Below are 115,343 nucleotides of genomic sequence, written 5' to 3'. Positions count from 1 at the left end.
CGAGGTGCTCCACCTGTGCGACACCGCGGCGAGCATCGTGTTCTTCCTGTTCGTCGTCCGGTACGTGATCCCGTACCGCGCGCCGCTCCCGAACGACGTGCGCCCCGCGGCGCCCCCCGCCCCGCACGGGACCGCCGGTTTGTTCTCGCTGCCCTCTCCGCGCATCGAGCGCTGAACCCGATTGGCACTGGAGCACGGGCGGTCCGCGCCCGCGCCACCAAGATTGAGACCGGCACGGACGTTCGCGCCTGTGCCCCGAAACACCACCGACACGAGGGACCGAGACCCGATGGCGATCCTGTTCCAGATCACGGACGCGCACAAGAGTTACGGCGACCAAGTGCTGCTCGACGGCGCCGACGCCACCATCAGTGACAACACGAAGGTCGGGTTCGTCGGCCGCAACGGGGCCGGGAAGAGCACCTTGCTCCGCGTCCTGCTGGGCGAGGAGGAACTCGACAGCGGCGAAGTGGTGCGCTCGAACAACCTGCGCCTGGGGTACCTGCGACAGCACGACCCGTTCCTGCCGGGTGAGACGGCGCTCGAGTACCTGATGCGCGACAGCGAGCAGCCCGACTGGAAGTGCGGCGAGATCGCGGGCCAGTTCGAGATCAAGGGCGCGTACCTCAACGGTCCGGTCGCCAAGCTCTCCGGCGGGTGGCAGACGCGCCTCAAGCTCGCCGCGCTGCTGCTGCACGAGCCGAACCTCTTGATGCTCGACGAACCCACGAACTTTCTCGACCTGCGGACGCAGATCCTGCTCGAGCACTTCCTCCGGGACTTCCGGGCGGCGTGCCTGATCGTGTCGCACGACCGGGCGTTCCTCGGCGCGACGTGCGACCACACGATCGGGCTGTCGCGCGGCAAACTCACGTCGTTCCCGGGCAAGGTGGACGCCTTCCTGGAGTTCCAGCGCGAGAACCGCGAGCGCGCCGAGCGCTCGAACGAGGCGATCCTCGCGAAGCGCCGGCACCTTGAGGACTTCATCGCGCGCAACAAGGCCCGCGCCGCGACCGCGGGCCTCGCGCAGTCGAAGGCGAAGGCGCTGGAGAAATTGGAAACGGTGGAGGTGCTGGGCGACGAGCCTGCGCCCCACATCCGCGCGCCACGGATCGAGCCGCGCAAGGGTGTCGCGGTGCGGTGCCGCGACCTCGCCATCGGCTACCCCGACCGGCAAATCGCGTCGGACGTGCAGCTCGAAATCGACCACGGCACGCGCGTCGCGATCGTCGGCGACAACGGCCAGGGCAAGACGACGTTCCTGCGCACGCTCGTGGACTCGCTGAAGCCGGTGACCGGCGACGTGCGCTGGGGCCACGGGTGCAAGCTCGGCGTCTACGCGCAGCACGTGTACACCACCCTACCCGAGCGCGATACGGTGCTCGAGTACCTGCAGCAGAAGGGCAAGGGGCGGAAGATCCAGGAGATCCTGGAAGTGGCCGGCGCGATGCTGTTCCGCGGGTCGCACGTCGACAAGCCGATCTCGGTGCTGTCCGGGGGCGAGCGCGCCCGCGTGTGCCTCGCGGGGCTCCTGCTGAGCGATTACAACGTCCTCGTTCTCGACGAGCCGGGCAACCACCTCGACGTGGACACGGTCGAGGCGCTCATGGACGCGCTCCTGGAGTACGAGGGGACGGTCGTCTTCACGAGCCACGACCGGCACTTCACGCGGCGCATCGCGACGAGCGTGATCGAGGTCCGGGACGGCCGCGTGCTGCTCTACAACGGCAAGTACGACGACTACCTGTACCGCGTGAACAAGGAGATCGAGGCCGGCGAGCGCGAGTTGGCGGCCGGCAAGGTGAAGCTCCCGGACGAGGTCACGAAGGCCCCCAAGGTGGCCCCACGGGTCACGCGCGACGAGACGCAGGTCCGCAAAGAGATGAAAGCACTGGAGGGCACCATCGCGACCCTCGACGAGAAGCGGCGCGCCCTGGAAACGCAGCTCAACGAACCGGCCGAGGCGGACGAGCTCCAGCGCCTGTGCGACGAGCTCGCGGACATCGCGACCGAACTCGACACGGCCGAACAGACGTGGCTCAAGCTGCAATCGGAGTTGGAAGAGAAGTGACATGAGAAAGAGCGCACAGGGCATCCGCCCGGTGCATCTTTTCGGTGAAGGACCGTCACTCCGAGGCGAAGACAGGAACCATCTTCCGCCGCGGAGCGGCCGGCGTGTTTAGCACAGGGCGGAAGCCCTGTGCGTTCTGTGCAACGTTCACTGGCCACTACCACGGCCTTTTCACCTCGATAATTCCGTTGACTCCGGCCCTTTTAAATGTGAACATCGAGTAAGCGTGCGGTGTGCGCACTCTCCCTCCTCTGCACCCGCGATCCGGCACAACCCAAAACCCGCACACGAATCACCCGGAGTCGCGTCTCGCACTTCCCTTCTACGTGTTCGCGAGGATTCTTTCATGTTGCGTTTCCTCGGCTCTGCCCACAAATTTTGCGACGGCGCGACCCGGCGCGACTTCCTCCAGATCGGCGCGTTCGGGGCGGGCCTCACGCTGGCCGACATGCTGCGCCTCAAAACCGCCAGCGCCGCGAACACGGCCACGAAGAAGCAGGGGAGCAAGGGGCAGAAGTCCGCGATCATGATCTACCTGCCGGGCGGCCCGTCGCACATGGACATGTACGACCTCAAGCCCGACGCGCCGGCCGAGTTCCGCGGCGAGTTCAACCCGATCCGGACCAACGTCACCGGCGTCGAGATCTGCGAGCACTTCCCGCTGCAAGCGCAGATGTGGGACAAGCTCGCCTGCGTGCGCTCCGTCGTGTCGGTGGACGAGCACAGCGACTCACTCGTGATGACCGGGTACCCGGACCGCGTGAACAGCACCGCCAACCACCCGTCCTTCGGCTCGGTCGTCTCCAAACTCCGCAGCGGCAGCGCCGGCGCGGTCCCGCCGTTCGTCAGCCTCCGCGGGATGAGCCGCGGGAGCGAACCGGGCTACCTCGGCATCGCGCACCGACCGTTCACCCCGGGCGGTCAGGGTAACGCGAACCTCAAGCTCGCCAATGGCGTCACCGCCGGCCGACTCGAGGACCGCAAGAACCTGCTCGACAAGTTCGACGACACCCGGCGCGAGATTGATGGGTCCGGCACGATGGCCGGGATGGACGCCTACACCGAGAAGGCGATGGAGATGGTGACCGCGGGCGTGGTCCGCGACGCACTGGACCTCCGCAAAGAGGCCCCGAAGGTCGCCGAGCGGTACAAGGGCATCGAGCAGTTCCTCACCGCGCGCCGGCTCATCGAAGCGGGCATCGGGTGCGTGACGCTCTCGATCGGGAGCTGGGACACGCACGGCCAGAACTTCCAGGCGCTGAAGCGCCAACTGCCGCTCGTGGACCGCGGGATCGCGAACCTGATCCAGGACCTCCACGACCGCGGGATGCAGGACGACGTGGTGACCGTGATGTGGGGCGAGTTCGGCCGCACCCCGAAGGTCAACTCGAACGCGGGGCGCGACCACTGGGCACCGGTCATGAGCGCACTGGTCGCGGGGGGCGGGCTGAAGATGGGCCAGGTGGTGGGGGCCAGCACCGCGAAGGGCGAGCGCCCCAAAGACCTTCCTCTTACTGTTCCCCACGTGTTGAGCACCGTTTACCGCGCGATCGGGATTGACCCGAGTATCACGTTCCCGAACGGCGCCGGGCGCCCGATGTACGTCCTTGACGCGCGTGACCCCGTGAAAGAACTGATGGGCTGAGCCATCCGTGCTGGTTGACACGCGGCCGGTGCGGTACAAATGATGTACCGCACCGGCCCGTTCGCACTCAGCGAGGGGTCGAACTGTAATATTGCAAGAGATGTTGCAAGAAAGGTACGCCCACATGGTTCTCGCCTCGCGCAAACTCGCCCTCGTGCTCCTCGCCGGCTTCGTTCTGCTCGCGACCGGGTGCGGCTCGAACAACAAAGGCAAAATCGAAGGGAAATGGAAAATCACCGGCTTCCCCGAGAAGACGACCGCCAGTACCAAAGCCGACATGACCAAAATGTCCGAAGCCGGCATGTACATTTACCTGGAGTTCAAAGCCGACGGCGGTCTCGCGTTCGGATTGGGTACCGACAAGCCGGAACTCCTCCAGCTCCTGAAGGCGAGTGCGCCCAATCAGAAGATCACGTGGGACGCCAAATACAAACTCTCGTCCGGCGACGGCGTCGAGATCAGCGACATGCCCAAGGACATGCAAGCCGGGGGTGGGTTATTCGGTCAGAAGGACCGCGCCCGGGTAAAGGTCAAGATCACCGGCGACCAGATGGCCCTCACCGACGAACAGGGCGTAACGACGCTCACGAAGATTCCGTAACCGCAACCGGCCCGAACCGCCGGAGTCCGTACCCACCAACGCACCGGCGCGCCACACCTCGGCCCGTGACGGTGCGTTTACCCGCCACAAAGGGTTCCTCCATGACCCGCTTGGTCCTCGCACTTCTCGCCCTCGTCGTCTTCGTTTCCGTCGGGCGCACGGCCGAATCGCCCGTGACCGCGATCACCGCCTACCCCCCGGCCTTCAAACTGAAGGGGGCGGATGATGCGCCCCAACTCGTCGTCACCGGTACCCGGGCCGACGGGCGCGCGGTCGATCTCACCGCGGCCGCGACCTACACCGTGGCCGACGCGAAGGTGGCGCGGGTCGAGAAGACCGGGCGCGTGTTCCCGCTCGCCAACGGCACCACGGAAATCACCGCGACCGTTGAGGGCAAGACCGTCAAGGTGCCGCTCGTCGCCGAGAAGATGGAGGCGCCGTTACCGATCAACTTCACGAACCACGTCGTCCCGATCTTCACCAAACTGAGTTGCAGCGCGGGCGGGTGCCACGGGAAGATCGCCGGGCAGAACGGGTTCCGGCTCTCGCTCCTCGGGTTCGACCCGGCCTTCGATTACGAGAACCTCCTGAAAGAGGGGCGCGGGCGCCGCGTGTTCCCGGCCGCCCCGGACCAGAGCTTGGTGCTCACGAAGGCGAGCGGGGCCGTCCCGCACGGCGGCGGCAAGAAGATGGACCCGGACGGCGAAGAGTACAAGATCGTGCGCCGGTGGATCGCGTCCGGGCTGCCGTTCGGGAGCCCGTCCGACCCGACCGTGACGAAGATCAGCGTGTACCCCGAGGCCCGCGTCGTCGATCGCCAGAACCGCCAGCAGCTCGCGGTGTTCGCGCACTACTCCGACGGCACCGTGGAGGACGTGACGCGCCGGGCACAGTACGAGAGCAACGACACCGACATCGCCACGGTCACCGAAACGGGTTTGGTGAACGCACTCAACATTACCGGTCAGGCCGCGGTCATGGCCCGGTTCAACGGGAACGTCACCGTGTTCCGCGCAACGGTCCCGCGGGCCGGTGCCGCGGCCCAGTTCGGGTTCAAGGAGCAGACCGTTGTGGACCAGTTCACCGCCAAGAAGTGGCGCGAACTGAACATCGCCCCCTCCGACCTGTGCAGCGGCGAGGTGTTCGTCCGGCGCGCGTATTTGGACATCACCGGCACCCTGCCCGACCCGAAGGACGTGACCGAGTTCCTGGCGAACAAGAGCCCGAACAAGCGCGACGCGCTCGTGGACAAGCTCCTCGACTCGCCGGAGTACGCTTACTTCTTCGCGAACAAGTGGGCCGACATCCTCCGCGTGAAGCGGCGCGGCCAGCCGAACCGCGCGTTCGGCACGTTCGCGTTCCACACGTGGATTCGCGAAGCGGTCGCGGCCGACAAGCCCTACGACGATTTCGTGCGCGACATCCTCTGCGCGATCGGCGACGAGAGCAAGTCCCCGGCCACCGTGTGGTACAAGGAAGTGCGCACGCCCGAGAGCTTCGTGGACGACGTGAGCCAAGTGTTCATGGGCCAGCGCATGGCGTGCGCCCAGTGCCACCACCACCCCTACGAGAAGTGGTCGCAGGACGATTACTGGGGCGTCGCCGCGTTCTTCGGGCGCGTCGGGTTCAAGACGGTCCAGACCCCGGGCGTGTCGAACCAGAACCAGCAGAACCAGAAGCAGGTGCTCTTCGTGCGGACCGCCGGGAACGTGCAGAACAAGCGCACCGGGCAGACCGCGCCGCTGAAGACCCTCGACGGCGACCCGATGACCGCGTCCGCGGACGAAGACCCCCGGCAGAAGTTCGCCGACTGGATGACCTCCCCGAAGAACCCGTTCTTCGCGAAGACGGTGGCGAACCGTTACTGGGCGCACTTCTTCGGGCGCGGCATCGTCGACCCGCTCGACGACATGCGCGTGACCAACCCGCCCTCGAATCCCGAACTGCTTGATGCGCTCGCGCAGAACCTGGTCGACAACAAGTTCTCGCTCAAGGCCCTGGTGCGGACGATCTGCAAGAGCCGGACGTACCAACTCGCGGCCGAGCCCAACGAGTACAACCGCGGCGACAAGCAGTCGTTCGCGCGGTACTACCCGAAGCGCATGCAAGCCGAGGTGCTGTTCGACGCGGTGGCGAAGCTGACCGAGAGCCCGACCGCGTTCCCGGGCCTGCCCGCGGACAAGTTCGCCCCGAACCGCGCGATCATGCTCCCGGACGAGTCGTTCCAGTCGTACTTCCTGGACGTGACCGGGCGCCCCCAGCGCATCAGCGCGTGCGAGTGCGAGCGCGTGAACGAGGCCAGCCTCGCGATGACCCTGCACCTGCTAAACAGCCAGGAGGTGGAGGACAAGATCGGGCGCGCCGGCGGGCGCGCGGACCGCTTGGCCAAAGACCCCCGGCCCGACGCCGAGAAGATCGAAGAACTGTTCTTGCTCGCGACCGGCGCGAAGCCAGGCAAAGAGAAGCTCACCATCGCACTGGATCACATCGCGCGCGCCGGGCAGAATAAGAAGCTCGCTTACGCGAACATTATCTGGGCGCTGTTGAACTCGAAGGGTTTCCTGTTCAACCAGTGACGCCGGCGCGCCGGGAGCGCCAGTAACCGAAAAGCAAACACGGCCGGGGAGCGCCCCCGGCCGTGTTGCGTTGGTCACCGATCACCCGAGCCCCAAAACACCAATAAGCATCGCGAGTAGCACCAGCACCGCGAGCACAAGCACCCACACTGGAGCGCGTCGCGTCGGTGCATCGCGCTCGGAATCGTGCGTGAACTCCTGCGCTGCGCCCTGAAAGTGAACGCCACATTCCGGGCACCGGGTCGCGGTCGCGAGGATCGTCGTGCCGCACCGCGCGCACGGCACGAGGCTCGGGTTCTCGTCCCGCCTCCGCCGGTGCGCCTCGAAACTCAGTGGCTCGTCCGGGTCCGACATTGCACGATTCCCGCCCGCCGAATGAAACCCGTTGGAACACCGGTCCGCCCGTCCCACTCTACAACACTCCGCTTACCAATCCCAGCGCGACCACCAAGAGCAGTAGCGCGACGATCGCCTGAACCCCGCGCATGGTGATCTTCTGCAAATAACGATTGCCGAAGTACGCCCCGACGAACGCGGACACCACAGCAGCGCCGAGTAGCAAGTAATCCAGATTGGCCCCGGTCGCGAGGAGCGCCGGAACGTACACCCCGAGGCGCGAGAAATCGATGAGGCACGCGACCACGGCACCGGTGGCGACGAACGCCTCTTTCGACAGCCCCGCCTTCAACAAGAAGGCCGAGCGGAGCGCGCCCTGCATCCCCGAAAGGCCGCCAAAGAAGCCACTCAACGCCCCACCGATCGGCAGGTACCGGGCGCTGAAGGTGACGTCGCGCGTGACCGGTAGCAGTTCGATGAGCGCGAACGCGGCGAGCAGCACGCCCACTGCGAGCTTCACCGGCGTCACCCGCACGTCGTGGCCGAACAGCGCGTACCGCACGAGCGGTTGGAGGTCAGTGAGTTGAAGGAGCAGCCATGCTCCCGCGAGCGACGCGACGATGGCGGGCACCCCGAACCGGAGCACAGCGCGCCGGTCCGCGTGCCGCCCGACCAGCGCGAGTTTGAACAGCCCGTTGAGGAAGTGGACCACCGCGGTCAGCGCCACCGCGTGCTCAATGGGGAAGAACAGCGCGAACGCGGGCAGGAGCAGTGTGCCCAACCCGAACCCGGAGAAAAACGTCAACCCGGACGCGAACAGCGCGACGGAGCAAACAACAAGATAGGTCATAATCGGCCCCGCCCCGAGACCGCGACGTTGTACCAACCAGAAGCACTTCGGCAATAAAGTCTCGCGAGTGTCAATAAGAAGTGAGCAGCGAAATTTCTGAATTGCGTCATATCGCTTCGCTCGTTAGTCTGTGTTTCAAATGGCCTTTCCCCGCACCCCACCATTCCGAGACTGGCGTGTCGTCCTGCTCATCGCAGCAGGGGTCGCGTGCGCGACACCCGATCCGGCAATGGCCGGGTGCGGAAATCACATCGTCACCCTCTACAGCAACGATTTGATAACCCCGGGAGCCCCCGCAACCGTCTCCCTGCTCGACGCGGCAGGGCTCCCCATGTTACCGACTGCGCCGTGCTCGGGTTCCGACTGCTCGCGCGCTCCGGACCGCCAACACCCGCCGTTTGCCCCGGACTCGGCTGGACCACACGGCAAGGAAGTGGCGCCGGCCCTCGACTCCGATGAGCCGGCTGACCGATCATCGTCGCTCCTTCGCGATCTCATCTCCCCGCGCCCGGGCCGTCTGGCCACTTCGATCTTTCACCCCCCTCGTGGTCTGAGTTCGTATCTGCCCTGACTCGTCCTCGAATCCTCACGGGTACCGATCCGGGAGGACTCAGAGGCGCTCTCGATTTCCCTTCGACAACCTTGCGGGGCTCGCGCCGGCGTGAAATTCCGCCCACGCCGCGCCCGATCCCTTCCCCCGAATATCCGCAAAAGGTGCCTCTCAATGACAACTCAACGCGCGCCCGGCGCCCACCGTTATGTCGGCGCTCTCATGCTTCTGACACCGCTGGGCGTCGCGGCGGTGGTCGCGTGGCACCCCCGATCAGACGCCCCCGAGCGCGTCACCGCCCCACCCGCGCCGAGTGCTCCGGTCGAAGTGAGTTACAAACCCCGCCGGTGGGTCGACACCTCCGGGTTCAGTACCGTGACCAACCAGATGCCGCGCTGGGCGGCCGATGCTTCCCTGGAGCAGATCGCGACCTCCTGGCGCGGGGTCGGGCGCCGCCTGAGTGCGCAGTTGGACGAGATGTTCGGCACCAGTTCGGCGGAGAACCGCATCCAGATCCTGTCGCTGAAAGCGAGTCTTCTGAACTACGAGGGGGAGCCGGACAAGGCGTATGGGATGCTGGAGGAGTGCCGGGCGCTGACCGAGAGTAACCCGGAACTGGCCGCGGAGTGGCTGTACACCGTCGTCGCCTTTCAGGGAGTCACCGCGCTGCGGCGCGGCGAGACCGACAACTGTGTCCTCTGTCGGGGAGAGAGCTCGTGCATCCTCCCACTCGCCCCGGGCGCGGTCCACACCAAACCGGTCGGTTCGCGGTTGGCGATCAAGCACTTCACCGAGTACCTCAACCGGTTCCCCGACGACCTGGAGATCCGCTGGCTGCTCAACATCGCCCACATGACCCTGGGCGAGTACCCGGCCGGCGTCGCCCCTCAATTCCGGATCGCGCTCGACCGCTACGAGTCCGCCGAACACGGGATCGGGAAGTTCCGCGACATCGGCGACCGGGTCGGGATCAACCGACTCAACCAGGCCGGCGGAACGATCCTGGACGACTTCGACAACGACGGCCTTCTGGACATTGTGTTCACCAGCATGGACCCGACCGTGCCGATGGTGTTCTACCGGAATAGGGGTAACGGCACGTTCGAGGACCGGACGGAGCGCGCGGGGTTGACCGGTCAACTCGGCGGCCTTTATTGCGTCCAGGCCGATTACAACAACGACGGCCACCTCGACATTTTCATCCCCCGTGGCGCGTGGGTCTTGCCCCCGATGCGGCCGACGCTGCTGCGCAACAACGGCAACGGTACGTTCACCGACGTGACCGCGGAGGCGGGACTGCTCGCCCCGGTCAACGCGATCACCGCCCAGTGGGTCGATTACGACAACGACGGCTGGCTCGACCTGTTCGTCTGCGGCGAGCGGCAGGCCAACCGGCTCTACCACAACCGCGGGAACGGTACCTTTGAAGAGGTCGCGGCCGCGGCGGGGTTGGCCCTGCCGGGGGGCACCTGGAAGGGGGCGGCGTGGGCCGACTTCGACGGCGACCGGTTCCCGGATCTGTTCCTCAACGACCTCACGGGGGCGGCCCGGCTCTTCCACAACAACGGGAACGGGACGTTCACCGACGTGACCACGGCGGCGGGGATCGCCGGGCCGGTGGGGGGCTTCTCGTGCTGGGCGTTCGACTTCGACAACGACGGCCGGCCCGACATCTTCGCCACCTGTTACAAGAACACGGTCGCGACCGTCGTGCAGGGGATGATGGGTGAACCGAACACCGACGGCACGAACCGGTTGTACCGGAACTTGGACGGAAAGACGTTCCGCGACGTCACGAAGGACGCAGGGTTGGACCCGGTGCTCGCCACGATGGGGAGTAACTTCGGCGACTTCGACAACGACGGGTACCTGGACTTCTACCTCGGCACCGGCAACCCCCAGTTCTCCATGCTGGTCCCGAACCGGATGTTCCGCAACCTGGGGGGCCGGCGGTTCGCCGAGATCACCGGCTCGTCGGGCACCGGGCACCTCCAAAAGGGTCACGCGGTCGCGTGCGGGGACTGGCGCCGGTGCGGCGCGATCGACATCGTGATCGAGATGGGCGGCGCGGTGAACGGGGACCGGTACCACAACGTGCTGTTCCGGAACCCGGGAAACGACAACAACTGGCTCAACGTAAAGCTGATCGGCCAGAAGACGAACCGCTCGGCGATCGGGGCCAGGATCAAGGTGGTAACCGCCGGCCCGAACGCGAAGACCGTTTACCGCTGGGTGTCGACCGGCAGCAGCTTCGGGGCCAACCCGTTGGAGCAGCACTTCGGTCTGGGCAAGACCGACCGGATCGCGGTACTGGAGATCGACTGGCCGACCAGCGGCACCACCCAGACGTTTCGCGACCTCGCGCCCAACCAGTACCTCGAGGTGACCGAGTTCGCCACCGACTACCGCCGGCGCGAGCTCAAGCCGATCGTGGTCCCGGAGTGATCGCCCGGCCGCGGCCGGTGAGAGGTCGGCCCCTTCACACATCAGGTTTGCCCGGGCGCGCCGTCTCCGGTAACTTGATGGGTACCTCTCACCGGATTCGCACACGAGCGTCCCTCCATGTACCGACTCTTCTTCGCTCCGCTCAGCCTCGTGGCGGCCGTGGGGCTGCTGCGGACACCGGCCGGCGACACACCCGCCGCGCCGAAAGCGGTGGTCGTCACCGAACAGGCGCTCGCGATCCACAACGAAGCGCTCCTCATTGACGGGCACAACGACCTGCCCTGGGAGCTCCGCCAGAACGACGCCCCCGGCTTCAAGGGGATCGATCTCACCAAGCCGCAAAAGAAGTTCCACACGGACATTCCGCGCTTGAAGAAGGGCAACGTGGGCGCGCAGTTCTGGAGCGCGTGGGTGCCCTCGTCCACCGCGAAGAAGGGGACTGCGGTCAAGATGACGCTCGAGCAGATCGACGTCATTCACGAGCTCGCCCGGCGCTACCCGGACACGTTCGAGATGGCCTACGGGACCGAGGACATCCTCCGCGTGCGCAAGAGCGGCAAGATCGCGTCCCTCATCGGGATCGAGGGCGGCCACGCGATCGACAACTCGCTCGCCCTGCTCCGCGACTACTACAAGCTCGGCGCGCGGTACATGACCCTCACGCACTCCGACTCGCTCGACTGGGCCGATTCGTGCTCGGACGCGCCGAAGGCCAACGGCCTCACGCCCTTCGGCGTGGACGTGGTCCACGAGATGAACCGGCTCGGGATGCTCGTCGACCTCTCGCACGTCTCGCCCGCCACCATGAAGGCCGCGCTGAAGGCGACCAAGGCACCGGTCATCTTCTCGCACTCGTCGGCGTTCGCGGTCGCGGACCACGCGCGGAACGTGCCCGACGACGTGCTGAAACTCGTGAAGGAGAACGGCGGGGTGGTGATGGTGAACTTCTACAGCGGGTTCCTCACGCCCGAGGGCGCGCGGGCCATGAAACTCATGTTCGAGAAGGACCGCGAGCTGAAGAAGCAGTTCCCGAACGACGAGGCCAAGTACCGCGAGGCGTACCGCGAGTGGGCGAAGGACAACGACTACCCCGCGGGCGACGTGCGCAACATCGTGGACCACATCGACCACATCGTGAAGGTCGCGGGTATCGACTGCGCCGGGATCGGCTCGGACTTCGACGGCGTGCCCAAGCTGCCCGCCCAGATGAGCGACGTGTCGTGCTACCCGCTCATCACGCAACTCATGCTGGACCGCGGGTACACGAAGGAGCAGATCCACAAGGTGCTCGGCGGGAACCTGATGCGCGCGTTCGCGGGGGCCGAGAAGGTGAGCCGCGACTGGGCGAAGGGCGGGCAATGACCCCGCGCGTCGCGATCATCGGCGCCGGGCTCGCGGGGCTGACCGCCGCGCACCGGCTCCTGTCGCGCCCGTCCCCCCCCGAGGTCACGATCATCGATAAGGGGCGGCACGGGGGCGGGCGCGCGTGTACGCGCAATGTGGACCTCCCCGACGGGCGCAAGGCGCGCTTCGACCTCGGCCCGCCGAACCTGTACGCGCGGCACTCCCGCCTCTTCGACCGGAACCCGCTGGACCTCCAGAGGGTGCTGGACGCACTGGAAAACACAGCGGGCGCACTGGACGTGCGGGGCCTGCTGGACGCAGAGCGCGGGTTTCAAACGGCGGCGCTGGCCGCGGAACTCCCCGGCGAAGACCTCTTCACGCGGCGCGCGATCGGGCGCATCGGCGCCGCGGGCGAAGCGCTGGGCGAGCCGATCACCGCTCTCACCGCGGCCCACGGAATGCGCGAACTCGCGTTCCGGCTCCTCACCGTACACGGCGACCGGCTCGACTTCCGCGACTACACGCTCGCCGAGAAACTGGAGCGCACCGACACCGGTTGGCGCGTCCACACGCGATCGCTGCGCGACGAGCACCGGTCCACCGTCCACGCGAACGCCCTGATCCTCACCCCGCCGGTCCCCCAAACGCTCGAACTGCTCGAGCGGAACAAGCTCGCGCTACCCGATGAACTGCGCGACGCGCTGCGCAAAGTGACCTATTCGCGCTGCGTCGCCCTTTACGGCGTGTTCGCGGGCGCGGGCGCCCTGCAGCCCGGCGGCGTGTGGCTCGGCGACGGCCCGCTCGAGTGGATCACCGACAACCACCTGAAAAACGTGTCCGCGGTGAACGGGTCGATCACCGCGCTGACCACGGACGAATGGGCTACCGCGCACTGGGACGAGCCCGATGCGCGGATCATCGAGCTGCTCCTGCCGCGGCTGCGCGCGTGGGTCGGCGAGCCGGTCGCCCCGGGCCAGGTCTGGGTTCACAAGTGGCGCTGGGCGCGCCCGGTGTCCCCGATGCGCCCGCCCTGCGTGGTGCTGCGCGACCTCTCGGCGGTCCTCGCCGGCGACGGGTTCGCGAGTGCCAGCGCCGACCACGCGGACGCCGCGGTCGCGAGCGGCGAGGCCGCAGCGCACCGGATGGGCGCGCTGCTGACGGCCCTCGCCCGGCGCGACGGGCGGTACACCGTCGCGCGCCCGCAGCGCTACACCCTCGAGATCGCCGTAACGTCGCCCGAAGAAGCCGTGTACGCGACGCGCGCCGGCGCGGACCGGCTGGAACTCTCCAGCGGGCTCGCGCTGGGCGGGCTCACGCCGTCGCTCGGGCTGTTCCGCGCCGTGCGCAAGATCGCGGACGGGGTTCCGCTGTACGTACTACTGCGCCCCCGAGAGGGCGGATTCGCGTACTCGCGGGCGGAGCTCGGCGTAATGGTCGAGGACGCGGAAACGTTCATGCGCGAGGGCGCGGACGGCATCGTGTTCGGCGCGCTCACCCACAAGGGCCGCGTGTACCACGACGGGTGCCGCGCGCTGGTCGGAGCGGCGCGGGGCCGGGCCGTGTTCCACCGCGCGTTCGATTTCCTGCCCGAGCCACTCGTTGCGCTGGACGAACTCATCGAACTCGGATTCGAGCGCGTCCTGACCAGCGGCGGCGCGACGACCGCCGAAGCCGGGACAACGCACCTCGCCGCGCTCGTGCAGCACGCCGGGTGGCAGATCGAGATCCTGCCCGCGGGCCGGGTGCGCGGGGACACCGTGGCCGACTTGGTCCGGGCGACGCGGTGCGATCAGGTCCACGCCGGCCCGCGGGCCGCACGCGCGGACGGCGGGCTCGACGCGCGCCCGGCACTGGCCGGTGCGATGGGCGCCACTACCGAACTCGACGAGAACGCGGTGCGCCACCTGCGCCAGCAGCTCGACGGGCTGGTCGAGTCGCTATCATGACCGGCATGGCCGACCCGCCGCTCGCCACGTTCCTCGCGACGCTGCGCCGCAGCCGGCTCCTCGACCCGCCCGACTTCGACCGGCTCACCGCGCGCCACAACCCCGCGTCCGCCCGCGCGTTCGCGGACGCCCTCGTCGGCACCGGTGTTCTCACGCACTACCAAGCCGAAAAGCTCCTCGACGGGCGCTGGTACGGGCTCGTCCTCGGACCGTACAGCATCCTCGCCCCTCTCGGGCGCGGGGGCATGGGCACCGTGGTGTACCTCGCGCGCGACCGGCGCATGTCAGCGGCGCTCGGGGATTCGGAACTGGTCGCCCTGAAACTGCTCACGAACCGCAAGGCCGAGCGCGAGCCCAAGGCGCTCCGGCGGTTCCGGCGCGAGATGGTGCTGGGCCGACGCGCCGACCACCCGAACGTGGTTCACACGCTGGCGGCCGGCACGCTCGACGACGTCCACTACACCGCGCTCGAGTACGTCCCCGGGCGCACAGTGCGGCAGCTCGTTCTCGAGACCGGCCCGCTCGCGGTCGGCGACGCGGCCCGGGTGTTCGCGGACGTCGCCGCGGGGCTGGCCCACGTCCACGAGCGCGGACTCGTCCACCGGGACGTCAAGCCGAGTAACGTGATGGTCCGGCCCGACGGACGCGGCGTGCTCCTCGACCTCGGGCTCGCTCTCGTCCCGGGTGAACCGCTACCGGACGACCCGACCATCGTCGGGGGCCGGGGGTACACCGTGGGCACGATGGACTACCTCGCGCCCGAACAGGCCCGCGACGCGAGCGCCGTCGGCCCCGCGGCCGACCTCTACGGCCTCGGGTGCGCGATCGTGTTCGCGCTGACGGGGTCGCCCCCCTTCCCCGCACCGACGGCCAGGGAGAAAATCGCCCGGCACCGGTCCGATTGGCCGCCCGCGCTCGAGCAGGTGCCTCCGGCCTTCGCCCGGATCGTTCACACTCTCATGGCGAAGTCCCCGCACATGCGGTACGAGTCCGCCACCGTGGTTCAGGGGCTCCTCGCGAAATGGGCGACCGCACCGCAACCCCGCGCGCCCGTGAACGCGCTGGCGCAGGCCGATGCGCCCGGGCGCGACACGGGGCTGTGGGAGTTGGTGCCCGGCGAAGATTTACCGGACCCCAGCGCTGGTCCCGGTTGGGAGTTGGTTCACAACCTCGACGACACTCCAAGGTCGATCGAGGTACTAGAAATCCCTCCAGAAAAGCCCCGGCGCGCCGGGTGCCTCACGGCAGGGGCGCTGTTCGCGCTGTTGGGTTTCGTAGCAATGCGTGTGGTGTGACGCGGCAGTTGAAGGGTAAACCGCGCCGTTTTTGTAGGGTGGGTCGAGCCGGCTCTGCGGCGAAGGCCCACCACAACCACCGACATGGAAGGCACATCGGGCGCCCGATGGCACTGTGAACCTAACCGTCTCGGGTTGTGGTGGGCTACAAAAACGGCGCGACCACGGACCACGATGGCACGTCAGCGCCCGGCGTTCTTAGCTGTCTCGGGTTGTGGTGGGCCTTCGCCGCAGAGCCGGCTCGACCCACCCTACAAAACTACAAAACCGCCGCGTTACCGCCCGGTCGCGAACTCCCACAAGAAGCACTCTAGCGAGCCGTTGAAGAATGGTTCCTTGTGAACCACCTTCAGGCCCACCTTCTTCGCCAGCATCGTGTTACTGGTGAACAGGAGCAGGCGCCAGCCGCGCCAGTGCTCCTTCGCGGTCGCGCCGATGCGGGCGTACAGGTCGATCAACTCTTCCTCTTCGCCGATGCGCTCGCCGTAGGGCGGGTTGCAGATCAGCACGCCGGGCGCGTCCGAGGGCGGGCGCGCGTCGCGGAGTTCGAGCCGCTGGAAGTTCAACTGGCTCCCGACCCCGGCAGCGCGCGCGTTCTGGAGTGCGAAGTCGATCGCGTCCTGCCGCACGTCCGAGCCGGCGATCGGTGCAGGTAGGTCCTTGAGCACGGCCCGGCGCGCGTCGTCGCGCATCGCGTTCCACAGCGGCCGGTCGAAGTCGGGCCACCCCTGGAACGCGAACCACTTCCGCGTGAGCCCGGGCGGGCGGTTCAGCGCGATCCAAGAGGCCTCGATGCAGAACGTCCCGGACCCGCACATCGGGTCCACGAGTGGCGTGGACTTGTTCCAGTTGGCGCGCAGGAGCAACCCCGCGGCGAGCGCTTCGTTTAACGGCGCGATGGTCTGGATCGGCCGGTACCCGCGCTTGTGCAGCGACGACCACGAGCTGTCGAGGCTCAGGATCGCGCGGTTCTTGGAGACGTGCAGGTTCAGCCCGATCATCGGCTGCTCGGTGTCCACGCTCGGTCGGCGCCCGGTGCGGTCGCGGAACTGGTCGCAGATCGCGTCCTTCACCCGGCGCGCCGCGTACTGCGAGTGCGTGAGCGCGGAGTCGCGCACGTTGCAATCGACCGCGAGCGTCTGGTCGGGCGTCATCCAGTCGTTCCAGTTAATCGAGCGCACCGCGTCGTACAGTTCGTCGGGCGAGTGCGCGTCGAACTCGTGGATCGGGCGCAGCACGCGGACCGCGGTGCGGAGCCAGAGGCACGCGCGGTACAGCATGGCCGCGTCGCCGTGGAACGTGGCGCCCCCCCGCCCGGGCTCGACGTCCCGCGCGCCCAGGTCGTTCAATTCGCCCGCGAGGACCGGTTCCAGTCCGCGGGCACAGGTCGCAAAGTAACGTGCCATTAAGCCAACTGTTGGATCAGGACGATGACGCCGGCGACGAGGCCGAGCGCGACGACAATCGAGAGTTGAATGAGCCGCTGCGTGTACCACACCTCGACGCCCTTGCCGAACCGCACGCCCATGAGCCCGGACTCGATCCCCGCGGAGATGAGCAGGTCCAGCGGGAGCGCGAGCAGGAACACGATGATGGCCGCCTCCCAGGGCGGGAGCCCGGCCGCGCTACACGCCTCGCGCACGACCTTGTCCAGAACGCCCACCGCCATCACCAGCGAGAGCCACGCCACGAACATGATCCCGGACGCGACCATCACCGTCGGTTTCGGCAGCCCGCAGAGGACGCACGACAGGCGGTAGATGAACGTGAGGGCGAACAGCGTGACCGGCACCAGCATTAAGAAGAAGAGGCAGGCGGCGCATACGAACAGCATTCCCACTACGGACCCCTCCGCGGAGCAGCGAACCCCGAATCGTGCGGCGAGCACTCATCACCGGCGCACCGGCTCCACATCCGGGAGCGAACGGGGCACGCGGCACCCGCCCGCTCGCGGGGCCGGCTCACCGCCCGCCCGCGGCCGACTCGCTCGGGGCCGGGAACTGCTTGCTCAATTCTAGCACGGCGCCCTTCACCCGGGCGGTCACGGCCGCGTCGCCGGAGGCGGTGAGCACGTCCGTGATCCAGCGCGCGATCTGCTTCATCTCCGGTTCCTTCATCCCGCGGGTCGTCAGCGCGGGGGTGCCGAGCCGGATGCCGGACGGGTCGAGGGGCTTGCGCGGGTCGAACGGGATCATGTTCTTGTTAACGGTAATGCCCGCCGCGTCGAGCGCGTGTTCCGCCAGTTTACCGGTCGAGCCCTTCGCGGTCACATCGATCAGCATCAGGTGCGTGTCGGTCCCGCCGGACACGACCGGGAACCCAGCCGCCTGCAGTTCCGCGGCTAGCACCTTCGCGTTCGCCAGCACCTGTTGGGCGTACTGCTTGAACTCGGGTTTCAGCGCCTCCGCGAACGCGACCGCCTTCGCCGCGATGACGTGCATGAGCGGCCCGCCCTGGACCCCGGGGAAGACGGCGGAGTTGATCTTGTCGGCCCACTCTTGCTTGCACAGGATGAACCCGCCGCGCGGCCCCCGCAGGGTCTTGTGCGTGGTGCTCGTAACAAAGGCGGCGTGCGGCACCGGGTCCGGGTGCTCCTTCGCCGCGACGAGCCCCGAGATGTGCGCCATGTCCACCATGAGCGGCGCGCCCACTTCGGCGCAGACCTCGGCGAACTTCGAGAATTCCAACGTCCGCGGGTACGCGCTCGCGCCGGCAATCACGAGCTTCGGCTTGTGCTCGCGTGCCTTCGCCACGAGGTCGTCGAAATCGATGCGGTGGTCGTCCTTCCGCACGCCGTAGCTGACGACCTTGAAATACTTGCCGGAGAAGTTCAGCCGCATCCCGTGCGTGAGGTGCCCGCCGTGAGCGAGGTCCAACCCCATGATGGTGTCGCCGGGCTGGAGCGCGGCGAGGAACACGGCCATGTTCGCCTGCGCGCCGGAGTGCGGCTGCACGTTCGCGTGGTCGCCGCCGAAGAGTTGCTTCACGCGGTCGATCGCGAGCTTCTCCACGACGTCGACGAATTCGCAACCGCCATAATACCGCTTACCCGGGTAGCCCTCGGCGTATTTATTTGTGAGGCACGAGCCCTGCGCGGCCATCACCGCGGGGCTCGTGTAGTTCTCGCTCGCGATCATCTCCAGACCGACCTGCTGGCGCACGCGCTCGCCCGCGATCGCCGCAAACACCTCGGGGTCGGCCTGTTGAAGAATGTCCATCGTTTTCCCTGACTCGCGGAGATTGTCTAGCGTGATCCAGAATCTCCGACCGCGGACGAATACCGGCGCGCCCCCGCGCCGATTCATCTGCGATCACAATTCTGCAATCTGCAATGTCCCTTATGTTGTACCGACCTCCACCCCGGCCGCCCGCAGTTTGTCGCGCAGCGTGCCATCGGCGCGGTAAACAATGCCCTTCCAACCGAACTTCTCAGCGGCTTCAATGTTCGTGGGGAGGTCGTCGATGAACACGCACTCGCCGGGTTCGGCCCCCGCGTGCCGGTGGACGTCCGCGAAGAACGCGGGCTCCGGTTTCCGCGCACGGGACTTGAATGATGTACCGAGCTGGTCGAAGCGCGCGAGCGCGTCCGCGAATTGCCGCGTGTACGCATCGAAGTGCGCTTGCGTGGTGTTACTCGCGAGCACCACGCGGTACTTGGGCTTCAGCAGCGGAATGAGGGCACACACCTCGTCGTTCCGCCAGAAGATGTCCACGAACGCCGCGAGGAATTGCTCGTCGGTACACGTGAGCCGCCCGTTGAGCTTGGCCTCGCGGACGTACTCCGCGGTACTAATGGCGCCGCGCTCGTAGTCGTCCTCGATCGCGCTGCCGTACAGGATGAGCGTGAGTTCCACCGGGTCCATGTCGGTGTAATCGGCGAGCCGCGCGATCGCGCGCCCGTGGTCGAAGAATGCGACCACGTTCCCGAAGTCGAAAATCACCGTCTTGATTGACATGAGTCACCGCGTTTGGCAAACGGCCGGTGTCTGCCGGCCGGTGAGAACCTACTTCCCCGGGAACTTCAGGATAGCCGCAGCGGGCTCGATTTTGTTGCGCGGAACGCCCGAATACCCGATGACGATCTTGGTGCCGTCCGGGAAGAGTGCCATCGTGTGAATCGGGCCGAAGTCGCGCTCCGCGCCGGAGACGCGCTTGCCGTCCGCGACGGTCCACACGGCGAGATAGGACTTCCCGCGCGGTGCGGGGCCGGCCGTGACCAGTTGATTGCCGTCCGGGGTGAACCGCACTGAGTGGACCCACCCCGGGTGCGACGGCGCCGGTTCCCCCGGGAACACGGGCTTGAGTTCCGGGTTCGGGAAGTCGCGCACGACCTTCGCAGTCGCCACGTCCCACACCTTCACCGTTTTGTCGCTCGACGAAGAGGCCAGGAGTTTGCCGTCCTTCGAGAGCGCGAGGGCGAACACCTGATCGCGGTGCCCGCTCGGTCCGGTGTCCTTCTTCGGCGGCGGGGCCTTGTCGTCTTTCTTCGGTTCCGGTGCCGGATCTTGCGCGCCCTTGAACTCGCGCACCAGCGTCCCGCCCACCGCGTCCCACAACTTGATGCTCTTGTCGTAACTCGCGGTGAAGATCTGCTTGTAATCGTTCGCCCACAGCACCGCGTAAATCGGGTTCTGCACCTGCTGCGGGGCGGTGGCGACGTGCGCGTTGACCTGCTTCAGAAGGGCGTTCTTCGTGAGGTCGTAGGTCCGCAACACGCCGTCGTGACATCCTGTAGCGAGCACGGTCCCGGTGTCGTCGAACGCGACACAATCGACTAAATTCGGGTGTTGGAACGTCTTCACGGGAATGTCGGCCGCGAGGCGGAACCGGCGCGCCTGTTTGTCCGCTGCAGTGGTGGTGAACTGCCCGTCCGCACTGAACGCGACCGCGCTCGCCGCGACCGGGTGCGGGAACGCCTGAATCTGGCGCCCGAACTCGGCCGGCGCCGGCTGACCCGGGGTGAAGCCCGCGTTCCACGCGACCGCGCTGTTGTCTTTGTCCCTCACCAGCCCGACCAGCACCGTGTTCGTCGGCTGGAACGCGAGCCCCGCGACCGGAGCGCCAGCGGTGATCGTGCCCACGAGCTTCCCGTCGTTCGTCGTGTAGACCCTGATGGAGCCGTCCGCCCCTCCGACCGCGACGCGCTGCAGGTCTTTCGAGATCGCGGCCGCGGTCGCGTCCCCTCCGGTCTCGAACGCGCGTTCCTTCGTGCCGTTGTTCGTGTTCCAGCTCACCGCCTCTTTACCCGGCCCGATGCTCAACACGCGCTCGCTGCCGGGCGACACCACCACCCCGACAGACTTCCCTTTTCCCAGAGTGATGAGGCGCGTGCATGTCACGGGCGAAACGACAATGCTCTTGTCCGCGCTCGCGGTGATGACGGCGGGTGTGGTCGGGTGTGCGACCACGCCACGCACTGCCCCGGTGTGCGGGAACGTCTGATACGCTGTGCCCGTGGCGACTTCAACCAGCACGGCCAGATTGTCACTGCGGCCAATGAGCAGGCGCGTTTTGTCCGCGTTGAAGCACAGGCTCAGCACATCGGTCGGTTGCGTCAACTTGCCTACCTCTTTGCCGTCCGCGAGGGTCCAGAGCAGCACGTCCTTGCCCGCGCCGGCTGCAAGCGTGAGGTTATCGCGGCTCAGCGCGAGTACGGTTGCGGGAGCGGTGAGCGGGCCGATTTCGCGCACCGGATTCTCGGGCTTGGACACATCCCACACGCGAATCAACTTGTCCGCACCCGCAGTGATGACCTGCCCGTTCGCGGGGTTCACGAGGGCTGCCGTCACTTTGCCCGCGTGCGCTTTAATGTCGTACTTCGTGCGGCTCGACTCCTTGCCGTCTTTGTCCTTCGGCAACTTCGCGTCGAGCGGCAAATTCCAGCCCTTCAGCGCGCCGTCCGCGCCCGCGGTGAACAGGATCGGCTGCGCGGGGTGGAACGCAGTCGCGGTGGTGCCGCCCGCGTGTGCCAGCACTTCGCCCTTCGGCTTGCCCTGTCGGTCCCACGCGATCACGTTCCCGTCGGCACAGCCCGCGACGACCGTGGCCGCGTCCCGCGACAGCGCGACGCTCTCGATGGTGCCCTTCGCGCCCGCGAACGTGCCGGCCGACTGGTTGTTGCTCGTCGTGCCAATCGTCACGACCTTGTCCGCGGTCGCGTAGAGCAGCGTGTTGCCGTCGGCGGTGGAATAGAACGCGGTCACGGCGTCTTTGAGCGCGGGGAAGGTTCGTGTCGGAGGCGCCGGTGTTTGCCAGAACCGCAGCGCGCCGTCCGCGCTCGTCGTGAACGCCCCCTGACTATCGGGCCGCACTGCGAAGCCGGTGATGTCCGCACTGCCCGCGCCGTAGCTCGTGATGAGCTTGCCGTCCGTGCCATTAAAGAAGCGAATCAGTTTGTCCGCGCCGGCCGTCACCCACACGTTACCCGAAGCGAGGTGCCCCACGCCCAGAACCGCGCCGACGTGCCCCTTCAGTTCGATCGCGCCCTTCTCTTCACCGGCCGGGAACACCTTCGCCACGCCGTCGGCCCCTGCTAGCGCGAACGTCTTGCCGTCGTTCGCCACCGCCACACCGGTCGTGGCGCCAGTGGTGGCGAAGGTCTTCAAGGGTGTTGTTACTGGAACGTCCCAGATGCGGACGCTGTTGTCCGCGCCGCCGGTCGCGAGTTGATCGCCCTTCGCCGAGAACGCGACGCACAGCACCTGCCCCTTGTGGCCCTGTTCGCCCCCGTAGGTTCGCAGCTCCTTCCCGGTGGTCGCGTCCCACAATTTCACGGTCTTGTCGAAGCTCGCCGTCGCGACGAACTTCCCGTCCGCGCTAACCGCGACCGCTTCGACGGTCTCCGTGTGCATTTTTAGCACCGCGACAACATCGGGCGCGGTCGGCGGTTGCGCGGGCAGTCCGCCCGCGGAGGCGAGGAGAGCTACGCACAACGCGACGCAACTGATTTGGCGTGAAGTGGGCATGGCGGGTTCCGTGCGGGGAGCGGCCGGAGGGCAGACAGGTAGTGTCGCAGGCCGACGCGCGCGGGTCAACGGGTGCGCGCCACCCGCGGCCCCGGGTCAAGATTCTTCCCGAATGGTTGGCGTGTTCCGCGCCACGGTTCCGCTGGGATGAGCAAGAGCCTCAAACGCCGGTAACGAGACCTCGAATGCTAGGCCGAATGTGAAGCTCGACCGTTGACCGTGCGGGCGACTTCATCTCGGTTCGGCCCCGCCGGTGGGACACTTCCCCGCCGGCGGGCAAATTCACTAACTCGCAATCATTAGCACGAATAATTTCATCCTTATTCGCTCTGCGGGCCGCTGTGGACCGGGGCTAACATTCGCTAACATTTTCAGGGGGCCAGGATTGTTAGCCAATCGCCACAATAGCCGACCCAAGAACCAGTTACGAATGAGTTCGCAGCACCAGAAAACCCGCTTTCCTGCCACTCTTCAATCCTCACAACATGCCCACCCATGTTGGGATCGCGTCACGCAGTTTGCGGGTATAGCGGAGGATACCGCATTATATGAACACGCGATCAGATAGGCAACATAAATTTGCACTTCCGTTCACTTCTTCGGCGCGTGGGGGAACGGCGGAGCGCCCCCAGCGATCCACTGGCGCACCGACTCGATTTCGGCAGGCGTGAGGCGCGGTTGACTAGGCTTCGGCATCACCTTGGTTTCGTTCTCAGTCACGAGCAGATGGTACAGTTCCGATTCCTCCGGGCGGCCGGGAATCACGACCTTGCGCGCGAGGAGCAAGTTGTGATTGAGCACCTTGATACCGCCCCCGGCCTCTGAAAGTTGGTGGCAGTTCGCGCACTGTTTGACGAAGATCGCATAGACGCTAACCGCGAGTTCGGATCGAGGTACGACAGCCGGGGTGGGCGTCCGTGGGTCTTCGGGCGGGAACTCCGGCGCCCCGCCCGCGATCCAGTCTCTCACGATCGACAGTTCGAGTTCCGACACGCGCGGCAACCACTCCGCGTCGCTCTCGGGCGGCATCGTGTTGTCTTCGATGCGGTGCAAGAGGCGCGAAGCTTCCGGGTGCCCGGGAACGACGTTCTTACGGTCCGGGTCGAACAGCGATCCCCGATCGAGAACGAGGAACTTGCGCTCGGCCGTTGCGGGGTTCGCACCGTGGCACTCGTAACAGTGGCGCTGAAGGATCTCGCGCGCCTGGGGAGCGATCTCGACCGCTCGCAAGCGCTTCCGTTCTTGTTCGGCTTCGATCTTTTTGCGATCGCCCTCGCGTTCCGCGTACCCGCGCCCCGCGAAAGCAACCAACACAACGACCACGAGGGCCATTGCGCCGGCCCACACCGGGCGCCGGCGGACCCACTTCAGCACGCGACCCGGGTGCGACAGCCGGCGCGCGACTACGGGTTCGCCGGTCGTGAACCGGCGCAGGTCGTCCGCGAGTGTCTCCGCGCTCACATAGCGGCGGGCGGGGTTCTTCTCCAAACACTTCAGGCAAATTGCTTCGAGGTGGCGCGGAACGGCCGAGCGGATGCGCCGCGGGGCTTCGGGCTCGTTCGCGATCACTTGCCGGAGCGTCTCCAGCAGGCTCTGCCCCCTGAACGGCGGGCGGCCCGTGAGCGATTCGTAAAGGATGGCCCCGAGTGCGTATACGTCGCACGCAGGGCCGATCGCATCGGTCCGGCCCTCGGCCTGTTCGGGCGCCATGTAGGTCGGCGTGCCGATCACTTCACCGGTCGCGGTGTGGTCGGTATCGGTCCCGAGCCGCTTCGCGAGCCCGAAGTCCGAAACCTTCGGGAGAAGCGCGGAGTGCGGAGCGCGGAGCGCGGAACTGCGGATCGTCGGTTCGTCTTTTGTCTTCGGTTCCGCGTTCCGCGCTCCGCACTCCGCGCTCAAAAGGATGTTGGCCGGTTTCAGATCACGGTGAACGATGCCGCGCGTGTGGGCGTGGTGAACGGCTCGTGCGAGTGTTTCAACCAGTTCCGCGGCGGTGCCGGGGGATATCGGACCGGCGGCGAGGTGGTGCGCGAGGGTCCCGCCCTCCACGAACTCCATCGTGAAGAACGAGTGCCCGTCCACTTCGCCGACGTCGTATATCTGCACGATGTGCGGGTGCTGCAACCGCGCGACCGCTTCGGCCTCGACGCGGAACCGGCCCAGTTGCTTCGGCCCGACGCGGAACCCCGCGATCATTTTCAGCGCAACGGTTCGCTGGAGCCCGAGTTGCGTCGCCTTGTACACGACGCCCATCCCGCCCTGGTCGATCACTTCGAGAATTTCGTACCCGTGCGGTCGGAGCCTCTCGGCGAGGTGCGCCGGGACTTCGGGCTTGGCGTGGTGATCGGGGAGCGTCGCATGTGCCTTCAACCCGAGCATCGCTTCCATCGACTCGAACGCGGCGATCCGGCGCGCGAGATCGTCCGCGAGGGCCGGGTGTTCGGCGCACACGTCCCCGACCGTGGGCGCTCCCCCGGCCCGCCGGAGTTCCTGCCAGTGGAGCAGCAGTTCATCGAGTGTGGCGGAACGGGACACGGGTGCGTCTCGAAAAGTCAGGTGCCGGGCGCTTCACCGTTTCGCGCGCGGTGCAAACCGAGCAGCGCGGCCTGCCACCGGCGCTGAACGGTACGGAGGCTGATGTCCAGCACCCCGGCCGCGTCTTCTTGCGTCAATCCCTGGTAGAAGAGCAGCCCGAAGACTTCGCGCGCGTCGGCCGGAAGCGCGGCAACCTGTTCGTGAAACTCGCGCCAGTCGGCGAGCGCGCCGGGTTCGTGTGACAGGTCCGGCGCGTCCGGTTCCGCGCGTTCCGCGTGCCAGCTCTCGTGGTTCGCAGCGCCGTTTTCGGGACCGGCGAAGTGGCGCGCGAGGTCGATCAGTTCGCGCCGAATCTGCGCGGTGGCCAGAGCGTAAAAATCGCGGACGGACGGCGGATGGACCTGTTCGAGCGCCCGGCACAGCCTCACGAGAGCATTTTGCAGAACGTCATCGGTTTCGGTCCACCGGCGCACCCGCGGGTAGTCGCGCAACATCCGGTGCGTGAGGAACTGGAGCCGCTTACCCGCGAGGAGCACGAGTTCGTTTAGCGCGGACGCATCCCCCGCGCGAACGCGATCGAGGCACGCCCGCAGATCGGTCGCGTTCGCGGAACCGTCCGACATAATTAAGACTGTCCGGTTCGGGAGAGAATCACTTGCGGAAGTGCAATTTTACCGCGACCCGCACTGCGAACCAAGCGCAACTGAGGCGGGGCGCTGGCACCGCTACCGGTTCTTCTTCAGTACGTCGTTGATCTCATTGTTACGCTTGTCCCGATCTTCCTTTGTTGCGGGCTCTTTCACGGGAACCTTGACCTCTTTGCCATCAAGAACGTCCCTGATGAGCCCACGGAGTTTCTCGACCGAACCGTGGTAACAAGCCGACATTCCAGGTTCCCCGCGAATCAGTAACCAGTACTTTCCGTCGCTGTTGAAATCGACTGAGTAGCAGTAATCGTCAATGAAAACGTAACCGAGAGCCTTCGGCGGGCCACCGGGTTTGCTCTCGATCGTGAACATCACCGCGGTCTTCCCGTCCTCGGCCCAGTTCAGAATCGACTTCGCGCCTTCCGCGTCGGACCGCATGACGTGCTTGAACGTGGCGATCTGCGATTTCTCGCCCTTCAGGGACTCGGCCGCTTCAAAAACGATCACCCCTTTGTCCTTGTCGCGCTTGATAACTTTCAGGGCGCGAACATAGTGCGAGTCCTTACACATCTTCTGGAGTGTCATGGGCGGGAAGTGAATGTACCCCGAGACGACCGATGCGGTCACCCCGACGATCAGCGCCGCCCCCGTGAGTCGCTTTGTCATGTGAGTAAGCATCGGCGCTTCCTAAACTGCGCGCGGCCAAACCTAACCAAGTCGCGGCGCGGTCTAATCATACCGCGACAACAACCGCCTTACAACATTCCGACATTCACTTCCCCGCGCCGATGGTCACTTCCACTTCGGCGTCGAAGGTCAGCCCCGAGTCGCCACGCCCGCTGAGCGTCTTCACTAGCGTGCCCACGGTTCGCGGCGCGGTGCCGGTGAAAAGCGTTTTGCCCGCGTGCTTCACTTCCACGGGCTTGTCGAGATCGGCCATCCGGTCGTCGAAGCGAACCAAGAGATTGGAGACCTTCTCCGCCTCGGTGATTTCAACCACCTGACCCGCCCGCTTCGCGATCACGAGGGAATCGCCCTTCGCTTCGGCTGTTGGCACCGCGAGCCAGTACAAGCGGTCGTGCGGGGCGCCGGTCTGCTTCCACACCACGCGATCGGGGACCGGGTTGCGCGTGAACTTCGCCATCCAAGGCAGCGCGGCCTTGTCCTCCAGGTTCATCCAGTGGCCCTTGCCCTCGTGGATCTTCACGAAGTGCTCGTACCCCTTCGGGTCGTCCTTCTGGAGCTTGTCGAGTTGCTCGCCGTACTCCTTCCCGACCTTGTGGCGGTTGTAAGCCGTGTCGTTGCCGCCCACTTGCAGCGCGAACGGTACGTTCCGTAGCGAGAGCAGCGACACGCCGTTAGGGTGTCCCGCCATCATCGCCGCGCCCGCCCAGTAGTCGGCCATGCGCGGCCCCATTTGGTACACGCCGTCCCCGCCCGCCGAGTACCCGAGCACGTACACCCGGTTCGGGTTCACGTCTTCGAGCACAATGAGGTCTTCGATGAGCCGGCCGAACATGCGGTCAATGTGCCCCTCGTGCCACAAGTTCCACGTGTTGGTGGGCGCACGCGGCGCGAGGTAGATCCCCTCCTCTACCGTGTAGAGTTTCTTCTGGTTCTCCCACTGCCGGTCGTTCACTTCCTTCGGCGCCCCGCCGCCGCCGTGGAGCGAGATCCACAGACTCCGGCCGCCCTTGGGCTTCTCGCCGAACGTCTTGGTGAAGAACGGCATCTCCAATTTGCCGTCCTTGATGACCAGATCTTTCACTTCGGCCGCGCGCTCCGTCTTGATGATCGCGACGTGGGCCTTCCACAACAGTTCGCGCGCGGTCGCGGCGTCCGCCTTCGTGAGCGGCACTTTCGCGAACCCTTTGTCCGCGAGGTCGGCGAGCGCGGCCGGCTTCGCACCGAGTGCCGCTTTAAGCTCTTTGAGTGCGGCCGCAGACTTGGTCACGTCCGGCGCGGCGAGCGCGGGCGACGCGAACGTGACAAGGAGGAACACGGGAGCGAGAGTGCGCATCGAAGCTCCTAAATCCTGGGACCGCGCTCATCCGCCCGCACGTCCGAGGTGTGGTGATTGTTTGTGGCGGTGAATTATCAGAGAGTGGGAGGGTGGGACGCCCGCGGCCCCAGGAAAAGCAGTTATTTTTGGATCTCGACCAGCGTTTTCTCGCCGGCCGCACCGGTCTTGATGGTCTTGGTCGTAGCGCCAACTTTCACGACAAACTCCGCGTTCGGCGGAAGCTCGAACGTGAGGAAGTCGTTCGTGTCGGCCGTTTCGCCGCGTGACGTGCCATCAAACGCCTGCTTCGCGTCGGCGGTCGCGGTCACGGTCACCTTCTCGGCGACGCGCTTCTTGTTGGCGTCAATTACTTTCACTTCGAGGCGGAACGCCTCGGCTTTGGGCGCAGGCTTGGCGTAGCGATCAGTGACGTTCTCCGCGGGCACGTTCTTGTTCTTCATCGCCCACACGAGCGGGAAGTGCTGCGGGTTCTTCTTGAAACTGGCGGCGTAGATCGCGTGCTCGGGGACGTCCTTCTTGGCCTGCGCTGCGGCCCCGACGAACCACCCGCGGTCGAGGCCGCTCGGGTCGGGTTCACACGCCCCGGTAAAGTGCCAGCCCTTATCCCAAATTTCCACCCAGGTGTGGTTCCCGCGCTTGTCGGACCACAGCGGCGTACCGACGAGCCGCGCCGGGATGCCCACGGACCGCGCCGCATCACTCAACACGATCGAGAGCCCCGTGCAGGACGCCTTGCCCTGCTCGATGGACTCCTTCGGGCTCTGGTTCGGCGCCTTGCGCTGCGTGGAGTAGCCGAGTTTCAGCTTCTTGAACAACTCGCCGTTGAGCACCTGCACGGCCTCGGTCGGCGTCTTGCAGTTCTTCACCATCGGCACGCACAGCTCGTAGAACTCTTTGCGCCACGCATCCCGCTTCTCGTCCACGTTCGCGTAGGGCAGCACGTCGTTCAGGAAGATTTCTTCGGGAACGTCCTTCCCCCACGGCATTTCCTTGCGCGCCTTGTACGCCAGTTCCACGTTGGTAAGGAGGAACTCGGCCTTCAGCACCTTGAGGTCCACATCCGGCATGTTCGCAACGAGAAACGCCATTCCCTTGCGCTGGTCCTTCGGCACATCGGTGAGCGCCTTCTCCAGTTCCGCGCGGTTCTCTTTCGCGCTCTTGAGCGCCTGTTCCACGTCCGCGTCCCACCACGCGGCGGGTTCGGCGGCACCAAGCGGGAAGCACGCGGCCAACAACGCGACCGCAACGAAGGGGGCACGGAATAGCACGGTAGCGGCCCTTATGGATGGAGGAGCGAGCGGAGCCGGGAGGAGTGGATCATTCTAACGAAAGGAGCGACGCGGGAGCACACATTCCCGGGCTCCGCTGCTACAATAATGGCCACCTCGTCCCGAGACTCGCGTTATGCCTCGACGGAAGCCGACCACCGCTCCGCCGCAATCAAAAAAGACCGCCCACGCACCCCAAGCGCCTCAACTGCCCGCGAGATCGAAGCGGAACCGCAAATTCGTGCTCGGGCTCGCGCTCGTGGGGTTTCTCGTCGGGGTAGCGTGGGGCGCATGGGAAGTGCTCGGCCCGAACCCGCTCCGCGACGCCCGAGCCGCACTCGACCAGCGCGACTTCCATGCGGCCGATGAGATCCTGACGAAGTATTTGTCCAGGAACCCCAACGACCCCAAAGCCCTGCTCCTGGCCGCACGCACGGCCCGGCGCGAGGGCGAGTTCGCACGCGCGAAAGAGCGACTGGACGCCTACCTGCGGAAGAACCCGGCCAACGAAGCCTACGAACTCGAATCGAGCCTGTTGGCGGTGCAGTCCGGGAACCCCACCGGCGCGGACCGCTTGTTCGAGGCGTATGTCGGTCGGGCGGATGCGCCCGAAGCGCCGTTCGTCATGGAAGCGTATTTGGAAGGCAAACTCAAATTTCTCGCGCCCAACCACACGGTCACGATGGACATCGAGCGCGACGACCCGGCGGTCGTTACGCGGCTCCTCAAAGCAACGGAGGTGTGGTTGGCGCGCCGCCCCGGGCGCGCGGATCAGTCGCAGGGGCTGACATGGAAGGGGCGCATTTACGCCTACGCGCGCGACTACACGCAGAGCGTCGCCGCGCTCCGCGAAGCGCTCGCACTGGACCCGGACCACTTCGACGCCCGGTTGTATTTGGCGCTCGCGATCAGCCAGGTCGCCCCGCAAGAGTGCGTTCGGCACCTCGAGATCCTGCGCGCGCGGAAGCCCGATGACCGCCGGCTGCGCTACCTCGTGGCCACCGGTCAGCGCACGCTCGGGAACTTCGCCGAGTCGCGCCGGCTCCTGGACCAGATGCTCGCGGACGACCCGAACAGTCTCTCTGCGCTGGTCGAACTCGGGCTGTTGAACCTCGATGAAGGTAAACTCGTGGACGCCGAACCGCTGCTCCGAAAGGCGCTGAAACTCGCGCCCAACATCCCTGAAACCAACAGCGCGATGGGCCGGTGCGAAGCACTCCTGGGGCACCCGGCCGAGGCCGCACAGCACCGGAAGCGGTTCGACGAGATCACGGCCGAACGGAACCGCCCGCGCACGCCACCGGCGCCGAAACCGTAATTCAACCGAGTCCGCCGCTCCCACCGACCGGTACCCAAAAACATGCGAGCGCTCCCCTCTCCGTCGCGCATCACTTCGGCCCTCGCCGGCGTGGGTGCGGTCGCGCTGATTCTCGTTACCAGCGCCTGCGGGACGCGCGCACCGGAAACCAAGCCGACCGAACTTCCCCCAATCATTGAACCACACGAAGCTTACACCGGCCCGCCGTGGTTCCGCGACGTGACCGAGGCGTCCGGGGTCCGAGCTGCGTGTCGCAACGGCGAGGAAGCGGACCAGTTCACCATCCTCGAATCGCTCGGCACGGGCGTCGCACTGTTCGACTTTGATGGGGACGGGCGGCTCGACATTTTCGTGGTCGGCGGCGGGTACTTCGACGGTCCGACGAAGACGGATATCAAAGGGCACCCGTGCAAGCTGTACCGAAACCTCGGGAACATGAAGTTCGAGGACGTAACCGGCGCGGCCGGGCTCGCCGGCCCCTGGTGGTACACGCACGGGGTCGCGGTCGCCGACTACGACCGCGACGGGTGGCCGGATTTCGTCGTCACGGGCTACGGCCGCATCGGGTTGTTCCACAACGAGCCGGGCGAGAAGGGCGGGCGCCGGTTCGTTGATGTGAGCGAGAAACTCGGCCTCCGTGACACCTCGTGGAGCACCAGCGCCGGGTGGGGCGACCTCGACGGCGACGGGTACCCTGAACTCTACGTGTGCCACTACACCGACTGGTCGTTCGCCAATAACCCGATCTGTAAAGGCACATCGGCCGGCGTCCCGCGCGACGTGTGCGTGCCGCAGCGGTTCAAGCCGCTCGTCCACGCGCTGTTCAAGAACGATCGGGGCCAGGGGTTCCGCGACGTCGCGGTCGAGCAGCGGTTCAAGTCCGACGGTTACGGGTTGGGCGTCGTGCTCGCGGACCTGAACGCCGACGGGCGCCCCGACGTGTACGTGGCCAACGACGCCGCGCGCAACTTCCTCTTCTTCAACCGCGGGGGAGCACTCGAAGAGAAGGGCATCGCGTCGGGCACCGCGGTCGATGATTCGGGCCAGTTCAACGGCAGCATGGGCCTGGACGTCGTCGATTACGACGGGAGCGGGCGCGCGGCGCTCTGGATCACCAACTACCAGGGGGAGTTACACGCGCTCTACCACAACCTCGGCGCCGAAGTGTTCGACCACCGGTCGCGGCTCTTGGGCGTCGGTGCGATTGGGGTCCACCGTGTCGGGTTCGGTACGGCGTTCGTGGATCTCGATAACGACGGCTGGGAAGACGTGGTTGTGGTGAACGGGCACGTCCTCCGCAACCCCGCCGGGAGCTCGCCGAAGCAGCAACCCGTGCTGCTCCACAACACGGACAAAGAGGGCCGACGGTTCTTCCGCGATATCAGCACCCGCGGCGGCCCGTACTTCCAGGCCCAGGGCATGGCCCGCGGGCTGGCACTCGGCGACCTCGACAACGACGGCCACCCGGACCTCGTCGTGACGCAGAACAACGGGCCGGTCGTCGTCCTCCGCAACGAGGCGCCCGCACCGCACCCGTGGATTGGCGTCAAACTCGTCGGTAAGGGGAACCGCGATATCGTGGGCTCGACCGTGACCATCGATCTCGAGGGCCGGAAACTCACCCGGTTCGTAAAAGGTGGTGGTAGTTACCTTTCGGCCAATGATCCGCGCTTGCACTTCGGGCTGGGTGGGGGCAAAGTGAAGCGCGTGACGGTGCGGTGGGCGTGGGGCGAATCGCAGTCGTGGGAGGCCACCGAACCCAGTTCGTACTGGGAACTGACCGAGGGCCAACCGACCGCGAAGCGTCTCCCCACGCCCTGAACCACAAAGACCCACTGGTGTGAATCAATTCCTTACACAACCACCACTTACAGTCACCGAACATTTCGGTTCGGTGACCTCGGACCTCGCATGGCACCGGGCGACCGAGGGCTTTAGTGGTGCGGTGGTGTGGCGCGGGGATGATTCGACCAACACGCCCCGAGTGGCACTGAAGGGCTGGCCCATCGGCGTGAGCGCGGAGCGCGTTCGGCAAATTCACCTCTGGATGTCGCGAGCGGCTCATTTGCCCTTCGTGCCAGCCGTTTTCACGGGAACACACGGCTCCACCGCGGTCTTTGCAGACGGTCGGTTCTGGGACGCATGTCGCTGGGTGCCGGGCGAACCGCGTGCTCTGCTCACAGAAACGGAAGTGTGTGCCGCGTGCGATGCGATCGCACAGTTGCACCTGTGTTGGCCCCTCGCGCCGGCCCGCGGGCCGTGTCGCGGAGTCTTGAACCGAATCGAAGTGCTCACCGAGCACCGGGCGCGGTTCGATGACTGGAACCGCGTGCTGCCAGCGGTCGCACCAGAACTCGATTCGCTCTTGCGCCGGGCCGTGAAAGTCGTGCGTCGTTGCGCAGATCCTGCGATCTCCGCGCTGCGCCCGTGGAGCGCTCGACCACTCGTGTCGCGGCCCGTCCTGCGCGACTTGCGGAGCGAACACGTTCTCTTTACGGCCGACCGCGTGACCGGGATCATCGACTTCGGAGCGATGGCGATCGACCACCCGGCTATTGATCTGGCGCGATTTCTCGGTGAATCCTCTAGTGCCCGGGACGCAATATTCAGCGCCGGCCTCAGTGCGTACCGGTCCGCAGCGGTACTCGACGCGCCCGACGAGTTCGTTCACTTGCTCGCCCGCACCGGGATCGTGTGCTCGGTGCTCGGCTGGCTCGTTCGCCTCGTTGTGCGTCGCGAACCCGTCCCCCGCCCCACCGCGACCGCGGCGCGGTTGACCCATCTGCTCACACGCGCCGAAGAAATCACGCACTTTTAGCCGCTTTTCCAGCCCTTTGCGCACAGTCGGATTTCTCGGCAAATGCCGCAGAAATAGCCAACTCGGTAATTTGACACCCTCCGCGCGCGTTCTACTGTTCCGTTGTGAACGGGTCGTCTGGCAACGCCGGCTCGGTTTCGGAGACGGCCCGGTGGTTCGAGTGGAACCGGTTCGGGGGCAGGGGACGGTTCTTGTTCCGAGCGCCCAGGGGACCGGGAAAACGAGACGCACCTGTGGCACCGTCCGCGTGATCGGGGTCGGCGACCAGTTGGCCCGTGCAGCATTCGGAGAGAAGCCATGCTCGGCCGGTTCACACGAAGGGTCGTGAACTTCCTGAAAGGGGAAGACGGCCCGACCGCAGTCGAGTACGCCGTCATGCTCGCGCTGATTATCGTGGTTATTGTCGCGGCGGTCAGCAACATCGGCAGTACGACCAGCGGAATGTACAACAATTTGAGTCTCCAGGGCGTCAAGCCCGGCGGCTCGGGCTCGTGACCGTGTTCGGTTCGTGCGAAAAGCGGGGTCCCGGGCGGGGAAACTCGGGACCACGCGAAACCCTCTTTAATTTCTTCACAACGGGAGATCGGATCATGCGCAGTTTGACCAAGAACGTGGTGTCGTTCCTGAAGGCCGAAGACGGCCCGACGGCCGTCGAGTACGCGGTGATGTTGGCCCTCATCGTCGTGGTGTGCATCGCCGCCATCACCACCCTCGGCTCCAACGCCAACAGCACCTTCAGCTTCGTCGGCTCCTCGATCAAGCCGCCCGCCGGGAGCTGATACGTAGCCAATGGTTTGCACGATACGGGCCGAGCCGCGCCGCGGCCCGGCCCGCGTCGCGCCGCCCGCCGCGCCGCCCACCGGACACCGACCCACGGATTCCGACTCGCAACCCGAACCCGCGAACGAGGTGATTTCCCGATGAGCAACGCCGCTCCTGCTATCCCCCAGTCCACCGCAACCGCCACCGCACCCGATGATTCGCTCGGCATCGACCGCGCGTTCGTCCTCCAAATGGCCCGGATGCCGGTCCTCGCGCTCCTCTGGATCGGTGCCGCAATTGCGTCGCACCACATCTGGGCCGCGATTTGGCCCGAAGGGTTGAACGCCGGGCCGCTGGTCGTCATCAGCTTCGGCATGATCCTGGCCGCGTTCATCGACGGCTGGGCACTGAAGGTTCCCAACTGGATCACCTTTCCCCTGGTTCTGAGCGGCTGGGCGCTCGGCGCGCTGCACGACTTCGGCGTCCACGCGGACGCGGGCACCGGCGGCTTCGCGCTCGCGGTCCTCGGCACCGCGTTCGGCTTCATTCTGCTCCTCCCGATGCTCGCGATCGGCGGCGTCGGCGCCGGCGACGTGAAGATGCAAATGGGCTTCGGGGCGTGGGCCGGGGCCTACTTCGGGACCGGGGCGACCACGGCCGATGCCGGCGGCGCCGCCCTGCACGGAATGGGGGTCGTGTTCTGGGCCTTCTGCTTCGGGGCGCTCGCGGGCGGGGCGTTCGGCCTCGTCATCATCCTGCTCCGCCGCCAGTTCAGCCAGAACGCGGGAATCGTCCGCGAGATCATGAGCGACCTGCAGATGTTCGGCACCGGCCAGGTGAGCGCCGCGAGCAAGCGCGCCCACGACCGCCGCAGCCGGTGGACCAAACTGCCCTACGGCATCCCGCTGTGCGTCGGGTTCCTGTTGTACATGGCCTACACGCTGCTGCTGGTGGGCTAGACCGTTTCTGCCCGGTCGGGGCGGGGCCGGCACGAACGAGACGCTCTCTCGGGCACCGCCCCAGCGGGCACCGAGAGCGGAACCGCGACCATCGGTTCCCAACACACGAATCTTTCGACCCAATCGGAAAAATCCGGTAACTCGCAACAACCGGGCCGATTGGGGTGAACTATAGAACTGGCAAGCTGCGAATTCTCCGCACGCTCAGGAAACTCCGAAACATTGAAGGAACCCGACCCGCCCGGTCGATTCAGAGGGCGGGGAGAAAAGGCGTTACACGACATCGTTCTGGTAAATCCGGCAAGGTTCAGCCGACCGGCGCACTCTCCGGAGTCCGCAACGGTCCCTGGTCCGGAACACGATGTGAGTGGCGCTGCGGGTCGCGACCAACAGCGGGCTTTACGGCCCCGGTCAGCACCCGATCCCGGGCGACCGGAGCCGGGGCGCGGCCGCGTGAGGCCGACGCAGGGGCCGCACCGTTAGAAACGGTGCCGCCCGGTAACCCGGTCGTCTCTTCCCCTTGTGAGACGAGGTACGGGCTGACCGCCGCTGGCAGTTGGGCCATTTTTTGTCTCCGAGGGGGTAGCACCCATGAAACAAAAGAACGTGGTTTTGATGGTGGTGGCGGTGGGGTGCGGCCTCGTGGCCGCGTTCCTCACCTCCCAGATGAGCGCCAAACAGATCGAGCAGGTCGACGTGGTCGTCGCGGCCAAGGACCTGCCGGTCGGCACGATCCTGACGCGCGACGAACTGAAGGACACGGTGAAGATCGTCAAGCGGCCGAAGGAGGGCCTGCCCCTCACGGTGGTGATCAACCCGGAAGAACTGGCGGACAAGCGCCTGTCGCGCCCGCTGCGGGCCGACGAGCCGATCACCACCCAGGACCTCAGCAAGGGGGCGATCATCACCCTGCCCGAGGGGTACGACATGCAGTCCCTTCAGGTCAGCGCGGCGCAGGCCGCGGCCGGGTTCGTCGGGCCGGGCAGCCGGGTGAACGTGAACGCCACGCTGCGCCTGGGCAACAAACTGGAAGCGTTCCCGCTGCTGGTAAACATGCTCGTGGTCGCGGTGGACACCAACACCGCCTACGCCAAGGACAGCAACGGCACGTTCCCGAGCATGAACACGGTGTCGTTCGCGGTGAAGGAGAAGGAAGCGCTGCTGCTGTCGCTCGCCAAGAGCCGCGGGTGCAGCATCGAACTGCTGCTCCGCAACCAGAACAAGAACACGGAATCGGACAAGAAGTACAACATCGACGAGGTCATCAAACTGCTGTCCGACGACAAGGACAAGTCCAACATCTCCGGGGCGGTCAGCGGTGACACGAGCGAGAAGAAAAAGGACGGGACCGAGGCCCCCAAGACGAGCGAGAAGCCCGTCGAAAAGGTGGCCGAGAAGCCGATCGAGACGGCCCCGCCCGTCGCCCCGGCCCCGGCCGTCGCGATGGTGAAGGTGCTCGTGGCCAAGCACGACATCGCCCCGAACACCGACATCACGAAGGACCTGATCGCCGACGCGTTCGAGGAAAAGGCGCTGCCGAAAGAGTTCGCCGGGAACGCCCTGGGCGATCTGAGCGAGGCCCTCGGACAGGCCCTGAAGACGGGGGTCTCGAAGGGCCAGTGGGTCACACCCGGCATGGTCGGGATCCAGGCCCCGAAGTCGGCGCCCCAGGAGTTCTTTCAGCCATCGAAGCCGGCCGTCGAAGCCCCGAAGACCCCGCCGGTCCCGGTGGAGCCGCAACCGGTGGTGAAGAAGAAGACGCTCGACGTCGCGATCCACACCGCCGGCGCATCGATGATCCACCGGTACGAAGAGGTGGCGCCGGGCAAGTGGAAGAAGATCGCCGAGCTGACCCCGGAGCAAGCCGCGAAGGGGGACCAGCCGAACAAAGACGAGAACAAAGACGAGAAGAAGGCGGAGCCGGAGAACAAGATCCGCGATTGACGAAGCAACCCGTTCTGCGCGCGGCGGCGAAGGTCGCGCGTGGAACGAACCCCACCGGGCGCCCGCGGTCATGACGACCAATGGTGCCCGGCGGACGCCCCGGCGGACCTCAAAAGCCGCCGCGCTAATGGACCCGACCGGTTCCGGCCCCGAACCGGCCGGCCGGTGAGACCGTGCAGCCGGGCCGGGGTGACCCCGCCCGTTTTACGAGGAGAGGTGACAGGATGCACCGTAACCGTTCCACCCGACGGCTGCTGCCGTGGGCTTGCATTTTGACGCTCGGACTGGCCGCCGTGACGACGGGCCGCGCGCAACCACAACCGCCCGACACAAAGAACCCGCTCCCGGTCACGATCGATCGGACCGGCGCGATCATCGTTCCGCTCGGCGGCCTGGCGACGTTCTCGCCCCCCGAGTTGGTGGTGGCGCCGACCGACATCCTCGTGAGCAACGACTTGGTTCTCAGGGTGCGCCTCGATCCCGCGGACCCGAAGAAGCTGCTCCTGACCGGGCTCAGCGCGGGCGTGAGCCAACTGACCATCGTGCGCAAGGACCTGCCCCCGCTGAAGTACGACGTGATCGTGCAGACGGACTACGCCCTGCTCCGCGCGATCATCAAGCGGACCGTGCCGACCGCCAGCGTGGACGTGCAACCGGGCCTCAACAACTCGATCGTGCTGAGCGGGTACGTGACCAGCCCGCAGGACGCGGACACCGTGGCCCGGCTCGCGAACAGCGCGGTCGGCGGGGCCAACGCGAACGTCATCAACGCGGTCCAGGTCGGCGGCGTCCAGCAGGTAGAAATCGACGTCGTGGTCGCCTCGGTGGACCGCAACCAGCTCCGGAGCCGCGGGTTCGACTTCGCCGCCCCGGGGCGCGGGAGCTTCGGGTTCAGCAGCCTGGTGAGCGGGCTCATCGGCGTGCAGACCGGGGCCGGCGCGATCCCGACGTTCAGCACCGATTCGAACCTTCAAGCGGCCGTCGTGCCCAACCGGTTCTTCGGTGCCCTCCGCGCCCTGCGGAGCGAAGGGGTCGCGAAGTTCCTGGCCGAGCCCCGGGTCGTGACCCAGACCGGGCGCCCCGCGTTCTTCCGGGCCGGCGGGCAGCAGGCGATCCTCAGCAGCACCTCGGGCATCACCGGCCCCGGCGTGACCCTGGTGCCGTTCGGGACCGAACTCGAGGTGGTGCCGATCGTGTACGGGAACGGGTCGATCTGGCTGGACATCAACCCGCGCATCACCGCGGTGAGCCAGGCCCTCGGGATCACGGTCGGCGGGGCGAGCAGCCCGGGCTTCACGGAACAGAGCGTCCGGTCCACGGTGCTGCTCGAGTCGGGCCAGACGTTCGCCATCGGCGGGCTGATCCAGAACAGCGTGGGCGCCACGTCCACGAAGATCCCGCTCCTGGGCGACCTGCCGTTCTCGGGCACGTTCTTCAGCCGCGTGGACCACACGGTCCGCGAGAGCGAACTCGTGATCCTGGTGACCCCGCGGTTGGTCCACCCGATGGACCCGTGCCAGACCCCGAAGCGGCTCCCGGGACAAGAAACCCGCACGCCCGACGATTATGAACTATTCTTGGAAAACGTTCTGGAAGTGCCCCGCGGCCAGCGCAAGGTGTGGAACGGCAAGTGCTACAACGCCCCGTACAAGTCCGACCCGACCCTCGGCAAGTACCCGTGCGTCGGCGGCGCCTGTGCCAACCCGAACGGGACGTTCCTGCCGAATAACGCGGCCAGCACCCTGATTAACCCGCTGTCCGGCTCGCACCAGGGCGGCTCGATGGTTCCGGCCCCGGGCGGGGCGGCCGCAACCGCTCCCGCACCGATGGCCCCGGCGACCCTGCCGCCGACCTCGGACGTTCCGGCGGCCCTGCCGCCGATCCCCGCGGCGGCCGCCCCGGAACCGGCCCCGATCCTCCCGCCTGTGGGCGGACTTCCGGTCCCGCAATAACACGGCGGGAAATGGTGTGCTAGCTTAGTTCTGCCGCGGCACCGAGTGGTGCCGCGGCGGGGCGCCCGACCCGAACGACCCCTACGCGACACAACAGACTCGGTGGTGGCCATGCAACGCGTCGCGATCGTAGACCCGAACGAATCGACCCGCGAATCGCTCCGCACGCTGTTGCTCGGGGTCGATTTCGTGTGGCTCGAGGCCGAGTGCGCCCGCTACGAGTATTTTTTTGAAGTGATCCAGGCGTCCACGCCGGACCTCGTGATCGTCACCCTCGACGCGGACAAGAACAAAGCCCTGCAGATGATCGGCCAGCTCTCGGTGGAACACCCGAAGCTGCCCATCCTGACCATCAGCCACGACCACCAGGCCCTGCTCCAGTCGCTCCAAAAGGGGGCGAAGTACTTCCTGACGCACCCGGTCGGGCTCGAGGACATGCTCGCCGCGCTGCGGCGGGCGCTGGGCGAGAGCGGCGGGTCCGACTCGCCCACGGCGGGCGGCAGCTCGTCCGCCCGGCAGACCGGCTCGTCCTCGATGATCGCGGTCCTCGGGTCCCGCGGCGGCGTGGGCACCACGACCCTCGCGGTCAACATGGCCGCGACCCTGGCCGCCGACCCGACCCACTCGGCCGCCCTCATCGACCTCGACCTGACGCTCGGGGACGCCGACATCGCGCTGGAAGTGAACGGGTTCGAGAACATCAGCATCGCGGACCTGGCCCGGAACATCGAGCGCCTGGACATGAACTTCCTGCGCCGCGCGATGGCGAAGCACGAACCGACCGGGCTCGCGATCCTCCGGCACCCGCTCGAGATCGCCGAGGTCGGCGCGATCCACGAGCAGCACGTGGAGCGCATCCTCAACCTGCTGAAGATCAGCTACACGCACCTGGTGCTGGACCTGAGCAAGTGCCTGCTCCCGACGGACCTGATGGCGCTCCGCATGGCCGACGTCATCATGCTGGTCGCGCAACTGGAGCTGAGCAGCCTGCGGAACGTGGTGCGCCTGATCCACTGCTTGAGCGGCGACGAGGGCCTCGCGGACAAGATCCGCGTGGTCATCAACCGCCAGGGCGCGGACTCGGTCGAAGAGGGCATCAGCCCGAAGAAGGCCGAGGAAGTCATCGGCAAGCCGATCTTCTGGCAGGTGCCCAACGACACGAAGGCCGTGATCGGCGCCCGGGTCGCGGGGCACCCGCTCGTGAAGCACGCCCCGAAGAGCCGCGTGCAGCAGAGCATCTACGGCCTCACCCAGGCGCTCTACGGCAAACCGGTCGGCGCGCCGGCCGACGCGAAGGGCAGCAAGGGCGGGTGGGGCCTCTTCGGAAAGCGGTAACCGTTCGCCCGCAGCCCGGTCCGTCGTCCCCGGACGCGCGACCCGTGATTCGCGCCCGAGAACCGACGCCCCCGTGACCCGGGTCCGGGACCAAGGATTGACGCACCATGAGCCGACTTCAGCAAGGGATCTCGAAGCTCAACAGCCTCAACGGGGCCAGCGGCGCGAGCAGCATCTCGCGCCTGTCCAGCCCGAGCATGGGGGGCGGGCCCGGGGGCGGGAAGAACTTCGACGAGTTGAAGCGGCAGATCCACTCGAAGCTGGTCGAGCGGCTCGACTTCACCCGCGTGAAGGACCTGTCCAGCGAGGCGATGCGGCGCGACATCCGCCGCGTGATCGAGCACCTGTGCGACACCGAGAACCCGCTCCTCAACCGGATCGAGCGCGAGAAGCTGATCGAGGAGGTGCTCGACGAGACGCTCGGGTTCGGCCCGCTCGAGATCCTGCTCAAGGACCCGACGGTCAGCGACATCCTGGTGAACGGCCCGCACAAGTGCTACGTCGAGCGCCGCGGGAAGCTCGAGAAGACGGAAGTGAAGTTCCGCGACAACGACCACCTGATGCAGATCATCGACCGGATCGTGTCGAAGGTCGGGCGCCGCGTGGACGAAACGAGCCCGATGGTGGACGCGCGCCTGCCGGACGGGTCCCGCGTGAACGCGGTGATCCCGCCGATCTCACTGGACGGGCCGAGCCTCAGCATCCGGCGCTTCGGGGCCAACCCGCTGAAGCTCGAGGACCTGCTGAACTACAAGGCGTTCACGCCCGAAATGGCGATGCTCATGGAGGCGTGCATCAAGGCCCGGCTCAACGTGCTCATCAGCGGCGGGACCGGGTGCGGTAAGACGACGCTCCTGAACACGCTGTCGAGCTTCATCCCGGGCGACGAGCGGGTGGTGACGATCGAGGACGCGGCCGAACTGCAACTGCAACAGGACCACGTGGTGCGGCTCGAGACCCGGCCGCCGAACATCGAGGGCAAGGGGGCCGTGAGCACGCGCGACTGCGTGCGGAACGCCCTGCGCATGCGGCCCGAACGGATCATCATCGGCGAGGTCCGCGGGTCCGAGGCCCTGGACATGCTCCAGGCCATGAACACCGGTCACGGCGGGTCGCTGGCCACGCTCCACGCGAACACCCCGCGCGAGGCCCTCACGCGGTTGGAAACGATGATCATGATGGGCGGGTTCGAGCTCCCGGTGAAGGCGATGCGGCAGCAGATCAGCTCCGCCATCGACATCATCATCCAGGCGAACCGGCTCCAGGGCGGTCCCCGAAAGATCACCCACATCACGGAAGTGATGAACATGGAGCAGGACATCATCATCATGCAGGAAGTGTTCCGGTACAAGCAGCTCGGCATCGACCAGAACGGCCGCGCCTACGGCCAGTTCGAGGCGACCGGGGTCCGGCCCTCGTTCATCAACCGGCTCGAGTCGAAGGGCGTGAAGCTGCCCTCGAACATGTTCGCCGAGCGCGTCCTGATGCGCGACTAATGGCGAGCGCACCGATTCGCCCGGCCCGGTTCGCCCGAACACACACGCACGGCCCGACAGGATTCGGGTTTGCACGACACGGCCACGGATGGCGGGACTCGTACACGCACCGGGCGGCTGCGCCCGGCTTGGGTAACCCGCGCCAGGTGGACTCAGATGAACCCGATTTTGCTCCCGATTCTGATCGGCGGCCTGGTGATCGCGATGGTCGCCATGATGTACGTCGCGCTCCGCCGGACCGACGAGGGGGCGGCCGCGGACCGGCTCGACCAACTGGTCGGGCGGAACTCGCGGAAGGACTCCTCCGCCGACATGCTGCTCAAGCAGGCGCTCCAGGAGGTGGACCGCAAGACGCTGATGGACAAGCTGATGCCGGAGTTCTTCAACCTCACGAAGACCTTCGAGCAGGCCGACTGCAACATCAAGCCCAGTGCCCTGTTCGGGATCTCGCTCGGGCTCGGCGTCCTGGGCGCGGCCCTGAGCATCTGGCTCGTGAACATGTACGTGCTGCCCCTGGGCGCGGTCCTGTTCTTCACCCTCCCCTGGGTGTGGCTGTACACCAAGCGCTCCGGGCGCCTGAAGAAGTTCGCCGGCCAGTTGCCCGACGCGATGGAGCTCGTCGCCCGCGCGCTGCGGGCCGGGCACTCGCTGGCGGCCGGGATGCACGTGGTCGCCGAGGAAATGCCGGCCCCGATCTGCAAGGAATTCGGCCGGGTGTACGAGGAGCAGAACCTGGGCATCCCGCTGGAAGAGGCCCTCAAGGGGATGTGCGACCGGGTGCCGAACCTGGACCTCCGGTTCTTCGTGACCAGCGTCGCGATCCAGCGCCAGACCGGTGGCGACCTGGCCGAGATCCTGGACCGCATCGGGCACGTGATCCGCGAGCGGTTCAAGATCCTGGGCCAGGTGAAGGCGCTGACCGCGGAAGGGCGGCTCTCGGGCATCGTGCTCATCGCCATGCCGATCGGCCTGTTCATCATGATGTTGTGGATGAAGCCCGACTACGTGCAGATGCTCTGGAAGGACCCGATGGGCATCAACATGTCGATCGGGGCCGTCGTGCTCATGCTGATCGGCTCCTTCGCCATCAAGAAGATCGTGGACATCAAAGTCTGAGCGCGTTCCGTGTTCAGTTTTCGGCCGAACAGTCCGGGAACTGGCCGACCGCCCGCGGGACCGCGACGGCCCAAGAACTGAGCACTGCAAACTGAACACTAGAAACTGACAACCGGAGACTCCCTGTGGAACTGTTCGCACTCCTGTCCGCCGACGACATAGCCCCGGTCCTCGTGTTCGTCGCTATTATGGCGGGCACGTTCTGGGTGCTCTCGCTGATCTCCAACCGCAACAGCCAGGCCGAGGAGCGCCTGGAGCGCATCGGCCGGCCCAAGTCGCTGGTCGAGATCGAAATGTCGCAGGCCGAGTCGCAGGGCCGGTTCAAGGGGCTCAAGGACGCGTTCAACAACCTCGGCGGGGTGATGGAGCCCGGGACCGAGCTGGAGAAGAACACGATCCGGATCAAACTGGCCAACGCCGGGTTCCGGAGCGAGAACGCGGCGGGCGTGTACCAGGGCATCCGCGTAGTTTGCCTAGTCACCTTCCTACTTCCCGCACTTTTCTTTTTCTTGCTCAAAGACGGCTTCACCGTGAAGTCGATTGAATGGACAGTGGGGCTCGCCGGGATCGGGTTCTACTTCCCGCAGCTCGCGCTCTGGCACCTGCGGACGAGCCGGCAGAAGGAGATCTTCCTCACCCTGCCGGACGCGCTCGACCTGTTGGTGGTGTGCGTCGAGTCCGGGCTCGGCCTGGACGCGGCCCTGCGGAAGGTGACCGACGAGATGAAGGGGCACGCGAAGACCATTTGCGAGGAGTTCTCGCTCGCGAACCTCCAGTTGCAGATGGGGCGCCCCCGGCGCGAGGTGCTCCACGACCTCGGCGTGCGCACCGGGGTCGACGACGTGCGCAGCCTGGCGGCGATCCTGATCCAGGCCGACCGGTTCGGTTCGAGTATCGCCCAGGCGCTCCGGGTGCAGTCCGATTCGATGCGGACCCGGCGGCGCCAGTTGGCCGAGGAGAAGGCGGCGAAGACGGCGGTGCAACTGATCTTCCCGCTGGTGCTGTTCATCTTCCCGGCGATCTTCGTGGTTCTGGTCGGCCCCGCGGCCATCCAGATCCAGAAGAACCTGTTGAGTAAGGGTGGTTAATTAACCCGATCCCGGGCAGGACGCCCGGTTCGGTTCTCTCGGTTCTCAAGGAGGAGAGTGCGATGACCAAGACGATTCGCGCGGCCGCCGCGGCCGCGATTCTGACGAGCGGGTTGGGGTCCGTCGGGTGCGTGGGCACCGGAACCAGTGGGCGCCCGACGATCGAGGACCGGGCACGGAACGTCTACGACCCGTGCTACCCGGAGCGCTACAACCACGCGGCGCGGCAAGCCGTGCTCGCGCCCTTCGCGCAGCAGGTCCACAACGGGCACGTGCTGAACCACACCATCTTCACCTACTACTTCGAGACCGGCTCCGACAAGCTCACGTCGGCCGGGACGGAGAAACTGGACTCGATCGTCCGGACGCGCCCGGCGCCGGACCCGAAGCTGTACCTCCAAACGGCGACGGACCTCCCAATGACCGACGCTAACGCGGCCAAGATCGTTGACCTGCGGAGCGAACTGGACGGGAAGCGGGCGGCGGCCATCCAGAAGTACCTGGCCAGCGTGACGACGTTCGCGCCGGTCTCCTTCGAGATCTACGTCCACAACCCGGCCACCCCCGGCATCAACGCCGAGTTCACCGCGAACCCGTACCGCTCGTCGGGCCAGGGCTACCGCGGGGGCATCACGGGGAGCATCGGCGGCGGTGCCACCGGCACCGGCGGGGGCGGGGGCACCCGGGGCACGAGCCTGACCTCGCCCGCGGGCACCGGGGGCGGGAGCGGCACGGTGGCGCCGCGGTAACCCGTTCGCCACGCCCGAAAACCGTTCCGGGGCCGGGAGCCGCTTGTGGGCTCCGGCCCCGGTTTCGTGTCCTACACTCAAAGTGCGCCCACCCACAGTTGGGAACCGCACCAATGACGATCCGATCACGCGCCCGCTTCGCCCTCGCGCTCTGCGCCACGACACTCTGCGCCCGCCCCGCGGGGGCGTCCGACGCCCCGCTCATCGCGGGCTACTGGACCGAGTTCTACGACCACTGGACCGGCGTCCTGCAGCAACAGAACGGCGTCGTCATGGCGGCGCTGGTGTTCGGGGTCGTCTGCCTCTTCATCATCACGCGCGGGAAGTGGCGGAAGTAGCGCCCCGCGCGTCGCCCGTCTCCCCGGTCGCAAGAAATGACCGGCCATAAGGTTGGGCACCGGCCCATTCCCGTCGCTTGTACCGCACCGCGCCCGCAAGGGAGCGGGAAGCGCGTCCGCTCTCTTGCGGGCGCGGCCGAACCCAAAGCAGAACAAACACCGAACACGAGGGACACATGTCGTTGAGCCGGCAAGCGATGGCGGACTGGGACGGCAACCCGGCGCCCGAGGCCCCGCTGTTGCCGGAATCGCTCAAGGAGTCCGGGCTGACGCTCGGGTTCATCTGCGACATGCTGCTCCGCACGATCTACACGCGCGGGGTGATGGTCGGGCGCGACCTGGGCCAGTACCTGTGCCTGCCGTTCAAAGTGATCCGCGAGCCGCTCAAGTTCTTGAAGGACGAGAAGTTGATTCAGGTGGACGGGGGCGACCTCGTGGGCGAGGTGAGCTACCGGTTCAGTCTCACGGACCTCGGGCGCGACCGCGCGAAGGCCGCGATGGACCAGTGCGCCTACGTCGGCCCGGCCCCGGTGCCGCTCGAGGACTACGTCGAACAGTGCTACCGGCAGACCGTGACCGGGCTCCAGTGCTACCCGGAGGCGCTGAAGGCACCGTTCGGGCACCTCGTGCTCAAAGAGGAGATGTTCAACAACATCGGGCCGGCGATCATCAGCGGCCGGAGCGTGTTCATCTACGGCCCCCCGGGCAACGGGAAGACCGCGATGGCCCGCGCCATCGGCGACTTCATGAACACCGCGGGCGGCTCGATCTACATCCCCTATGCGTTCGTCGCGGACAACAACATCATCACGGTGTTCGACCCGTCGCTGCACGTCATCGACGACACCGCGACCGAGTTCGGCGACGACTCCGACGCGACCGTGCGCAAGCTGCTCTCGACCGGCGCGGTCGACCAGCGCTGGGTGCGCATCCGGCGCCCGGTCATCGTGACCGGCGGCGAGTTGAACCTGCAGATGCTCGACCTCCGGTACAACGCCGAGGCGAAGTTCTACCAGGCCCCGATCCACTTCAAGGCCAACGGGGGCGTGTTCCTGATCGACGACTTCGGGCGCCAACTCGTGAGCCCCAAGGACCTGTTGAACCGGTGGATCCTGCCCCTGGAAGACCGGCACGACTTCCTCACCGTGTCGAGCGGTAAAAAGTTCCAGGTGCCGTTCGAGCAGCTCATCATCTTCAGCACGAACCTGGACCCGAAGGCCCTGGTGGACGACGCCTTCCTCCGCCGCATCCGGCACAAGGTGGGCATCCAGGCCCCGCAGCGGGACGTGTACGACCGCATCTTCGCGTCGAACTGCAAGCGCCTGGGGATGAACTTCGATGCGGCCGCGGTGGACTTCTTGTACGAGCGATATTACACCCGCGGGCGCGTGCCGCGCGCGTCCGACTGCCGCGATTTGTTGGAAACGGTGCAGTCGATTTGCCGATACAGACGGCAACCCGTGCACCTCACGCGCGACCTGATGGCGGAGGCCTCGGCCAGTTTCATTGCCGAATTCACGTGAAATCGAGTTTCGTGTTCCGCGGCCCGGCGTTCGTGTCTGATTGTGCGGCACCCCGCGCGTCCACGGACCCGTGAAACGTACCGCTCCGAGCGCGAAACACTCAATACCGAGGTAGGTCATGGACGGCCGAAAGTGTCTGAAATGGTTCACATACGGCTGCGTGCTCGCGGGCGCGGTCGGGTGCAACCGGAACAACGTGCAGCCGAGCCCGTTCGGGCAGATGCCGAACACCAACGGCGCAGCGGCCACGCTCCCGACCCCCTCTAGCGGCAAATCCATGTGGGGCGGGGGCGGCTCCAGTGCCGCGCCCACGGTCCCGGTCGAAGTCACGCCCGCCGTTTCCAACAAGCCGGCGTCCGCAGACGCGCTGGTCGCGATCTCGGACGTGCGCCTCGACGCGGCGTTCGACGAGAAGACCGTGCCCGGGAGCAAGGAGGGGCTGCTCGACCTGGCCCGCGAGGGGTACCAGAAGGCGCTGAAGCAGGAACCGAAGAACAAGAACGCGATGCTCGGCATCGCCCGGTTCTACGCCAAAATTGGCGAGAAGGAACGGGCGATCGAGGCGTACAAGAAGTACCTGACGCTCTACCCGAACGACGCGAACGTGGCCCACGAGATCGCGATCACCCACGCGCGCTGGAAGGACTGGACCGGCGCGTGCGCGTGGTGCGACTTCACGCTGAAGATCGACCCGGAGAACCGCAACGTCAAGAAAACGAACGGGTTCTGTCTGGCCCGCGCCGGGAAGTGGGACGAGGCGTTCGCGATGCTGTGCCAGATCATGCCGGAAGCCCAAGCCCGGCACAACCTCGCGGGGCTGCTCGACCACATGGGCCAAGCGGACGCGAGCAAGATGCAGTTGCAACTCGCGGTGAAGGCCGACCCGAACTATGCCCCGGCCCGAGACTTCCTCGCCGAACTCGACCAACCGCGCACCGCCACCGCGGACCCGAACGGCTTACGACAGGCCGGCGAGTTCCAGCCCGCTCCGTGATAGCGAGTCTTGTACCGCACCGCACAACGACACGGCCCGGCGCAACTTGCGCCGGGCCGTGTCGTTGTGCGGTGTCAGCGCAATGCGCCACACACAACCGGCGCCAGATTTTCGTTTGCAGCGATTGTAGCTGTCGGGATGCCGTTGGCCATGTACTCGGTTTTGCCTTTGGCGGTGCTGGAGGACGAGACTCTGGGAACATCTGGCCCGAAAGATACCGTCTGAACTCGGGATTACATGCTACCTTCGAGACGAAAATCGCCAAAATCCTAAAAGACAAGCCGTCATCAAGAATCTGCATCCGCCAATCCTTTACATTTGGGAGCAACCAATACCCATCGGCCAACATCACTACTATACAAATGGTGGCAAGATCGAATGAGACGAGACCCTGTAACATTCAATAATGACGAAGATTACACGCACGATAGCTAAGTAAATTTCGCCAATTTAAATCATCAATGCCATAAAACACACATGGACAACTTCCGAGCAATATTGCATAGCATGCGATCATGCAATATCAATGCACGAGCAGCCACGCGAGGGCCGGGACCATAGCCCCCAATCATCATTCACCAAACAATTGCCAATAAAATTGGTAAAAAATTAGATAAATAAAATTAACAACCAATCTATAGAGCCACTACTTTACGCTGCCATTCGCTCCGCCGGCGAAGCACAATCGGAAGATAATTATATTTCTCAAGTGCAAGCCGCTCTTGTAAACAGCCCGGCTCTTATCAATGCGGCCGAACAAGAAACCGGCAACACACCACTCCACATTGCGGCACGGCACAACCTTCCTGGGATCACTGGCTTATTACTGCGACAGAATGCCGATCCCAATCGAACCAACCGAGAAGGGGCGACCCCATTTGACTACCTGATCGCCAGCCAAAGCTATCACATTGAAAAAACGCTGTCGGAATTACTCTGTACTTTCCGCGAAGTTATAGGCGGTTGGCGTAAGTTGTGGGGTCGGGAGTAGACGAGTGCCGGCCCGTCCGGGAGGATGGCGTTACCACACGACCTCCCGACCCGAACGGACGCGGCCATGCCATCTTCGCATACTCCGGCCCCTCGGTGCCACTGGTTTTCAACCCTGGCCAAGGCTCTGGACCCGCGGTCCGGGCGGCGGCTCGCGGTCCTGTTCCTCGGGATCATCCTGACCCGCGGGCGCCGCACCCTCGCGGGTTGGATCCGGGCCGCCGGGCTGTCGCCCCAGTACCGCCGGTGCTACGCCACGGCCGCGGCCGTGGGGCGCCGCACCGAGCGTATCGCCATGCGGTTGTTGGTCGAGGTTCTCAAGCCCATGGTGGCCGGTGCGCCTCGGGTGGTGCTGGCCCTCGACGACACCCCGACGGAGCGGTACGGGCCCAAGGTTCGAGGGGCCGGGGCGCACCACAACCCGACACCCGGGCCGGCCGGGGGCCCGTTCGTGTACGGGCACGTGTGGGTGGTCCTCGGGTTGTTGGTGGGACACCCCCTCGGGGGGATTGTGGCCCTCCCCCTGTTGGCCCGCCTGTACATCCGCCGCAAAGATCTCGGGGCCATCCCCGGGCCGGACCGGCCCGAGTTCGCAACCAAGTTGGTGATGGCCGTGGACCTGGTCCGGTGGGCCCACGGGTGGCTGAAGACGTGGGGCCGGGCCGTGTGGGTGGTGGCCGACGGGGCGTACGCCAAGGCCCCGGTGCTCAAGGCCCTACTCGCGCTCCGGGTGACCATGGTGAGCCGGCTCCGCAAGGACGCGGCCCTGTGGACGGTGCCCCCGGCCCGCGATCCGAGCGCCCGCGGGCGGCCCCGCGTGTACGGGGAGCAGCGGGTGTCGCTCGCCAAGCGGGCCGGGCACAAGGGCGGGTGGACCACGGGCACGTTCACCCTGTATGGGAAGCCCGTGGAGAAGCGGTACAAGACGTTCGAGGCCACGTGGCGGCCGGCCGGGGGCACGATCCGGGTCGTCCTGGTGGACGAACCCAAGGGGTGGGTCGCGTTCTTCTGCACGGACCCCACGGCCTCCGTGGCCGACATCCTGGGCCTGATCGCGGACCGGTTCTCGTTGGAAACCTGTTTTCGAGATCTCAAACAGGTCGCGGGCGCCGGTCACCAGCAGGTACGCGGGGTCGCGTCGAACGTGGGATGCTTCCACCTGTGTGCGTGGTCCCTCACGCTCACCGAGGTGTGGGCCTGGAACCAGAAGGCGGATGAACTGGTGGCCCATCGGGCGGCCTCCCCGTGGGACGATCCGAACCGGCGCCCGAGCCACGCGGACAAGCGCCGGGCCTGGCAACGGGAGCTGCTGGCCGAGGAAATTCAGGCCGTTGTGGGCGAGCACCACGACCCCGCGAGAATCCGCGCCCTCGCGCACCGGTGCCTGGATCTGGCTGCTTAAACGCTATAAGTTCGCGGAAAGTACAGATTACTGTCACATGGCACACACATATGGCCCCCTACAGGCAAAATCAACCCTATCGATCTAGCAATTTACACGAGGCCGCCGTATGTAATCGAGCCAATTGTCTCGCTCCTAATCAATCACGGAGTTTTGATGACGTTATTTGCGGCAGTGAAGCTATCTCGACCTGACGACGTTGGCACCGCGCTCATGCGCGGGTTGCCAAATAAAGATGACTGGCCGAGCCCCCGCGATATACTTGATGCCGCGCTGAGCGCAGCCATTCACGACGTTGAGAACGGGAACGCGCGGGAAATACTCGAACAACTTCTCGGGGCCGGGATGGACCCGAACGATCGCACTCCAACATTAGGCCGCAATTACCTTCACGAGGCGTGCGCCAATGGTGCCCCAGCTGAAGTTGTCGCAACTTTGGCCCCCTACATTCATAATATTAACGAGACAACTACTGACGGCAAAACGGCCCTCGACCTTTGCGCAGATTACCCACACACTTCACCAAATGTAATTCGCTACCTCGCCGATCACGGTGCCCAACGAAGTAGGTTCTCTGGGTGAGTGTCATCATTCAGTGATCTGTGAAGCTTTAGGAGGTCAACAAGGAGCCGATCAGCAGTGCCCGACCCACTGGTATCCCGCGAGGCGGCCCACGAGACCCGCTCCGAGTGGGAGAGCGAAGGTGAGCGCTCCGAACCCGGCGGGCCAGCCCAGGTTTGGTTAAACAGAACAAGATCGATCTCCAACCCAGCGAAGACCACCAGCAGGAGTTTGCCGATCTCGGCAAAAAAGTGGGCCACCTGTCCGCTCTTCGGGGCCACCGGGAGGCAGTACGGACCGAAGATCACACCCGCTGCTAACAGCCCAACAACGGCGGGGAGCCGAGCCCGACGGCACAGCGGTGTGACGATCGCCAGCGCGGTGGCGAATCGGGCCGGTATCGGCGTGTGCCTCGTAGCGTCGAGAGCGGTGGCGAACGTGGGATGTTGTCGCGCGCAGCGCGCCCCGTGAGACGTCCGTGAATGGGGCGGGGATGGGTCCCTTTTCACCACCGGCCGGTGGCACGAACGGACCGGTCACGGCCTGTGTTTCAGACCGTGACCACGGGCATGTTGCGCGGTGGGAGAAAATAGAATCATCGGAGCACCCGCGGCACGTTCGCGACCCACGTCCCCGTACCGATACGTTCCACCACCGAAGCACCACACGCACTTCTGGAAGCGCGTTGTTGCTTCGCCCCCGCGCGCCCGATTAAAGTGGGTGGACGTTGTCCGCGCTCGAACTCTCTCCTCCTCATGTCCGGCCCGCGGGCCGGGGAAGCTGCCAATGAGTCTCTTCAACCGACGCGAGTTCGTTCACCGTTCCGCCCTCATCGCTGCTGCCGCGGCTGCCGGTTCGGTGGGCCGCGCCGAAGACAAGCCCGCCGCGGCCAAAGCGAAGGCACAGGCCGACAAACTGCGGGTCGCGGTGGTGGGTGTCCACGGGCGCGGGATGAGCCACGTGTCCGGGTTCCTCGGCAAGAACAACTGCGAAATCACCACCGTCTGCGACTGCGACGAGGCCGTTATCGGGAACGCGATGCGGGCCATTGAGGGCAAGCAGGGCAAGGCCCCGCAGTACGAAAAGGACATCCGCAAGGTTATCGAGAACAAGGACATTGACGTGGTGTCGATCGCGACGCCGAACCACTGGCACGCGCTCATGGCGGTGTGGGCCATGCAGAACGGCAAGGACGTGTACGTCGAGAAGCCCGCGACGCACAACGTCCACGAAGGCGCGATCATGAGCGCCGCGGCCCGGAAGTACAAACGCATCTGCCAGGTCGGTACCCAGAGCCGCAGCAACCCGGGCATGCGCGACGCGATCGCCTACGTCCGCAGCGGCAAACTCGGGACGGTCGATCTCGCGATCGGGCTTTGCTACAAGCCGCGCAAGAGCATCGGGGACGTGGGGCTGAAGACCGGCGAGCAGAAGCCCCCCGCGACGATGGACTACGACCTCTGGTGCGGCCCCGCCCCGCTCAAGATGCCGAAGCGCAACAACCCGAACGACAAGTACGGCACGGTCCATTACAACTGGCACTGGATGTGGGACACCGGCAACGGCGACCTCGGCAACCAGGGCGTCCACGAAATGGACAAGGCCCGCTGGGGCCTCGGCAAAACGACCATGCCGAACAGCGTGTTCAGCGCCGGCGGGCGCTTCGCGTACACCGACGACGGCGAAACCGCCAACACGCAACTGTGCGTGTTCGACTACACCGACGCGAAAATGATCTTCGAGGTGCGTGGGCTGGAGACGAAGGACTACAAGGGTGCAAAGGTCGGGAACATCTGGGTCGGCACCGAGGGCTACGTGGTGTGCCCGAACTACGCCGGCGGGATCGCTTACGACAAGGCCGGCAAGGAAGTCACGCGCTTCGGTTGGGGTAAGGACAACAAGGGCAAGGAGGCGTTCATCGGCGACGACCAGCACCACTTCGACAACTTCGTGAAGGCGGTGCGCAGCCGCAAGGCCGAGGACCTGAACTGTGAGGTCGCCGAAGGTCACCTCTCCGCGTCGCTGTGCCACCTCGCGAACATCAGCTACCGGCTCGGCGCTGAACAAGCCATCGGCAAGGACACGAAGGTGAGCGGCGACAAGAACGTGAACGAGTTCTTCGCCACGATGCTGGCCCATTTGAAAGCGAACAAGGTCGATGTGGACGGCGCGGTGGGGCGCTTCGGGCCGACGCTTTCCATTGACACGAAAACGGAGAAGTTCCTTGGCCGCGACAAGGCGCTCGCGGACCGGGCCAACGCGATGCTGTTCCGCGAGTACCGCAAGGGCTTCGAGTTGAAGGAGATCGCGTAACGCCGGGGTAACGTCCGCGGGCGCGACCGTTGGCCGCGCCCGCGTGCCGCGTCTCAAGCGGGGGCCGGCGCCCCCGCTCGCTTTTAACCCGAGGGGCTCTCCGTGCGATACACCTACTTCGTTCTCTTACTGTGCGCGGCACCGGGCACAGCGGCCGACTTCCCCCAACCCGCGCCCACGCGGTCCGACGAGCCGCTCGCGAAACAGTTCTCCCCCGCGAAGGCCGCCGAGTACCTCGACGGGGTCGGCGTGAACTGGACCCGCGACCGCAACTGCATTACGTGCCACACTAATATGCCCTACCTGACCGCCCGCCCACTGCTGAAGGGCGACGCGGGCTGGAGGGAGGTGCGCAAGTACCTCGAAGCCGATGTCACGAGCTGGTCCGCCGGCGGGAAGCCGAAGGGCGAGGCGTACATCGTGGCAACAGCATTTGCGCTCGCGTTTAACGACGCGCAGCAAACCGGCACGCTTCACACCACAACCAAAACTGCCCTCGATCGCATGTGGACGGTCCAGCGCACGACCGGCGACTGGAAGTGGTTGAAGTGCGACTGGCCGCCCCTCGAACATGATGACTACTACGGCGCGGTACTCGCCGCGCTCGCAGTCGGCTACGCGCCCGGCGACTACGTCAAAACCGAAGCGGCAAAAGCCGGTGTCGAGAAACTGAAGGCGTACCTGAAGAAGACCCCGGCGCCCGACCTCCACCACACCGCGATGCTGCTCTGGGCTTCGACAAAACTCGACGGCCTGCTCACGGCCGAAGAGCAGAAGAAAGCGGTCGCGTCGCTCCGAGCGAAGCAGCGCAAGGACGGCGGGTGGTCGCTCCCGTCACTGGGCGAGTACAAGCGGCGCGACGAAAACAAGACCCCGAACGACCCGGGCGCGGACAGTGACGGCTACGGCACCGGCTTTGTCACGTTCGTGCTCCTTCAGGCCGGTGCTAAACCGAACGACCCCGCGATCACGAGCGCGACGAAGTGGCTGAAGGCCAACCAGCGCGCGAGCGGCCGGTGGTACACGCGCTCGCTGAACAACGATAAGGCCCACTACATCGCCAACGCCGGGACCGCGTTCTGCGTACTGGCTCTGAGCGAAGCCGGCGAGAAAGTGAACAAGTAGCAAGGGGCGCGCCCCCCCTCTTCTCCCGGAATCACTGGCACCGTGCGCACTCATTGAAGAGGCGGGCGGGGCGCTCGCGGTCCCGGGAGAAGGGGGCCACTTGTTACGTTCGCCCGGGTGAACCGTCTGTGTATACTGATCCCCGTTGGTCCGCAGCCACCTGCGCCTAGCTCCGAGTGTGAGGCCGCCATGTCTCGTGTCGTTCGACCCGCCGTGTTGATGCTCCTCGCCGGCGCGCTCGCGGTGCCGCTCGTGGCCGCGGAGCCCACCGGCCCCACGGCCGACGAGGTCAAGGCGCTCCGCGAAAAGTTCCAGGCCGAGCGCGAACAGGCCCTCAAAGCCAAGTTCCCGGCGGACACGCTCGGGAAGGCCGACGACCTCGCGAAGCGCGCCGAGGACGCCGCGAAGGGCGAGAACTTCAAGGCCGCGCTGCGGAACCTCCGCGACGCGCGCTGGCAACTGCCGTACCTGCCGCCCGGTCTCCCGCCGCACGTCGCGCGTGTCCTGGGCGAGTCCCGGATGCGCCAAGCGGACCGCGTGAACGCCCTCGCGTACAGCCCGGACGGGCTGCTCCTGGCGTCCGCGAGCCGTGACTTCAACGTGAAGGTCTGGGACCTGGGCAACGGGCGCGAGGTCGCGACCTACCGCGGCCACGTCGACCAGCCCGACGATCCCACGCGCGCCAGCACCAACGTCCTCGGGACGACCGACGTCGTGTTCCACCCGAAGGAAAAGGTGATCGCGTCGTCGAGCGGCAACCAGGTCCACACCTGGGAGCCGACCACGGGCAAACCCATCAAGACGCTCGTGAACCTCGGCAAGACGGACAAGCCCATCAAGGCGCTCGCGTTCAGCCCGGACGGGAAGCTGCTCGCGATCGGTTCGGAGGACGGCGTCCTGCGGGTGATCGATTTCGATACCGGTAAGGCGGTCTACACCAGCCCGTCGCGCAACGTCCGCATCGAGCGGGTCGCGTTCAGCCCGAACGGGAAACTGGTCGCGGTCGGCGACAGCAACTCGCAGATCGCGGTGTACGTGCCGCAGGCCAAGGCCAACCAGATCGCAATGGGCGTGCAGGGGGTGGACACGCTCGAGGTCATGGGCGTCGCGTTCGGCAGCGACGGCGCGAGCGTGTTCTCCGGCGGGCGCGACGGCAAGGTGCGCCTCACCGCCGGGCCGGGCCCGGACGGTACGAGCGCCGGCAACACCGCGACCAAGCTCCGCGACTTCATCGGGCACTCCGGACCCGTGACCGGCCTGGCCGTAACGAACGACGGCAAGTTCCTCGTCACCAGCAGCGAGGACAAGACGGTGCGCGTGTGGGACGTGACCTCCGGGAAACAGCTCCGGTCGTTCCAGGGGCACATGACGAAGGCCACCGCAGTGGCCGTGCGCGGCGACGGCAAGCAGGTCGCGTCCGCGTCCGATGACGGCGCCGTGCGCGTGTGGGATCTGAACACCGTGGACGACCACCGGGCGATGAAGGAGTCCGCGGAGTCGCTGTGGGCGGTCGCGGTCTCGCCGAACGGGAAGCGCGTGGCCGCGGCCGGGGCGGACAAGAAGGTCCGCGTGTACGACCCGGAGACCGGCAAACTCGAAGCGACGCTCGACGCGGGCGCCGCGATGACCGCGCTCGCGTTCCTCCCGGACAGCAACCTGCTCGTCGCGGGCGGCGGCGACAAGATCGTCAAGGTGTGGGACGTGAGCGGGAAGAAGGTCGCGAAGGAACTGGCCGGCCACAACCTGGCGGTGCTCGCGGTCGCGGCGAGCGAGGACGGCAACCTCGTGGTGTCCGGCTCGGCGGACGCGACCGTCCGGGGATTCGACGCGGCCGGCAAGGAAGTCTGGAAATGGGTGTCGCGCAAGGCCGCGTGTGCCGTTTCGGTTCGTAGGGGGGGCCGGCACGTCGCGGTCGGCATCGCGGACGGCGGGCTGGCGATCCTGGACGTCACCGGGAGCACGCCGAAGGAACTGTCCGCGCAGGGCGCGCACATGGCCGGGACCACCTGCGTCTGCTACAGCCCGGACGGGAGCCGGCTCGCCAGCGTCGGCGGCGACGGGGCGCTGCGCGTCTGGTCCGTCGGCGAGACCGGCACACTGGCCCAGCTCGTAAAGTTCGAGGGCCAGGTGGTGCCGAACAGCGCGACCGGGTTCTCGCCGCTGTCCACGGTCTGCTTCAGCCCGGACGGGCGGTTCGTCGCGGCGGCCGGGGCGGACGCGGTCGTGCGCGTGTGGGACGTGCAAACCAAGACCGAGGTCCGCGGGCTCCGCGGGCACACGGACTGGGTCACGTCGGTCGCGTTCAGCCCGGACGGGCGGTTCGTCGCGTCCGTCGCCTCGGAAAAGGACAACGCGCTCCGCGTCTTCGAGCTCCCGCCGCTGGACGGGGCGAGCGCGGCCGGCGGGCACGTGCTCGCGGTGAACGCGGTGGCCGTCAGCCCGAACGGGAAGTTCGTGGCCACGGCCGGCACCGATCAGACGATCAAGATCTGGGACGTCGCGACCGGCAAAGAAGTGGCCACGCTCGTCGGCAACGCGGACACGCCGTTCGCGATCGCGTTCCTGGGCAACGACGGCGTGGTCATGGGCGGGCGCGTCCCGACGGGCACCGTCGGCCGGCTCCACTTCTGGGGCACCACCCCGCCCCGCGCGGGCGAAGCGGTCCCGACCGGCGAAGTGTACACGGTGGTGGCCTCGGCCGACGGCGCGAAGGTCGGCGCGTGGGCCTCGCGCCAGTCGGTCGGCGAACTGAAGAACAACACTTACGAACTCTACGACGCGAAGGGCAAGCCGCTCGCATCGGTTCCCGATACGAACCGGGACGTCCGGTCGGCGACGTTCACGCCGGATCTGGCGTGGGCCGTGGCCGGCGACAACGCCGGTACCGTCCGCATCTTCGATCTGGCCAAGAAGGAACGAATTAAAGGCGACTGGGCACTGTTCCAGCGCGGCTTCGCGGACCTCGGCGTCACCGCCGACAAGAAGTACCTCGTCGGGGTCGACGACGAGGGGCTGGTGAAGATCGGCGACATCGAGAAGCGGGACGTGATCGCGGACGGTAAGGCACACAAGACCGGCGTGCGGTCGCTGATCGTGTCGCCGACCGGCAAGACCTTCGTCACCATCAGTAACGACCGCGAAATCAAGGCGTGGTCGCTGACCGAGTTCAAGGACAAGAAGATCGCGGAGCTCCGCACGTGGGCGGTGCCGGTCGCGATCAACGGGGCCGCTTACACCCCGGACGGCAAGTCCGTCGTGACCGCCAACGCCGACGGCACCGCGTATGTGCTCGAGCTGCCGTAACCGGCCCCGGCCAAACGTGAAACCCCACGGCCGCGCCAACACATTTGGCGCGGCCGTGGTATTATGGAGTAGCCGCTCGCGGCCCACACGTCATTTGCACGAAGGAGTTCGCGCCATGTCGCAGGCCATCGTGGACCCCGCCGAAGTGCGACGGTTCGCCAGCAACTTGAAGCGGTTCAACGCCGACATGCAGTCCGCCCTCGCCGGGCTCCACGGCCAACTCATGGCCCTCGGCGACAGTTGGCGCGACCAAGAACACGACCGCTTCCGGCAAGAATTTGAAGCCACGATGCTCGTCCTGGAGCGCTTCTTGGAAGTGTCCGGTGAGCACATCCCGTTCCTTCTCCGCAAGGCCGAGCGGATCGAAGAGTACCTGTCCCAACGATAGCCTTGTCCCAAGTCGTAAAGTCGAAGGTCGTACAGTCGAAAACCTCCTCGTGGCTTTCGGACCTTTCGACTTTACGACTCGACGACTTTCGACGGAAGCCGACCATGTCCGCAGACGTCCGCTCCATCGCCGCGGTTATCGACTGGCACGCGGCCCTCACCAATTACGGTGACGGGCTGAGCGAGGCGATGGCCGGCGTGGACCTCGAGATCCACCGCGCGTTCGACTGGCTCGGCGAGCAGCTCGCGCGCTGGCAGCGGGCCGTGCGCGACTGCGAAGAAGAGGTCGTGCGCGCGAAGGCGGAACTGGCCCAGCGCAAGTTCCCCACCTGGGACGGGCGCGACCCGGACTGCACGGTGCAAGAGAAGGCCCTGCGCCTCGCAAAAGCGAGGCAGGAGCACGCGGAGGAGAAGGTCGAAACCGTGCGCCGGTGGATCGGTCGGCTCCCCAAAATGGTCGACGAGGTGTTCACGGGGCCGTCGCGCCGACTCAAGTCGATCCTCGAAGCCGACCTACCCAATTCCCGGACCGAATTGACGCGCCGCATCGGGGCACTGGAGAGTTACGCCGGGCTGCGCCCGGATTACGCGCCGGGGCCGAGCGCGAGTGCGGCGCCGATCACCCCCGCCGCTCCCGCGAAAGGCGTGAGCGAAGAAACCCCAGCGGAAGCAACTGCGGGTGAACCGAGCACAAGTGAAACGAGTTCGGCGCCGTCTCCCGAAGGCGGCGCGCGGGAGGGGGAATAAATGCGATTCGGTGCCACACGCAGCCAGATTTATGATGCGCAAAAGACCGCCCGCGCGAAGTGGAACGAGACGTTCACTTCGTGGGACGACACCGTCCACCAGGAACACGAGGAGCGCGTCGTCGAACCGCTCGACCGCGCCGTGAGTGACGCGCTGCGGGCCATCGACCAGCTCGCCGTTCTGTTCACGCAGATCCGCCAGGAGTGCGAGTTCGGGTCGTGAGTCTCCCGAGTTCCCACTTCCGCGTTTATCGTGCGCACGATCTCTTCGCCCGATTACGGTGCCGCCATGTCCGACAACCTGTTCGATCGCCAACGGTCCGCCCTCGCGCGCCTCTCCGAAGCGGCCCGCGCCCGGGCCGCCTCCGAAGCCGAACTCACCGCCGCGTTCGAGACCACGAGCGAAAAGGCCGAGCGCGAGGTGTTGCGCGCGAGAAAGGGCCACGCCGCCGCACTCGAAAAGGGGGTCGGCGAACTCGACGCCGAGCGCGCCGCGATTCAGGAGCGCATGGCGCGCGAATTCACGGTCGAGCAGGTCGCCAACGAGCGCAACCGCGACGACCGCCGGAAGCTGACTACGGACCGGTTCAACACGGCGCAAAAGAACGGCCAGACCAAGTACGACGAACAAATTTGGAGCCACAACACGCTGTACGAAGCGGGCGAAAAGACCGCGAAGGAGCAACTCGACACGCTCCAGCGCAAGGCCGCGGCCGGGCGCGAACAGGTTGATGCGCTGTGGGCCGAGGCCGAACCGCTGTTCAAGCGGGGCCGCGTTTCGCGCGCGGAGGTCGAGTTCGCGGGCGAACTTCCCGAACCGACGGACGACGACCCGATCAAGCGGATGAACAAGTGGCTCGCCTCGGCCGAGGAGACCATCGCGAAACTGCGGGCGAGTCGCTTACCGGGTCTGGGCCGCTTCGGTGGGTTGCTCTTCTTCCTCGCGCTCGCGACCGGCATCGGCGCGAGCACGTTCTCGTTCCTCCCCGCGGACACCGCCCTTCCCGCCACCGCTGGCATCGGGGTTGCGCTCGGGTTGGCGTTGTGGCTGCTCGTCCGGTCGCTCGGCCGGCAGTCCACCGTTCGGCAGGGTAAGGTGATCGCCGAGCGCCTCGCGGAGTCCGCGCGCTCGTGCCAACTGCTCGCCGACTATGCCTCCGCCGAGTTCGTGGCCGAGATCAAGCGCCTCCGCGAAAAACACGCCCGCGAGCGCCAGAAAACGGACGAGTACTACGTCCCGCTACTGGCGACCCAGAAGAAGCAGTTCGAGGAGGAACTGGTTCGGATCGACTCGGATTTCGCGCTCGGCGCCGAACGTATCCGACGCAAGCGCGTCAGCGAGACCCAAGCGACCGATGAGAGTTACCTCGCGAAGAAGACCGAGATCGAGACCCGTCTCGGCGCGGAATTGGGTGCCGCAGAACAGTCGTTCGGCGAGAAAATGGCCACCGCGACCGCCGTCCGCGACGATGCGTGGAACGCGATGGCGGACCGGTGGAACGGCACAACCAACGAAGTCGCAAACACGTTTGGCGAGCTGCGAACCGCGGGCGCGTCTACCTTTCCCGCTTGGGACGAATTCGCCGCCTCACGCGCGCTTGCGAACCAGGTTCCGGCCGGGGTGCGGTTCGGCGAACTCAACGTCGACCTGAACGCCATCACGGACGCGGTCCCCACCGACGAGCGCCTCGCCGCGCCCGCGGCCCTTTATGGCGCAATTCCGGCGTACCTCCCCTTCCCCGACAAGTGCTCCGTGCTGTTGCGCTGTCGCGACGAGGGACGCGCTGCGGGTGTATCCGCGCTTCAGTCAATGATGCTCCGGTTCCTTACGGGACTACCGCCGGGCAAGGTGCGGTTCACCATCGTCGACCCCGTCAGCCTCGGCGACAACTTCGCCGCGTTCATGCACCTCGCGGACCACGACGAGAAGCTGGTCACGTCGCAAATCTGGACCGAACCGCGCGACATCGAACAGCGCCTCACGGACCTCACCGACCACACCGCGAGCGTGATCCAGAAGTACCTGCGTAACCAGTACAAGTCGATCGAGGAGTACAACAAGGCGGCGGGCGAAGTGGCCGAGCCGTACCGCGTGCTGGTGGTGGCGAACTTCCCGAACAACTTCACCCCGGAAGCCGCAAAGCGCCTCGTGAGCCTCGCGAACAGCGGTCCGTCGTGCGGCGTCTGCGTTCTCGTGACCGCGGACACGAAGGCCGCGATGCCGCGTGACTTCAACCTCGCGGATTTGGAAGCAGCCAGTTACACACTCGCGTGGAAAGAAGGCCGATTCGTACCGAAAGACCCGGCCCTCGCACCGTTCCCGCCCGCACTCGACAAGCCGCCGGAACCCTCGACCGTGGCCGCGCTCGTTCAGCGAATCGGCAAGGCGAGCAAGGAAGCCGTCCGCGTGGAGGTGCCGTTCGAGTACATCGCACCGAAGCCCGGCGACGTGTGGACCGGCAGCGCCGCGAAGGGATTCGAGGTAGCCGTCGGGCGCGCGGGTGCCACTCGGAAGCAGCTCTTCTCGCTCGGACGCGGTACCGCACAACACGCCGTCGTCGCGGGGAAAACCGGGTCCGGTAAATCCACGCTGCTCCACGCACTGATTACGAACCTCGCGCTTACGTACAGCCCGGACGAAGCGGAACTGTACCTCATCGACTTCAAGGAGGGCGTCGAGTTCCAGTGGTACGCGACTTACCGCTTACCGCACGCCCGCGTCGTCGCGATTCAGAGCGAGCGCGAGTTCGGGTTGAGCGTGCTGCAGCGGCTCGACGGCATCCTGCGCGAGCGCGGCGAAAAGTTCCGCGACGCGGGCGTAAACGATTTGGCCGGTTACCGCGCCGCGAAGCCGGACGAAAAAACGCCCCGCATCCTGCTCGTGATCGACGAGTTCCAGGCTTTCTTCACCGAGGACGACAAACTCGCACAAGAAGCCTCTCTCTTGCTCGACCGGCTCGTCCGGCAGGGGCGCGCGTTCGGGCTGCACGTGCTACTCGGATCGCAAACGCTCGGCGGCGCGTACTCGCTCGCCCGCAGCACCATCGACCAAATGGCCGTCCGCGTCGCGCTCCAGTGTTCGGACGCGGACGCGCAGCTCATTCTCAGCAAGGACAACACCGCGGCCCGGTTGCTCTCGCGGCCCGGCGAAGCGATCTACAACGACCAGAACGGGCTCGTGGAGGGGAACGACCCCTTCCAGGTAGTGTGGCTCGCGGAAGAGAAGCGCGAGCAGGTACTCGAAGACCTGCACAAGCGCGCCGGGGACCGCTGGCCCGCTCCGCTCGTGTTTAGCGGGAACACCTCGGCCGCGCTCGCGAACAACCGCGTCCTGGCGAAGCAACTCGCGGAACCCGCACCGGTCAAAGTCCCGACTGCGTGGCTCGGCGACCCGGTCGCGATCAAGGAACCGACCGCCGCGATGTTCCGCGCACACGGCGGCGCGAACCTGTTGATGATCGGGCAGAGCGAAGACGCGGCCCGCGCGCTGTTCGTGTCCTCGGTGCTGAGCCTCGCGGCACAGTTGGTAAGACCTACCCCCGCTCCCACCTTCACCATTCTCGACGGCACGCCCGACGACGCGGACGAGGCCGAGTACCTCCGCAAGTTCGCGGAGCAATTGCCGAACGCGACCTGCCCGAACCGGATGGGGCTTCCCGCAGCGCTCGCGGAACTCGCAAGTGAGGTCGAGCGCCGACAGAAGGGCGAAGCCGAGCGGTCACCGCGGTTCGTGCTGATCTTCGGCGTCCACCGCTTCCGCGAACTCCGCAAAGCGGACGACGATTTCAGCTTCGGTCGAAGGGGCGAGCGCGAACCGACGCCCGCCGAGCGTCTCACCACGATTCTGCGCGACGGCCCGCTCGCCGGGGTCCACGCGATCGTGTGGTGCGATTCGCTGGTGAACCTGAACCGCGCGTTCGATCGACCGCTGGTGCGCGAGTTCGCGATGCGTGTGCTGTTCCAGATGAGCGCGACCGATTCCAGCACGCTCATGGACGCGCCCACCGCGTCGAAGCTCGGCCGGCACCGCGCGCTGTACCTGCAAGACGAGCAGGAGCGCCCGGAGAAGTTCCGCCCCTACGGGCTCCCTCCGGCCGAATGGCTGAACGCGGCGTGCGACGCGCTCCGCGCGCGACTCACGTTGCAGGCGGAACCGGCCGGAGTGTAACCTTTCCTGTCGAACGGCCGGCGCGAGCCGGCTGGTGACGTGGCCAACAATGCCATTTTCACCAGCCGGCTCGCGCCGGCCGTTCGACAGGAAGAGGGAACATGCTCAAAACTCAATCCCTTCGCATTGCAATTATCGGCGCGGGACCGATCGGAATCGAAGCGGCACTGTACGCGAAGGCGTGCGGGTTCACGGTCGCGGTGTTCGATCGCGGACCGGTCGGCGAGCACGTGCGGCGCTGGGGCCACGCACGAATGTTTACGCCGTTCGGCATGAACGCGACGCCTCTCGGCCTCACCGAAGTACGGCGCGAAAAAGGGTCGCGCTCGATACCCACAGAACCCGATCTCCTCACCGGGCGCGAGTTCCTCGATTTCTACCTGCTCCCGCTCGCGGAATCCGAAACGCTCCTCGAATCCCTCAACCTCGAAGCGGCCGTGCTGCAAGTCGGGCGCGCGGCGGGTGTGAAGAAGTCGGAAGTCGCGGAGCGCCTGCCGTTCCGGTTGCTCGTGCGCGACGGCGCGGGCAAGGAGCGCATCGAAACCGCCGACGCGGTACTCGATTGCACCGGCACGTACATCACGCCGTACCGCCTCGGCGACGGCAACATCCCCGCCGTGGGCGAACTGGCCGCGCGTCCGCACATTGCCTGGGGGCTGGAAGACATTTTGGGCGAGAAACGCGCGCACTACGCGAACAAGAGCATCATCCTCGTGGGCGACGGGTACTCCGCGGCCTCGGCCATTTGTGCCCTTGCGACGCTCGCGGAAGAAGCGAACGACACCTGGGTGTTCTGGCTCACGCGCGGCCCGCGCGGACAACCGCTCCCGCGCATGCCCAACGACCCACTGAAAGAGCGCGACCGCCTCGCAACCAAAGCGAACTCTCTCGCGACCCGGTGCGACGGCCACCTGGAGTTCCACCCGCAAACCGTCCTCGACGAGGTTATCTGCCACGGACCGGATCAGGGCTTCCGCGTGGCCGGGCGGAGCAACGGCAAGCCCGTCTCGTGGGAAGTGGAGCGCGTGATCGCCAACGTCGGCTACCGGGCCGATTTGCGCATCAGTGACGGGCTGCGCGTGAATGATCCGATCGGCCTCCCTGAAACCGGCGAGTCGAATTACTTCATCCTCGGCGCGAAGAGTTACGGGCGCAACTCCGGGTTCCTCCTGCGCGACGGCTTCGACCAGATCCGCCGCGTGTTCGCGACGCTCACGGGCAACGCGCGCCTCGACCACTACGCGAAGAAAGCCGCGTGACCCGTTTCGCCGGCTCGTGCGCGCTCGCCCCGGGTTGCCCTTGCGATCGGGGTGAGCGGTTCGGTACAGTTCTTCGCTCTTCCGCACTGACACGGCAGGAAAGGACTCCGCACCGTGAAACCCCCGCATTTACTCACCGATAATTCTCTCTCCGAGCGCGACGCGGCCTGGTTCGAGGAACTGGCCGGCACCGGTGCCCGCGGGCGCGCGGCACTGATCGCGTGCCAGGAGCCGGACGGCCACTGGCTCGGTGAACTCGAAGACGATCAGAACCTCGGCGCCGAACTGGTTCTTCTACTCGCGTTCCTCGGGCGTGCCGACGACCCACGCATCCCGCTCGCCGCCAATTACCTCTTGAAGCAGCAACAGGCGACCGATTCGTGGGGCGACGTCGGCCCATCCGTGCGGTCGTACTTCGCACTGAAGATCGCGGGCTACACGGCAGACGAGCCGCAAATGCAGCGCGCGGCCAGCGCGATCCGCGCACTCGGCGGCGCGGAGGCGAGCGACGCACTCACACGCTTCTACCTCGCGATGCTCGCTCAGATTCCGTACTCCGTGTGCCCGACGGTGCCGGTTGAGACGGTCCTCTTACCGAAGTGGCTCCGCGGCATCGGCGCAACGCCCGCGTGGGAGCGGCCCGTTCGCGTCGCGCTCGGCGTGATCCGCGCGCACGAGCCCGTCACGCCCCTTCCCGAGGCGATGCACGTCGGCGAACTGTTCGTTCGGTCCCCCGAAGCCCGGCACGAACGGCGCGGGTTCGGGCCGCTCCGCCGGCGCGCGGTCCGCGCTGCGGCCAACTGGATTCGCGCGCGATATTCCGCAGCCGGCCCCGGCACGCGGTTTCGAGCGCTGACACTGAACGCGGTCGTGCTCAAGTGCCTGGGTGTGCCCACCGACGATAGCGAAATGCGGTGGGTGTTGAAGCAACTCGGCGCCCTGTGCGTAGTCGATGGCGACACGCTCCGCGTGCGCCCGTCTGAATCACCCGTGCGCGATACGGCGTTGTCACTCAGCGCCGCGAGTACGGGAACAGGGAACGGTTCGGCGCGAGGCGAATCGGCCGCGCAGTGGCTGTTAGAGTTCGAGACTCGGAACGCCGGCTTCACGGACACCGATAGCACGGCGCTGGCGCTGATCGCGCTCGCGCGAAGTGGTTACGCGCTGCGCGAAACGTGTAACGGGGCGGTGTGCCGGGCGCTCGACTTCTTGTTGGCCATGCAGAACCGCGACGGCGGATGGGCCGCGTTCGACCGCGGGCTGAGGGCCGACCCGAGTTGCCCCGCGCTGACCGCGCGCGTTCTCGAAGCACTCAGCCACTTCGGGTTCCGTGCCGGGCAACCGCCGGTCGATACGGCCGTAGCGTTCGTACTCAGCCACCAGGAAGTGAGCAGCAGTTGGCGCACCCGCTGGGGCACGAATCCCCTCGCAACAACGAGCCAAGTGCTCGTCGGACTGCACGCGGTCGGGTTCGACACATTCGCGATCCCGCTGCGCCGGGCCGTGCGGTGGCTGAAAGAATCTCAGAACGCGGACGGCAGTTGGGGTGATTCAACCCCTACCGAAACCGCATGGGCGCTGCTCGCGTTACTCGCGGCCGGTGAAGGCGAAAGCGCCGAAGTGCGCGCGGGAGCGGAGTTCCTCGTCGGCACGCAGCACGCAGACGGCTCGTGGACCGAGAGCGCATTCACGGGCACCGACTTCGCGCACGGTAGCAAGCTCAAGAGCGAGCTGTACCCGATGTGCTTCCCGCTAATGGCGCTCGACCGCTACCTCGCGGACCGCATCGAGCCGGCGGAAGCCCCGAAGGTGCTCACGCGAACCGACCTCGGGCACCAAACAGGTGGCCCGAAGGTCTATCGGCACACACTCGCAGAAATGTAGAAGGGCACAGAAATGCACAAGAAAGCACAGGGCTCCCGCCCTGTGCTACAAACGCCGGCCTCTCCGGGGCAAAGGCATTGCAGGCATTGGTCTTCGCCCCGTAGGGGCCGTCTGACGTAGCACAGGGCGGAAGCCCTGTGCATCCGCGCCCCCCCTGTGCGCGCTGGTGCTCACACCACGACGATGTTCACCAGCTTGCGCGGCACGACCTTCACCATCTTTACGGTCTTCCCGGCGATCTGAGCTTTCACCGCCTCATCCGCCAACGCGGTCGCTTCCAGCGCGGCGTCATCGATCTCCGCCGGCACCTTCAGCACGGTCTTCTTCTTCCCGTTGATCTGCACCGGCACGTCGATCTCGTCGGCCTTCACCAACTCTGGGTCGAACTTCGGCCACGGCTCGTAGGCCAGCGTGTTCGTGTGCCCCAGCGCGCGCCACAACTCTTCCGCGACGTGCGGCGCGTATGGCGCGAGCAGCAGCACGAACGGGTCGAGAATGCTGCGCGGGCGCGTTTCCAGTTTGGTCGCGTGGTTCACAAACTCCATCATCGCGGAGATCGCCGTGTTGAAGCTCAGCCCCTCGGTGTCTTTACCGACCTTCTGAATGGTCCGGTGCAGCACGCGGAGCGTGTCGCGGTCCGGTTCCACGTCCTTCACGGCCGCGTGCAGTTTGAAGTCCTCGCCGTCATCGACGATCAACCGCCACGCCCGCGTCAGGAACCGGTACACGCCCTCGACGCTCTTGGTGTTCCACGGCTTTACTGCTTCCAGCGGCCCCATGAACATTTCGTACAGGCGCAGGCTGTCGGCGCCGTACTCTTTCACGATGTCGTCCGGGTTCACCACGTTCCCGCGGCTCTTGGACATCTTGTGCGCCCGCGCCTCGACCCGGACGCCATTGTCGCCCTTGAGCACGAACGTTGGTCCTTTCTTCTCGACTTGCTCTTCGGTAATGCGCACCGGTTTGAACGTAGACTGGCCTTCTTCGGCCAGATCTTTCTCTGCTTCCTTCACCTCAGCGGACGAAATCCACTTGCCGTCCTTCTGGTACGCAGTCAGTTCCATTTCCCCCAGAATCATGCCCTGGTTCACCAATCGCTGGAACGGCTCGGGGCACGGCAGGTAGCCGCGATCGAACAGCACCTTGTGCCAGAACCGCGCGTACAGCAGGTGCAGCACTGCGTGCTCCGCGCCCCCGACGTACAGGTCCACGGGCAGCCAATATTTCAGCTTCGCAGGGTCGGCGAACTCGGCCCCGTTCTTGGGGTCGATGTAGCGCAGGAAGTACCAGCACGACCCGGCCCACTGCGGCATGGTGTTGGTTTCGCGTTTGTAGTTCTTCCCGCCGATCACCACGTTCACCCAATCCGTCGCCTTCGACAGCGGGCCTTCGGGCGTGCCGGTCGGCTTGAAGTCTTCCAGGTCGGGCGGGACCAGCGGCAGCGCGCTCGGGGACAGCGCGACCAGACCGCCGTCCTCGCCGTGCAGCACCGGAAACGGCTCGCCCCAATAGCGCTGGCGGCTGAACAGCCAGTCGCGCAGCTTGTAATTGACTCTTCGCGTGCCGATGCTGCGCTCTTCCAGCCACCCAATGATCTTCGGCTTCGCTTCTTGTGTGGGCAGGCCGTCCAGAACACCGGAATTGATGGCGACGCCTTCTTCGCAGTACGGCTCCTCCAATTCGTTCAGCGAACTGCCCGTCTTCTTCAGCCACTCGTCGGTCGGTTTCACAACGGTGATGACGGGCAGCCCGAACTGCTTGGCGAACTCGAAGTCACGTTCGTCGTGCCCCGGCACGGCCATGATCGCACCGGTGCCGTAGGTCGCCAGCACGTAGTCTGCGATCCAGATCGGAATCCGCTGATCGTTGACCGGGTTGATCGCATATGCGCCGGTGAACACACCGGTCTTCTTCTTCGCGGTTTCGGTGCGCTCGAAGTCGCTCTTGCGGCTCGCGGCCTGTTGATAATCCTGAACCGCCTTCTGTTGCTCTGCGGTTGTGATCTTCGGTACTAGCGCGTGTTCGGGCGACAGCACCATGTACGTAGCGCCGAACAGCGTGTCCGGGCGCGTGGTGAACACGGTGATGGTTGCGGAGTTGTCGGCCAGTGCGAAGTGGGCCTCCGCGCCCTCGCTCTTGCCGATCCAGTTGCGCTGCATCTCCTTGATCGAGTGCGACCAGTCCAGCGGCTCCAGGTCTTCCAGCAGTCGCTCGGCGTAAGACGTGATTCGCATCAACCACTGGCGCAGCGGTCGGCGCTCGACGGGGTGCCCCCCGCGCTCGCTCTTACCGTCAATGACTTCCTCGTTCGCCAGCACGGTACCCAGCGCCGGGCACCAGTTCACCGGTACTTCCGCTTGATACGCGAGGCGGTGGCTGTCTTGATATTTGCGAACCTGTGCGTCACCCTGTTTCCGCACGCTGTCGGGAATCGGCAGTTCGGCAATGGGGCGCCCCTTCTTCGCCGCCGAGTCGTACCAGGTGTCGTAGATCGTCAGGAAGATCCACTGCGTCCAGTGGAAGTAGTTCTGATCGGTGGTGTCGACTTCGCGGTCCCAGTCGTAGGAGAAGCCCAGCGATTTGATCTGCCGGCGGAACGTATCGATGTTATTCCGCGTGGTGATACGCGGGTGAACGTTCTTCTCGACCGCGTACTGTTCGGCGGGCAGCCCGTAGGCGTCCCAGCCCATCGGGTGCAGGACGTGGAAGCCGTTCATGCGCTTGAAGCGCGCCAGGATGTCGGTCGCAGTGTACCCTTCGGGGTGGCCGACGTGCAGCCCCGCGCCGCTCGGGTACGGGAACATGTCCAGGATGTAGCACTTCTGCTTGCCCTCGGTCCCCGGTTCGCCGGGGTCGGGCGTGCGGAACGTCTTGTTCGTTTCCCAGAACTGCTGCCACCGGCGCTCGACATCGGCGGGATGATAACTCGGCATCGCTTGGCCTTTATTGCTTGCGGCGGACGGCGTCCGCTCTCGACAGAGTGAGTTTGGCTTATGTGCGGGGGAAATCCGCGTCCATAAGGGACGCCGGGCGGGGGCGCCGGGTTCGTTCACGTGCCCCGGAGCAGGTCGCGGATCGGCCACACCTTCACGCACCCGTCGCCTCCTGCACTGAAGAGGCGCGAGCCGTCGGCCGAGATCGCGAGGCCGTTGATCGGACCGAGGTGCCAGTCGAACGTCGCGTGCAACTTCAGCGTATCAGCGCGCACAACGAACAGCCGCCCGTTGTAATTGCTGCCCGCGTACACGAACTCGCCGGCCGGGTCGATCGCGAGGGACCGAGTGTAATCGGGAACGCGGTCACGGTTTGTTGTGACAGAAATGACCTGGGCGCCGGTGACCGAGTCGTAGGCCACCAACCGCCCGTTGTTCTGGGCGAACACCCGTTTCCCGTCGTGCGAGAAGGCGACAATGTTCGTCCCAATCGGCAGGCGCATGGAAACGCGCATCGAATTCACACCGGCGACGACGGGATCGGGGCCGCACGTTATGAACCGCGTACCATCGGGCGAAAGGGCGAACCGGCCATACGAATCGGGTTTCAGGTCGAGGGAACGAACGACTTCACCCGAAGGAATGCGAACGATTTCCGCAACGCTGCGGCCGCTCCAGCGGTGAAAGAGCGCGAGCCTCGAGTCGGGCAGCGCGACGATGCGCAACCCCGGCGACGCGGGCGTGCCCTCTGTGTCGATCCGCTGCGGTGGATCGGTCGTCACATCGAACACGGCCAACAGCCCGATCCGCGTGTCCGGGTACCCCATCCCCGTAACGAGCAAGCGCTGATTGTCCGAGGTGATGGCCACGTCCGTCACCCGCCCGCCACTGAATTCGATCACAGTGCGCGGGGTGCGGGCCCGCATGTCCCAATAGCAGACGATGTCGTCCCCCTCGCGCGCCGCGACGCGGTTCCCGTCCGGCGAGCACGCCAGCACGCCCAGCGCCCCGAGCGGGTCGCGCTCGCCGTACAACACGCCCGGTAAATTCGCGCGTAGTCCGGCCGCGCCCAGTTCTTCCTTGCGGTCAAAACACGGGCCGCACGTTTCACCCATCCAGCCCAGCGACTCGGGCGTACCCACTGCGCCGCACCCGCAAGCGCACACGATCTGTTCCGTGCCACCCACCGTTCGCCGACAGACGTACTCGGGGTAAGCGTGCCACAGCGGGGTGCGCGCGGCGAGTTCTTCTTTCAGGAGCAGCCGCTTCGCCTCGTCATGTTCAACACGCCGACCGCGAACGACGACGTGCTTGCGCCCGATGGCATCGGTCCACCACGCGGCGAGAACCTGAGTTGCGGGTACGCCGCCGCGCCCGCCGCGGAACATCTCCCACCCCTCGGGCTTCGCGGCAACGGCCCGCGCGAACTTCCGCCATTTCGCGGGATCGTCCGCGAGTAACCGGGCGCGGCACCGCTTGTTCGCGGCGACAGTCGCGTCCGTCAGCGCCGACACGATCAGTGGCGCGTCCGGGTCGATCAACTTCGCTTCGTGTTTGAGCATGGTCCACCTGCAAGCACACCCGCTCGTTGGCACTCGCGGTTCGCTCTGCTAATTGGCGAACCGCGAGTGCCAACGAGCGGGTAACACGGATCATACAATAACCGCCGCGTCGTGTACGAACCGGCTCCCATCCCAAACCCCTCCTATTTATGCCCGCAGAACCGTTATTTCAAAGTCAGGTACCGGGATTCACCCCGCGCCACGGGAAGGTGCGCGACGTGTACGATCTCGGCGACAAACTCGTTATCGTCGCGACCGATCGCATCAGCGCGTTCGATCACATCCTGTCCACGCCGATCCCGGGTAAGGGCGTGATTCTCACCGCGCTGACGCTCTTCTGGTTGAAGCAGCTCAACATACCGAACCATCTCATCAGCGCGGACCTCTCCCAGATGCCGAATGCGTTCCAGCGAGAGGAACTCGAAGGGCGCGCGATGCTCGTCAAGAAAACGACCGTCGTGCCGGTGGAGTGTGTCGCGCGCGGGTACCTCGCGGGTTCGGGCTGGAAGGAGTACCAGGCGCACGGCACCGTGTGCGGCATCCCGCTCCCGGCCGGGTTGGAACTCGCGAGCAAGCTCCCGGAGCCGATCTTCACGCCCGCGACGAAGGCCGAAGACGGCGAGCACGACGAGAACATCTCGTTCGAGCAGATGGTGAAAGCGGTCGGGGCCGAGACCGCGGCGGAGCTGAAAACTAAGACACTGGACGTGTACCGCCGGGCGGCAGAGTTCGCGGAGAAGCGCGGGATCATCCTCGCGGACACGAAGTTCGAGTGGGGCCGGCTCCCGAGCGGCGAGATCATCCTCATCGACGAGGTGCTGACGCCGGACAGTTCGCGCTACTGGCCGAAGGACACGTACCAGCCGGGTTCCTCGCCAGTTTCGTTCGACAAACAGTTCGTCCGCGACTGGCTCGAAACGACGGACTGGGACAAGTCCAGCCCGCCGCCCGTGCTGCCCGAAGCCGTAGTGACGCGCACCGTGGCGAAGTACCAGGAAGCACTCGCGCGCCTCACGGCGACGACTTGAACGACCGGCCAATCCAGGGAATTGCCGTGATCGAGTGACCGCCCTCCGATCACGGCTCGGTCCGTCCAAAACACTTCACACAACCGCACATACGGCACGATCGCAACATTCACCCACTTCCCGACCGAGCCACGACTCTCGGGCCGCCCCAAAGTGAGCCCGGGATCGCAGATCGCACTCGAAGCAGCATAGACCCGCGATCACTTCTGAACTAAAATTCACAATCGACACCCCAACACCTGATGACCCCACAGGATTCGCAATGAGTTACGTTTACAAAACGATGCCGTCCCCCATTGGTGAACTCAAACTCATCGGCAGCGAAAAGGGCCTGGCCGCAATTCTCTGGGAGAACGACGATCCGCTGCGTGTGCGACTCGAAGCCGGTTCGGAAGACCCGCACCACCCGGTGCTCGTCGCGACGGAACAGCAATTAAACGAATACTTCGCGGGTACGCGGAAGGTGTTTTCGGTCGCACTCGATTTCGTCGGCACCCCGTTCCAGCAGAAAGTGTGGCGCGCGCTACTGAGCATTCCCTTCGGTGAGACTCGGAGTTACGGGGAACTCGCCCGACAAATCGGGCACCCCACGTCCGCCCGTGCAGTCGGCGCGGCCAACGGGAAGAACCCGATTTCGATTATCGGCCCGTGTCACCGCGTAATCGGCTCGTCTGGCAAATTGACCGGGTACGCGGGCGGACTCGCGGCCAAAGCGCTGTTACTTCGACTGGAAGGCGTGCCAGACATCGACGCGGTGAAGTAGCACCCGCTTGTCACACACGCCACAAATCTCGTTCCTCTCACGAGAATACCGAATGGCCTTGCTCGGTGTCACACTGCACCTGGATTACGCGCCGCCGCTCGACTGGGCGTTCTTCCTGGGCTACTTCAGCGGCCGATTGACGACCGGTGTCGAAACTGTCGAGAGCGGACACTACACGCGCGCGGTGGAAATTGACGGCGATACGGGCACCATCACCGTTGCGCCACACGCGAGCCAGCATCAGTTAAGCGTTTCGGTCCGCGGGCCGGTCGCACGACACACCGACGCGATCCGCGCTCGCGTGCGCCAAATGTTCGATCTGGACGCCGACCCCGCAGCAGTTCGAGTCGCGCTCGCCACCGAGCCGCGGATGAGCGCGCTGGTTGCGGCGCGCCCCGGTATCCGGGTTCCCGGCGCCTGGTCGCACTTCGAGCTACTCGTTCGCACGATCGTCGGCCAACAGGTGAGTGTGCGCGCCGCAACTACGATCATGGGACGAATCGCCACGCGCTTCGGGCACCGAATGTCGAATTCCGATTCCGCGCCCCCGGATCTACTCTTCCCCGCGCCGGAGGTACTCGCTGACGGTGATTTGAGTTCGATCGGGATGCCGACTCAGCGAGTGCGGGCACTGCGCGCGGTCGCACGGGCGGTCGCGGATCGAGCACTTGTATTCACCGATCCCGACCAGAACGCGGTGCGAGCGACCCTCCTCGCACTGCCCGGAATCGGGCCGTGGACGGTCGAGTATTTCGCTCTGCGCGGATTGCGAGATTCCGACGCCTGGCCCGGGTCCGACCTAGTGTTGAAGCGCGCGGTTGAGTCTCCGATCACAGAAGCGTGGCGCCCGTACCGGGGCTACGCGGCCCAGCACCTCTGGCTCGACGCAACCCAACGCGCGGCACCGCGCCGAACCTCCACCCCCCAGAACGGCTCCTGACTGGTGGCCAAGAGCGGACGTCCGCGACTCGGAGAAAGCTGATGACCACTGCCCACGATCTCGACTTACCCGCACTCGCGCAATGGGGCATCGAGCGCGTGCCGACCGCGCTGTTCTGGACGGTCAGCGGGTCGCACGTCTACGGCTTCCCCTCGGCGGACAGCGACATCGACCTGCGCGGGTGCTTCCTCGCGCCGCTGCGTGCGATCGTCGGTTTGCGGCAGCCCACAGACACCGTTGAGCCGAAGGGCGAACTCGAGGGGCGCGAATTGGAAGCGGTGAGCCACGAAGTCGGGAAATACCTCCGCATGATGTGCAAGCACAACGGGTACGTGCTCGAACAGGTCTTCTCGCCGCTCGTCGCACACGGCGCAGACTTCCTCGCGCGCCTGCGCCCGCTCGCGCAGAAGTGCGTTACGAAGCACTGTCACAACCACTATCGTGGGTTCTTGCACACGCAGCGGAAGCTCTTCGAGAAGGAAACGGCGAAGCGCGCGAAGACGCTGCTGTATGCGTACCGCGTGGCGCTCACCGGCGTTCATCTGCTCGAAACGGGCGAAGTGCAAACGCACCTGCCCACCCTCAACGAGCGGTTCCGGCTGGGCTTCATCCCGGAACTGATCGCGCGCAAAGCGAACGCCGAGTTCGGTACGCTCAATGCCGTGGATGTCGCGTTCCACACGCAACAACTCGACGAATGGGAATCGCGCCTGAACGCGGCCTACGAAGCGAGCACGCTCCCCACAGAACCACCAGTCGAGGAATTGGACCGATTCCTAGTCGAACTGCGTTTACCGGGTGCGTGACCCTTTAGAAGCAGAAGAGCCACGGATAACGCAGATCACGCGGATCAGACAATGAGTGTATTTCTTAGCCCCGGAGGGCGGCAGATAGTAGCCAGGGGTGAAGCGTGAGCGCAACCCCTGGCGAGACTGACAAACCCTGAAATCTCGTTACGGGTACAGGCCGCGCTTGTTCTTTTCGCGGGCGACCTTCTGCACGCCCAAGCTCAGGGCCGCGAGGCGGTTGCCGATCTTCCGCCCCTTCGCCTCGTCGCGCACCCGCTTGAACGCGCCGAGCATCAGTTTCTTCAACTGTGCGTTGACCTCTTCCTCGTCCCACATGAACTGCGCGAGGTCCTGCACCCACTCGAAGTACGACACCGTCACGCCGCCCGCGTTGCACAGGATGTCCGGGATGACGAAGACGTCCGTGTTCGCGAGGATCGCGTCGGCTTCCGGGTCGGTCGGGCCGTTCGCGCCTTCGGCCAGCACGCGGCACTTCAGTTTCCCGGCGTTCTCCGCGGTGATGACGCGCTCCATCGCGGCCGGGACGAGCACCGTACACGGCGTGATGAGCAACTCCGCGTCCGGGATCGCTTCGGCCTCCGGGAACCCGACGATCGTCTTCCGCTCGTTCCTGGACACGTACTCGTTGAGCCGCGCGATGTTGATGCCGCGGTCGTTGCGGATCGAGCCGTAGCGGTCGCCGATCGCGACCACCTTCGTGCCGATCTTGACCAGTTCGTCGCACGTCACCGAGCCGACGTTACCGAACCCCTGGACCACCGCGGTCGCGCCCTCAGACTTGATGTTCAGTTCGTCGAACGCCTCGGAAATGCAGTACACCACGCCGCGCCCGGTGGCCTCCTTGCGGCCCACGCACCCGCCCAACTCGACCGGCTTGCCGGTCACGATCTCGGGGCAGGCGTACCCGACCTTCATCGAGTACGTGTCGTAGATCCACGCCATCGTCTGTTCGTCGGTGCCCATGTCGGGCGCCATCACGTCCACGCGCGGGCCGATGATGTTCTGGATCTCGTCCGTGAACCGGCGCGTGAGGCGCTCTTTTTCGCCGCCCCTCAGCTCGGCCGGGTCCACCGCGATGCCGCCCTTCGCGCCGCCGTAGGGCAGGTTCATGATGCCGCACTTCCAGCTCATCCACATCGCGAGCGCGGCGACTTCGCCGAGGTCGACGTTCTTCGCGTACCGCAAGCCGCCCTTGCTCGGCCCGCTCGTGAGCGAGTGCTGCACGCGGTACCCGACAAACACTTCCGTGCGCCCGTCTTCCATCCGCACCGGCACGGAGACGATCTGTGACCGCTTCGGCAGCATGAGCCGCTCGGCGACCCCGCTATCGAGCTGAATCGCCCGCGCGACGTTGCGCAACTGTTGGCACGCCATCAGGTACGTCGGCGAACTGATGAACGGATTTGAGGCCGGATTGCCCGGGGGCATAGCAGACATCGCTGCACCTCGAACGGGGAGAGGAACCGTTACTTTGGCACTACGGGATTATACACACGGGTCATTAGCCACTCGGTCGGCACCACGTTGATCGGCCGCAGGAGGTACCCCGAATTGACGCGCGGCTAACATTTGCTAACATTTTCGGCCCGAGGAGCCATTTCCAGCGCCCGAACCGAGCCCGATCCGCCCCAACTGCTGAGATTTCCAGGCCACCCGCATCAGCGCCCGTTCTCATCGCCCCGGACCACAGCCTCTAGCCCGCTAACAATCGCTAACAACACCCCCACATTCAGCCCAATATTGCTAACAGAAGGCCCGCTCCCGCCTCTCGATATTCAAGAGCAAGCTCTCCCACCCGACGGCTAAACAATAATATACGAAAGTACAATATTCTCCAAATCGCCCCACGTGTCGCGCGGGGTTCAGCCCTACTTCTCCACCACCCGAAAGTTCTTGATGAAGTAGCACATCTTCCGGTGGTCGCCCGGGAAGAACCACGGAGGCGGGGTACACCGAATGCGCACGGTGGTCCGGCCCGGAGGCAGTTCCGCGTGGAGCGTTCTGGGGGGTGCCATGTGCCGCGTGCGGTTCTGACTGTCTTCCTCGAACGGTTTTTCCACAGAGAATTCGCCGTCTACCAATCCCGGGCGCCCCGAAAACGCGAAGCCGTACTCGCCGACCACATCGACACCGATCTCGAACGTGAGGTCGATGCTCCGGGTCCGGTCGGTCGGGTTGACGAGCACGAGCGTGGAGTTGTAACTGCCCCACAAGAGAAACTCCCCGTAAAACGGCTCGTCCACCGTGAAGCCCTTGAGCCACAGTGGGACGACCAGCTCGCGCTCGGTCCGGGCCTGTCGATCGAACTCCTCCGCCCCGACCACCCGCTGGTAGGCGTCCCGGTACGGCCGCAGGTCGAGGAAGAACTGTTTGCCGTCCTTGTGAACCACTTCCGGGAGCCGGGCCGTGCTTTGTTTCACGAGGTCGCCGTAGATCGCGTGGATGCGCTCGCGCGGGTTCACCACGCTCACCGGCTCGCTCTTACCGGGTTCGACCCGGCGGGGCAGGTACCCGCGCCCGTCGATAAATACCCCGTCGAACCCCCGGACCACGATGCGCCGAAGGAACTCGTTCGGCTTCTCGAACGCCACCTCGCGCTGCCAACTGTCGGCCTCGCGCCGCTTCACAGCGCCGAAGCTCCACGTCAGTGTGTCGGTCATCAGGTACCCGCGGACGTGCTCATAGGCCTGCATCTTCTGAACGGGCGGGCTCTCGGGGAACGCGATGTAGGGTAAACAGAACACGCGCGCCCCGGGGGCCTTCTCTTCGATTTCCTGGAAGAACTGTTTGTCGGTTCGGAACCGCTCCGCGTGCTGGCCCGTGACCGTAACGACCTTCTGTTTGAACCAACTGTACGGCGTCTGGTCCAGGAACCCGATCAGGAACAGCGCGGCCAGCGCGGGGTAGCGGAGCTGCTTCCCGCGGTGGCTGGTGCGCGCGAGCAAGAACCGGTCCACCCACCACAGCACGGCGAACAGGCACAAAAACCCGATGAACACGCTGATGCGGTTGTAGGCGCGGATCTGGGCCGTCACCAGCATGTTGAAGAGCGATCCGAACCCGCCGACGGTGGCCAGGAGCACCAGGAACAACACCAGCGCCACGAGCGGTCCCTCCGGCCAGCGCCGCCGGTGCGGGAGGACGGCCATGACCAGCAGCACGACCAGTCCCGTCCCGCCGACCACGCCGAGCGCCCCAGCGCTCTCGCCGTCCACCGGGCGCTGGGGCGTGCTGTACAGCATCCGGAGCTGCGAGAGGATCGTCAGGTTGTGGTCGTTCGCCGGGAGGATCAGGTGCGCGAGTTTCAGCCCGTAAGTTTCGGCCTCTTCCGGCCACCGGTCCGTGATCGGGTTCACCCCGTAGTGGTACTGGTACACGAACGTCGGGTAGTGGTACGCGAACCCGACCAGGATCACCGGCGCGATGACCCATGCGGCCGAGAGCGCGCCGCGCCAGGTGCGGAACATTAGACTCGCATACGCCCCGGCGAACGCATACGTCGCGCACGCGAAGAACGCATAGTACGCCCCCGCCGACGCCGTGAGCGCCCCGAGCACGACCGCCCACAGCGCGCTCAGCGAAAAGAGCGTGCGCCGGCGCGTGCCGTCCGGTTGGAGCGGGAACAGCGGGAACTCGCCCCGGCAGAGCGCCAGTGCCGGCATCAGTGACAGGGGCACCACCCAGTACGCCGCGAGGAAGTAGTGGTACTGGTAGCGCTCCTGGTGGTACGGGAGGAACGCATAAAGCAATCCCCCCACCGCGGCAGCAGGGAGCGAGAGCTTCAACCAGCGCAGCACGAACATCCCGGTCAGGACCGTGAGCGGGTACGTGAGCAGGTTGTACACGTTGTACGCGACCAACAAATCGGGCGTGACGCGGCTCAGGAGCCACAGGAGCCCGAAGTGCAGGTAGTCGATGATGGGGAAGTCGTAGAGTTCCTGTACGCCCGGGGCGCCCAGCCGGTCGTTGTGCCAGTGGGTGCCGTTCTCAACAACGCCCTTCGCCAGCGGCAGATACAGGAGCGAGTCGAGATCGTAGTAAAACGGTGCGTGCAGATCCTGGCTCTCGAGCCGCAGCCCCGCGGTCACGAGGACGCTCGCCAGAATCATGCTCCCCGCGTACCACGCGAACCGCTCGCGACGAGTGGGGACCGGGGCGAGGTCCGCGGGCGCAACCGGTTCGGGGGGCGCGGCCGGCCCCCCCGACGGGGCTGAAGGCGACTCGGCCACTGCGTTCGTTGCGGGAGCAGGAACTGGCGGTTCGGACATGCGGGGTCTCGGAACTGCGCGAAGCCATGAACCGTCACCCCGAATAGTTAGGGCAACAGGCACCCAATGTCACCCCTTATCCGGCCACCCGGTACACAACTCGTCTTCGGGTGCGGCTATTTAGGTCGCCGCGTCGCGTCGCGCTGGTTGGCTGGAGGACATCCAGTCGCCGCTCTGACGCGGAGAAACGCCGATGCGCTGCGGAACGTTGGTATCGAACCCGTTACGGGCGACGTTCTCGACCCGGAGAGCCTGCGCGCCCTTCCCACGGCAAACACCGTGCTCTACGCCGTCGGCATGGACCGCAGCGCGGGGAAATCCATGCGCGACGTGTACGTGACGGGGCTGGCGCACGTTCTAACTACGCTCCCACCGTGTACCCGGTTCATCTACGCATCTAGCACGAGCGTGTACGGCCAAACTAACAGCGATTGGGTCAACGAGGGCTCCCCCACCGACCCGACCGAGGAATCGGGCAAGGTCGTACTCGAAGCCGAACAACTCCTCCGCTCGATAAAGCCCGACGCGATCGTTCTCCGACTCGCGGGACTGTACGGCCCGGACCGGCTCCTGCGCAAGCAGCCCGTCTTGAAGGGCGAGCCGCTCGTAGGTGACGCGGACAAGTGGCTGAACCTCGTTCACGTCGCGGACGCCGCTTCCGCCGTGCTCTGGGCCGAAGCCCACGCCGCCCCCGGCGAGACGTACAACGTCGCCGACGGTACCCCGGTGTCGCGCCGCGACTTCTACACGCGACTCGCGGAACTGCTCCACGCGCCAGAAGCGAAATTCGACTCGAGGCCCGAACAAGGTGCCCCGAACCGCCGCATCGACGCCGCGAAGTTCCGCGCGCTCGGCTGGGCGCCCGTATTCACGAGTTACCGCGAAGGCTTGACCGCGGCGGTCGCGGAAACGACCATGTAACCTCCCGCAACAAAGGTGCCCCATGATGTTCCGCTCGCTCGCCGTAGTTGTTGCTCTCGTCGGAGCATCGCCCGCGTTCGCCGAAGACAAAGACAAGCCGAAGCCCAACACCCTCACGCCGAAAGAGATCGCGGACGGCTGGCTCCTCCTGTTCGACGGCGAAACCACGTTCGGGTGGAAGATCGACGGTACGGCCGAAGTGAAGGACGGAGCGCTCGTGCTCGGTGGCGCGAAGCCAACGACGGCCGTGAGTACGACCATGTTCGCTTCTTACGAATTGCAAATGCAAACCAGTGGCGCCGGTGCAATTGCGCTGCATTCGATCAAAGGCGGCTCCCACAGTGCCGGGCTGAACAATCAATCGTCGGTAGTACGAATGACAGTGGTCGGGAGCGGCGCGGGCGGCTCGTTCATTGAAAACAGCACAACAGCTGACCCGAACGGCGCCAAAACGAGCATCACGGCCGCCACGAACGGTCCCGCAGAACTCCGGCTCGAAGTTCCGGCCGGCGGCTCCCTCTCCATCAAGTCGCTCAAACTCAGGCCCGAGGGCCCGAAGGCCCTCTTCACCGGGAAGAACCTCGACGGCTGGAAGGTCAACGCGGCCGACCCGAAGCGGGTGGCGTCGAAGTGGGACGTGACGAAGGACGGCGAGTTGTCGCTCAAGAACGGCCCGGGCGATCTCGTGACGGAGAAGGAGTTCGATAACTTCGTGCTGCAACTGGAGTGCAAAACGCTCGGCAAGGCGCTCAACAGCGGGGTGTTCTTCCGCTGCATCCCCGGCCAGTACCAGAACGGCTACGAGGCCCAGATTCACAACGGCTTCAAGGACAACGACCGCACCAAGCCCTCGGACTTCGGCACGGGCGCGGTCTACCGCCGGATCGCGGCGCGCAAGGTGGTGGCCAGCGACAACGAGTGGTTCACGATGACGGTCGCGGCCAACGGCAAGCACATCGCGACGTGGGTGAACGGCTACCAGACCATTGACTGGACCGACGACCGCAAGGAGAGCGACAACCCGCGCCAGGGCTACCGCGCCGCGAAGGGGCCGCTGTCCATCCAGGGCCACGACCCGACCACGGACATCCTGTTCCGCAACATCCGGATCGCTGAACTACCGAAGTAAGGCGAACGGCCGGTGTGAGCCGGCCGGTGAAACGGAGGGCATCAGGCACCTCGATCCTCACCGGCCGGCTCACACCGGCCGTTCGCCAATCGCTCGTGTCTCACGCCTTCTTCGAGGGGCCGTGCTTCGTTTCGGGCACGTCGTCCTTCGTCACGTCGAACCACGCCTCCTCGAACACGATCCGCTCCTTCTTCGCCATCGCCATGTTCGCGGTCAGCGCGAGGATGGCGTCGGCCATCGCGACCTCGCCGTGGCACCGCGGGATGATGTCCTTGTGGACGAACTCGCCCTTGTCGTTCTTCGCGTAGTCCACCTTCCCGCCCTTCTTCTCCCACATACGCACGCAGTAGGCGAAGTGCTCCATCTCGGTGCGGTACCCACGGACGGCGCTGTCCCAGCCCACGCTCGCGCCCTTCGAGATCGCGGCCCCGCCGCCCCCGCCCCACGTGCTCGTCGCTTCCATCGCGGGCTTGCCGCTACCAGCGCCGGTCACGGTCACTTTCGTCTCGCGCCCGCCGCTCGCGCCCTTGCCCGGTTCCGGTTCCTTGTACAGGTACACTTCCGCTTCCTTCGAGATAATCATGGTGCCGCGACTGCCCATGACGCACTCGCCGTAGTCCTCGAAGCTGTTCGTGTTGAACGACGAGTACGTGACGATCACGATGTCGCTCTCGTCCGTGCCGCCCTTCTTGGCCTTCGGGTGGTTCTTACCGGGGAACTCGAAGGTCACGAACACGCCGTCGTCGCTCTCGCGGTCGTTCTTGCCCGGCCCGTAGAAGAACTTCCCGCCGATGCCGCTCACCGCGATCGGGTGAACGTGCCCCAAAATGATCGAGGAGGCATCGAGTTGGTGGCTCCCGAGTTCGGCCATCAGCCCGCCGCCGGTCTTGTCGTAGAGGCGCCAGCGCACCAGCTCGGTGATGCTGTCGTAGCCCAGGTCGCGGAGCTTCTGCGGCTCTTTCAGGAACGGCTCGGCGTCCTGTTTGGGAACCGGCTTGCACCACCCGTCGCGCAGGGCGGGCAGATCGAACGGCTTGCCGTTGATGTCGTCACCCGTCGCGAACTTCTCGCGCTCGGCCGGGCTCGCGCTGAACGGCCACGAGTTGTTGCGCGGCCACTGCGCGCGGATGTGTTTGATGTCGCCCAGGATGCCGTTCTGGAGCACTTCGAGGGCGTGGGCGTAGAGCGTGCTGTAGTGCCGCTGGTGGCCGACGGAGAGGAGCAGCCCCTTCTCCTTGGCGTAGTTCGTCATGGCCTTGCACTTGCTAATGGTGCGGGCCATCAGCTTTTCGCACAGGACGTGCAGGCCGGCGTCCATGCACTTCTTCGCGATCACGTCGTGCGTGTGCAGCGGGGTCGCGATGACGACCATTTCGACGCCGAGCTTCTTCGCGTTCGCGAGTAGTTCCTCGACGCTGGTGTAGCTCGCGATCTTCTTGGCGGCGTCCTTCCCGTAGATGCCGTTCAGCCCCTTGCGCGGGCTGGGCGCCTTCTCGCCCTCGAAGATGCGCTCGAGGTTCGACGGCCGCGGGTCGCAGACCGCGACGATCTCGTTGTACTCCTTGTTGTGGTCGCCCACGAGTACGCCGCCCTCGTCGCCGCACCCGATGAGCGCGGTCTTCACCGCCTTGTTGCCCTGCCACGACTGGTAGCCGTAGTACACCGCGGCCGACACCGGCACGACCGCACCGGCCGCCAACCCCGCTTTCAGCACGTCGCGGCGGTCGGGCTTGTTCGGGTCGGTACCACCGACCATGAGCGAATCCATCTTGCCGGCCCGGGCGAGGTCGCCGGCCGTTTGCTCGAAGTTCGCTTTACCGGCAGCCTTCTGCTCGGGGGTCAGATCGAGAGCCATGATTCCACTCCGGGGAGGTAGCTGTATTGTCCGCTCGAAAGCGTGTATTTGGGAAGACGAAAAGTCGTGGAGGTTCGTCGGAACTCGCTCTGAGTTGTGCCGGCCTAAAATGGCGCGGGCACAACTCGCGAGTGGCAATCAGGCCGGGCAGCTCTTGCACTTGCAAAACGGTCGGAGGACGATGGCGTCCAGCCCGAGCCAGCGGCCGGTGGGGTAGCACGCGAGCGCGAGCAGCGCGAGCGCCTCGATCACGTTCTTGTTGATGAACAACGGGTTGCCCTCGGTGTTCGGCGGCTGCGGGTACCACGGGAACGCCGGGTGCGCCAGGTACGTCATCACCAGGAACCCCGCGGCCATCACGCACGCGAGGCGCGTGAGCAGCCCACCCATGAGGCACGCACCGACCACGACCAGGAACCACATCGTCACGCGGTCCATCCGCTGGCCGTTCGACAATTCGGGGACCGCTTTCGGGTCGGGTTTGAAGCCCAGATCCTTCTTGAGTTCATCAATAAACGCATTCGCGTCACGCGCGAGGTCCGCTTCGGCGGTGATGGCACCCATGCGGAACTCGGCGACGCGCTTGGAGTCGGTACCAGAACCGTTCCCCAGCCCGAGCGACTGCCGCTCCTCGGCCTCTTTCGCTTCTTTGCGCACCCAGGAGAGGTGATCGATCCGCTGCGGCGCGGTGAGTTGCAGGTCGCCGGTAATGAACTTTACCTGAGCCGGTCGCGCGTCCGCGCCGTACACCCACCGGGCGTAAGCGACTTTGGCGACCTTAACGAGATCGTCGCCAACAGCTTCAAACGAGTCGAGTTTCTTCTGCGCGACCTGCCGGGCCTTGTCCCCATCGGCTTTCGCCTTCGCCCGGGCGGTGTCACCTGCGGCCTTCGCTGCGGCCCGCTCCGCGTCGGTTTTAGCCGCCTTCGTCGCTTTATCCTCGACCGCGGTCGCGTCCTTGACGGCTTTTTCCTCCGCAGCATTGGCGTCGCTCAATTCGCGTTCGGCATCAGCCTTTGCGATCTGCTTCGCGTTCGCTTCCAGAGAGTCGAATTGCTTCGCGACCTCTTCCGGGCACGCCGCGGCCTGCTCATCGGGTTGCAACTTGAGGAAGTCTTCACGGGAAATCGACTTTGGCGCCTTCACCTTCTTTTCGATCTCCGCGCCGGGGTCTGAGAACTCTTTCCGCATCTTCTCCCCGAGCGGGCCGGGCGCGACCTTGAAGTACGGCTCGCTGCTGAACGGCCGGCTCGTTTCGGTTACACCTGTGTGGATCGAGTGGATCTTGTGCAGCCCCTCGAACGTGAAGTGCCACCCGATCGCGATTCGGAGCGCGAGCAGGAAGAACACTCTCAGCGACCACTTGTTCGTCGCGGTCGCGACGACGAGCGCGATCAGCGTTCCGGCGAGGCCCGCGTACAGCACGCTGAGCGGAATCGGCAGGTGACTCATGAGTAATCAGTCCGCGTGATCCGGAGGAGAGTAGACGTCCGGAGCAAGGTTGAAACTAAAGAGACTTACTCCCTCAGCCCCCATTCCTTTAGGGAAGAGGGGTGAAGAAGTCCCAGTCGCAGAGACTTTGTGACTCTGCCCCCCCTTCTCTTTAGGGAGAATGGCCGGGGCAGGTTCTTCTGTCGCCACCACCGCACCCAGTGCAGGCCGCAACCGAGTGAGTGCTTCCGCGCCCACCGCACCCAACACGAACGCGGCCGTGGACATCGCGTCGGCTTCTGCGGCGGTGGGGGCAACCACGCTCGCGCTCGCGGTCCCCGCCGCGGGCCAACCGGTACGCGGGTCGAGCAAGTGGCCCAGTTTCTGACCGTTATACTCGAAGAACTGGAAGGTGGCCGCGGAAGTCCCCAACCCGGCACTGTGGAGGCGCACCGTACCGAGTGAACCTTCCTCCTCGCCTCGCGACCTGTCGCCCGCAAAGCCGGGCTTCACGGCCGCTCCATGTGGGTGTTTCAAACGAATCGGCCAGCCCCGCGGATCGCCCGGCGGCGTGCCGATCGCGCACACGCTGCTCCCGCCCCCGTGCAACAGCGCGGATCGCACGCCCCATTTCGTGCGCAACAACTCCGCGGCGCGGTCGAGCGCGTAGCCCTTGCCCACCGCGCCGAGGTTCAGTTCCAGGCCCGCAACGCGGAACTTCACCGATCGGCTGTCGCCATTCAGCAGAACGTGCCGGAACCCGGTGCCGCGCATCGCTTCGACGAGGTCGCGTGCGGCGGGTACGCGCGGGTCGCGTTGATAAAAGCCCCACGCTCTCGTCAGCGCGCCGGTGGCGATGTCGAACGCGCCGCCGGTTTCTTTCGTCCAGATCGCGCAGCGGGAGAGCAAATCGAACAACTGCGATTCGATCTTCACGAACGCCGCCGACGCGGACGCATTCAATCGCGACACTTCGGAGTGGTCGCGGTACACGGTCATTTGGTCTTCGAGTTCGTCGATGAGATCGAGCGCGTCTTCCGCGGCGGCAACGGGATCGGGGTGCGAACCGACGGGAACTGCAACTTCAAACGTGGTCGCCATCGCGCGCCGCGACACGCGCACCAGCGAAAACTCGCTCGGCGCTTCTGGCTCGTCCGCAAAGAGATAATCGAGGAGCATGGGGAAGACAGAAAAGCGGCCGTGGATTAACGCAGATAAACACGGATCAAACCAAGAGAAGAGTTTCGCGGATCAACAAGATTTCAATCCCGTCGATCCTGTTAATCTCGTCGAAAATTCTTCTCGGATCGTGCCTTGAATCCGCGTTTATCTGCGGCCGCTCCCGATTTTGGCGGTCACACTTCGTTCATCTGGTCGTGGATCATGGGGTCGAGGTGCTTCGTGTTGCGTTCGACGGCGAGCACGATTGTGCGCTCCTCGACGCCGTCCGCGCTGGCGGCCACGGCGGGGATGATCTGCCGGCTGTCCGGCAGGTTGAACGTCATGCGGAACGTGCCGTCCGGGTTCAGCTTGATCGGATCGTTGTTGAGCGTCAGGTGCGCGGCGGGATCGGTGCGGCCGAACACGATCAGCTTCGCATCGATCTCGAAGAAGAACTTCTTCACGCTGCCCGGCGGAACGGCCCCGGTACCGAACGCGGTCTGCTTCGGCGGCCCGATCGGGCGGCCCAGGCGCTCCTCGAACAGTTCGCGGAGTTCCGGGTTGCCGGTGGACTCGAAGCCGGTGGACATCGCGAGGATGCGTTCGGCCTTCCACTTCGCGTCGTCGTCGTCCCAGCCGGCTTCGAGGCCGTCGACGGCCTCACCCGCGCCGGCCTTCGGCGGGGTGACCACGTTCGAGCGCGCGAGAACGTAAAAGTCCCCGCGGCGCGACACGTAACCGATGTCCGCCCGGTACGCACGCGGCGGTTGCGGCACGTCGATGTACCAGTTCTGGCCGGTGCCGTGCAGAATGATGTCCCGGACCGGCGTCTCGGACGTGCTGGTCGTATCGACGCTCGTGACGTCGAACAGCCGAATGATGAGCCGGGCGCCGTGCCAGTCCTGACGGAGCGCCGCTTCCGCGCGCTGCATCGAGTGATCGGAAAGTTGCCAGTAGGCGTTCAACCAGTACGGGTTGGAAACCGACAGAAGGATGCGGTCCTTCGTGACCGGATTAAACGGCTTGTTCGCGGTCGCGTCTTTCGCGGTTTCGCGGGACGGAACCAGCGACTTGGTGGCCGGTTTGACGACCGGCTTCGGCGGAATGAGTGACTTGGTGGCCGGCACCACGGGCGCGGATTTGTGCGAGCCGTTCGTGGTCGGCTTGGCCGCGCTCACCGCGGGCGCAACCGGCTTGGCTGCTGCGACCGGAGTGGGCGATTTAACCTTCCCGCCGGCGACTCCGGACTTGGATGAGGGAGAACTCTTCGCGACCACCTTGGGCTTCGATTTCGGCGCAGCGGCCTTAACGGGCACCACCGGAGCGGCTTTCACAGGTGCGGGCTTGGCCTTCTTCACCTTCGTGACTTTGGCCGCCACTTTCACGGTAGGCTTCGCCGCAATTTTGGCCGATTTCGCCGCGGGTATCGCACCCGCAGAGGATTTGGAAAGCGCCTTGAGAAGAGCGGGTTTGTCCATCCCGTCCCAGCCGCGAATGCCGCGGCCCCGGGCCATGTCGGCCAGTTCCTTCTTGGACCGATCGGTCAGCGAGCCAGCAGTCTTCATCGGCGAGCCACTCCCCGCGCAGTGTGGGCGGTTGTGGGACGGTCTTGGTAACATCCGTGCCGAAACAGCCGCGGCTCCGGGTTCCGTCCCGGCAAGGTCAAACGATCCAGCGGACCTTGTCTCGCCGGAAAGCGTCCGAGTTAATACCCGGACATCAGATCGGAACCCAAATCCATAACACGAAGAACGGCTAACGAAGGCACCCTGCTCCGGCACAATTCCGCATAAACCCCACAAATCGCCACACGATCAAAGTTTGCCGAGCAGAAAACCTGTTGGTGGTGGGCACCCTACACTCACTGTCACAACCCGACATTTTCAGGCGAGTCGGTGACCCCAAATCTGGGCGGGGAACATTCCTAACTCGTTATTCATCATAGGAAAACGCGGGGGAGCCTGTCAATGTGATTTGGTCGCCGGAACTGGTTCCGGGTACTGATTTTGCCCATCCTACGCCGTGTCAAAACGTCACAACGCTCAAGAATCGCGCAGCCGCACCCGCAGATCTTGCCGAAACCGTCCTCGCGCAAGCGATCGAATCAGCGACGAATCTTTACAAAAAGCCTCAATTTTCAGGTACTTCGAGGCATCCACACTCGCTTGTGAAATATTTCACGAGATGCGGATTGACTTTGCCTCCGAGTTACTCACAATACGCCCTTGTTCACAAAACACTCTGTGCGGAACCGCAACGTGGGGGCAGCCGCGAAGGTCGTTGTGCTGACCACTGGGGCGATTGTCGCCGCGGGAATCGGGTTCGTATCCACGGGCTGGTTTGCCAGCCAACCACCCGTCCTGACAGTCGTTACCGCGACCGGTTTGTGTCTGTCATCTGCGGTTGCAACGTTTCTGCTCGCGGATGCCGTCTTTCGGCACACTCCACAGTTCGGCCCGATTGCTGTTCTAATGGGCACCGGGGTTCGGATGGCGGTGGCGGTCGTTGGGGTTTTGCTGCTCGGTGAAGTGCTTACGAAGCACGGTGCGCCGCGGGACGAGTTTGCCGGATGGGTCACCTATCTGTACATCGTTACTCTTGCAATCGAATGCGGGTTACTGATGTACGGTAAGGCTCAGATAATTCCGGAGAAGGCGCCGTGAACCGCGACCGCGGTACGAGCGATTACAGCGGGCTGGCCCTGATCGGGACGGCCGTGACCGAGCTCGTCGCTCCCATTCTGATCGGGGTCTGGGTGGACAACCGATTCGGCTGGGCGCCGTGGGGATTGGTGGTCGGTACGACGATCGGGTTCGTGGGCGGCATCGGGCATCTTTTGGTGATTGCCAGCCGCGCGGACAAAACGAACAAAACAAAGTCGGGCGAGAGCGACGGGCCGAGTAAACCGCCTACCTAGCATCACGCGAGAGGGCGGTCCCGGACCGGGGAGAGGATCGATCATGGCGCAGGATCCGCTCGAACACGTACTCGACCACGCCTGGGTCGGGCCGATCACCAAGCACCAGATTCTGCTGGTGGTTGCGGCGATTGCCGTTGCGGTTCCCTACATTTTGCTCGCGCGCCGCGTGAAGGACGGCACCCCGCCCCGGGGACCGTTCTGGAACTTCCTCGAAATGCTCTTGCTGTTCATCCGCGACGAAGTCGCGCGGCCGAACATCCACGGCGGGCACGATCACGACGAGCCGCACGGCGTTCACGACGCCATTACCGAACAAACACACGCTCACCACGGGGCAGTGGCCAAGCCGCACGTCCACTTTGCGGACCGCTACGTGCCGTTCCTGTGGACACTGTTTCTGTTCATCCTCGGGTGCAACCTGCTCGGGATGGTACCGTTCCTCGGCTCGCCGACGGCGGAACTGAGCGTCACGCTCGTTCTCGCACTGGCGGTGTTCTTCGTGATTCACGTGTCCGCGATCGCGAAACTCGGCATCGGCAAATACGTGATGTCGTATGTCCCGCGGCTCAAGGGCGACAACCTCGTAATGACCGTGTTCCTCTCGGTGCTGATCGTCCCGCTCATCACCGTCATCGAAGTGATGGGGGCGTTCATCCGGGCCGGGGTGCTCGCGATTCGTTTGTTCGCTAACATTTTTGCCGGGCACGTGGCTCTGGCCGTGATTCTGACGTTCGCTCTTGCTGACCCGATCGCCGGCGGGCTCTCGCCCGGTGGAACGGTCGCGGCCGTGCTTATGGCGACCGCGCTCAGCGTACTCGAACTGTTCGTCGCCTTCCTGCAGGCGTTCGTCTTCGTCCTGTTGACGTCGATTTTCTTGGGCATGCAACTGAACCCGGAACACTAACCTCGGTCGCGCCCGGCCGCCGTGCCGGTGCCTTCCAACCCCGTGTAGAAAGGGACCGACTGCTATGAAACTCGCTTGCCGTATTGCCCTCGCGCTCGTCCTGCTCACCGTTAGCGCCCTGCCCGCTCTGGCCGCGGCCGAGCCCGTCGCTCCCCAGCAACAACCGGCCGCGTCCGCGGCCAACTCCGGTGCGGGCCTCGGGGCCGGTATCGGCGCCGGGCTGGCGATCGTTGGTGCGGGCATCGGCATCGGGCTCGTCGGTTGGTCCGCTCTGGCCGCCATCGCCCGCCAGCCGGAGCAAAAGGGTGCGATCCAGGTCAACATGATCGTTATGGCCGCGCTCGTTGAAGGGGCCGCCATCATCGCGCTGCTCGTGATCTGCTACGCCCTCGTCGGCAAAGCCTGATCCGACCCGGAACAGACCTAACCCTGAAGTGGGGAGATGGCACCATGACCACCTTTGTCCGGACGGCGGGCGCGATCGCCGTCGTCCTGCTGCTGCCGGCCCTGGCGCCGGCGGCCGACGCGCCCGGCGCGCAGAAGAACATCCTCGCGCCGGATCTCGTCAACTCGATCGTGACGGTGGTCGTGTTCGGCGCGCTGCTCGCGATCCTGTACACGTTCGCGTGGGGGCCGATCCTCAAGGGGCTCCAGGCCCGCGAGGAGGCGCAGTTCCAGGCCATCGCCGACGCGAAGAAGGCGAAGGAAGAAGCCGCCGCACTGCGGACGCAACTAGCGGCAGAACTGGCAAAGGCCGCCGACCAGGTGCGGGCGATCATGGACGAGGCCCGGCGGGACGCCGACGCCCTGAAAATCGCCGAGCGCGAGGTCGGGATCAAAGAGGCCCAGGCCGAGCGCGAGCGGGCCTCCCGGGATCTCGCGATCGAGCGCGACGCGCTCCTCAATGAAGTCAGCCAGCGAGCCGTGGACCTCGCCTCGATCATGGCGACCAAGGCCATCCGCCAGCAGGTGACAATCGAGAAGCAAAGTTCGCTGGTGAGCGAATCGATCGCGGAAGTGAACACGAGCGCGAGCCGGGCGTAAGGTCCAAGGAACGTCCCCGCCCGGTCGGGCGGGGGCGAGAAGTTCGGGTTCTTCGGTTCCCCCGGAACACACATGGCGAACGTCGAAACCAAACACGAGACGGTTCTGGACGCGGGGACCACGCGGTCGCGGCTCGCGCGCATCTACGCCGAGTCGCTGCTCGCGGCCGCGGCCAAGAAGGCGCCACAAGCCGTGGACGAGGTCGGGGCCGAACTGTCCGATTTCGTCCGCGAGGTGGTGATCGAGAACCCCACTGTCGGGGCGCTCATCGCGAACCCGACGATCGGCAAGAAGGCGAAAACGGCGGCCCTTTCTGCGGCCCTTGAGGGCCGCTCCTCGGACCTGCTCCGCGGGCTCGTCGCGGTCCTCGCGCACAACAGCCGGCTCGACCTGCTCCGCGGGATCGCTGCCGCGTACCGCGGGCTGCTCGACGACCGCGCCGGGCGGGTGCGGGTGCGGGTCGCGTCGGCCGTGGACCTCTCGGACGCCCAGCGGTCCGAACTCACCGCGAGCCTCAAAAAACTTTTGCGTCAGGAACCTGTTTTGGACGTGCGGGTGGACCCCGACCTGCTCGGCGGGTTGGTGATCCAGGTGGGCGATTCGGTCATCGACACCTCCGTCCGCACGCGCCTCCGGTCTCTCCGTACACTCTTGCTCGATAAGGGCGGCAGCAATGGCATCAACTAAGATCAGCGCCGGCGAGATCATCAGTGTCCTGACCAACTCGATCAGCAACTTCGACCGCACGGTCGAAACGCGCGCCGTCGGGCAGGTGCTCGAGGTGGGCGACGGCATCGCCCGGTGCTACGGGCTGTCCGAGGTCATGGCCGGCGAGCTCGTGGACTTCCCGCAGGCCGGGATCAAGGGCCTCGCGTTCAACCTCGAAGAGAACTCGGTCGCCGTCATCATCCTCGGCGACTACCTGAAGGTCACCGAGGGGATGGAGGTCCGGACCACGGGCGAGCTGCTCTCCGTGCCGGTCGGCGAGGGGCTGATCGGCCGCGTGGTGGACCCGCTCGGCAACCCGGTCGACGGCAAGGGGCCGATCGCGACCACGAAGCGCCGGCTCGTCGAGAGCCCGGCCCCCGGGATCGTCGACCGCCAGCCCGTGAAACAGCCGCTCCAGACGGGCATCAAGGCCATCGACTCGATGACCCCCGTGGGCCGCGGCCAGCGCGAGCTCATCATCGGCGACCGCAAGACGGGCAAGACCGCCATCGCGATCGACACGATCATCAACCAGAAGGAAGAGAACGTCATCTGCGTGTACGTCGCGTGCGGGCAGATGGAATCGAAGGTCGCGGGCGTGGTCGAGATCCTGCGGAAGACGGGCGCGATGGACTACACCATCGTGGTCGTCGCGTCCGCGTCCGACGCGGCCCCGCTCCAGTACTACGCGCCCTACGCGGGCGCGGCGATGGCCGAGTTCTTCACCTACGAGCAGGGCCGCGACACGCTGTGCGTGTACGACGACCTCTCGAAGCAGGCCGCCGCGTACCGGCAGCTCTCGCTGCTCGTCCGCCGGCCCCCGGGCCGCGAGGCGTACCCCGGCGACGTGTTCTACGCCCACTCCCGCCTGCTCGAGCGGTCCGCGAAGCTGGCCGAAAAGTGGGTCATCATTGACGGCAACACCGACGCTACGAACGCCGGCGCCCACTGGGGCATCAACAAGGCCACCAACACGATCGAGAAGCGCGGGCCGGGCGACGAGGGCATGGTCTACGTCGGGCCGGGCGAAAAGGGCGGGTACGACCAAGCCAAGCACGACCTGAAGCACTTCCCCGGCGCGAAGATCGCGAAGGTCGCGGGGAGCGGCGGGTCGCTGACCGCGCTGCCGATCATCGAAACCCTCGAAGGCGAAGTGTCGGCGTACATCCCGACGAACGTGATCTCGATCACCGACGGCCAGATCTACCTCCAGCCCGACCTGAAGAACGCCGGCGTGCTGCCCGCGGTGGACGTCGGCATCTCGGTGTCGCGCGTCGGCGGGAACGCCCAGATCGGTGCGATGAAGCACAAGACGGTCGCCGGCGGGTTGAAGCTGGCGCTCGCGCAGTTCCGCGAGCTCGAAGCGTTCGCCCAGCTCGGTACCGACCTCGACAAGGTGACGCAGGCCCAACTCGACCGCGGGTACCGCATGGTCGAGATCCTGAAGCAGGGGCAGTACAAGCCGCTGAACGTGATCGACCAGATCATGATCATCTACGCCGGGAACAGCGGCGGGCTGGACAAGGTCGATCGCAAGAAGGTGAAGGACTGGGAGGACCAGTTCCTCAAGTTCATGAAGGAGCAGAAGCCGGAAACCCGTGCCCTGCTCGCCAAAGAAAAGAAGATGACCGACGAGGTTCTCAAGGCGCTGGACGCGGCCATCGCCGAGTTCCAACCGCAGTTCAAGGCCTGATTTTCGGTACCCGGTGGCCCGGCCACGCGGCCGGGGCGCGCCCGACTCTAGCGCGAAGAAAAGGAGGGATGGCACAATTCGTATGGATCGACTGGAACCTATCGAAACTGGCAATGCACCATCTCTCCCCGGACGAGGTGGAGTTCGCGTGGGAGCACCGGACCGACGCGGACGAGTGGGCTGAACCGGAACCGGGCGTCGAGAGCTACGGCCGCGCCCCGAACGGCCGGTGGGTGAAGATCATCTGGCGGTACAACGGGTTCGGCGACGGGGACCTGATCTTCGTCATCACCGCGTACCACGCGCCGCACCCGCCCCCGCGGACCGGCGCGAAACACTAAACACCAAACACCGCTCCAAAATGGCAAACCTTCGTGTCCTCGTGAAGCGCCGCAAGGCCGTGCGGAACATCCGCAAGATCACGAAGACGATGGAACTGATCGCGACCTCCCGGTTCCAGCGAGCCCTCAAGCGCGCGCAGGAAGCCGAGTCGTACACGCGCAAGATCGCCGAACTCGCGGCCGACCTGAGCAGGAACGCGAGCGAAGTGAGCCACCCGCTCCTCGCCACGCGCCCGGTGAAGAAGACGCTGGTGCTCGTCATCACCGCGAACCGCGGGCTGTGCGGCGGGTACAACGGGAGCGTCCTCCGCGAAGCGGTCCAGGTGACGCGCCAGCTCGCCGCGGCCAACGCGCCCTTCGATCTCGAAGCGGCCGGCAAGCGCGGGATCGCGTTCTTCAAGTTCCAGGGCGTCCCGCGGACCCACGAGTACACCAACTTCGAGGACAAGCCGACGTTCGCGGAAGTGGACGCGGTCGCGAGCCGGTACATCGACCTCTACATCTCCGGGCAGATCGACGAGGTGAAGGTCGCGTACACGAAGTTCATTACCGCCGCCCGACAACAAGCGGTCGTGGAAACGCTGCTCCCGCTGTCGTCGGTCGCGGTCGCGTCGAGCAAGCCCGCCGCGGCCGCAGCGACGCCGGAGGCGGGCGGAGCGGACGCGAAGACCGATTACGAGTTCATCCCGGACGCGGCCGAGATCCTCGAGGAACTGGTTCCCGCGGCCCTGAAGGTGCGCCTGTTCAAGATGTTCCTGGACGCGGCCGTGAGCGAGCAGATCGCCCGCCGCGTCGCGATGAAGGCCGCGACCGAGAACGCCGGCGACCTCATCAAGGACATCACGCGGGTCTACAACCGTACCCGCCAAGCGAACATTACGAAAGAGATTTCGGAACTCATCGCCGGGTCCGAAGCGCTGAAGTAACGGCTGGCCTCTCAAGCCAGGGATTAAAATCTCTGGAATTAAATGACAGAGGGCCGCGAAATGCCCGAGCGCCGGAAGCTGACCTTCGCCACGCTCGACGACGCGGTTCGCGACGCAGAGAACTTGCTCGCGAAAGGGTATAACAGGGCCGGAAATTGGGATCTGGCGCAGGTGTGTTTTCACCTCGCCGAGTGGATGCGGTACCCGGTCGAAGGGTTCCCGAAACCGCCCCTCCTGATGCGCCCCGTGTTCTGGATGGCACGCAACACGATCGCCCGCCGAATGCTCCGCAAGGTGTTGGAAAAAGGTGAGATGCCCCCGGGGGCCCCGACCCTGAAAGAGTCGGTCGCGCCGGTCGGGGGCGACCCGGCAGCGGCGGTCGCAAAACTGAAGGCCGCCGCCGGGCGGTTCAAAACACACACGGGGCCGTTTCACCCGTCCCCGTTGCTCGGCGTGCTGAGCGCCGACGAAGGAAACAAGGTGCAGGTGCTCCACTGTGAGCACCACCTGAGTTTCTTGGTTCCGAAGTAGGTCGGGCGCGGTCCGACACCACACAACGAACGTCGGGCACGGCCCCGACCACGAGCCGACAAAATACCACGCGAGTTCCTGGAGCAACCGATGGTTTCCACCGCAACGAAGTCCGGCAAGATCGTGCAGATCATCGGGTCCACGTTCGACGTGGAGTTCGAGGAGGGGCACCTGCCCGCGATCTACAACGCGCTGAAGATCAGCACGAAGACCGCGGGCGGCACCAGCATCAACCTCACCGGCGAAGTGCAGCAGCACCTGGGCGGCAGCCGCGTGCGGTGCGTCGCCCTCGGGAGCACCGACGGCCTGGTCCGCGGGATCGACGTCGAGGACACCGGCGGCCCGGTCTCGGTGCCGGTCGGCCTCGAGACGCTGGGCCGGGTGTTCAACCTGCTCGGCGACCCGATCGACGGCGGCGGCCCGGTCAAGACCGAGGGCAAGCGGTCGATCCACCGCGAACCACCGAAGTTCGACGAGCTGTCGCCGAAGTCCGAAGTGCTGGTCACCGGCATCAAGGTCATCGACCTGCTCACGCCGCTCGCGCGTGGTGGTAAGGCCGGTCTGTTCGGCGGGGCCGGTCTGGGCAAGACGGTCATTCTCACCGAGCTGATTAACCGCATCGCGAAGATCTATAAGGGTTACTCGGTGTTCGCGGGGGTCGGCGAGCGGACCCGCGAAGGGAACGACCTCTGGCTCGAAATGCAGGAAACGAAGACCAGCGCCGCGGCCGACGCGAAGAGCGTGCTCGAGAGCTGCGCGATGGTGTTCGGCCAGATGAACGAGCCGCCGGGCGCCCGCCTCCGCGTCGCGCTGTCGGCCCTGACGATGGCCGAATGGTTCCGCGACGTGACCGGGACCGAAACGCTGCTGTTCGTGGACAACATCTTCCGGTTCTCGCAGGCCGGGTCGGAAGTGTCCGCGCTCCTCGGCCGTATGCCGAGCGCCGTGGGTTATCAGCCGACGCTCGCCACCGAAATGGGCGAGCTCCAGGAACGCATCACGACCACGAAGGACGGGGCCATCACCTCGGTACAAGCCGTGTACGTGCCGGCCGACGACCCCACCGACCCGGCCCCGGCCAACACGTTCCAGCACCTGGATGCGTTCATCTACCTCGAGCGGTCGATCTCCGAAAAGGGGATCTACCCGGCCATCGACCCGCTCGCGTCAAACAGCCGGCTGCTCGACCCGCAGTTCGTCGGTGAGCGCCACTTCGCGGTGGCCGACCGGGTGAAGCGCATCCTCCAGCGGTACCGCGAGCTCCAGGACATCATCGCGATCCTCGGGGTCGAAGAACTGAGCGAAGAGGACAAGAAGGTCGTGGCCCGCGCCCGCCGCATCGAGCGGTTCCTCAGCCAGCCGTTCTTCGTGGCCGAACCGTTCACCGGTAAGCCGGGCAACTTCACGAAGCTCGAGGACACGATCCGCAGCTTCGAGGAGCTGTGCGACGGCAAGTGGGACAACGTGCCGGAAGGCGCGTTCATGTACGTCGGCACGATCGAAGAGGTCGCCGCCGCCGCCGAGGAAGCCGCGAAGAAGGCCGGGAAGTAACTTCTGGCGCGACGAGTGACGGGGCACGTTCCCCGTCACCCGCGACCCGTTTCTTCACTCCCACGACCACACACATGGCTGGCACGCGCCAGCCGGAGTCGAACCAGATGTCGAACACCGCGAGCGGACACCTCCGCGTCGTCGTCGTCACCCCGGAACGGGCCGTGCTCGACGAGACCGCGGAGATGGTCATCCTTCCGATGATTGATGGCGAACTCGGCGTGCAACGGGGCCGCGCGCCGCTCATCGGCCGCCTGGGGGCGGGCGAACTGCGGCTCAACAGCGAATCGGGCGTCACGCGGTGGTTCATCGACGCCGGGTTCGTGCAGGTGCGGTCGAACGTGGTCACCGTGCTGACCGCGAAGGCCCGCCCCGCGTCCGAGGTCACGCCCGACGTGGTGGCCGCCGCCGCGAACGAAGCCGCCACGCTGCCCTCATCGAGCGCCGTCGAGCGCGCGAACAAGGCGAAGGCCAACGACCGCGTGTCCGGGCTCAAGAGAGTCGCCGACAAGAACATCGGCGCGTGACGCAGCGCGTGCGGCCACTCTATTCTGAAGAGCGTTTCACCGCAGAGGGCGCCGAGAGCGCAAAGCAAAGGCAGGACGGGGCATTTCCAATCCGGCCTTTCTCCGCCTCCTATGCGGTTAACTCTTAATGAGGGGGCGCACACGTGCAGACCACCCTCGCGCCCCCTCGATTCCATAGCGCCCGGGTCGCACTCACGGTCGGCCCGGTGTTGGTAGTTCACCTCGCTCTCGTTGCCGTTCCATTCGTCGAGTTCACCATCCGGTCGGTCGTGACGATGCTGGTAGTAAGCCGGCTCATCGGCCTGGGTGTGACCGCCGGGTTCCATCGCTGCCTCACGCACCACTCGTTCAAAACTTCTCGCGGGTTCCAGTTCGCGCTCGCGGCCGCAGGGTGCGCCGCGCTGCAAAAGGGGCCGCTTTGGTGGGTCGCCCAGCACCGGCTCCACCACAAGCACTCGGACACGCCCGACGACCCGCACTCCCCGGTCGTCAGGAACTTCTTCCACGCGCACTTCGGCTGGCTCTTCGCGTGCGCCCCGGCGGTTCTGGACAAGCGCGCGATCCGCGACCTCACGAAGTACCCCGAGTTGGTCTGGCTCGATCGCCTGTGGGTGCTTCCCGGTTTGTTCCTCGCGACTGCCTGCTACGCCCTCTTGGGCTGGAACGGGTTGGTGTACGGCTACTGCCTGACAGCGGTGCTGGTGCTTCACGTCACGTTCGCGATCAACTCGGTGGCACACCTGTTCGGTCGGCAGCGGTTCGGCACCGGCGACGGTAGCCGGAACAATGCCCCGCTGGGCGTCCTGGCACTGGGCGAGGGGTGGCACAACAACCACCACCGCGCGCCCCATTCGGCGCGGCACGGGTTCGCGTGGTACGAGTTCGATGAAACTTACCTGTTCATCCGCGTACTCGCGCGACTCGGGCTCGTGTGGGACGTGAAACTCCCGTCTCCAGCGATACTGACGGGCGAAGCAATTTCCGACAGGTAGCCCGGTTTCGGTGCCCTTGTAACGAGCCGCGACCGCAACAGTAGTTTCAAGGCGTTGCGTTGGTTGTAAGTGTATTGTGTGGCAGGGTAATACATCGTGTGCGTGGGTATCGTGAGCGGATCCGTTGCGTGAGCCAGTCGAGCATCTCGGCCAACGGGAACTGGGCGACCCAGGCGGTCGGCGCGAGCCCGCGTGCCCGAGCGATCCGGAGCGTCAGGTACACCCACACCTGGCGCAACAGCAGGGCCACGCCCTCGAGCAGCAACCGGTACTCGGGGTTGGTGCTGGTGGTCCACCCGCGGGCCTGGTTCTTCTGCCGATAGCTGGTCTCGATCCCGAACCGCTCTCGGTACCGCCGGCGCCCCAACCGAGCCCGGTTCGCCTCCGACACGGCGGTCGCATCGCCCCACCCGCGGAACGCGTACACCCGGGCGTGCGATTCGCCCTTCCGTTGCCACACGAGCACCCGAGTCGATACCGCCTTGCGGCTCTTCTCGGTGACCCACTCCATGGTGGTGATGGTGCCGTGGGGTTGGGTGTAGCTGGCGTTGCGGCGGTTGGTACCGGTGCCCTTCTTGCGCATCGGGACCGTGTAGCTCAGGTTCCGTTCCTGCAACAGCAACAGGGTCTCCCCGCTGTCGAACCCGGCGTCCAGAACCACCCCGCGGACCGTGAGCCCGCGGGCCGCCACCTGGTCCAGAAGGGTCTGCACCTGCTGGTGCGGCTTGGTTCCTTTCGTCACGCTCATCAGCCCCACGGTGTACCGCCGGTGCTTGTGAATCAGTACCCCGGTGGCGTACGCGTGAAAGAACGAGGTCCCGGCCTTCTTGGGTCCGCCGATGATCCCCGGGGTGCTGCGATCCCCATAAAAGGGGACGTAATGCACATCGATGGCACACGTCCACCGGCGCCTCCGGTCCCGGCGCGTGAACCCCGCCACCTGGTGAAGGGCATCCACCAACCGGGCCGTGAGTTGGTCCCGGGAACCCCGGTTGGCGTGCATCGCCTGTCGCGCGGTCTCGTGGGAGAACCCGAAGTACCGGGTCACTACCGCGAACAACGTGCGGGTGGTGCCCGCGATCAACAGCACCAGGTCGAGCAACTGGGTGCGCGTGACCGACCGCTTGTAGTCGGTCCAACCCAGGGCCCGTTCCAACGTTCGGCGCGTCAGTGCGTGGACCACCGCCGGGGTGATCGTAGAGTAACCACGTCGCATGGGAGGCTCCCGTTCAAGTGCCTGAGAACCTTGAACTTAGGAACTCCCATGCGGCACTGCCAAATCACTTGAAACTACTGGCAAGGGAGCGGGAGGCGCCTCCCGCTCCCTTGCGGTCGCGGCTCGTGTGGTCGCTGCAAGGATCTCGAAACGGGACTCTCCCTCCCCGCTCCGGGACTGGACCGCCGAGTGACTACCGGTGGTCACTCCCAGTAATCCTCCCACCGCGTGCCGAAGGTGGTCTTCAGGCGTGCGAGGTACGCATACGTCTTCACTTTCACCATCCACACGTCCCCTCCCCCGCTACCGCCCTTGCACACGACGCCTTCCGCGACGCCGTACTTCCCCTCGCGCACCGCTTCGAGGAACGTGCCGGTCAGCTTCCCGGTGTGGACGACGCGCGGCGACGGGAGGTGGCCGAAGTCCGCTACGAACTGCGCCGGTGAAACGAAGCCGTAACCCTCGGCCCACACGTCGAAGAGGAGCGCCTGTTTCGGGTCACCCGGCTCGTGTGCGCCGGCGAACGAGTTCGGCCCTGCGAACTCGGTGAACGCCTTGAATGAAGTGAACGGCGCGTAGTTGACGTGATCGCGCAGCAGCGCACCCAGCGGCTCCGCGATCGTGGCGAGGAACACCGGCGCGGCCTCTTCCAATCCGGGGTGCGCGGCGTTGAACTGTTCGATACCGGTCGCAGTCAGGTTGAACTCGTCGCGCCGCGAGCCGAATGCGTGCCAGCCAAAGTCGCGCTCCCAGCACCAGTGCAAGTTGGTGCCGTCGAGCTTATCGAACGCGACGCACCGGCCGAGCGGCGCAGCGCCGCTCCCGGGGATTTTGGGATAGTGGAGCATAATCCGAAAGGACGCGCAAGTCTGGGTATGGGTTCAGAGCGTTTGATCGCTTCAGAGTGTTTCACCGCAGAGGGCGCAGAGAGCGCGGAGCAAAGGCCGAATGAGAAATGATCTTTCCTGCCTTTGCTCCGCGCTCTCTGCGCCCTCTGCGGTGAAACACTCTTCTCCGCGTCCTCTGCGGTGAAACACTCTTCTAAGACTGAGCGGCCGCGAGTGCCCACGCGGGGAAGTACGCGCGGTAGAGGTCGTAGTCCAACATCGCCGTCCCAAAAAACACGCCGTTCACGGCTTCGCGCGGGTACACACCCGCTTCAGATTGGTGCGCGGCGAGCCACTCGGCCCCGCGCCGAACGGCAGCGTGCCCCGCCCCGACCACCTCGCACAACGCGAGCACCGCCCAGCTCGTCATCGTCGCCTGCGATTCCGGGTGCTCGGCGTACTCCTGGCGCAAACACCCGGCGTAGTGTTCGCCCCACCCGCCATCGGGCTTTTGATGCTGTGTGAGCCAGTTCGCGGCCCGTTGAAGTGCGGGTATGTGTCCGTAGCCGGCGGCGCGGAGTCCGCGAACCGCGTGGAACGTGCCGTAAGTGAGGTACACGCCCCAGGCGCCGGGGAACGCCCCGTCGGGGCGCTGGCGGTCGAGCAGGAACCGCGCGCCGCGTCGGATCGCGCGATCGACGCGAGCCGGAGCGTGATGCGGCACGGCTTCCCGGAAGCGGGAGAGGGCCACCAGACACGATCCGGTGCATTCGATGTACGACTGGTCCGTCATGCAGCGCGTGAACATCTCCGACGGGTTCAACCGCTCGAGCCAGCGCGGGCTGCGGGCGCGCTCGTAAGAGCCGAACCCGCCGTCGGGGTTCTGGCGCGAGAGGATGAAGTCCGCCGCGAGCGCGAGCCGGGCATCCGGGATTCGCGCTCGCGGGTCGAGTTCCAGCGCGGGTGCGGCGTGCATTCCCAGAACTGCGGAGAGCGCTTCTGCGGTGCAGTCGCTCACGGGCCACGAGTGCGCGGAATCGCCCAGGCACCACCCACCGAGCGCGCGGTCGGGGAACATCGGGTCGCGCCCCGCGACGGGCTTCATCACTTGTTGTTCGGCCAGGAAGCGGTACGCGCGCAAGAGCGCGTCGCGGTTGGCACGCGCCGCACCGGGATCGGCGAGTAGCGCTTCGACCGCGAACCCGGTGTCCCACACGCGGGTGCGCCCGCCGGCGTAGCGCAGCCCGCGGTCGGCATCGTCCCAGCGGTAGGCCTCGAAACCTTCGACACACTTTGCGATCAGCGCCGGGTCCGCGCCGCGCGCGTGCAGCCCGAGCACGTTCAGTACGCCATTGACCGGCGAGAGCGTGAGGTGGTCGGACACGTCGAGGTCGCGCGCGATGAGGTCCACGCACCGGCGTAAAGCGCGTTCGCGCGCCCAGCGCGGTGGGAACCGGTCGTACCACCCCATCACGCGCTCGGCCGCGCGAATCAACAGATTCGGAGGCTCGAAAGCGTCGCTCGGCGCAAGGTGATAGCGGTGTTCGCGGAACGTCGCGGGCGGACCGGCCGGGCCGTAGAGTTCGCGCCGGAGTTCGTCCGCGAGCGCGCCGAGCGGGAACGTCGCGTGGCTCCCCTGGAGGAACGACATCGCGAGGTAGACGTACCGCGTGTGGCAGTAGAAGCGGATCGGGTGAACCGGAACCGCGCGCGGCAACAGTGCGAGTTCCGGTACGAGCGGTCGGAGCCCGTCGCGCCCGTAAAGCCCGAGCATCGTGAGCCAGAACTTCCCCCACGTCGGCGCGGACAAAACGCCGCCGGGCTGGGCGTGCAACCAGTTTCGCGCGCGAACAGCGAGGGGGTGTTCGGCGCGCGCACCGAGGCAGCGCATCGCGACGTACACCAGGCTCGTCACGAACACCGAGCCGGGGTGTTCGGGGTGCAAGCCGAAGGCACCGTCCGAAGTTTGCGTGCGCTCGAAGTGCAAAAGAATCTTGGTCGCGTCTTCGGCCGAAAAGGGAAGGCCGACGATGTGCCGCGTGATCGCCACCTGCGCAGTAACGACGGGGCACCAAATCATCTCCCCTTCCCAGTACCCGTCGGCAGTCTGTAGGGCGCGGAGGTGTTCGGCGGCGCGTTCGGTGGCGGTAGGAAGTTCGTGGGGCACGGGGTTCACAGCATCAATTCGTGAAGGCTTCGCGCGCGAACCAGCCGGCCCAGTCCGCGAACCCGGCGACGGCGCCGAACGTGTACGCGAGCGGTCGGCGCCCGACCCCGGTGACGACCTGGCGCGTCGCGGCGACCAGGAGGCGCGCGAACGTCACGCTGAGCGCGGCCCGGCGCGTCTCCCGGACGGCGAGCAATCGCATCGTGTCATGCCTGGCGGCCGCGGACGAGCGCCACGTGTGGTACACGGCTTCGCGCAGCTCCGTGCTCCCCGCGTCCGCGCCCACGAACAAGTCGTAGAGCCCCATCGAGAGCAGTTCGGGCACGCGCCCGCCGGCGCGCCGGACCGAGGCGTACTCTTCGACCGAATGCGACCTCGCGAGGGTGACCGCGTCGAGGAACCCGACCGACATCCCGACGGCACAGAGCGGGTGGCAGTGGCCGACCGCGTCGCCCACCAGGGCCACCCCGTTCCGCCCGTACTGTTTCCGGCGCATCCACTGGTTCGCCGCGACCGCGGGCGCGCTGGCCGCGAGCGCCCGAACACACGCTTCGTGAACGGACACGGGAAGCGCGTCCCGATAGGCGGCGAGCAGTTCCGCCGGGGCCCGCACCCACGCGACGCGGTCCGCGGGCACGTCGAAGCAGACGCGCGCCTGGTGCTCGTCGACCCGGAACGCGAGCACGGGACCGGGGCCGCCGAGAAACACGTTGCCGAATTCCGTGAACGGCAGCGCGGCCGCGTCGATCAGCACGCCGAGCATGTACGAGATCGGCTGGCTCCCGCCCGGGTGCCCGAGCATCTGCCGCACAACGGATTGCCGACCGTCCGCCCCCACGATCAGGTCCGCCTTAACCTCAACTGTCCGCTTCCGATCGGGTGTTGCGACCGTGACCCCGCCCCGAGCGACGTCCGTCACCCGGCAGCCCGCGAGCACCGTGACGTTGCGTTCGCGCGCGAGTGCCTTCTGAATCGCTTCGACAATGAAGTGGTGCTGGCACCCGATCGCGCGCTCGCCGCCGACATACGGCAGCACGATCGGGTCACCGTCTTTGGGGAAGATCGCGAACCCGCGGCCCGATGCGTGCGGGATCTCTTCGCGCGCGAAATCGACGCCCAAACTTGTGAGAATGCCGGCGCCGGTGGGGTGGAGCCATTCGCCCCCGAGCCGGTGATTTTGCGGGCGGGCATCGACCAGACACACGCGGGCGCCGGTCCTGGCGAACGCGAGCGCGGCAGCGCAACCGACCGGCCCGCCGCCGACAATGGCCACGTCCGCCGAGAGGCGCGCGGGGAGCACCGATTGTTCGTCCGAACCGGAATGAGGCATGAGACCAGCCGTGGTCACGGTACGGGCCTGTGGAATCGTCCGAATGTCTCAGGTCTGTTATCGCACGGGGCCGGGCCGATGACCATCCCAACCTCACCGCTCCGGCGAGCCGTTGAGTGCTCGTGAACGCGAAATGACCTCACAATTTGCCGAAATTGGTCTTCGCGCCGGCGGGTCGAGTAGCGATACGTCGGGCCGGGCGCGAACCGAAACCCCAACCGGGGCGTCGTATCAGCGTTCGAGCTCTTGGAACCGGGAGGCTACTATGACGTGGATGACCACTGCCGACACTGTTGCGTTATTCGCCTTGTCGCCGGAGGGATCATTTCCATGCCCGCTTCTATTACCCTGTTCGATCTCGCGTGGTCCGCGCCCGACTGCCCGCCGCTCTTCTCCGACCTGAATCTGAGTTTCGGCCCGACCCGGACGGGGCTCGTCGGCCGCAACGGTGTGGGTAAGACGACGCTCCTCAAGTTGATCGCCGGCGAGGTGCCCCCTCGGTCGGGGACCGTGGCCGTCAGCGGTAGCGTGGGCGTGCTGCGCCAAACCGTTCAGGTGCGCCCGGATGAAACGATCGCCGACCTCTTCGGCGCGACCGCGGCGCTTGCCGTTCTGCATCGCGCCGAGCGCGGTGAAGCAACGATCGAAGAACTGTCTGATGCCGACTGGACCCTCGAGACGCGCATCGCGTCCGCCCTCGGGCGCGTCAAACTCGACGCCGGCCCCGAAACCGCTCTCGGCGCGTTGTCGGGCGGTCAGCGCACGCGGGCCGGGCTCGCCGCCCTCATTTTCGCCGAGCCCGACTTCCTCTTGTTGGACGAGCCGACCAACAATCTCGACCGCGAGGGGCGCGAGGCGGTCATCGATTTGCTCGCCAGTTGGCGGTTCGGCGCGATCGTGGTCAGCCACGACCGGGAGTTGCTCGAAACCGTGGACGCCGTCGTCGAACTTACCACGCTCGGCGCTACCCGGTACGGCGGCAACTGGAGCGCGTACCGTACACTCAAAGCCCAGGAACTGGCGGCGGCCAAGCGCGACTTGGCGGACGCCGAGAAGCGCGTCGCCGACGCCGCCCGCAGCGCCCAGGCCACGGCCGAGCGCCAGGCCCGGAGGAGCAGCGCGGGCCAGCGCAAAGGGGCGAAAGGCGGGACGCCGCGCATCATCCTCGGCGGAATGAAGGACCGGAGCGAGGACACGAGTGGCGGGAACGCCCGACTCGCCGAGCGCCGGCGCGGGCAAGCCCTCAGTGCCGCAACCGCCGCTCGCGAGCGCATCGAGATCCTGCAACCGCTCACCGTCCGGCTCCCGCCGACGCACCTGCACGCCAACAAAACGGTGCTGAAGCTCGACGCGGTGACCGCCGGCTACGAGCCCGACCGACCAATCGTTCGGAAACTATCCCTCACCATCACCGGACCGGAGCGCGTTTCGGTCACCGGGCCGAACGGGTCCGGGAAGACAACACTGCTGGCACTCGTCACCGGTCAGTTGAGTCCCTGGATCGGGACCGTTCAGGTGATGACCGATTTTGCCGTGCTCGACCAGCGGGTCAGTCTGCTCGACCCATCAACTTCGATCCGCGATAACTTCTTGCGGATCAACCCGCGGGCGGACGAGTTCGCGTGTCGGACCGCGCTCGCCCGGTTCATGTTCCGGGCCGAATCCGCGCTACAAACGGTGTCCACACTCAGCGGCGGGCAACTGCTGCGTGCCGGCCTCGCGTGCGTGCTCGGGGGAGCAACTCCGCCCCCGTTCCTGATCCTCGACGAGCCGACGAACCACCTGGACATCGACTCGATCGAGTCGGTCGAGGCCGGGCTGCGCGCCTACGACGGTGCCCTACTAGTCGTGAGTCACGACGAGACCTTCCTGGATGCCATCGGGATCACGCGCAGGCTGGAATTGCAACCACCTGATTCTCCCGCGCCAAGTTAGCGCGGGCCACAAGCCGGATTACTTCTTGCGTCACGTGCCCCTGCGGGTTAGTCTCGCTCCAGGTTCCTCGTAGCGGGCGTTTCACCTTCATTCCCGGGGGCATTGAAAACGAAGACGCTACAAGGACATTGAAACGAGACCGAGCAGGTCGACATCCTTGGAGTTCGTTTAGCTCGTCACTTTGTGACAGGACGATGTTGCGTCGTCCGAGCGCTGCGCCTCGCATCCCTCGCGGGGAAGGCTGTTCCAGCACCGCTTTCGGCCAGAAGTGGAATACTTCTTCGGCGGTCTGGGGCAACCCCGCGGGTCGTGGTTCCGCCGAAGAAGTATTCCACTTCTGGCCGGCGGTGCCGTGAGCCTTCCGCGCCTCAAGTCGAGAAGTAAACAGCTTCGGGATTCGGCCGGGCCGCGGAGCAATCCGCGGCCCGGTTCTTTTGTTTCGGATTTCGCGCTTCTGCTGGCTTTCGAGTTTCCGCAAACGCGGCTCGGTTCGCTTGATAGCGCGCACCGTGTAAAATGCCAGCATGGAGAAGAATTTAGATCGCGACGAGATGCAGGATTTGATTTGCGGGGCCGTGCGGGGCGAGGCGTTCCGGCGCGCGACCTTCGCGGGCGCGACGCGCGGGGCGCCGTGCGAATGGGTCCGCGTCGTGGTGCGGCCGATCGAGTTGCGCGGCGAACGGTACTTCCAGTTCGCCTACCAGGGCGCGAAGAAGGCCGTCACCAAGAACTTCCTTGATGACGAAATGGAAGCGCCGCTCGATGAGTTGGTCGGCTACGGCTTCGCGGGTGTTCACATCACCACGGGCGCGGAAGAGATCGACATCCGCACGAGCCGCAAGGGGCGCGTTCACATCGGTCGGCACAAGCTCAAGGAGCCCGTCGAGGCGCGAGAGGCGGAAGCGCACAACCGCGTCAAAGACGTGCCGCTGCCCGAGGGCAAAGCCGATCGCCTGCTCGAAGTCATGGGCATCGCGACGCCGGACGGCCGCGTGCGCCCGACGATGCGCGCGAAGTACACGCAGATCAACGAGTTCCTGAAACAACTGCGGCACGTCTTCGATGATGCGAAGCTCGCCGACCTCGACCGCGACGTGTCCATCCTCGATTGCGGGTGCGGGTCGAGCTACCTCACACTCGCGGCGCACCACTACCTCAACGACGTGCTCAATGTTCCTGCGCGTATCCTCGGCGTGGACGTGAACGAAGAGGTGATCCGCAAGAGCATGGACCGTGCGGACCAGCTCGGAGCGGACAAGCTCGTGTTCGAGTGCCGCCGGATCGGGACCGCGGACGTGCAGGCCGACATCGTGTTCGCGCTGCACGCCTGCGACACCGCCACCGATGATGCCATCGCGCAAGCCGTGCGCAGCGAAGCGCGGTTGCTCCTCAGCGTGCCGTGCTGTCACCACGATCTGAACAAGGTCATTCGCGCGGACGGCCCGGCCGACGTGCTCCGCCCCGTGCTCCGGCACGGCATCCTGCTCCAGCGCACCGCCGATCTGGTTACAGATGCGTTTCGCGCGCTGGCTCTGCGCATCATGGGCTACCGCACCGACGTGGTGGAGTTCGTCGCCACCGAGCACACGCCGCGCAACCTGATGATCCGCGCCGTTCGTGGGGCGCCCGCAGGCGAGGCCGCGCACGTCGCGGAATACATCGAGATGAAGCGCTTCTGGCGCGTCACCCCGTACATCGAAAAGGTGCTCGGCGAACCGTTCCAACAGCTCGTGAGGGCGACGTCATGAGTGGCGCTTCAGATTACGTCCTGGGTCAGTCCGAGCGCGCGGCGCGCAGACTCGCGCTGCAGGATCTGCACTTCGCGGCTCCTTCGGAAGCGCTACTCGATGCGCTCGCACTTCGACCCGCGGACCGCGTCGTCGAATTGGGGTGCGGTCCCGGGGCGTTCACCCGGCGCATCCTGAACCGGCTCGGCGCGAACGGTGTTGTGGTCGGCGTGGATTCGTCTTCGGGTTTACTGGAACAGGCCAAAGCATCTCTTGCGCAACTCGGTGGGTCGCGCTTCCAGCCGACGCTGGCGGACGTTGCGAAACCGGGCGCGTGGATCGACGGCGCGGACGTGGTGACCGGCCGAGCGGTTTTGCACCACGTCCCGATGGCCGAGTTTCTGCTGGGTCGGTTGCGCGCCCGACTGCGCCCCGGCACGCGCATCGGCTTCCTGGAACCGGACTTCCGCAGCCCGCTCGCACGAATCGCGCACCTCGAAGCGACCTCGCGCCCGGAACTGGCGCCGTTACTCGTATGGGCGAAGTCGATTAACGACCTGTATTCCGCGTGGCGTATTTCGCCGTGTGTGGGCGCGACGCTGGCCCAAACGCTCGAAACGGCGGGCTACTCGAACGTGCGTCACGCCTGGCACGAGTTCCCGACGGACGAGACCGTCATCGAGAACATTCAGATGATCTACGACGAAGTGCGCGACACCTACGTCTCACTCGGCATCCTGTCCGCGGCCGAAATCGACGAGCAGCAGCGGTTGCTCCGCGCGCTGCCGAACGACGTGCTCCCGGCCGTGTGGGGCTTACATCAGGTTTCGGCCGTGGTGTGATCCCGAATACATCCAACCCGATTCATCCGGCAGCGGTAATCCACGCGATCAATCCGTGGCACACGAGGGCCACGATACCGATGTGTACGACGGCCAGAGCCGGGAGCACAATGAACCGGGCGGGTTGTTTGGGTTGCCCCCGGAACCGGTAATGCCGCCAGAGTCCGAATACCAGCGCCGACCCCCAGATGGTCAGCGCGATGGCCGCTCCGGTCAGCGCGCCCGCCAACCAATCGCCCCGCCGCCGCTCCGCCTTCCGAACGGTCAACCACGGGATCGCTAATCCGAGCACAGCACCGAGCAGGGCGGACCAGAGCAGGCCGAGGCCATTCGAGCACTCGGTCACGGCAAGCGCCACCGTCCCGACTGGTGTCGTACCGGGCACCAGTTCCAGATCCCGGTCCCACTGTTGAGGGTCGGTCGTCAGCGTTACTCGGGTCATTGGCTGAAGGCGATCGGAGTAGTAGTAGCTGGCGTATTTTAGCGCCCGATCCCGATCGAACGCCTGTTCGATACCCATGCCCTCGACCGCACCGTAGATGTACTCGCACTTCAGCCCCGGCAAGTCGCACCCGCCGGCCGGCCGCACGAACCCGTGGGTGTACACCACCGTCTCGACCGGTTCCGTATACGCCCGGGTGGGTAAGAGCGGGAACCAGAGCGTCGGAGACGGGAACACGACCTTCAAACCCGTGGCCCGAACCGGTTGGTCGCGCCGGGCCACCCACCCGCAGACGAATGCGTACCCGGGTTGCGTGAGGTACGGGTCCAGCGAGGACAGGTCGACCGCCCCTCGCTTCACCCCTTGAGCATCAAGGTAGCCCTCGATCTCCGTGCGGGAGTCGGCCGATACGACGGTCACGACCATTCCGAGCCGCTCCACGCGAGAGGTCTCAACAGCAGCCTTCGACGCCATGCCCCCGCACCCACCGGCGAAGCACGGGCAACACAACCCACCGGAGTCGAACATAGCAGCGGCGGCCACCCACGCGCGAAGCTGGCGCTCCGCTTGCCCCTTCAGCGTCTCGTAATACACCACCGCTGGAATTTCTTCGACCGGCTCGGCCCGAACAGCGGTGGCCGCGGCCCGCACCGGTACGACCCACACGTTCGCCTCAGTCGTCGGATCACTCAGGGCCGCAACGTGAAGAGTTTCGGTACCGTCGGCCCACTCCACAAGTGCCCGCTGCTCCCGCTCCGGTACCTTGCGACCATCGGACGCGAACTTGCAACCGTCGGCCCGCGCGCCGGACGGTCCGGCCAACACCAGGAGCATCACCGCGATGTGTCTCGGGGTCATAAAGAACCTGTATAGGCGGGGAGACAGCCTCAAGTATCAGTGGGGTGAGCGGTGCCGGGCACGCGATTGCGCAGAGCCGCGATCAGCAACCCGGCACCGGCCACAGCGCTCAGCGCGGAACCAAAGAGGATACCGATCTTCGCGTCCGCGAGTAGCTGTTCGTTGCCCTCAAACGCCAATCCCGCAACGAACAGCGACATCGTGAACCCGATGCCGGCGAGGAACCCGCCGCCGAGGAGCACGAACCAGTTCACGCCGTGCGGGAGCTTCGCGATCCCGGCTCGAACTGCTAAGAAGCTGAACAGCATCACGCCAATCGGCTTGCCCAGGAACAGCCCCAACATCACCGCGATCGAGACCGGTTCGGTGATCGCTTTTAGTTCGACGTGAACGCCCGCATTGGCCAGTGCGAACAGCGGCATGATCGCGAACCCGACCCACGGGTGCAGCCCGTGTTCGAGCCGCTCTAACGGCGACACGCTTTCTTGCGCCGCGAACGCGAGCAGTTCCAGGTCTTCGGTCTTCACGTTCCCCCCGGTGCCGGCATCGAGACGGGCCTGGAGGTCCGAAATGGAGAGTCGTAGTGCGTCGCGCCCGACCCACACCGCCGACGGCGCGAGCAGCCCGAGCAGCACGCCCGCGACGGTGGGGTGAACGCCGGACCTGTACACCGCGAGCCAGATCCCGGCGCCGACGAGTGTGTACACCGGCACCGAGCGCACGCCGGTTTCGTTGAGGATGCGCACCACCGCGAACCCGGCCGCCGCGAGCAGGAGCATGAACCAGTTCAGCCCCCCGCTGTAGAACGCCGCGATCACGACAACGGCACCGATGTCGTCGGCGATGGCCAGCGACAGGAGCATGATCTTCAGCCCGAACGGGACGCGCTTCCCCAGCACGGCCATGATCCCGACGACGAACGCGATGTCCGTTGCCATCGGCACGCCCCACCCGCGGAACTGCGGTTCGCCGATGTGAGGCGCTTGCAGGGCCATGTAGATCCCGGCCGGCACGAGCATCCCGCCCAGCGCCGCGGCCACGGGAAGAGCCGCCTTGCGCGCGTCGCGCAGTTCACCGGCCACGAGTTCGCGCTTGATCTCCAGCCCGACGACGAAGAAGAAGATCGTCATCAGCACGTCGTTGACGAAGAAGTGCCCCAACTCGCCGCCGAGCGTGAACGCCCCGGCGCCGAGTTGCACGTGCGTGTGCCAAAACTTGTGGTACGCGGACGCGGCGTCGCTGTTCGCCAAGGCGATCGCGAGTACCGTGCAGAATAGCAGCACGATCCCGCTGGCCGATTCGATTTTCAGGAAGCGAGAAAGTGGGCGCGTGAGCCGACGAATGGGTGCGACCGGAAGGTGCGGATTGCTGCGTCGAGCGGAATGAGCCATCGGTACTTTCGTAGCTGGTTACAGCGTTCCCCCGTGGGTTCGGGGGAACACGACGGGCCGCGAGCACCCGGCCAGTTTACGAGAATCACTTCCGCATATCGACGGTCGCCTTTTCGCCGGCGCGCACGCCGATCGAGATCGTCGCGGGTCCGCCCGGGCCGTCCACTTTCACCTTCACGCGCGTCTCGATGCCCGGGTCGATCGGCTTCGTGGTGAACGAGTGCCGCGTGCCGGTCTGGTCGTTCTCGATGCCTTCAAACGTGACCTTCGCCCCTTCGGACGCGATCACGATAATCGTGGCCGGGGCCGGTTCGCCCGACCCGCTCGAAACGGGCAGCGGGATCGGTGACGGATCCTGCGATTGCGGCGGGAGCACCTGGTACGACGGGGCCGGCGAGTAGTACGTTCCCGGGATCGAGGGAACGCCGAGCCCACTGTAACCGTAGTTTAACGGGCTGTAGCCGTACCCGCCGCTGTACCCGTACCCGCCGTAGCCGTACCCCAAACCACCGTAACCCACACCATACCCGTAACCGTATCCGCCGTACCCGAGGCCGATGCCAATACCGACGCTCCGGTAACCGTAGTTGTACGGGGCGTAGTGCCCGTGGTACCCGCCCGCCGGTGCGTGGTACGCCCCACCGCCGGGGCGCCCGCCACCAGGGTGCCCCCCACCTGCGTGCCCGCCCCCGCCGTGGGGCGGAGCGGCCGACGCGACCCCGGCGACGAGCGCCGAGGCCGTCAGAACGGAGCAAAATCTAATCGAGCGTGTGAGAAACACGACAAAACCTCGCGAGCGAGAGGGCACCCGAGTTGTTTGATGTGCGTCCTGCGGCATGGCCGGGTGATACTTGTATTCTACCACGGAAGCCCCGGAACGCGCAACCGCGATCGAAATCGTCCCTCGAAACGCACCATGACACCGCTCTTCGCCTGCTTCCCGGTCTGTATGACGTTCACGGTGATCCTGTTCATCGCGCTCGTCGTCGTGGTCTTCGACTTGACGAACCGCATCCCGGGCGACGACGAACCGACCGCGCCGCCCGTCCCGCGCGACCCGAACCAGAAGATGGGACCACCGCCGTGGTGGGTGTTCCCGCTCATGCTCCTCGCCGTCGCCGTATTTATGGCCGTGTGCGCGTGGATCTGGCCGGAGTGAGAGCGCAATTATTGCCCTCACAATTCACACCCCTCGCGTCCGAGAACCGTACACTACCCTCTCTCGGTCCCGTGTTCTCGGAGTCGTAATGCCGTTCAAAACTCTTGGTCTTCATACCCTCCTCGTTCGTGCCACCCAGGAACTCGGGTACAAGGAACCCACCCCGGTGCAGGCCGGGGCGATCCCGCCCGGGCTCGCCGGGCGCGACATCATCGCCACGGCCCAAACCGGGACCGGGAAGACGGCCGCGTTCCTGCTGCCGATCCTCCACCGGCTCATCGGGCAGCCGCGCGGCGGCACCCGGGTGCTGATCCTGTCCCCGACGCGCGAACTCGCGGAGCAGATCAGCGACGTGTGCAACGGGCTGGCGAAGCACACGCAAGTCCGGAGCGCGCTGGTGGTCGGCGGGCGCCCGATGGGTCCGCAGGAGCGGGCGCTCCGCGCGGGCACGGACATCATCGTCGCCACCCCGGGCCGGTTGCTCGACCTCCTTCAGCGGAACATCGCCAAGCTCGACCGCGCGACCACGCTCGTGCTGGACGAGGCCGACAGCCTCTTCGACATGGGCTTCTTGCCGGACGTGCGCAAGATCATCGCGCGGATGCCCGCGCGGGCACACACGCTACTGTTCTCCGCGACCATGCCGCCGGTGATCGCCAAACTCGCCAACGAGATCCTGCGCGACCCGGCCACGGTGCAGATCGGCCGGCGCAGTTCCACGGCCGTGGGCATCACGCAGGCCGCGTACCCGGTGCCCACGCACCTGAAAACGGCGCTCCTCCGGCACCTCTTGCGCGAAACCGACATGCCCTCGGTGCTGGTGTTCACGCGCACGAAGCACAGCGCGAAGAAGATCGCGCGCGCCGTGGCCGCCGACGGGTTCACGGTCGCGGAGCTCCACAGCAACCGCACCCCGTCCCAACGGGCCACCGCGATGGACGGGTTCCGCCGGGGCAATTATCAGGTGATGGTCGCGACGAACATCGCCGCCCGCGGACTGGACGTGAACCACATCACCCACGTCATCAGCACCGACGTGCCCGACGTGCCCGAGGACTACGTCCACCGGATCGGGCGCACGGGCCGGGGCGGGGCCACGGGCGATGCGTTCATTCTGGTGGCGCGCGAAGAAGAAGCGTCGCTCTCGCGGATCGAGCGGCAGGTCGGCCAGCGGCTCCCGCGCATCACGCTGCCGGACTTCGACTACACGCTCGCGGCCCCGCCGCCGTCGGCCGCGCCGAAAACGGGTAACCGAGGGGGAGGCGGGCGCCCGCCACAAAACAGCAAACCACAGGGAGCGCCGAGGCCGAAGGGAAAACAAAGCGGTCCGGGAAGACCCGGACCGCGTAGGTGATCTGGTGGCGGGTTCAACGAGCCGCGACCGCAACAGTAGTTTCAAGTGATTTGGCGTGCCGCATGGGAGTTCCTAAGTTCAAGGTTCTCAGGCACTTGAACGGGAGCCTCCCATGCGACGTGGTTACTCTACGATCACCCCGGCGGTGGTCCACGCACTGACGCGCCGAACGTTGGAACGGGCCCTGGGTTGGACCGACTACAAGCGGTCGGTCACGCGCACCCAGTTGCTCGACCTGGTGCTGTTGATCGCGGGCACCACCCGCACGTTGTTCGCGGTAGTGACCCGGTACTTCGGGTTCTCCCACGAGACCGCGCGACAGGCGATGCACGCCAACCGGGGTTCCTGGACCAACTCACGGCCCGGTTGGTGGATGCCCTTCACCAGGTGGCGGGGTTCACGCGCCGGGACCGGAGCGCCGGTGGACGTGTGCCATCGATGTGCATTACGTCCCCTTTATGGGGATCGCAGCACCCCGGGGATCATCGGCGGACCCAAGAAGGCCGGGACCTCGTTCTTTCACGCGCACGCCACCGGGGTCCTGATTCACAAGCACCGGCGGTACACCGTGGGGCTGATGAGCGTGACGAAAGGAACCAAGCCGCACCAGCAGGTGCAGACCCTTCTGGACCAGGTGGCGGCCCGCGGGCTCACGGTCCGCGGGGTGGTTCTGGACGCCGGGTTCGACAGCGGGAGACCCTGTTGCTGTTGCAGGAACGGAACCTGAGCTACACGGTCCCGATGCGCAAGAAGGGCACCGGTACCAACCGCCGCAACGCCAGCTACACCCAACCCCACGGCACCATCACCACCATGGGTGGGTCACCGAGAAGAGCCGCAAGGCGGTATCGACTCGGGTGCTCGTGTGGCAACGGAAGGGCGAATCGCACGCCCGGGTGTACGCGTTCCGCGGGTGGGGCGATGCGACCGCCGTGTCGGAGGCGAACCGGGCTCGGTTGGGGCGCCGGCGGTACCGAGAGCGGTTCGGGATCGAGACCAGCTATCGGCAGAAGAACCAGGCCCGCGGGTGGACCACCAGCACCAACCCCGAGTACCGGTTGCTGCTCGAGGGCGTGGCCCTGCTGTTGCGCCAGGTGTGGGTGTACCTGACGCTCCGGATCGCTCGGGCACGCGGGCTCGCGCCGACCGCCTGGGTCGCCCAGTTCCGTTGGCCGAGATGCTCGACTGGCTCACGCAACGGATCCGCTCACGATACCCACGCACACGATGTATTACCCTGCCACACAATACACTTACAGACGCTGACAAAACCCTGGCATGAGGTTTGCGCCATAGGTGTGTAGCCCGCAGTTGGAGGCTACAGTCATGGCAACCGCTCAGATGCCCGACGAGTTCTTTGAGTTGATTGTCCACCACCTGCCACCCGAGCAACCGGTTGGCCCCTCCGGCGGGCGCCCGAGGGTCGGGAACAAGGTGGCGGTTCGCGTCATCTGGTTCGTGCTGGCGACCGGCAATCGCTGGGAGGATGTCCCCAGGAACTCGGGTGCTCAGGGCACCGCCCACCGTCGGCTCCGGGCCTGGGAGGAGTGCGGGATCTGGGATCGGCTCCATGCCGATCTGCTCCGATTGCTCCGCCGGGCCGACAAGATGGATACCGACGTGGTGATCGTCGACGGGGTGTACGTGCGAGCCTTCGGCGGTGGTGAGGACACCGGCCCCAGCCCCGTGGACCGCCGGAAACTCGGGACCAAGCACACCCTCTTGGTCAGCCGCCAAGGCGTCCCGTTGGCGATCCGCACGGCCGGGGCCAACGCCAGCGACCAACGCCAGATCCTGCCCCTGGTGGTACTCGCCTTCCCGCGGGTCGGGGGCAAGCCGGGGCGACCGAAGGATCTGCCCGACGGCTGTACGCGGACCGGGGGTACGACAGCGAATCCACCCGGTTGTTGTTGCGGTGGCTCGGGATCGAACCGCGGATCGCCAAGCGGAACACGCCCCACGGGCGGGCTGGGCAAGGTTCGCTGGGTGGTCGAGCACCATCAGTTGGGTCAAGGGGCTGAGGCGGATGCGCGTCCGATACGACCGGCTCAGGGTTATTCGGGACGCCTTCACAACACTGGCCGCCAGTGTCGTTTGCTTCCGCATCCTCCACGACGGCGTCATCTAAAAACAAGGGTTTTGTCAGCGTCTGTTACAACCAACGCAACGCCTTGAAACTACTGGCAAGGGAGCGGTTGCGACATCCGCGAAATTGAGACCACTAAAACCGGAATCCCCTCCCGCTCCCTTGCGGTCGCGGCTCGCCGGTAGGAAACCGAACTAACTGAGTGCGAAGGGGGGGACTCGAACCCCCACGGCCTTGCGACCGACAGAACCTAAATCTGTTGCGTCTACCAATTCCGCCACCCTCGCAACAACCGAGGGACGCGCCGCACGGTTGCTAGGTTCACATTAGTAACCCGCGCGGCACACTTCTACTTCCCCAGCGGTTTCGGGCGCGGTTTGTACTCCCGGAGGTACCCTGCAATGTGCTGGTGCATGTCTTCCGGCGCGAACCCGTAGAGCTGCATCTCGGACATCGCCCGCTCCGACGACCACCCGTGGTACTCCATGCGGAAGATGGCGCACATCGTCCCGGTGCGGTGAATGCCCGCGAAGCAGTGAACGAGAACCGGGTGGTTCTCCTTCTTGTCCATGACCGCCAGGAACTCCTGAACGGCTTGCTCCGCCGGGATTTCGCCGGACTCGTCCGCCCCCCAAACGCGCGGCACGATGCGCACGTGGTTCAGCCCCCGTGCCGCACACACGTCTTCTTCCCAGGAATCCGGGGGAAGTGCGGTCGTGCGCGAGGTGCGGAGCGTGACGACCGTCTTGATGTTGTAATCGCGCAGAACGCGATCCATCCCCTTCGGCGTGAGTTGGCCGCAGCGGTACAGAACGCCGTCTTCAACGACGCGGAGGTTCCGCATGTGCGTGTTCTGGTGCGCCGAGTAAACGAGGGGGGCGGCACCGACAATCGCGATTACAACGGTCGCGAGGACGAACTGCCAGCGTGACGGCATTCGGAAGGCTCCCAATCGGGTCGAGATCGGGAACCTACCATGCGGGGCGCGTTCGCGGAAGGCGGATCAGACCGCGAGCGGGTTCGGCGGGGCCTGACTCGGCCGCACGCGCCGCCAAGCCGCGCCAGCCAGTCGCGTCAGTACGCTGCCAGGCACGATCGGCGGGGGCTCCGCGGCCGTCAAATTCGGCCGAAACACGATAAGTAGCAGGAGCGGCAAGTACCACAACACGTACAGCCCGCCCCGGTCCGCGTGCCAGAACTGCACGCCGATCAGGATCGCCGCGGACTGCGCGATCAGGTGCGACAAGTTCTTGCGGGCGGGCCAGATGGTGACGCTCGCGAGAAAACCGATGAACAGTACGAAGAGCGGGAGCCGGTACGCCCAGTGCGTGCCGGACCAGATGCTCTCGGTGGTCGGCGCGGCCCACGGCTTCCAGTGGGTCAGGTTGAGTGACGTCACGATCCCCTGACCGGTCGGCCCATCAATTACCAGCACGAGAGCGGTC

At 65.8% G+C, this 115,343-nt stretch carries 94 protein-coding genes and 1 tRNA gene (2 of these 95 running past the window's edge); 64 read left to right on the top strand and 31 right to left on the bottom strand.

Annotated elements, in window-relative coordinates; all coding sequences use genetic code 11:
* From trhA to J8F10_RS00985, 5 genes are all read left to right on the top strand, one after another.
* A protein-coding gene (gene trhA, locus J8F10_RS01005) for a PAQR family membrane homeostasis protein TrhA (protein WP_246523779.1) crosses the window boundary here: on the top strand, positions 1–175 show its 3' portion. Its footprint begins 563 nt before the window's first position; 175 of the gene's 738 nt are visible here — the last part of the coding sequence; its start codon lies off the left edge, out of view; it ends in the stop codon at positions 173–175.
* A 114-nt stretch (positions 176–289) separates the two neighbouring features.
* A complete protein-coding gene (locus J8F10_RS01000) occupies positions 290–2,071 on the top strand; it encodes an ABC-F family ATP-binding cassette domain-containing protein (RefSeq protein ID WP_210651801.1) in 1,782 nt (593 codons plus the stop codon).
* A 346-nt stretch (positions 2,072–2,417) separates the two neighbouring features.
* Entirely contained in the window at positions 2,418–3,716 is a 1,299-nt protein-coding gene (locus J8F10_RS00995; RefSeq protein WP_210651799.1) for a DUF1501 domain-containing protein, read from the top strand.
* 124 nt (positions 3,717–3,840) lie between these two features.
* A complete protein-coding gene (locus J8F10_RS00990) occupies positions 3,841–4,317 on the top strand; it encodes a hypothetical protein (RefSeq protein ID WP_210651796.1) in 477 nt (158 codons plus the stop codon).
* Positions 4,318–4,418: 101 nt separating this feature from the next.
* Entirely contained in the window at positions 4,419–6,893 is a 2,475-nt protein-coding gene (locus J8F10_RS00985) for a DUF1549 domain-containing protein (protein ID WP_210651795.1), read from the top strand.
* An 81-nt stretch (positions 6,894–6,974) separates the two neighbouring features.
* Here the strand turns inward: J8F10_RS00985 and J8F10_RS00980 are convergent, their stop codons facing one another.
* Together J8F10_RS00980 and J8F10_RS00975 are read right to left on the bottom strand one after the other, a co-directional pair.
* On the bottom strand, positions 6,975–7,247 hold the full coding sequence (locus tag J8F10_RS00980; RefSeq protein WP_210651793.1) for a hypothetical protein: 273 nt from the start codon (positions 7,245–7,247) through the stop codon (positions 6,975–6,977).
* A gap of 58 nt (positions 7,248–7,305) precedes the next feature.
* The gene (locus J8F10_RS00975; protein ID WP_210651792.1) at positions 7,306–8,079 is read right to left on the bottom strand and encodes a sulfite exporter TauE/SafE family protein; all 774 of its coding nucleotides are present in this window, start codon (positions 8,077–8,079) and stop codon (positions 7,306–7,308) included.
* 772 nt (positions 8,080–8,851) lie between these two features.
* On the opposite strand from J8F10_RS00975, the gene J8F10_RS00970 reads away from it, so the two are divergent.
* The 4 genes from J8F10_RS00970 (at position 8,852) to J8F10_RS00955 (ending at position 15,659) form a co-directional block, all read left to right on the top strand.
* Positions 8,852–11,074 carry a CRTAC1 family protein gene (locus J8F10_RS00970; protein WP_210651790.1) on the top strand — a complete coding sequence of 741 codons (2,223 nt, stop codon included), beginning with the start codon at positions 8,852–8,854 and terminating at the stop codon, positions 11,072–11,074.
* A 117-nt stretch (positions 11,075–11,191) separates the two neighbouring features.
* Entirely contained in the window at positions 11,192–12,436 is a 1,245-nt protein-coding gene (locus J8F10_RS00965) for a dipeptidase (protein ID WP_210651788.1), read from the top strand.
* Positions 12,433–14,364, top strand: a complete 1,932-nt coding sequence (locus tag J8F10_RS00960) for a copper homeostasis protein CutC (protein WP_210651787.1) — start codon at positions 12,433–12,435, stop codon at positions 14,362–14,364. Before J8F10_RS00965 ends, J8F10_RS00960 begins: the two co-directional genes overlap by 4 nt.
* A complete protein-coding gene (locus J8F10_RS00955) occupies positions 14,361–15,659 on the top strand; it encodes a serine/threonine-protein kinase (RefSeq protein ID WP_210651786.1) in 1,299 nt (432 codons plus the stop codon). Before J8F10_RS00960 ends, J8F10_RS00955 begins: the two co-directional genes overlap by 4 nt.
* A gap of 275 nt (positions 15,660–15,934) precedes the next feature.
* On the opposite strand, the gene J8F10_RS00950 is transcribed toward J8F10_RS00955, so the two are convergent.
* The 10 genes from J8F10_RS00950 to J8F10_RS00905 all read right to left on the bottom strand — a co-directional run bounded on the left by J8F10_RS00950 (position 15,935) and on the right by J8F10_RS00905 (position 29,097).
* Entirely contained in the window at positions 15,935–17,065 is a 1,131-nt protein-coding gene (locus tag J8F10_RS00950; protein WP_210651785.1) for a THUMP domain-containing class I SAM-dependent RNA methyltransferase, read from the bottom strand.
* Entirely contained in the window at positions 17,065–17,499 is a 435-nt protein-coding gene (locus J8F10_RS00945) for a hypothetical protein (RefSeq protein WP_210651779.1), read from the bottom strand. The genes J8F10_RS00950 and J8F10_RS00945 overlap by 1 nt, the downstream gene beginning before the upstream one ends.
* Before the next feature lie 121 nt (positions 17,500–17,620).
* The gene (gene glyA / locus J8F10_RS00940; RefSeq protein WP_210651778.1) at positions 17,621–18,877 is read right to left on the bottom strand and encodes a serine hydroxymethyltransferase; all 1,257 of its coding nucleotides are present in this window, start codon (positions 18,875–18,877) and stop codon (positions 17,621–17,623) included.
* Positions 18,878–18,997: 120 nt separating this feature from the next.
* Positions 18,998–19,615 (bottom strand): HAD family hydrolase, encoded by a 618-nt coding sequence (locus J8F10_RS00935; protein WP_210651777.1) that lies wholly within the window; start codon positions 19,613–19,615, stop codon positions 18,998–19,000.
* A 48-nt stretch (positions 19,616–19,663) separates the two neighbouring features.
* A complete protein-coding gene (locus J8F10_RS00930) occupies positions 19,664–22,624 on the bottom strand; it encodes a WD40 repeat domain-containing protein (RefSeq protein ID WP_210651776.1) in 2,961 nt (986 codons plus the stop codon).
* A gap of 591 nt (positions 22,625–23,215) precedes the next feature.
* Entirely contained in the window at positions 23,216–25,159 is a 1,944-nt protein-coding gene (locus J8F10_RS00925; RefSeq protein WP_210651775.1) for a protein kinase domain-containing protein, read from the bottom strand.
* 17 nt (positions 25,160–25,176) lie between these two features.
* Positions 25,177–25,782 (bottom strand): RNA polymerase sigma factor, encoded by a 606-nt coding sequence (locus tag J8F10_RS00920; RefSeq protein WP_210651765.1) that lies wholly within the window; start codon positions 25,780–25,782, stop codon positions 25,177–25,179.
* Positions 25,783–25,884: 102 nt separating this feature from the next.
* A complete protein-coding gene (locus J8F10_RS00915) occupies positions 25,885–26,472 on the bottom strand; it encodes a hypothetical protein (protein WP_210651761.1) in 588 nt (195 codons plus the stop codon).
* A 106-nt stretch (positions 26,473–26,578) separates the two neighbouring features.
* Positions 26,579–27,826, bottom strand: coding sequence for a hypothetical protein (locus J8F10_RS00910; RefSeq protein WP_210651756.1), 1,248 nt, complete (start codon positions 27,824–27,826; stop codon positions 26,579–26,581).
* 122 nt (positions 27,827–27,948) lie between these two features.
* Positions 27,949–29,097 (bottom strand): transglutaminase-like domain-containing protein, encoded by a 1,149-nt coding sequence (locus J8F10_RS00905; RefSeq protein WP_210651755.1) that lies wholly within the window; start codon positions 29,095–29,097, stop codon positions 27,949–27,951.
* A gap of 136 nt (positions 29,098–29,233) precedes the next feature.
* Here J8F10_RS00905 and J8F10_RS00900 point away from each other — a divergent pair, with 136 nt between their 5' ends.
* The 19 genes from J8F10_RS00900 (at position 29,234) to J8F10_RS40510 (ending at position 50,463) form a co-directional block, all read left to right on the top strand.
* On the top strand, positions 29,234–30,415 hold the full coding sequence (locus J8F10_RS00900) for a tetratricopeptide repeat protein (RefSeq protein ID WP_210651750.1): 1,182 nt from the start codon (positions 29,234–29,236) through the stop codon (positions 30,413–30,415).
* A gap of 42 nt (positions 30,416–30,457) precedes the next feature.
* Positions 30,458–32,236 (top strand): CRTAC1 family protein, encoded by a 1,779-nt coding sequence (locus J8F10_RS00895; protein WP_210651748.1) that lies wholly within the window; start codon positions 30,458–30,460, stop codon positions 32,234–32,236.
* Between the two features lie 73 nt (positions 32,237–32,309).
* Positions 32,310–33,233 carry a phosphotransferase enzyme family protein gene (locus tag J8F10_RS00890; RefSeq protein WP_210651746.1) on the top strand — a complete coding sequence of 308 codons (924 nt, stop codon included), beginning with the start codon at positions 32,310–32,312 and terminating at the stop codon, positions 33,231–33,233.
* Between the two features lie 297 nt (positions 33,234–33,530).
* The gene (locus J8F10_RS00885; RefSeq protein ID WP_210651744.1) at positions 33,531–33,728 is read left to right on the top strand and encodes a Flp family type IVb pilin; all 198 of its coding nucleotides are present in this window, start codon (positions 33,531–33,533) and stop codon (positions 33,726–33,728) included.
* Between the two features lie 95 nt (positions 33,729–33,823).
* On the top strand, positions 33,824–34,012 hold the full coding sequence (locus tag J8F10_RS00880; protein ID WP_210651738.1) for a Flp family type IVb pilin: 189 nt from the start codon (positions 33,824–33,826) through the stop codon (positions 34,010–34,012).
* A 141-nt stretch (positions 34,013–34,153) separates the two neighbouring features.
* On the top strand, positions 34,154–34,954 hold the full coding sequence (locus J8F10_RS00875; RefSeq protein WP_210651737.1) for an A24 family peptidase: 801 nt from the start codon (positions 34,154–34,156) through the stop codon (positions 34,952–34,954).
* A 591-nt stretch (positions 34,955–35,545) separates the two neighbouring features.
* Positions 35,546–36,898: a Flp pilus assembly protein CpaB gene (gene cpaB, locus J8F10_RS00870; RefSeq protein ID WP_210651736.1), complete on the top strand. Its 1,353-nt coding sequence runs from the start codon at positions 35,546–35,548 to the stop codon at positions 36,896–36,898.
* Between the two features lie 224 nt (positions 36,899–37,122).
* Complete coding sequence (locus J8F10_RS00865; protein WP_210651735.1) at positions 37,123–38,850, top strand: type II and III secretion system protein family protein; 1,728 nt, start codon at positions 37,123–37,125, stop codon at positions 38,848–38,850.
* 111 nt (positions 38,851–38,961) lie between these two features.
* Positions 38,962–40,185 carry a response regulator gene (locus J8F10_RS00860; RefSeq protein ID WP_210651734.1) on the top strand — a complete coding sequence of 408 codons (1,224 nt, stop codon included), beginning with the start codon at positions 38,962–38,964 and terminating at the stop codon, positions 40,183–40,185.
* A 197-nt stretch (positions 40,186–40,382) separates the two neighbouring features.
* Positions 40,383–41,681 (top strand): CpaF family protein, encoded by a 1,299-nt coding sequence (locus tag J8F10_RS00855; protein ID WP_390891126.1) that lies wholly within the window; start codon positions 40,383–40,385, stop codon positions 41,679–41,681.
* Between the two features lie 156 nt (positions 41,682–41,837).
* Positions 41,838–42,797: a type II secretion system F family protein gene (locus J8F10_RS00850; RefSeq protein ID WP_210651732.1), complete on the top strand. Its 960-nt coding sequence runs from the start codon at positions 41,838–41,840 to the stop codon at positions 42,795–42,797.
* 125 nt (positions 42,798–42,922) lie between these two features.
* Positions 42,923–43,885: a type II secretion system F family protein gene (locus tag J8F10_RS00845; RefSeq protein WP_210651731.1), complete on the top strand. Its 963-nt coding sequence runs from the start codon at positions 42,923–42,925 to the stop codon at positions 43,883–43,885.
* A gap of 62 nt (positions 43,886–43,947) precedes the next feature.
* Positions 43,948–44,634, top strand: a complete 687-nt coding sequence (locus J8F10_RS00840) for a hypothetical protein (protein ID WP_210651730.1) — start codon at positions 43,948–43,950, stop codon at positions 44,632–44,634.
* A gap of 113 nt (positions 44,635–44,747) precedes the next feature.
* Positions 44,748–44,972, top strand: a complete 225-nt coding sequence (locus J8F10_RS00835; RefSeq protein ID WP_210651728.1) for a hypothetical protein — start codon at positions 44,748–44,750, stop codon at positions 44,970–44,972.
* Between the two features lie 176 nt (positions 44,973–45,148).
* Entirely contained in the window at positions 45,149–46,495 is a 1,347-nt protein-coding gene (locus J8F10_RS00830) for an ATPase (RefSeq protein WP_210651726.1), read from the top strand.
* Positions 46,496–46,613: 118 nt separating this feature from the next.
* Positions 46,614–47,489, top strand: coding sequence for a tetratricopeptide repeat protein (locus J8F10_RS00825; RefSeq protein WP_210651717.1), 876 nt, complete (start codon positions 46,614–46,616; stop codon positions 47,487–47,489).
* A 709-nt stretch (positions 47,490–48,198) separates the two neighbouring features.
* Positions 48,199–48,480, top strand: coding sequence for an ankyrin repeat domain-containing protein (locus tag J8F10_RS40515; protein ID WP_210651709.1), 282 nt, complete (start codon positions 48,199–48,201; stop codon positions 48,478–48,480).
* A 66-nt stretch (positions 48,481–48,546) separates the two neighbouring features.
* Positions 48,547–49,881, top strand: coding sequence for an IS701 family transposase (locus tag J8F10_RS00815; RefSeq protein ID WP_210651692.1), 1,335 nt, complete (start codon positions 48,547–48,549; stop codon positions 49,879–49,881).
* 156 nt (positions 49,882–50,037) lie between these two features.
* Positions 50,038–50,463, top strand: coding sequence for an ankyrin repeat domain-containing protein (locus J8F10_RS40510; RefSeq protein ID WP_210651689.1), 426 nt, complete (start codon positions 50,038–50,040; stop codon positions 50,461–50,463).
* Here the strand turns inward: J8F10_RS40510 and J8F10_RS40505 are convergent.
* A complete protein-coding gene (locus tag J8F10_RS40505; protein ID WP_210651686.1) occupies positions 50,430–50,951 on the bottom strand; it encodes a cation:proton antiporter domain-containing protein in 522 nt (173 codons plus the stop codon). The genes J8F10_RS40510 and J8F10_RS40505 overlap by 34 nt on opposite strands.
* A 277-nt stretch (positions 50,952–51,228) precedes the next feature.
* Between J8F10_RS40505 and J8F10_RS00800 the strand changes: the two genes are divergently transcribed.
* The 9 genes from J8F10_RS00800 to J8F10_RS00760 all read left to right on the top strand — a co-directional run bounded on the left by J8F10_RS00800 (position 51,229) and on the right by J8F10_RS00760 (position 65,627).
* Positions 51,229–52,755, top strand: coding sequence for a Gfo/Idh/MocA family protein (locus J8F10_RS00800; protein WP_210651668.1), 1,527 nt, complete (start codon positions 51,229–51,231; stop codon positions 52,753–52,755).
* A gap of 102 nt (positions 52,756–52,857) precedes the next feature.
* Entirely contained in the window at positions 52,858–53,880 is a 1,023-nt protein-coding gene (locus J8F10_RS00795; protein WP_210651666.1) for a prenyltransferase/squalene oxidase repeat-containing protein, read from the top strand.
* Positions 53,881–54,069: 189 nt separating this feature from the next.
* Complete coding sequence (locus J8F10_RS00790) at positions 54,070–57,183, top strand: WD40 repeat domain-containing protein (RefSeq protein ID WP_210651664.1); 3,114 nt, start codon at positions 54,070–54,072, stop codon at positions 57,181–57,183.
* A gap of 115 nt (positions 57,184–57,298) precedes the next feature.
* Positions 57,299–57,571 (top strand): WXG100 family type VII secretion target, encoded by a 273-nt coding sequence (locus J8F10_RS00785; RefSeq protein ID WP_210651662.1) that lies wholly within the window; start codon positions 57,299–57,301, stop codon positions 57,569–57,571.
* A gap of 104 nt (positions 57,572–57,675) precedes the next feature.
* Positions 57,676–58,317: a hypothetical protein gene (locus J8F10_RS00780; RefSeq protein ID WP_210651660.1), complete on the top strand. Its 642-nt coding sequence runs from the start codon at positions 57,676–57,678 to the stop codon at positions 58,315–58,317.
* On the top strand, positions 58,318–58,539 hold the full coding sequence (locus J8F10_RS00775; RefSeq protein ID WP_210651658.1) for a hypothetical protein: 222 nt from the start codon (positions 58,318–58,320) through the stop codon (positions 58,537–58,539). It begins immediately after the preceding gene.
* A 30-nt stretch (positions 58,540–58,569) separates the two neighbouring features.
* On the top strand, positions 58,570–62,484 hold the full coding sequence (locus J8F10_RS40170; protein ID WP_210651656.1) for an FtsK/SpoIIIE domain-containing protein: 3,915 nt from the start codon (positions 58,570–58,572) through the stop codon (positions 62,482–62,484).
* Between the two features lie 101 nt (positions 62,485–62,585).
* The gene (locus J8F10_RS00765) at positions 62,586–63,743 is read left to right on the top strand and encodes an NAD(P)-binding domain-containing protein (protein WP_210651654.1); all 1,158 of its coding nucleotides are present in this window, start codon (positions 62,586–62,588) and stop codon (positions 63,741–63,743) included.
* Positions 63,744–63,857: 114 nt separating this feature from the next.
* Positions 63,858–65,627 carry a prenyltransferase/squalene oxidase repeat-containing protein gene (locus J8F10_RS00760; RefSeq protein WP_210651652.1) on the top strand — a complete coding sequence of 590 codons (1,770 nt, stop codon included), beginning with the start codon at positions 63,858–63,860 and terminating at the stop codon, positions 65,625–65,627.
* Positions 65,628–65,797: 170 nt separating this feature from the next.
* Here the strand turns inward: J8F10_RS00760 and leuS are convergent, their stop codons facing one another.
* Together leuS and J8F10_RS00750 are read right to left on the bottom strand one after the other, a co-directional pair.
* On the bottom strand, positions 65,798–68,560 hold the full coding sequence (gene leuS, locus J8F10_RS00755; RefSeq protein ID WP_210651650.1) for a leucine--tRNA ligase: 2,763 nt from the start codon (positions 68,558–68,560) through the stop codon (positions 65,798–65,800).
* A 116-nt stretch (positions 68,561–68,676) separates the two neighbouring features.
* A complete protein-coding gene (locus J8F10_RS00750) occupies positions 68,677–70,122 on the bottom strand; it encodes a WD40 repeat domain-containing protein (protein WP_210651648.1) in 1,446 nt (481 codons plus the stop codon).
* 149 nt (positions 70,123–70,271) lie between these two features.
* Here J8F10_RS00750 and J8F10_RS00745 point away from each other — a divergent pair, with 149 nt between their 5' ends.
* The 4 genes from J8F10_RS00745 to J8F10_RS00730 all read left to right on the top strand — a co-directional run bounded on the left by J8F10_RS00745 (position 70,272) and on the right by J8F10_RS00730 (position 73,659).
* A complete protein-coding gene (locus tag J8F10_RS00745; protein WP_210651646.1) occupies positions 70,272–71,150 on the top strand; it encodes a phosphoribosylaminoimidazolesuccinocarboxamide synthase in 879 nt (292 codons plus the stop codon).
* 262 nt (positions 71,151–71,412) lie between these two features.
* A complete protein-coding gene (locus J8F10_RS00740; RefSeq protein WP_210651641.1) occupies positions 71,413–71,913 on the top strand; it encodes a methylated-DNA--[protein]-cysteine S-methyltransferase in 501 nt (166 codons plus the stop codon).
* 52 nt (positions 71,914–71,965) lie between these two features.
* A complete protein-coding gene (locus tag J8F10_RS00735; protein WP_210651639.1) occupies positions 71,966–72,853 on the top strand; it encodes a DNA-3-methyladenine glycosylase family protein in 888 nt (295 codons plus the stop codon).
* 41 nt (positions 72,854–72,894) lie between these two features.
* Positions 72,895–73,659, top strand: a complete 765-nt coding sequence (locus tag J8F10_RS00730; RefSeq protein ID WP_210651637.1) for a nucleotidyltransferase domain-containing protein — start codon at positions 72,895–72,897, stop codon at positions 73,657–73,659.
* Between the two features lie 147 nt (positions 73,660–73,806).
* Here J8F10_RS00730 and J8F10_RS00725 read toward each other — a convergent pair whose 3' ends face one another.
* Together J8F10_RS00725 and J8F10_RS00720 are read right to left on the bottom strand one after the other, a co-directional pair.
* The gene (locus J8F10_RS00725; protein WP_210661694.1) at positions 73,807–75,090 is read right to left on the bottom strand and encodes a Glu/Leu/Phe/Val family dehydrogenase; all 1,284 of its coding nucleotides are present in this window, start codon (positions 75,088–75,090) and stop codon (positions 73,807–73,809) included.
* Between the two features lie 440 nt (positions 75,091–75,530).
* Complete coding sequence (locus J8F10_RS00720; RefSeq protein WP_210651635.1) at positions 75,531–77,930, bottom strand: hypothetical protein; 2,400 nt, start codon at positions 77,928–77,930, stop codon at positions 75,531–75,533.
* Positions 77,931–77,996: 66 nt separating this feature from the next.
* Here J8F10_RS00720 and J8F10_RS00715 point away from each other — a divergent pair, with 66 nt between their 5' ends.
* Positions 77,997–78,851, top strand: coding sequence for an SDR family oxidoreductase (locus tag J8F10_RS00715; protein WP_210651633.1), 855 nt, complete (start codon positions 77,997–77,999; stop codon positions 78,849–78,851).
* Between the two features lie 22 nt (positions 78,852–78,873).
* The gene (locus J8F10_RS00710; protein WP_210651631.1) at positions 78,874–79,980 is read left to right on the top strand and encodes a 3-keto-disaccharide hydrolase; all 1,107 of its coding nucleotides are present in this window, start codon (positions 78,874–78,876) and stop codon (positions 79,978–79,980) included.
* A 100-nt stretch (positions 79,981–80,080) separates the two neighbouring features.
* On the opposite strand, the gene J8F10_RS00705 is transcribed toward J8F10_RS00710, so the two are convergent.
* From J8F10_RS00705 to J8F10_RS00690, 4 genes are all read right to left on the bottom strand, one after another.
* Positions 80,081–81,835: a Gfo/Idh/MocA family protein gene (locus J8F10_RS00705; protein WP_210651622.1), complete on the bottom strand. Its 1,755-nt coding sequence runs from the start codon at positions 81,833–81,835 to the stop codon at positions 80,081–80,083.
* A 138-nt stretch (positions 81,836–81,973) separates the two neighbouring features.
* Positions 81,974–83,287, bottom strand: a complete 1,314-nt coding sequence (locus J8F10_RS00700) for a DoxX family protein (RefSeq protein ID WP_210651615.1) — start codon at positions 83,285–83,287, stop codon at positions 81,974–81,976.
* Positions 83,288–83,293: 6 nt separating this feature from the next.
* Complete coding sequence (locus tag J8F10_RS00695; RefSeq protein WP_210651613.1) at positions 83,294–84,445, bottom strand: FAD:protein FMN transferase; 1,152 nt, start codon at positions 84,443–84,445, stop codon at positions 83,294–83,296.
* 176 nt (positions 84,446–84,621) lie between these two features.
* Complete coding sequence (locus tag J8F10_RS00690; protein WP_210651611.1) at positions 84,622–85,992, bottom strand: DUF4912 domain-containing protein; 1,371 nt, start codon at positions 85,990–85,992, stop codon at positions 84,622–84,624.
* Between the two features lie 717 nt (positions 85,993–86,709).
* Here J8F10_RS00690 and J8F10_RS00685 point away from each other — a divergent pair.
* The 13 genes from J8F10_RS00685 to J8F10_RS00620 all read left to right on the top strand — a co-directional run bounded on the left by J8F10_RS00685 (position 86,710) and on the right by J8F10_RS00620 (position 96,564).
* Positions 86,710–87,090 (top strand): hypothetical protein, encoded by a 381-nt coding sequence (locus J8F10_RS00685; protein ID WP_210651609.1) that lies wholly within the window; start codon positions 86,710–86,712, stop codon positions 87,088–87,090.
* Positions 87,087–87,344: an AtpZ/AtpI family protein gene (locus J8F10_RS00680; RefSeq protein WP_210651608.1), complete on the top strand. Its 258-nt coding sequence runs from the start codon at positions 87,087–87,089 to the stop codon at positions 87,342–87,344. Before J8F10_RS00685 ends, J8F10_RS00680 begins: the two co-directional genes overlap by 4 nt.
* A 43-nt stretch (positions 87,345–87,387) precedes the next feature.
* Positions 87,388–88,251: a F0F1 ATP synthase subunit A gene (gene atpB, locus J8F10_RS00675; protein ID WP_210651602.1), complete on the top strand. Its 864-nt coding sequence runs from the start codon at positions 87,388–87,390 to the stop codon at positions 88,249–88,251.
* Positions 88,252–88,378: 127 nt separating this feature from the next.
* Positions 88,379–88,657: an ATP synthase F0 subunit C gene (locus J8F10_RS00670; protein WP_390891125.1), complete on the top strand. Its 279-nt coding sequence runs from the start codon at positions 88,379–88,381 to the stop codon at positions 88,655–88,657.
* A 44-nt stretch (positions 88,658–88,701) separates the two neighbouring features.
* Positions 88,702–89,295, top strand: a complete 594-nt coding sequence (locus J8F10_RS00665; protein WP_210651597.1) for an ATP synthase F0 subunit B — start codon at positions 88,702–88,704, stop codon at positions 89,293–89,295.
* Between the two features lie 72 nt (positions 89,296–89,367).
* A complete protein-coding gene (gene atpH / locus J8F10_RS00660) occupies positions 89,368–89,982 on the top strand; it encodes an ATP synthase F1 subunit delta (protein WP_210651595.1) in 615 nt (204 codons plus the stop codon).
* A complete protein-coding gene (locus tag J8F10_RS38210; RefSeq protein ID WP_246522731.1) occupies positions 89,969–91,696 on the top strand; it encodes a F0F1 ATP synthase subunit alpha in 1,728 nt (575 codons plus the stop codon). Before atpH ends, J8F10_RS38210 begins: the two co-directional genes overlap by 14 nt.
* 68 nt (positions 91,697–91,764) lie before the next feature.
* Entirely contained in the window at positions 91,765–92,037 is a 273-nt protein-coding gene (locus J8F10_RS00645) for a hypothetical protein (protein WP_210651591.1), read from the top strand.
* Positions 92,038–92,057: 20 nt separating this feature from the next.
* Positions 92,058–92,963 carry an ATP synthase F1 subunit gamma gene (gene atpG, locus J8F10_RS00640; protein WP_210651590.1) on the top strand — a complete coding sequence of 302 codons (906 nt, stop codon included), beginning with the start codon at positions 92,058–92,060 and terminating at the stop codon, positions 92,961–92,963.
* 60 nt (positions 92,964–93,023) lie between these two features.
* Positions 93,024–93,494, top strand: a complete 471-nt coding sequence (locus tag J8F10_RS00635; RefSeq protein WP_210651589.1) for a DUF1569 domain-containing protein — start codon at positions 93,024–93,026, stop codon at positions 93,492–93,494.
* A gap of 90 nt (positions 93,495–93,584) precedes the next feature.
* The gene (gene atpD, locus J8F10_RS00630) at positions 93,585–95,045 is read left to right on the top strand and encodes a F0F1 ATP synthase subunit beta (protein ID WP_210651588.1); all 1,461 of its coding nucleotides are present in this window, start codon (positions 93,585–93,587) and stop codon (positions 95,043–95,045) included.
* Between the two features lie 74 nt (positions 95,046–95,119).
* Complete coding sequence (locus tag J8F10_RS00625) at positions 95,120–95,572, top strand: F0F1 ATP synthase subunit epsilon (protein ID WP_210651586.1); 453 nt, start codon at positions 95,120–95,122, stop codon at positions 95,570–95,572.
* A 143-nt stretch (positions 95,573–95,715) separates the two neighbouring features.
* The gene (locus J8F10_RS00620; protein WP_210651584.1) at positions 95,716–96,564 is read left to right on the top strand and encodes an acyl-CoA desaturase; all 849 of its coding nucleotides are present in this window, start codon (positions 95,716–95,718) and stop codon (positions 96,562–96,564) included.
* A 46-nt stretch (positions 96,565–96,610) separates the two neighbouring features.
* On the opposite strand, the gene J8F10_RS38205 is transcribed toward J8F10_RS00620, so the two are convergent.
* The 4 genes from J8F10_RS38205 to J8F10_RS00595 form a co-directional block, all read right to left on the bottom strand.
* Positions 96,611–97,780 (bottom strand): transposase, encoded by a 1,170-nt coding sequence (locus J8F10_RS38205; protein WP_246522717.1) that lies wholly within the window; start codon positions 97,778–97,780, stop codon positions 96,611–96,613.
* A gap of 203 nt (positions 97,781–97,983) precedes the next feature.
* Entirely contained in the window at positions 97,984–98,628 is a 645-nt protein-coding gene (locus tag J8F10_RS00605; RefSeq protein ID WP_210651583.1) for an RNA ligase family protein, read from the bottom strand.
* Positions 98,629–98,821: 193 nt separating this feature from the next.
* Positions 98,822–100,774: a 2,3-oxidosqualene cyclase gene (locus J8F10_RS00600; RefSeq protein WP_315854220.1), complete on the bottom strand. Its 1,953-nt coding sequence runs from the start codon at positions 100,772–100,774 to the stop codon at positions 98,822–98,824.
* 13 nt (positions 100,775–100,787) lie between these two features.
* Positions 100,788–102,104 carry an FAD-dependent oxidoreductase gene (locus tag J8F10_RS00595; RefSeq protein ID WP_210651579.1) on the bottom strand — a complete coding sequence of 439 codons (1,317 nt, stop codon included), beginning with the start codon at positions 102,102–102,104 and terminating at the stop codon, positions 100,788–100,790.
* A gap of 330 nt (positions 102,105–102,434) precedes the next feature.
* On the opposite strand from J8F10_RS00595, the gene J8F10_RS00590 reads away from it, so the two are divergent.
* The 3 genes from J8F10_RS00590 to J8F10_RS00580 all read left to right on the top strand — a co-directional run bounded on the left by J8F10_RS00590 (position 102,435) and on the right by J8F10_RS00580 (position 106,608).
* Positions 102,435–104,039, top strand: a complete 1,605-nt coding sequence (locus J8F10_RS00590; RefSeq protein WP_210651577.1) for an ABC-F family ATP-binding cassette domain-containing protein — start codon at positions 102,435–102,437, stop codon at positions 104,037–104,039.
* A gap of 524 nt (positions 104,040–104,563) precedes the next feature.
* Positions 104,564–105,787, top strand: a complete 1,224-nt coding sequence (locus tag J8F10_RS00585) for a class I SAM-dependent methyltransferase (protein ID WP_210651576.1) — start codon at positions 104,564–104,566, stop codon at positions 105,785–105,787.
* The gene (locus tag J8F10_RS00580; RefSeq protein ID WP_210651575.1) at positions 105,784–106,608 is read left to right on the top strand and encodes a class I SAM-dependent methyltransferase; all 825 of its coding nucleotides are present in this window, start codon (positions 105,784–105,786) and stop codon (positions 106,606–106,608) included. Before J8F10_RS00585 ends, J8F10_RS00580 begins: the two co-directional genes overlap by 4 nt.
* A 22-nt stretch (positions 106,609–106,630) precedes the next feature.
* Here J8F10_RS00580 and J8F10_RS00575 read toward each other — a convergent pair whose 3' ends face one another.
* The 3 genes from J8F10_RS00575 to J8F10_RS00565 form a co-directional block, all read right to left on the bottom strand.
* Positions 106,631–107,908, bottom strand: a complete 1,278-nt coding sequence (locus J8F10_RS00575; protein ID WP_210651574.1) for a hypothetical protein — start codon at positions 107,906–107,908, stop codon at positions 106,631–106,633.
* 29 nt (positions 107,909–107,937) lie between these two features.
* Positions 107,938–109,299, bottom strand: coding sequence for a Na+/H+ antiporter NhaA (gene nhaA / locus J8F10_RS00570; protein WP_210651572.1), 1,362 nt, complete (start codon positions 109,297–109,299; stop codon positions 107,938–107,940).
* Positions 109,300–109,384: 85 nt separating this feature from the next.
* On the bottom strand, positions 109,385–110,080 hold the full coding sequence (locus tag J8F10_RS00565; RefSeq protein ID WP_210651571.1) for a TIGR03000 domain-containing protein: 696 nt from the start codon (positions 110,078–110,080) through the stop codon (positions 109,385–109,387).
* 135 nt (positions 110,081–110,215) lie between these two features.
* Between J8F10_RS00565 and J8F10_RS00560 the strand changes: the two genes are divergently transcribed.
* The 5 genes from J8F10_RS00560 to J8F10_RS40500 all read left to right on the top strand — a co-directional run bounded on the left by J8F10_RS00560 (position 110,216) and on the right by J8F10_RS40500 (position 113,987).
* On the top strand, positions 110,216–110,458 hold the full coding sequence (locus J8F10_RS00560) for a hypothetical protein (protein ID WP_210651570.1): 243 nt from the start codon (positions 110,216–110,218) through the stop codon (positions 110,456–110,458).
* 88 nt (positions 110,459–110,546) lie between these two features.
* A complete protein-coding gene (locus tag J8F10_RS00555) occupies positions 110,547–111,812 on the top strand; it encodes a DEAD/DEAH box helicase (RefSeq protein WP_210651569.1) in 1,266 nt (421 codons plus the stop codon).
* Positions 111,813–111,924: 112 nt separating this feature from the next.
* Positions 111,925–112,539, top strand: coding sequence for a hypothetical protein (locus J8F10_RS00550; RefSeq protein WP_210651568.1), 615 nt, complete (start codon positions 111,925–111,927; stop codon positions 112,537–112,539).
* Positions 112,540–112,669: 130 nt separating this feature from the next.
* Positions 112,670–113,116 carry a hypothetical protein gene (locus tag J8F10_RS00545; RefSeq protein WP_210651567.1) on the top strand — a complete coding sequence of 149 codons (447 nt, stop codon included), beginning with the start codon at positions 112,670–112,672 and terminating at the stop codon, positions 113,114–113,116.
* A 22-nt stretch (positions 113,117–113,138) separates the two neighbouring features.
* Positions 113,139–113,987, top strand: a complete 849-nt coding sequence (locus tag J8F10_RS40500; RefSeq protein WP_210651566.1) for a transposase — start codon at positions 113,139–113,141, stop codon at positions 113,985–113,987.
* A 114-nt stretch (positions 113,988–114,101) separates the two neighbouring features.
* Here the strand turns inward: J8F10_RS40500 and J8F10_RS00535 are convergent.
* The 3 genes from J8F10_RS00535 to J8F10_RS00525 all read right to left on the bottom strand — a co-directional run.
* A tRNA-Leu gene (locus tag J8F10_RS00535) sits at positions 114,102–114,185 on the bottom strand.
* Positions 114,186–114,247: 62 nt separating this feature from the next.
* Positions 114,248–114,835 carry a dual specificity protein phosphatase family protein gene (locus J8F10_RS00530; RefSeq protein WP_210651565.1) on the bottom strand — a complete coding sequence of 196 codons (588 nt, stop codon included), beginning with the start codon at positions 114,833–114,835 and terminating at the stop codon, positions 114,248–114,250.
* Between the two features lie 66 nt (positions 114,836–114,901).
* Positions 114,902–115,343, bottom strand: the end of a protein-coding gene (locus J8F10_RS00525; RefSeq protein WP_210651563.1) for a hypothetical protein. It continues 923 nt past the right edge of the window; 442 of the gene's 1,365 nt are visible here — the last part of the coding sequence; its start codon lies off the right edge, out of view; the stop codon is at positions 114,902–114,904.

Origin of the sequence: Gemmata palustris, from assembly GCF_017939745.1 — a bacterium.
Classification (GTDB): domain Bacteria; phylum Planctomycetota; class Planctomycetia; order Gemmatales; family Gemmataceae; genus Gemmata; species Gemmata palustris.
This window is presented reverse-complemented; position numbering and strand designations above follow the sequence as displayed.

Coding starts and splice junctions, on each gene's coding strand:
- J8F10_RS01000 (WP_210651801.1), top strand. CDS start 290: ATGGCGATCCTGTTCCAGATCACGGACGCGCACAAGAGTTACGGCGAC.
- J8F10_RS00995 (WP_210651799.1), top strand. CDS start 2,418: ATGTTGCGTTTCCTCGGCTCTGCCCACAAATTTTGCGACGGCGCGACC.
- J8F10_RS00990 (WP_210651796.1), top strand. CDS start 3,841: ATGGTTCTCGCCTCGCGCAAACTCGCCCTCGTGCTCCTCGCCGGCTTC.
- J8F10_RS00985 (WP_210651795.1), top strand. CDS start 4,419: ATGACCCGCTTGGTCCTCGCACTTCTCGCCCTCGTCGTCTTCGTTTCC.
- J8F10_RS00980 (WP_210651793.1), bottom strand. CDS start 7,247: ATGTCGGACCCGGACGAGCCACTGAGTTTCGAGGCGCACCGGCGGAGG.
- J8F10_RS00975 (WP_210651792.1), bottom strand. CDS start 8,079: ATGACCTATCTTGTTGTTTGCTCCGTCGCGCTGTTCGCGTCCGGGTTG.
- J8F10_RS00970 (WP_210651790.1), top strand. CDS start 8,852: ATGCTTCTGACACCGCTGGGCGTCGCGGCGGTGGTCGCGTGGCACCCC.
- J8F10_RS00965 (WP_210651788.1), top strand. CDS start 11,192: ATGTACCGACTCTTCTTCGCTCCGCTCAGCCTCGTGGCGGCCGTGGGG.
- J8F10_RS00960 (WP_210651787.1), top strand. CDS start 12,433: ATGACCCCGCGCGTCGCGATCATCGGCGCCGGGCTCGCGGGGCTGACC.
- J8F10_RS00955 (WP_210651786.1), top strand. CDS start 14,361: ATGACCGGCATGGCCGACCCGCCGCTCGCCACGTTCCTCGCGACGCTG.
- J8F10_RS00950 (WP_210651785.1), bottom strand. CDS start 17,065: ATGGCACGTTACTTTGCGACCTGTGCCCGCGGACTGGAACCGGTCCTC.
- glyA (WP_210651778.1), bottom strand. CDS start 18,877: ATGGACATTCTTCAACAGGCCGACCCCGAGGTGTTTGCGGCGATCGCG.
- J8F10_RS00935 (WP_210651777.1), bottom strand. CDS start 19,615: ATGTCAATCAAGACGGTGATTTTCGACTTCGGGAACGTGGTCGCATTC.
- J8F10_RS00930 (WP_210651776.1), bottom strand. CDS start 22,624: ATGCCCACTTCACGCCAAATCAGTTGCGTCGCGTTGTGCGTAGCTCTC.
- J8F10_RS00920 (WP_210651765.1), bottom strand. CDS start 25,782: ATGTCGGACGGTTCCGCGAACGCGACCGATCTGCGGGCGTGCCTCGAT.
- J8F10_RS00915 (WP_210651761.1), bottom strand. CDS start 26,472: ATGACAAAGCGACTCACGGGGGCGGCGCTGATCGTCGGGGTGACCGCA.
- J8F10_RS00910 (WP_210651756.1), bottom strand. CDS start 27,826: ATGCGCACTCTCGCTCCCGTGTTCCTCCTTGTCACGTTCGCGTCGCCC.
- J8F10_RS00900 (WP_210651750.1), top strand. CDS start 29,234: ATGCCTCGACGGAAGCCGACCACCGCTCCGCCGCAATCAAAAAAGACC.
- J8F10_RS00895 (WP_210651748.1), top strand. CDS start 30,458: ATGCGAGCGCTCCCCTCTCCGTCGCGCATCACTTCGGCCCTCGCCGGC.
- J8F10_RS00885 (WP_210651744.1), top strand. CDS start 33,531: ATGCTCGGCCGGTTCACACGAAGGGTCGTGAACTTCCTGAAAGGGGAA.
- J8F10_RS00880 (WP_210651738.1), top strand. CDS start 33,824: ATGCGCAGTTTGACCAAGAACGTGGTGTCGTTCCTGAAGGCCGAAGAC.
- J8F10_RS00875 (WP_210651737.1), top strand. CDS start 34,154: ATGAGCAACGCCGCTCCTGCTATCCCCCAGTCCACCGCAACCGCCACC.
- cpaB (WP_210651736.1), top strand. CDS start 35,546: ATGAAACAAAAGAACGTGGTTTTGATGGTGGTGGCGGTGGGGTGCGGC.
- J8F10_RS00865 (WP_210651735.1), top strand. CDS start 37,123: ATGCACCGTAACCGTTCCACCCGACGGCTGCTGCCGTGGGCTTGCATT.
- J8F10_RS00860 (WP_210651734.1), top strand. CDS start 38,962: ATGCAACGCGTCGCGATCGTAGACCCGAACGAATCGACCCGCGAATCG.
- J8F10_RS00855 (WP_390891126.1), top strand. CDS start 40,383: ATGGGGGGCGGGCCCGGGGGCGGGAAGAACTTCGACGAGTTGAAGCGG.
- J8F10_RS00850 (WP_210651732.1), top strand. CDS start 41,838: ATGAACCCGATTTTGCTCCCGATTCTGATCGGCGGCCTGGTGATCGCG.
- J8F10_RS00840 (WP_210651730.1), top strand. CDS start 43,948: ATGACCAAGACGATTCGCGCGGCCGCCGCGGCCGCGATTCTGACGAGC.
- J8F10_RS00835 (WP_210651728.1), top strand. CDS start 44,748: ATGACGATCCGATCACGCGCCCGCTTCGCCCTCGCGCTCTGCGCCACG.
- J8F10_RS00830 (WP_210651726.1), top strand. CDS start 45,149: ATGTCGTTGAGCCGGCAAGCGATGGCGGACTGGGACGGCAACCCGGCG.
- J8F10_RS00825 (WP_210651717.1), top strand. CDS start 46,614: ATGGACGGCCGAAAGTGTCTGAAATGGTTCACATACGGCTGCGTGCTC.
- J8F10_RS00815 (WP_210651692.1), top strand. CDS start 48,547: ATGCCATCTTCGCATACTCCGGCCCCTCGGTGCCACTGGTTTTCAACC.
- J8F10_RS40510 (WP_210651689.1), top strand. CDS start 50,038: ATGACGTTATTTGCGGCAGTGAAGCTATCTCGACCTGACGACGTTGGC.
- J8F10_RS00800 (WP_210651668.1), top strand. CDS start 51,229: ATGAGTCTCTTCAACCGACGCGAGTTCGTTCACCGTTCCGCCCTCATC.
- J8F10_RS00790 (WP_210651664.1), top strand. CDS start 54,070: ATGTCTCGTGTCGTTCGACCCGCCGTGTTGATGCTCCTCGCCGGCGCG.
- J8F10_RS00785 (WP_210651662.1), top strand. CDS start 57,299: ATGTCGCAGGCCATCGTGGACCCCGCCGAAGTGCGACGGTTCGCCAGC.
- J8F10_RS00780 (WP_210651660.1), top strand. CDS start 57,676: ATGTCCGCAGACGTCCGCTCCATCGCCGCGGTTATCGACTGGCACGCG.
- J8F10_RS00775 (WP_210651658.1), top strand. CDS start 58,318: ATGCGATTCGGTGCCACACGCAGCCAGATTTATGATGCGCAAAAGACC.
- J8F10_RS00765 (WP_210651654.1), top strand. CDS start 62,586: ATGCTCAAAACTCAATCCCTTCGCATTGCAATTATCGGCGCGGGACCG.
- leuS (WP_210651650.1), bottom strand. CDS start 68,560: ATGCCGAGTTATCATCCCGCCGATGTCGAGCGCCGGTGGCAGCAGTTC.
- J8F10_RS00750 (WP_210651648.1), bottom strand. CDS start 70,122: ATGCTCAAACACGAAGCGAAGTTGATCGACCCGGACGCGCCACTGATC.
- J8F10_RS00745 (WP_210651646.1), top strand. CDS start 70,272: ATGCCCGCAGAACCGTTATTTCAAAGTCAGGTACCGGGATTCACCCCG.
- J8F10_RS00740 (WP_210651641.1), top strand. CDS start 71,413: ATGAGTTACGTTTACAAAACGATGCCGTCCCCCATTGGTGAACTCAAA.
- J8F10_RS00735 (WP_210651639.1), top strand. CDS start 71,966: ATGGCCTTGCTCGGTGTCACACTGCACCTGGATTACGCGCCGCCGCTC.
- J8F10_RS00730 (WP_210651637.1), top strand. CDS start 72,895: ATGACCACTGCCCACGATCTCGACTTACCCGCACTCGCGCAATGGGGC.
- J8F10_RS00725 (WP_210661694.1), bottom strand. CDS start 75,090: ATGCCCCCGGGCAATCCGGCCTCAAATCCGTTCATCAGTTCGCCGACG.
- J8F10_RS00720 (WP_210651635.1), bottom strand. CDS start 77,930: ATGTCCGAACCGCCAGTTCCTGCTCCCGCAACGAACGCAGTGGCCGAG.
- J8F10_RS00715 (WP_210651633.1), top strand. CDS start 77,997: ATGTCACCCCTTATCCGGCCACCCGGTACACAACTCGTCTTCGGGTGC.
- J8F10_RS00710 (WP_210651631.1), top strand. CDS start 78,874: ATGATGTTCCGCTCGCTCGCCGTAGTTGTTGCTCTCGTCGGAGCATCG.
- J8F10_RS00705 (WP_210651622.1), bottom strand. CDS start 81,835: ATGGCTCTCGATCTGACCCCCGAGCAGAAGGCTGCCGGTAAAGCGAAC.
- J8F10_RS00700 (WP_210651615.1), bottom strand. CDS start 83,287: ATGAGTCACCTGCCGATTCCGCTCAGCGTGCTGTACGCGGGCCTCGCC.
- J8F10_RS00695 (WP_210651613.1), bottom strand. CDS start 84,445: ATGCTCCTCGATTATCTCTTTGCGGACGAGCCAGAAGCGCCGAGCGAG.
- J8F10_RS00690 (WP_210651611.1), bottom strand. CDS start 85,992: ATGAAGACTGCTGGCTCGCTGACCGATCGGTCCAAGAAGGAACTGGCC.
- atpB (WP_210651602.1), top strand. CDS start 87,388: ATGGCGCAGGATCCGCTCGAACACGTACTCGACCACGCCTGGGTCGGG.
- J8F10_RS00665 (WP_210651597.1), top strand. CDS start 88,702: ATGACCACCTTTGTCCGGACGGCGGGCGCGATCGCCGTCGTCCTGCTG.
- atpH (WP_210651595.1), top strand. CDS start 89,368: ATGGCGAACGTCGAAACCAAACACGAGACGGTTCTGGACGCGGGGACC.
- J8F10_RS38210 (WP_246522731.1), top strand. CDS start 89,969: ATGGCATCAACTAAGATCAGCGCCGGCGAGATCATCAGTGTCCTGACC.
- J8F10_RS00645 (WP_210651591.1), top strand. CDS start 91,765: ATGGCACAATTCGTATGGATCGACTGGAACCTATCGAAACTGGCAATG.
- atpG (WP_210651590.1), top strand. CDS start 92,058: ATGGCAAACCTTCGTGTCCTCGTGAAGCGCCGCAAGGCCGTGCGGAAC.
- J8F10_RS00635 (WP_210651589.1), top strand. CDS start 93,024: ATGCCCGAGCGCCGGAAGCTGACCTTCGCCACGCTCGACGACGCGGTT.
- atpD (WP_210651588.1), top strand. CDS start 93,585: ATGGTTTCCACCGCAACGAAGTCCGGCAAGATCGTGCAGATCATCGGG.
- J8F10_RS00625 (WP_210651586.1), top strand. CDS start 95,120: ATGGCTGGCACGCGCCAGCCGGAGTCGAACCAGATGTCGAACACCGCG.
- J8F10_RS38205 (WP_246522717.1), bottom strand. CDS start 97,780: ATGCGACGTGGTTACTCTACGATCACCCCGGCGGTGGTCCACGCACTG.
- J8F10_RS00605 (WP_210651583.1), bottom strand. CDS start 98,628: ATGCTCCACTATCCCAAAATCCCCGGGAGCGGCGCTGCGCCGCTCGGC.
- J8F10_RS00595 (WP_210651579.1), bottom strand. CDS start 102,104: ATGCCTCATTCCGGTTCGGACGAACAATCGGTGCTCCCCGCGCGCCTC.
- J8F10_RS00590 (WP_210651577.1), top strand. CDS start 102,435: ATGCCCGCTTCTATTACCCTGTTCGATCTCGCGTGGTCCGCGCCCGAC.
- J8F10_RS00585 (WP_210651576.1), top strand. CDS start 104,564: ATGGAGAAGAATTTAGATCGCGACGAGATGCAGGATTTGATTTGCGGG.
- J8F10_RS00580 (WP_210651575.1), top strand. CDS start 105,784: ATGAGTGGCGCTTCAGATTACGTCCTGGGTCAGTCCGAGCGCGCGGCG.
- J8F10_RS00575 (WP_210651574.1), bottom strand. CDS start 107,908: ATGACCCCGAGACACATCGCGGTGATGCTCCTGGTGTTGGCCGGACCG.
- nhaA (WP_210651572.1), bottom strand. CDS start 109,299: ATGGCTCATTCCGCTCGACGCAGCAATCCGCACCTTCCGGTCGCACCC.
- J8F10_RS00560 (WP_210651570.1), top strand. CDS start 110,216: ATGACACCGCTCTTCGCCTGCTTCCCGGTCTGTATGACGTTCACGGTG.
- J8F10_RS00555 (WP_210651569.1), top strand. CDS start 110,547: ATGCCGTTCAAAACTCTTGGTCTTCATACCCTCCTCGTTCGTGCCACC.
- J8F10_RS00550 (WP_210651568.1), top strand. CDS start 111,925: ATGCGACGTGGTTACTCTACGATCACCCCGGCGGTGGTCCACGCACTG.
- J8F10_RS40500 (WP_210651566.1), top strand. CDS start 113,139: ATGGCAACCGCTCAGATGCCCGACGAGTTCTTTGAGTTGATTGTCCAC.
- J8F10_RS00530 (WP_210651565.1), bottom strand. CDS start 114,835: ATGCCGTCACGCTGGCAGTTCGTCCTCGCGACCGTTGTAATCGCGATT.